Source organism: Kineosporia babensis (genome assembly GCF_021129305.1).
Taxonomy (GTDB): Bacteria; Actinomycetota; Actinomycetes; order Actinomycetales; family Kineosporiaceae; genus Kineosporia; species Kineosporia babensis.
Genome location: NZ_JAJOMB010000017.1, coordinates 1 through 115,343, shown reverse-complemented (window position 1 = coordinate 115,343; position 115,343 = coordinate 1). Strand labels below are relative to the sequence as shown.

95 protein-coding genes and 2 tRNA genes are annotated in these 115,343 nt (G+C 69.3%); 65 read left to right on the top strand and 32 right to left on the bottom strand.

Annotated elements, in window-relative coordinates; genetic code table 11:
* The first annotated feature begins 63 nt into the window (after positions 1–63).
* From LR394_RS27220 to LR394_RS27185, 8 genes are all read left to right on the top strand, one after another.
* Entirely contained in the window at positions 64–4,077 is a 4,014-nt protein-coding gene (locus LR394_RS27220; protein WP_231447278.1) for an ATP-binding protein, read from the top strand.
* Between the two features lie 55 nt (positions 4,078–4,132).
* Positions 4,133–4,624 carry a PH domain-containing protein gene (locus tag LR394_RS43250; RefSeq protein WP_231447276.1) on the top strand — a complete coding sequence of 164 codons (492 nt, stop codon included), beginning with the start codon at positions 4,133–4,135 and terminating at the stop codon, positions 4,622–4,624.
* A 79-nt stretch (positions 4,625–4,703) separates the two neighbouring features.
* Positions 4,704–5,753, top strand: a complete 1,050-nt coding sequence (locus tag LR394_RS27210) for a LacI family DNA-binding transcriptional regulator (RefSeq protein WP_231447274.1) — start codon at positions 4,704–4,706, stop codon at positions 5,751–5,753.
* Positions 5,754–5,899: 146 nt separating this feature from the next.
* Positions 5,900–7,180: an ABC transporter substrate-binding protein gene (locus LR394_RS27205; RefSeq protein ID WP_269329855.1), complete on the top strand. Its 1,281-nt coding sequence runs from the start codon at positions 5,900–5,902 to the stop codon at positions 7,178–7,180.
* A gap of 149 nt (positions 7,181–7,329) precedes the next feature.
* Complete coding sequence (locus LR394_RS27200; protein WP_231447270.1) at positions 7,330–8,343, top strand: carbohydrate ABC transporter permease; 1,014 nt, start codon at positions 7,330–7,332, stop codon at positions 8,341–8,343.
* Positions 8,340–9,239 carry a carbohydrate ABC transporter permease gene (locus tag LR394_RS27195; protein ID WP_231447268.1) on the top strand — a complete coding sequence of 300 codons (900 nt, stop codon included), beginning with the start codon at positions 8,340–8,342 and terminating at the stop codon, positions 9,237–9,239. Before LR394_RS27200 ends, LR394_RS27195 begins: the two co-directional genes overlap by 4 nt.
* A gap of 250 nt (positions 9,240–9,489) precedes the next feature.
* A complete protein-coding gene (locus LR394_RS27190) occupies positions 9,490–10,023 on the top strand; it encodes an RICIN domain-containing protein (protein ID WP_231447266.1) in 534 nt (177 codons plus the stop codon).
* A 34-nt stretch (positions 10,024–10,057) separates the two neighbouring features.
* Positions 10,058–10,627, top strand: coding sequence for a hypothetical protein (locus LR394_RS27185; RefSeq protein ID WP_231447265.1), 570 nt, complete (start codon positions 10,058–10,060; stop codon positions 10,625–10,627).
* A gap of 594 nt (positions 10,628–11,221) precedes the next feature.
* Here the strand turns inward: LR394_RS27185 and LR394_RS27180 are convergent.
* Positions 11,222–12,448, bottom strand: coding sequence for an ISAs1 family transposase (locus LR394_RS27180; protein ID WP_231447263.1), 1,227 nt, complete (start codon positions 12,446–12,448; stop codon positions 11,222–11,224).
* A gap of 267 nt (positions 12,449–12,715) precedes the next feature.
* On the opposite strand from LR394_RS27180, the gene LR394_RS27175 reads away from it, so the two are divergent.
* The 8 genes from LR394_RS27175 (at position 12,716) to LR394_RS27140 (ending at position 17,671) form a co-directional block, all read left to right on the top strand.
* Entirely contained in the window at positions 12,716–14,401 is a 1,686-nt protein-coding gene (locus LR394_RS27175; RefSeq protein WP_269329854.1) for a glycoside hydrolase family 13 protein, read from the top strand.
* A 50-nt stretch (positions 14,402–14,451) separates the two neighbouring features.
* A complete protein-coding gene (locus LR394_RS27170; RefSeq protein ID WP_231447259.1) occupies positions 14,452–14,853 on the top strand; it encodes a YjbQ family protein in 402 nt (133 codons plus the stop codon).
* A 90-nt stretch (positions 14,854–14,943) separates the two neighbouring features.
* The gene (gene cysK, locus LR394_RS27165) at positions 14,944–15,873 is read left to right on the top strand and encodes a cysteine synthase A (protein ID WP_231447257.1); all 930 of its coding nucleotides are present in this window, start codon (positions 14,944–14,946) and stop codon (positions 15,871–15,873) included.
* Positions 15,873–16,448 (top strand): serine O-acetyltransferase, encoded by a 576-nt coding sequence (cysE, locus tag LR394_RS27160; RefSeq protein ID WP_231447255.1) that lies wholly within the window; start codon positions 15,873–15,875, stop codon positions 16,446–16,448. Before cysK ends, cysE begins: the two co-directional genes overlap by 1 nt.
* Positions 16,449–16,659: 211 nt before the next feature.
* On the top strand, positions 16,660–16,878 hold the full coding sequence (locus LR394_RS27155; protein ID WP_231447253.1) for a hypothetical protein: 219 nt from the start codon (positions 16,660–16,662) through the stop codon (positions 16,876–16,878).
* 68 nt (positions 16,879–16,946) lie between these two features.
* A tRNA-Ser gene (locus LR394_RS27150) sits at positions 16,947–17,033 on the top strand.
* 119 nt (positions 17,034–17,152) lie between these two features.
* Positions 17,153–17,383 (top strand): hypothetical protein, encoded by a 231-nt coding sequence (locus tag LR394_RS27145; protein WP_231447251.1) that lies wholly within the window; start codon positions 17,153–17,155, stop codon positions 17,381–17,383.
* Between the two features lie 48 nt (positions 17,384–17,431).
* Positions 17,432–17,671: a hypothetical protein gene (locus LR394_RS27140; protein ID WP_231447249.1), complete on the top strand. Its 240-nt coding sequence runs from the start codon at positions 17,432–17,434 to the stop codon at positions 17,669–17,671.
* Positions 17,672–17,674: 3 nt separating this feature from the next.
* Here LR394_RS27140 and LR394_RS27135 read toward each other — a convergent pair whose 3' ends face one another.
* Positions 17,675–18,346 (bottom strand): glycerophosphodiester phosphodiesterase, encoded by a 672-nt coding sequence (locus tag LR394_RS27135; RefSeq protein ID WP_231447247.1) that lies wholly within the window; start codon positions 18,344–18,346, stop codon positions 17,675–17,677.
* Between the two features lie 116 nt (positions 18,347–18,462).
* Here LR394_RS27135 and LR394_RS27130 point away from each other — a divergent pair, with 116 nt between their 5' ends.
* A complete protein-coding gene (locus tag LR394_RS27130) occupies positions 18,463–20,796 on the top strand; it encodes a putative bifunctional diguanylate cyclase/phosphodiesterase (protein WP_231447245.1) in 2,334 nt (777 codons plus the stop codon).
* Here the strand turns inward: LR394_RS27130 and LR394_RS27125 are convergent.
* Positions 20,780–21,487 carry a DUF5710 domain-containing protein gene (locus LR394_RS27125; protein WP_231447243.1) on the bottom strand — a complete coding sequence of 236 codons (708 nt, stop codon included), beginning with the start codon at positions 21,485–21,487 and terminating at the stop codon, positions 20,780–20,782. The two genes, LR394_RS27130 and LR394_RS27125, sit on opposite strands and share 17 nt — an antisense overlap.
* An 89-nt stretch (positions 21,488–21,576) precedes the next feature.
* Between LR394_RS27125 and LR394_RS27120 the strand changes: the two genes are divergently transcribed.
* Complete coding sequence (locus LR394_RS27120; protein WP_231447241.1) at positions 21,577–22,356, top strand: VOC family protein; 780 nt, start codon at positions 21,577–21,579, stop codon at positions 22,354–22,356.
* Here the strand turns inward: LR394_RS27120 and LR394_RS27115 are convergent.
* Complete coding sequence (locus tag LR394_RS27115; RefSeq protein WP_231447239.1) at positions 22,353–23,423, bottom strand: type III PLP-dependent enzyme domain-containing protein; 1,071 nt, start codon at positions 23,421–23,423, stop codon at positions 22,353–22,355. The genes LR394_RS27120 and LR394_RS27115 overlap by 4 nt on opposite strands.
* 216 nt (positions 23,424–23,639) lie before the next feature.
* Between LR394_RS27115 and LR394_RS27110 the strand changes: the two genes are divergently transcribed.
* Positions 23,640–26,372, top strand: a complete 2,733-nt coding sequence (locus LR394_RS27110; protein WP_231447237.1) for a putative bifunctional diguanylate cyclase/phosphodiesterase — start codon at positions 23,640–23,642, stop codon at positions 26,370–26,372.
* 6 nt (positions 26,373–26,378) lie between these two features.
* Here LR394_RS27110 and LR394_RS27105 read toward each other — a convergent pair whose 3' ends face one another.
* Positions 26,379–27,341, bottom strand: coding sequence for a glycoside hydrolase family 5 protein (locus LR394_RS27105; RefSeq protein WP_231447235.1), 963 nt, complete (start codon positions 27,339–27,341; stop codon positions 26,379–26,381).
* Between the two features lie 30 nt (positions 27,342–27,371).
* Here LR394_RS27105 and LR394_RS27100 point away from each other — a divergent pair, with 30 nt between their 5' ends.
* Entirely contained in the window at positions 27,372–28,808 is a 1,437-nt protein-coding gene (locus tag LR394_RS27100; RefSeq protein ID WP_407937135.1) for a glucose-6-phosphate dehydrogenase, read from the top strand.
* Here the strand turns inward: LR394_RS27100 and LR394_RS27095 are convergent.
* Together LR394_RS27095 and LR394_RS27090 are read right to left on the bottom strand one after the other, a co-directional pair.
* Positions 28,794–29,357 (bottom strand): hypothetical protein, encoded by a 564-nt coding sequence (locus LR394_RS27095; protein WP_231447231.1) that lies wholly within the window; start codon positions 29,355–29,357, stop codon positions 28,794–28,796. The two genes, LR394_RS27100 and LR394_RS27095, sit on opposite strands and share 15 nt — an antisense overlap.
* A gap of 72 nt (positions 29,358–29,429) precedes the next feature.
* Complete coding sequence (locus tag LR394_RS27090) at positions 29,430–30,230, bottom strand: GntR family transcriptional regulator (RefSeq protein ID WP_231447229.1); 801 nt, start codon at positions 30,228–30,230, stop codon at positions 29,430–29,432.
* A gap of 200 nt (positions 30,231–30,430) precedes the next feature.
* Here LR394_RS27090 and LR394_RS27085 point away from each other — a divergent pair, with 200 nt between their 5' ends.
* The 3 genes from LR394_RS27085 to LR394_RS27075 all read left to right on the top strand — a co-directional run bounded on the left by LR394_RS27085 (position 30,431) and on the right by LR394_RS27075 (position 33,452).
* Positions 30,431–31,093, top strand: a complete 663-nt coding sequence (locus LR394_RS27085; protein WP_231447227.1) for an ACT domain-containing protein — start codon at positions 30,431–30,433, stop codon at positions 31,091–31,093.
* 42 nt (positions 31,094–31,135) lie between these two features.
* Entirely contained in the window at positions 31,136–31,705 is a 570-nt protein-coding gene (locus LR394_RS27080; RefSeq protein ID WP_231447225.1) for a histidine phosphatase family protein, read from the top strand.
* Between the two features lie 85 nt (positions 31,706–31,790).
* Positions 31,791–33,452: a long-chain fatty acid--CoA ligase gene (locus LR394_RS27075; protein WP_231447223.1), complete on the top strand. Its 1,662-nt coding sequence runs from the start codon at positions 31,791–31,793 to the stop codon at positions 33,450–33,452.
* Here the strand turns inward: LR394_RS27075 and LR394_RS27070 are convergent.
* Both LR394_RS27070 and LR394_RS43245 read right to left on the bottom strand, forming a co-directional pair.
* Complete coding sequence (locus LR394_RS27070) at positions 33,449–34,996, bottom strand: LCP family protein (RefSeq protein ID WP_231447222.1); 1,548 nt, start codon at positions 34,994–34,996, stop codon at positions 33,449–33,451. The genes LR394_RS27075 and LR394_RS27070 overlap by 4 nt on opposite strands.
* Positions 34,997–35,227: 231 nt before the next feature.
* Positions 35,228–37,444, bottom strand: coding sequence for an LCP family glycopolymer transferase (locus LR394_RS43245; RefSeq protein WP_231447220.1), 2,217 nt, complete (start codon positions 37,442–37,444; stop codon positions 35,228–35,230).
* A gap of 353 nt (positions 37,445–37,797) precedes the next feature.
* On the opposite strand from LR394_RS43245, the gene LR394_RS27060 reads away from it, so the two are divergent.
* Together LR394_RS27060 and LR394_RS27055 are read left to right on the top strand one after the other, a co-directional pair.
* Positions 37,798–37,888: transfer RNA gene (locus LR394_RS27060), tRNA-Ser, on the top strand.
* 611 nt (positions 37,889–38,499) lie between these two features.
* A complete protein-coding gene (locus LR394_RS27055) occupies positions 38,500–39,651 on the top strand; it encodes a RodZ family helix-turn-helix domain-containing protein (protein ID WP_231447217.1) in 1,152 nt (383 codons plus the stop codon).
* A gap of 6 nt (positions 39,652–39,657) precedes the next feature.
* Here LR394_RS27055 and LR394_RS27050 read toward each other — a convergent pair whose 3' ends face one another.
* From LR394_RS27050 to LR394_RS27030, 5 genes are all read right to left on the bottom strand, one after another.
* Positions 39,658–41,463 (bottom strand): phosphoenolpyruvate carboxykinase (GTP), encoded by a 1,806-nt coding sequence (locus LR394_RS27050; RefSeq protein ID WP_231447462.1) that lies wholly within the window; start codon positions 41,461–41,463, stop codon positions 39,658–39,660.
* Positions 41,464–41,854: 391 nt separating this feature from the next.
* Positions 41,855–43,129, bottom strand: a complete 1,275-nt coding sequence (locus LR394_RS27045; protein ID WP_231447214.1) for an ABC transporter permease — start codon at positions 43,127–43,129, stop codon at positions 41,855–41,857.
* Positions 43,126–44,010: an ABC transporter ATP-binding protein gene (locus LR394_RS27040; RefSeq protein WP_231447212.1), complete on the bottom strand. Its 885-nt coding sequence runs from the start codon at positions 44,008–44,010 to the stop codon at positions 43,126–43,128. The genes LR394_RS27045 and LR394_RS27040 overlap by 4 nt, the downstream gene beginning before the upstream one ends.
* Positions 44,011–44,166: 156 nt before the next feature.
* Positions 44,167–44,850: a response regulator gene (locus LR394_RS27035; protein ID WP_231447210.1), complete on the bottom strand. Its 684-nt coding sequence runs from the start codon at positions 44,848–44,850 to the stop codon at positions 44,167–44,169.
* Positions 44,851–44,853: 3 nt separating this feature from the next.
* Positions 44,854–46,173: a sensor histidine kinase gene (locus tag LR394_RS27030; RefSeq protein WP_231447208.1), complete on the bottom strand. Its 1,320-nt coding sequence runs from the start codon at positions 46,171–46,173 to the stop codon at positions 44,854–44,856.
* Positions 46,174–46,197: 24 nt separating this feature from the next.
* On the opposite strand from LR394_RS27030, the gene LR394_RS27025 reads away from it, so the two are divergent.
* Positions 46,198–46,980, top strand: coding sequence for an IclR family transcriptional regulator domain-containing protein (locus LR394_RS27025; protein ID WP_231447206.1), 783 nt, complete (start codon positions 46,198–46,200; stop codon positions 46,978–46,980).
* On the opposite strand, the gene LR394_RS27020 is transcribed toward LR394_RS27025, so the two are convergent.
* A complete protein-coding gene (locus LR394_RS27020) occupies positions 46,946–48,112 on the bottom strand; it encodes a hypothetical protein (protein WP_231447203.1) in 1,167 nt (388 codons plus the stop codon). The genes LR394_RS27025 and LR394_RS27020 overlap by 35 nt on opposite strands.
* A 191-nt stretch (positions 48,113–48,303) precedes the next feature.
* Between LR394_RS27020 and LR394_RS27015 the strand changes: the two genes are divergently transcribed.
* Genes LR394_RS27015 through LR394_RS27005 form a run of 3 tightly spaced genes read left to right on the top strand, consistent with a single transcriptional unit; the run spans position 48,304 to position 50,731 of the window.
* Entirely contained in the window at positions 48,304–49,449 is a 1,146-nt protein-coding gene (locus LR394_RS27015; protein WP_231447201.1) for a thiolase family protein, read from the top strand.
* Positions 49,446–50,105 (top strand): 3-oxoacid CoA-transferase subunit A, encoded by a 660-nt coding sequence (locus tag LR394_RS27010; RefSeq protein ID WP_231447199.1) that lies wholly within the window; start codon positions 49,446–49,448, stop codon positions 50,103–50,105. The genes LR394_RS27015 and LR394_RS27010 overlap by 4 nt, the downstream gene beginning before the upstream one ends.
* The gene (locus LR394_RS27005) at positions 50,105–50,731 is read left to right on the top strand and encodes a 3-oxoacid CoA-transferase subunit B (RefSeq protein ID WP_231447197.1); all 627 of its coding nucleotides are present in this window, start codon (positions 50,105–50,107) and stop codon (positions 50,729–50,731) included. Before LR394_RS27010 ends, LR394_RS27005 begins: the two co-directional genes overlap by 1 nt.
* On the opposite strand, the gene LR394_RS27000 is transcribed toward LR394_RS27005, so the two are convergent.
* Positions 50,724–51,626, bottom strand: a complete 903-nt coding sequence (locus LR394_RS27000) for a DUF2510 domain-containing protein (protein WP_231447195.1) — start codon at positions 51,624–51,626, stop codon at positions 50,724–50,726. The genes LR394_RS27005 and LR394_RS27000 overlap by 8 nt on opposite strands.
* Before the next feature lie 135 nt (positions 51,627–51,761).
* The gene (locus LR394_RS26995) at positions 51,762–52,658 is read right to left on the bottom strand and encodes a LysR family transcriptional regulator (RefSeq protein ID WP_231447192.1); all 897 of its coding nucleotides are present in this window, start codon (positions 52,656–52,658) and stop codon (positions 51,762–51,764) included.
* Between the two features lie 83 nt (positions 52,659–52,741).
* On the opposite strand from LR394_RS26995, the gene LR394_RS26990 reads away from it, so the two are divergent.
* Complete coding sequence (locus LR394_RS26990; protein WP_231447190.1) at positions 52,742–53,707, top strand: EamA family transporter; 966 nt, start codon at positions 52,742–52,744, stop codon at positions 53,705–53,707.
* On the opposite strand, the gene LR394_RS43240 is transcribed toward LR394_RS26990, so the two are convergent.
* The gene (locus LR394_RS43240; RefSeq protein ID WP_231447188.1) at positions 53,683–55,503 is read right to left on the bottom strand and encodes a DUF2510 domain-containing protein; all 1,821 of its coding nucleotides are present in this window, start codon (positions 55,501–55,503) and stop codon (positions 53,683–53,685) included. The genes LR394_RS26990 and LR394_RS43240 overlap by 25 nt on opposite strands.
* A 1,019-nt stretch (positions 55,504–56,522) precedes the next feature.
* Between LR394_RS43240 and LR394_RS26980 the strand changes: the two genes are divergently transcribed.
* From LR394_RS26980 to LR394_RS26950, 7 genes are all read left to right on the top strand, one after another.
* On the top strand, positions 56,523–56,774 hold the full coding sequence (locus tag LR394_RS26980; protein WP_231447186.1) for a hypothetical protein: 252 nt from the start codon (positions 56,523–56,525) through the stop codon (positions 56,772–56,774).
* Complete coding sequence (locus LR394_RS26975) at positions 56,771–57,187, top strand: PIN domain-containing protein (protein WP_231447184.1); 417 nt, start codon at positions 56,771–56,773, stop codon at positions 57,185–57,187. Before LR394_RS26980 ends, LR394_RS26975 begins: the two co-directional genes overlap by 4 nt.
* A 58-nt stretch (positions 57,188–57,245) precedes the next feature.
* The gene (locus LR394_RS26970) at positions 57,246–58,076 is read left to right on the top strand and encodes a patatin-like phospholipase family protein (protein ID WP_231447182.1); all 831 of its coding nucleotides are present in this window, start codon (positions 57,246–57,248) and stop codon (positions 58,074–58,076) included.
* A gap of 3 nt (positions 58,077–58,079) precedes the next feature.
* A complete protein-coding gene (locus LR394_RS26965; RefSeq protein ID WP_231447180.1) occupies positions 58,080–59,132 on the top strand; it encodes a 1-acyl-sn-glycerol-3-phosphate acyltransferase in 1,053 nt (350 codons plus the stop codon).
* A 1,085-nt stretch (positions 59,133–60,217) separates the two neighbouring features.
* Entirely contained in the window at positions 60,218–62,596 is a 2,379-nt protein-coding gene (locus LR394_RS26960; protein ID WP_231447178.1) for a HelD family protein, read from the top strand.
* 130 nt (positions 62,597–62,726) lie between these two features.
* Positions 62,727–63,785 carry an acyltransferase family protein gene (locus LR394_RS26955; RefSeq protein ID WP_231447176.1) on the top strand — a complete coding sequence of 353 codons (1,059 nt, stop codon included), beginning with the start codon at positions 62,727–62,729 and terminating at the stop codon, positions 63,783–63,785.
* Positions 63,786–63,835: 50 nt separating this feature from the next.
* Positions 63,836–64,408: an NADPH-dependent FMN reductase gene (locus LR394_RS26950; RefSeq protein ID WP_231447174.1), complete on the top strand. Its 573-nt coding sequence runs from the start codon at positions 63,836–63,838 to the stop codon at positions 64,406–64,408.
* A gap of 3 nt (positions 64,409–64,411) precedes the next feature.
* Here the strand turns inward: LR394_RS26950 and LR394_RS26945 are convergent, their stop codons facing one another.
* Genes LR394_RS26945 through LR394_RS26930 form a run of 4 tightly spaced genes read right to left on the bottom strand, consistent with a single transcriptional unit; the run spans position 64,412 to position 68,416 of the window.
* Positions 64,412–65,059, bottom strand: a complete 648-nt coding sequence (locus LR394_RS26945; RefSeq protein ID WP_231447172.1) for a LuxR C-terminal-related transcriptional regulator — start codon at positions 65,057–65,059, stop codon at positions 64,412–64,414.
* Positions 65,047–66,279, bottom strand: coding sequence for a sensor histidine kinase (locus LR394_RS26940; RefSeq protein ID WP_231447460.1), 1,233 nt, complete (start codon positions 66,277–66,279; stop codon positions 65,047–65,049). Before LR394_RS26940 ends, LR394_RS26945 begins: the two co-directional genes overlap by 13 nt.
* Before the next feature lie 20 nt (positions 66,280–66,299).
* Positions 66,300–67,661, bottom strand: a complete 1,362-nt coding sequence (locus LR394_RS26935) for an ABC transporter permease (protein WP_231447171.1) — start codon at positions 67,659–67,661, stop codon at positions 66,300–66,302.
* Positions 67,661–68,416, bottom strand: a complete 756-nt coding sequence (locus LR394_RS26930) for an ABC transporter ATP-binding protein (RefSeq protein WP_231447169.1) — start codon at positions 68,414–68,416, stop codon at positions 67,661–67,663. Before LR394_RS26930 ends, LR394_RS26935 begins: the two co-directional genes overlap by 1 nt.
* Positions 68,417–68,574: 158 nt before the next feature.
* Here LR394_RS26930 and ilvA point away from each other — a divergent pair, with 158 nt between their 5' ends.
* Positions 68,575–69,807, top strand: a complete 1,233-nt coding sequence (ilvA, locus tag LR394_RS26925; RefSeq protein ID WP_231447167.1) for a threonine ammonia-lyase — start codon at positions 68,575–68,577, stop codon at positions 69,805–69,807.
* A gap of 105 nt (positions 69,808–69,912) precedes the next feature.
* Here the strand turns inward: ilvA and LR394_RS26920 are convergent, their stop codons facing one another.
* The gene (locus tag LR394_RS26920) at positions 69,913–70,674 is read right to left on the bottom strand and encodes a phosphatase PAP2 family protein (protein WP_231447165.1); all 762 of its coding nucleotides are present in this window, start codon (positions 70,672–70,674) and stop codon (positions 69,913–69,915) included.
* A 216-nt stretch (positions 70,675–70,890) separates the two neighbouring features.
* On the opposite strand from LR394_RS26920, the gene LR394_RS26915 reads away from it, so the two are divergent.
* Entirely contained in the window at positions 70,891–72,573 is a 1,683-nt protein-coding gene (locus LR394_RS26915) for a serine/threonine-protein kinase (RefSeq protein WP_231447163.1), read from the top strand.
* A 105-nt stretch (positions 72,574–72,678) separates the two neighbouring features.
* Positions 72,679–74,880, top strand: coding sequence for a serine/threonine-protein kinase (locus LR394_RS26910; protein WP_231447161.1), 2,202 nt, complete (start codon positions 72,679–72,681; stop codon positions 74,878–74,880).
* Between the two features lie 8 nt (positions 74,881–74,888).
* On the opposite strand, the gene LR394_RS26905 is transcribed toward LR394_RS26910, so the two are convergent.
* Both LR394_RS26905 and LR394_RS26900 read right to left on the bottom strand, forming a co-directional pair.
* Positions 74,889–75,662 carry a hypothetical protein gene (locus LR394_RS26905; protein WP_231447159.1) on the bottom strand — a complete coding sequence of 258 codons (774 nt, stop codon included), beginning with the start codon at positions 75,660–75,662 and terminating at the stop codon, positions 74,889–74,891.
* 70 nt (positions 75,663–75,732) lie between these two features.
* On the bottom strand, positions 75,733–77,616 hold the full coding sequence (locus tag LR394_RS26900; RefSeq protein WP_231447157.1) for a serine/threonine-protein kinase: 1,884 nt from the start codon (positions 77,614–77,616) through the stop codon (positions 75,733–75,735).
* 17 nt (positions 77,617–77,633) lie between these two features.
* Here LR394_RS26900 and LR394_RS26895 point away from each other — a divergent pair, with 17 nt between their 5' ends.
* Complete coding sequence (locus LR394_RS26895; protein ID WP_231447155.1) at positions 77,634–78,224, top strand: RNA polymerase sigma factor; 591 nt, start codon at positions 77,634–77,636, stop codon at positions 78,222–78,224.
* A 63-nt stretch (positions 78,225–78,287) separates the two neighbouring features.
* Here LR394_RS26895 and LR394_RS26890 read toward each other — a convergent pair whose 3' ends face one another.
* A complete protein-coding gene (locus LR394_RS26890) occupies positions 78,288–78,650 on the bottom strand; it encodes a hypothetical protein (RefSeq protein ID WP_231447153.1) in 363 nt (120 codons plus the stop codon).
* A gap of 230 nt (positions 78,651–78,880) precedes the next feature.
* On the opposite strand from LR394_RS26890, the gene trpB reads away from it, so the two are divergent.
* The 8 genes from trpB to LR394_RS26850 all read left to right on the top strand — a co-directional run bounded on the left by trpB (position 78,881) and on the right by LR394_RS26850 (position 86,869).
* Entirely contained in the window at positions 78,881–80,062 is a 1,182-nt protein-coding gene (trpB, locus tag LR394_RS26885; RefSeq protein WP_231447151.1) for a tryptophan synthase subunit beta, read from the top strand.
* Positions 80,059–80,859, top strand: a complete 801-nt coding sequence (trpA, locus tag LR394_RS26880) for a tryptophan synthase subunit alpha (RefSeq protein WP_231447150.1) — start codon at positions 80,059–80,061, stop codon at positions 80,857–80,859. Before trpB ends, trpA begins: the two co-directional genes overlap by 4 nt.
* 39 nt (positions 80,860–80,898) lie before the next feature.
* Positions 80,899–82,107: a sensor histidine kinase gene (locus LR394_RS26875; protein WP_269329869.1), complete on the top strand. Its 1,209-nt coding sequence runs from the start codon at positions 80,899–80,901 to the stop codon at positions 82,105–82,107.
* Positions 82,108–82,116: 9 nt separating this feature from the next.
* Positions 82,117–82,851, top strand: coding sequence for a LytR/AlgR family response regulator transcription factor (locus tag LR394_RS26870; protein WP_231447144.1), 735 nt, complete (start codon positions 82,117–82,119; stop codon positions 82,849–82,851).
* Entirely contained in the window at positions 82,848–83,219 is a 372-nt protein-coding gene (locus LR394_RS26865) for a hypothetical protein (protein WP_231447142.1), read from the top strand. The genes LR394_RS26870 and LR394_RS26865 overlap by 4 nt, the downstream gene beginning before the upstream one ends.
* Positions 83,216–84,718, top strand: a complete 1,503-nt coding sequence (locus LR394_RS26860; RefSeq protein ID WP_231447140.1) for a sodium/solute symporter — start codon at positions 83,216–83,218, stop codon at positions 84,716–84,718. Before LR394_RS26865 ends, LR394_RS26860 begins: the two co-directional genes overlap by 4 nt.
* A gap of 184 nt (positions 84,719–84,902) precedes the next feature.
* Positions 84,903–85,235, top strand: coding sequence for a DUF485 domain-containing protein (locus LR394_RS26855; RefSeq protein ID WP_231447138.1), 333 nt, complete (start codon positions 84,903–84,905; stop codon positions 85,233–85,235).
* Between the two features lie 2 nt (positions 85,236–85,237).
* Positions 85,238–86,869: a solute symporter family protein gene (locus LR394_RS26850; protein WP_269329867.1), complete on the top strand. Its 1,632-nt coding sequence runs from the start codon at positions 85,238–85,240 to the stop codon at positions 86,867–86,869.
* On the opposite strand, the gene LR394_RS43235 is transcribed toward LR394_RS26850, so the two are convergent.
* Entirely contained in the window at positions 86,866–87,609 is a 744-nt protein-coding gene (locus LR394_RS43235; protein WP_231447134.1) for a GntR family transcriptional regulator, read from the bottom strand. The genes LR394_RS26850 and LR394_RS43235 overlap by 4 nt on opposite strands.
* A 679-nt stretch (positions 87,610–88,288) precedes the next feature.
* On the opposite strand from LR394_RS43235, the gene LR394_RS26840 reads away from it, so the two are divergent.
* Positions 88,289–89,113 carry an isocitrate lyase/PEP mutase family protein gene (locus LR394_RS26840; protein WP_231447132.1) on the top strand — a complete coding sequence of 275 codons (825 nt, stop codon included), beginning with the start codon at positions 88,289–88,291 and terminating at the stop codon, positions 89,111–89,113.
* Between the two features lie 50 nt (positions 89,114–89,163).
* Positions 89,164–91,011, top strand: a complete 1,848-nt coding sequence (locus tag LR394_RS26830; protein ID WP_407937137.1) for an AlkA N-terminal domain-containing protein — start codon at positions 89,164–89,166, stop codon at positions 91,009–91,011.
* Positions 91,012–91,279: 268 nt separating this feature from the next.
* On the opposite strand, the gene LR394_RS26825 is transcribed toward LR394_RS26830, so the two are convergent.
* Positions 91,280–93,895, bottom strand: coding sequence for a hypothetical protein (locus LR394_RS26825; RefSeq protein ID WP_231447130.1), 2,616 nt, complete (start codon positions 93,893–93,895; stop codon positions 91,280–91,282).
* 24 nt (positions 93,896–93,919) lie between these two features.
* Positions 93,920–94,564 carry a ribonuclease H family protein gene (locus tag LR394_RS26820; RefSeq protein ID WP_231447128.1) on the bottom strand — a complete coding sequence of 215 codons (645 nt, stop codon included), beginning with the start codon at positions 94,562–94,564 and terminating at the stop codon, positions 93,920–93,922.
* 304 nt (positions 94,565–94,868) lie between these two features.
* On the opposite strand from LR394_RS26820, the gene LR394_RS26815 reads away from it, so the two are divergent.
* Entirely contained in the window at positions 94,869–96,500 is a 1,632-nt protein-coding gene (locus LR394_RS26815) for a CYTH and CHAD domain-containing protein (protein ID WP_231447125.1), read from the top strand.
* Positions 96,501–96,648: 148 nt separating this feature from the next.
* Positions 96,649–97,920 carry an aminotransferase class I/II-fold pyridoxal phosphate-dependent enzyme gene (locus LR394_RS26810; protein WP_231447123.1) on the top strand — a complete coding sequence of 424 codons (1,272 nt, stop codon included), beginning with the start codon at positions 96,649–96,651 and terminating at the stop codon, positions 97,918–97,920.
* A 63-nt stretch (positions 97,921–97,983) separates the two neighbouring features.
* On the opposite strand, the gene LR394_RS26805 is transcribed toward LR394_RS26810, so the two are convergent.
* Together LR394_RS26805 and LR394_RS26800 are read right to left on the bottom strand one after the other, a co-directional pair.
* Complete coding sequence (locus LR394_RS26805; RefSeq protein ID WP_231447121.1) at positions 97,984–98,673, bottom strand: hypothetical protein; 690 nt, start codon at positions 98,671–98,673, stop codon at positions 97,984–97,986.
* 193 nt (positions 98,674–98,866) lie between these two features.
* Positions 98,867–99,745: a DUF4230 domain-containing protein gene (locus LR394_RS26800; protein ID WP_231447119.1), complete on the bottom strand. Its 879-nt coding sequence runs from the start codon at positions 99,743–99,745 to the stop codon at positions 98,867–98,869.
* Between the two features lie 201 nt (positions 99,746–99,946).
* On the opposite strand from LR394_RS26800, the gene LR394_RS26795 reads away from it, so the two are divergent.
* From LR394_RS26795 to LR394_RS26750, 10 genes are all read left to right on the top strand, one after another.
* The gene (locus LR394_RS26795) at positions 99,947–100,957 is read left to right on the top strand and encodes a metal ABC transporter solute-binding protein, Zn/Mn family (protein ID WP_231447117.1); all 1,011 of its coding nucleotides are present in this window, start codon (positions 99,947–99,949) and stop codon (positions 100,955–100,957) included.
* The gene (locus tag LR394_RS26790) at positions 100,957–101,781 is read left to right on the top strand and encodes a metal ABC transporter ATP-binding protein (protein WP_231447115.1); all 825 of its coding nucleotides are present in this window, start codon (positions 100,957–100,959) and stop codon (positions 101,779–101,781) included. The genes LR394_RS26795 and LR394_RS26790 overlap by 1 nt, the downstream gene beginning before the upstream one ends.
* Positions 101,778–102,620 (top strand): metal ABC transporter permease, encoded by an 843-nt coding sequence (locus tag LR394_RS26785; protein ID WP_231447112.1) that lies wholly within the window; start codon positions 101,778–101,780, stop codon positions 102,618–102,620. Before LR394_RS26790 ends, LR394_RS26785 begins: the two co-directional genes overlap by 4 nt.
* Positions 102,621–103,225: 605 nt before the next feature.
* Entirely contained in the window at positions 103,226–105,478 is a 2,253-nt protein-coding gene (locus LR394_RS26780) for a putative bifunctional diguanylate cyclase/phosphodiesterase (RefSeq protein ID WP_231447111.1), read from the top strand.
* The gene (locus tag LR394_RS26775) at positions 105,475–106,014 is read left to right on the top strand and encodes a DUF5317 domain-containing protein (RefSeq protein WP_231447109.1); all 540 of its coding nucleotides are present in this window, start codon (positions 105,475–105,477) and stop codon (positions 106,012–106,014) included. The genes LR394_RS26780 and LR394_RS26775 overlap by 4 nt, the downstream gene beginning before the upstream one ends.
* 102 nt (positions 106,015–106,116) lie before the next feature.
* The gene (locus LR394_RS26770) at positions 106,117–107,124 is read left to right on the top strand and encodes a LacI family DNA-binding transcriptional regulator (RefSeq protein WP_231447107.1); all 1,008 of its coding nucleotides are present in this window, start codon (positions 106,117–106,119) and stop codon (positions 107,122–107,124) included.
* 217 nt (positions 107,125–107,341) lie between these two features.
* Entirely contained in the window at positions 107,342–108,973 is a 1,632-nt protein-coding gene (locus LR394_RS26765) for a glycoside hydrolase family 13 protein (protein ID WP_231447105.1), read from the top strand.
* A 20-nt stretch (positions 108,974–108,993) separates the two neighbouring features.
* Positions 108,994–110,364 carry an ABC transporter substrate-binding protein gene (locus LR394_RS26760; RefSeq protein ID WP_231447103.1) on the top strand — a complete coding sequence of 457 codons (1,371 nt, stop codon included), beginning with the start codon at positions 108,994–108,996 and terminating at the stop codon, positions 110,362–110,364.
* Positions 110,365–110,366: 2 nt separating this feature from the next.
* Positions 110,367–111,317 (top strand): carbohydrate ABC transporter permease, encoded by a 951-nt coding sequence (locus LR394_RS26755; RefSeq protein ID WP_231447101.1) that lies wholly within the window; start codon positions 110,367–110,369, stop codon positions 111,315–111,317.
* Positions 111,314–112,228, top strand: a complete 915-nt coding sequence (locus tag LR394_RS26750) for a carbohydrate ABC transporter permease (RefSeq protein ID WP_407937134.1) — start codon at positions 111,314–111,316, stop codon at positions 112,226–112,228. The genes LR394_RS26755 and LR394_RS26750 overlap by 4 nt, the downstream gene beginning before the upstream one ends.
* Positions 112,229–112,231: 3 nt before the next feature.
* On the opposite strand, the gene LR394_RS26745 is transcribed toward LR394_RS26750, so the two are convergent.
* Positions 112,232–113,299, bottom strand: a complete 1,068-nt coding sequence (locus LR394_RS26745; RefSeq protein ID WP_231447097.1) for an ABC transporter substrate-binding protein — start codon at positions 113,297–113,299, stop codon at positions 112,232–112,234.
* 149 nt (positions 113,300–113,448) lie between these two features.
* On the opposite strand from LR394_RS26745, the gene LR394_RS26740 reads away from it, so the two are divergent.
* Positions 113,449–114,294 carry a DUF2993 domain-containing protein gene (locus LR394_RS26740; RefSeq protein WP_231447095.1) on the top strand — a complete coding sequence of 282 codons (846 nt, stop codon included), beginning with the start codon at positions 113,449–113,451 and terminating at the stop codon, positions 114,292–114,294.
* Between the two features lie 70 nt (positions 114,295–114,364).
* Positions 114,365–115,343 (top strand): carboxylate-amine ligase (locus LR394_RS26735; RefSeq protein WP_231447093.1); only part of this gene is annotated, 979 nt, incomplete at its 3' end.

Here is a 115,343-nt window from a genome sequence, read left to right as displayed (position 1 = left end):
GGGAGCCTGGGTACCGGAGATCCCCGGCGTGGCGGTGATCAGCCGAATGCAATCCGTGATCGAATGCCGCTCAATCTGCGCCGCCGGAGCGCCGAGACCCTTTCGGTGCCCCCCTCAGGTGAACGCCGGCTGCTAGGTCTGCTCGCGCTGCCCATCGTCCTGCTCGCCGCGGTCTGTGCCGTCGGCTCGCTGATCGCCGACGAGAGCGCCACCCGCGTGGCGCTGCGCGCCGTCTTCGGTCTCTGCGTAGTGCTGACTCTGATCACGCTGAGGGTCGGTCCGGGTCTACTGCGGGAGAACCTGACGCCGCAGACCGAACCCCGGCGCCCCACGCTGATCCAGATCCAGCCTCCGCTGATCCCTGACGAGTCGATGCCGTACGTACCGCAAAGTCCTGTCCAGGAGCCGGTTCGGTCGGGGAACGAGCTGCCGGCCGTACTGGTGGCCACGTCGACCCGCCGGGGGCTGAATCTCGTCGGGCGGCAGATCGCTTCTTTGGACCAAATACCAATGGACGTTGTGGGCGCCTCCGATTCCCAGGCGGCGGTTCGGCGGCTGGGCGAGTTGGCGGTGCAGATCCGCCGCAACGGCGAATCCCTGCTGGTGATCGCCGGGGAAGACCCAGAACGGCAGATGCGGGCGCCGATGCTCCTGGCCGATGTGATCGCGACCGCGGCGAACGAGGTGGAGAACGGCTCCCGGATCACCACCGTGCCGGGTGCCGAGCAGACCGTGCGGGCTGAACTGGTACCGCCGCTCACGCACCTCCTGGCCGAGCTGCTGGAGAACGCGACGAGCTACGCGTTCCCGGCCAGCGGTGTGCAGGTCTACACGGAACCGGGGACGGACGGGGTACTGATCCGGATCGAGGACTCCGGCCCGGGCTTCTCGGACGCTGATCTGGAATTGGCCAACCAGCGCCTGCGTGACCCGGAAGGCCCGGTCGGGGATGAGATCGGCTCGCTCGACCTAGGCCTCTTCGTGGCTGGCAAACTGGCGCGGCAGGTTCCCTGCACGATCGAGATGGCGCGGTCTGCCTCCGGCGGGGTCTGCGTGAACATCGACCTGCCGCGCAGCGTGTTCGGGGCGAGTGCGGCCGAGCCGATCCGTCAGGGTCAGTACCAAGCAATGGACGCCGCACCGGGCACCTTTGCGAGTGGTCCGGAGTTCGCGCACTACGGCGATCACACGGACCTGCCCGAGTACGCCGGCCTGCAGGGGTACGCCGATGTTCCGTCGGCGGAAACCCAGTGGCCGGCCTTCGCCGCGGCTGGCGCCATGTCCTCCTCGGAGTCGGGCTTCATGCCGGAACAACCGGGTGCTCTGTCTGCCCCGACCGGTGCCTCTACCCCGCTGTCGCTGGACGAACCGTTCGGCGCCAATGCTCCCCTGACGCCCGACGAGTCTGCTCCGGCCATACCCAAGCAGGCCCGCCGAGACGGTAAGTCCCAGACCTTCTTCAACCCCATCGAGCCCGTACCTGCCCAAAGGTCAGGCGCTCTACCCCCGCTGCAACTGCCTACCCCCACCGGACCGGCTGGGGCTGCGCAGTTCGCTTCGTCTGACGCGCCGATGGTCTTCGGTCGAGACCCGATGCCCGGCGGGCTGAAGCCTGATCCGGACCTGCCGCAAGGGCACCCGCCCGTGGGGTCGTCGGAGGAACAGTTGTGGGCCGCGGGAGCTGAGAGCCCGTCGATGTCGGCAGGTGAACCGGCTACTGGTGCTGCTGGGTTGGAGACGCAGGATCCGTCTGGGGCCGAGGTTCAGAGCCAGTCGTGGGCCGAGGCGTCGGAGCAACAGTCTTGGCTCGGGATGCCGCAAGGCCAGTCGCCGGACCTGGCGGCGCCGGAGCAGTCGTGGTCTGAGGACCAGTTGCCGACCGAGCACCCTTCGGGCCCTTCCTCGCAGGAGCAACCGGGGTCCGAGGAGCAGCCTTGGTCTGGGACGCCGCAGGTTCAGTCGCCGGATGTGGTTGTGCCGGAGCAGCCGTGGCCCGGTGTGTCGTCTGACCAGCAGCTGGCGGAGGAACCGCAGGGTCAGCCCTGGGGCGAGCCGTCGCCGAACCGGCCGCAGGCCGAAACGCCGGAGCAGTCGTGGCCTGACGCGCAAGACCGGCCTTCGGCTGAGCAATCGCTGGGCCAGCCCTCGCAAGATCAGCCGTGGTCCGAAACGCCGGACCATTCGTGGCTCGAGGCGCAGGGACAGCCTTCGGTTGAGGCCTTGCCAGGCCAGTCGTGGGCCGATGTTTCCCCGGCGGAATCTTGGGCTGAGAGATCGCCTGGCCGACCGTGGACCGAAGTGGAGCCCGAGTCTGCCTCGGCTGGTGAACGGGGGCCGGATGCTCCAGAGGCAAGTGCCCCGATGGCTGGTGGACCTGCGTTCGGCGGACGTCGGCTAGACGGGCCCGAGTTCGATGGGCCGCGACTGGATGGGCCAATCCCCGAGGAGCTCCTCCCGGGCGGATTCCGGCCGGACGCATCGGTGCCAGATGGACAGCCGCTCGATGGACCGCTTTCCGAGGGATTCTTCCCGGACGGATCCCTGCCGGACGGATACGGATCCCTTTCGGACGGATTCCTGCCGGACGGATCGTTGTCGGACGGGTCAGGGTCCGATCGGTATGCGCCCGACCTGTACGGGCCTGACCCACTCGGGCTCGGTGGAATCGGTGAACCGGTGGCCGGGGAACCCATAGCCAGTGAACCGGTGACTGGCGTGTCGTGGCCGGATGAGCAGCCGTTCGGCGAATCGTTGCACCACCAGTCCTGGACCGAGCCGGTCGCCCAGTCTGATCCACTGCTGGACGGGCCCGGGTTCAACGCCTTCGAGGGCAGGGCTTTCGAGGGCAGAGCCTTCGAGGACGGGATCCTCGAGGACGGTGCCACGTCGGTCGAGTCTTCGGCCGATCCGCTGAGCCATCCCCCTCACCTGCACCATTCCGACGAGGCTCAGGCGCCGGCCCCGAAGCACTTCCCCACGCGGGCCGAGCTGCGCCGCCGTCGCAAGGCCACCGAGGCCGAGTCTGCGGCAGCGATGCGGGCCGGTGCCCAAGCGGCTGCCCAAGTGGCCCAGAAATCCGAAGAATTTGCCACGGACCCTGAGCACCCGCCGGCCCAGGCCTCGGCTCCTAGTGTTCCTGGTCAGGCGCCTTGGGTCCGGGAGTTCTTGGAGCGCGAGTCCGCCGGCCAAGTTTCGCCTGGTCAGGCGCCGATCAACCAGGCACCGATCAACCAGGCACCGATCAACCAGGCACCCGCGGACCAGGCGCCGACCACTCCGGCACCTGGCAATCAGGCACCGACCGACCAGTCGGCAGCGGCGCAGGCCCTGCCGAAGCGGTCGCGTCGGTCCGCAGCATGGCGGACGCCGACTCCCGGGCAGAACGACCCTACTCAGGCACAGAAAGCGCCCTACCCGCACGAGATCTCTCCGCTGGAACGGGCGCTCAGCCGCCAGGCGCGCGAGGCGGAGCAGGGGTTCGGCATCCCGGCCCAGGCGGGCCCCCTCGACGATCCGCACCACCAGAACCAGGCCGAAGGCATCCAGCCTGGCAGCAACCAGCCCGGCAGCAACCAGGCAGGCAGCAACGGGCCTGGCAGCAACGGGCCCGACAGCAACGAAGCAAGCAGCAACGAGCCCGGTAGCAACGAGGCAAGCGGCAGCGAAGCAGGCGGCATCGAGCCGGGCCGCGCCGAGGTCGGCCACGAGCGGGGCAGCGGCCAGCTCGATCACCCGCCGATCCCCACCCAGGCCACCCCCGCTACTGCCCCCGAGGCCGAAACCGAGCAGGCCGCGTCCGCTGATCCCTTCGGCCAGTCCACCCCGCTGCCCACCCGACCGCAGTCCCGGCACGCCGCGTCCGGGCCGATCCCCATGGTCAGCGCCAGCCGCTCGAGCCTGGCGGCCAACTCCGGTGAGACAACCCCGCAGCGAGCCACCCACGTCCGTTCGATGCTTGCCGGTCTGCGCTCGGGCTCGGAGAAGGCCCGCCGGGCGACCTCGGCCGCCGACCGCGAGGGCGCAGTGCCCAAGCCGCGCCACGGCCACTCCGAGGAAGACGACAACCCCCAGCTGTAAAGGGATTTGACCGCGGTCTTGATCAAAGGCGCCCGGATGGCCGTAAGGTGGGGCCGTGGTCGACGCTGCCGATGACCGTCCCGAGCCGGACTCCGGCCCGGCTGCACTGCCGCCCCTGCTCAGACGCATCCCGGTGCAACTGGTGGCGCTGGTGATGCTGGCGGTCTGTGTCTGTGCCTTCGTCGCCATCTATCTCGACGTGCCGTCCACCGCCCGGGGCATTCTCGGGGCGGTCGCCGTCGGGCTCTTCGCCGTGGCCATGGGCTGCCTGCGGATGTACCTCGAGGTCGACGACGAGGGCGTGGCCGTGCGCTACCTGCTGCGCGAGCGCTGGGCGCCCTGGCCGCAGATCGACCGGATCGAGATCGCGTCCGGCATCAAGGGTTCGGAGTCCATCCGGGTGGTGCTGAAAGACGGCTCGCTGATCGATGTTCCACCCGCCCTGCTGCAGCCCACCGCCCCCACCAGCAGACCGAAGGCGCTGGCCCGGCTGAAGGGGACGCTGGGCGAGATCGAGGCTCGGCGCCCGGACACCTACCGGCGCTGAACTGTTCGCCGTAACATCGGCGAAACGAAGGTGCGGTCAGCGTCGACGCCTTTCGGAGATGAGGTGCGCTGTGGCAACGATGGCGGATGTCGCTCGTCTGGCGGGCGTGTCGGTCAGCACCGTGTCGTACGCCCTTTCCGGGACCCGGCCGATCTCGCTGTCCACCCGGGAGCGGATCGAGCAGGCCATGCTCGACCTGGGCTACACCCCGAACGCGTTCGCCCGGGGGCTGAAGAGCAAGCGCAGCCGGATCATCGCGCTGCTGCTGCCGGCCCAGACCGCCAGCCCACGCCTGAGCGCCCTCGAATACATCCTGGGTGCCTCCGATCATGCCCAGGAGCGGGGTTATCACCTGATGCTCTGGACCGCCGGGGTGGAGGCCGCCGACGACCTGGCCCAGTTCGCCGGCCAGGGGCTGGTCGACGGGGTGCTGGTGCTGGATGTGCGCCCGGACGATCCGCGGATTCAGGTGCTGGCCCGGGCCGAGGTGCCGTTCGCGATGATCGGGCACAACGCCGAGCCGGACGGGCTGGACTACATCGCAACGGATTTCGCCCACTCGGCCCGGCTGGCGGTGGAACACCTGAGCGAACTGGGGCACCGGAAACTGGGATTCGTCGATGCGATGTCCGAGGTGGAAGGGGGAGACGGGGCCCGACTGGGCAAAGAGCTCGAAGAGGCAGCCGGGAGGGTCGGGGCCACCATGATTCCGGTGGCGGCCGAAGAATCGGTGGAAGGGGGCAGAACTGCATTTGCGGCATTGGCCGGTGCGGATCCACAAGTTTCGGCCATCGTGGTTTTCAGTGAACACGTGGTTCCCGGCCTGATGCGGGCCGCGGCCGAGAACGGCCGCCGGATTCCCGAAGACCTTTCGGTGATCTGCATCGACATGGCACCGCACGTGGCCGAGCTGACCACGCCGCCGATGAGCACGGTCGGCCCTTCGGCGGTCCAGATCGGGCAGGCCGCAGTGGATCTTCTGCTGCGCCGACTGGACGGTGACGCTGCCCCGGCGCGCCAATTGCTCTTCCAGGGGGAACTGAATCTTCGGGGCTCATGTGGGCCCAACCCAACTACCGATCATCATCCGGGGAGTTCTACGTCCCAGCAACGGCGGTACCTGCAGTGATCACCAGAAGTTAGCTGAACGCTCATCAATAAATGGTGGATCGCAGTAGGTTTACCTCCGTTGACAGCTGGTCAGGGAGGTCTTAACTTCCCTGAAATAGTCGAAACGAATCGACAGGTCCGGTCCCGACGGAAAGGACGCAGGTCATGCGAGGCAAAGGTGCCGCTGCCCTTGCGGGTGTTCTAAGTTCTGTTCTGGTGCTGAGCGCCTGTGGGGGCGGCAGCGACAGCGACTCCGCAGGCGAGACCAATACTGGCCGAGGGCCATTCACATTCGTCACCGGTAAGGATCTGAGCGGCATCATGCCGTTCGTCGCCGAGGAGTGGAACAAGGCCCACCCCGACGAGCAGGTCACCATCAAGCAGCAGTCTGATGCTGCCGACCAGCAGCTTTCCGATTTGCAGCAGCATTTTCAGGCGAAGGACCCGGACTACGACGTAGTCACCGTCGATGTGGTCTGGACCGCCGAGTTCGCGGCCAAGGGCTGGATCGTCCCGCTCAAGGGCGATCTCGCCATCGACCAGGGCACGCTGATCCCGGCCACGGTTGAGGCCGCCACCTACAACGGTACGCAGTATGCCGCCCCTTACGACTCCGACGGCGGTCTGCTCTACTACCGTACGGACCTGGTGAAGGAGGCTCCCAAGACCTGGGAGGAACTGATCACCTCGTGCGAGGGCAAGACCACCAGCGGAACGATCACCGGCTCCAAGCCGGGCTGCTACGCAGGTCAGCTCGCCTCCTACGAGGGTCTGACGGTGAATGCCTCGGAGGCTATCAACGCAGCCGGCGGCACCATCGTGAGTGAGGACGGCAAGAGCGCGGCGGTCGACTCCGCCCAGGCTGCCAGCGGGCTCGACTTCCTCGTGAACGGGTTCAAGGATGGGTACATCCCCAAGGAGGCCCTCGGCTTCAAGGAGACCGAGAGCCTGAACGCGTTCGCCGCCGGTGACCTGATGTATCTGCGTAACTGGCCGTACGCCTATGCCCAGTTGAGCGGGGACTCTAAGGTCAAGGGCAAGTTCGGGGTGGCTCCGCTGCCCGGCCCGGAGGGCGGGGGTGCCTCAACCCTGGGCGGGCACAGCGCAGCGATCAGTGCATATTCCAAGAACCAGGCCAGTGCTCTGGACTTCCTGAAATTCCTGCAGTCGGAAGAGATCCAGCGCAACAGCCTGGTCAAGGGAGCCAAGGCACCGGTCATCGCCTCGCTCTACGACGACGCTGAACTGAATGAGGAATTCGGCTATCTGGCCACCCTCAAGGAGAGCATCAGTACCGCGGTTCCCCGCCCGGTCACGCCGTTCTACCCGGCGGTTACCCAGGCGATCCAGACCAATGCCTACGCTGCCCTGCAGGGTAAGTCGAGCACTGCGGACGCTCTGAAGGACATGGCTGCATCGATCAATTCGGCTGCTGCCGGGGGCTGATCGGACCGTCGCTTCTGCATCATCGGGCAGGTATCACGATCAGGGCTTCGTGATACCTGCCTGCAGTTGCGTATCACGTTCCGGCCGGTGTCGTCCTCCGGGCCCGGCGGGACGTCTGAGCCCGTGGCACAAGTATTCAGGAGCAGCTGATGAGCATTGTCTCCGAACCGATCGCGGAGAACGCTGCACGCGGGCGGAAGAATCGGCGAAAGCGCAGCGGTAGGAACGGTGGTCTGCACTCGGGCGACGGCCGGATGGCGTTGTACCTGCTCGGTCCCACCATGATCATGCTGGCGCTGATCGTCGGCTATCCGGTTCTCAACGCCATTTACAAGTCGTTCCTCACCGACCCGGGTCTGGACGACTCCACCGGGCTGTTCAACGAGGGCAACGACTGGAACGGGACCGCCAACTACGCGCACTGGATCCTCCAGCGCTGTAACGCGGTCGGTGGCGGAACCGAGAGCTGCCCGGCCGGAAATCTCGGATCTCAGTTCTGGGACTCGGTCTGGGTGACTCTGGGCTTCACCGTGGTCACGGTGATCATCGAGGTCATCATCGGCATGCTGTTCGCCCTGATGATGCACCAGGCGTTCCGCGGCCGCTCGCTGGTCCGCGTGGCGGTGCTGATTCCGTGGGCGGTGCCGACCGCCGTGATCGCGAAGCTCTGGGTGGTCATCTTCGACCCGCAGGGCGTGCTGAACAACGTTCTGGGAACCAGTTTCGCCTGGACATCGGAGGCCGGCCCGGCCCGGATGGCGATCGTGATCGCCGATGTCTGGAAGACCACGCCGTTCATCGCCCTGCTGATCCTGGCCGGGCTGCAGGGCATCAGCAGCGAGGTCTACGAGTCGGCCAAGGTGGACGGGGCGAACGCCTGGCAGCGGTTCTGGCGGATCACCCTGCCGCTGGTCAAACCGGCGCTGGCGGTGGCAGTGATCTTCCGGGCGCTGGACGTCCTGCGGATGTACGACCTGCCGTGGGTGCTCACCCAGGGCTCGAACGGTACCCAGACGATATCCATATTGGTGGTCAAAGAGCTTGCCAGTAAACTTAATTCGGCAGCCGCACTCTCTACCATCACGTTCGTCCTGATCTTTGCGATTGCTCTGGCGCTGGTGCGCCTGTTCAACGCCAACATCGTCGACAGGGGTACGCGATGAGCACTGCAGCCGTGGAGACAGCCGAAGCCCCCCGCGAGTCGCGCCCGATCGTCACCTACAAGAAGGGTTACGACTGGGGCCGGATCGGCAATCTGGTAGCGATCGCTGCGATCGTCTTCTGGTGTCTGGCCCCGTTCTACTGGATGCTGGTGCTGGCTTTCCGGGACAATGCCAACACCTTCGACAACACACCGTGGTTCACCGATGTGACCATGGACAACTTTCGCTACGCCTTCGACACGGAGTTCAACGCGTTCGGCCGGTCGCTGGTCAACAGCCTGATCATCAGTGTCTCGGTCACAGTCCTGTCGATGGTGATCGCGGTGTTCGCCGGATACGCCTTGTCCCGCCTGGTCTTCCGGGGGAAGTCCATCGTCCTCGCAGCCATTCTGGGTGCGTCCATGTTCCCGGGCGTGGCCATTCTGACCCCGCTGTTCCAGCTGTTCGGCGATTTCGGCTGGCTGGGCACCTACCACGGCCTGATCCTGCCGCAGGTCTCGTTCGCCCTTCCGCTGGCGGTCTACACCCTTACCAGCTTCTTCGCCGACATGCCCTGGGAACTTGAGGAGGCAGCGAAAGTCGACGGCTGCACGCCGCTTCAGGCGTTCCGGAAGGTGATCATTCCGTTGGCGGCTCCGGCCATGTTCACCACGGCGATCCTGGTGTTCCTGGCCTCCTGGAACGAGTACCTGCTCTCCAGCGTACTTTCCAAGGGAGACACGGCAGTGGCTCCGTCCACGGTGGCGATCGTCAACTTCACCGCCGGTCCGCACATCGTCCCGTACACCCAGACCATGGCCGCCGGTGTGATCGTCACGATTCCGCTGGTCATCGTTGTTCTGATCTTTCAGCGACGGATCGTCAGCGGTCTGACCGCCGGCGGGATCAAAGGCTGAAGTCCGGTTCCGGCGGTGCGAACGCACCGCCGGAACCGGACGGTCACCCCATTTCGGGGCGACCCGTAGTCAACTAAATACATTATTCGTATGAAGTGCGGCAATCAAGTAATTTGACGCCCGATGGACATCAATCGGACTTTATTCCAAGCTATTGACGGGAAAATGCTGCTGTCGATATGTTGCGAATGGGTCGGGGGTGAAATCTTCGGAATGGTGGCGGACGGTGCGCAGACGAATTCGGCTTGTAATGGCAGCGGCATTGATGATGGTGTTCTCGGTGCCCGTTGTTGCAGCTCACGCGGAAGACGGGTCCCACGGTTCCGGCGGTCCGGGACCGGCGAAGGTCACAACTGAGCCGGAGGCTGGCATTCGGGCCAGTGCGGTTCGCGAGTACCGCTTGCGACTGCGGGCCGACGGTGACAAATTCTGCATGAGTACCAGTAACGGTAAGGCAGTGCTGAAGAAGTGTTCTTCGTCGAGCAAGTATCAGCGCTGGCAGATCGGCAAGATCAACGGCTATCCGGTGTGGATCAACGTTGGCCACCCAGGAAAGGCCTTGACCGTCAACAGCTTCAGCCCCGGCGCGCCCCTGCTCCTGAAGTCCGCTGTCGGTAACGGTAAGCAGAGTTTTCAGTACGCCGACCTGGATCAGATCGTGTACGCGACATCGTCCCCCACTCTTGTGCTGGCGGCGGGAGATGCCAAGAGCGGGTCTGCTGTTCGACTCGAGCAGGACCTGGACGTCGGTCGTCAGAAATGGGCTCTCCTCGTTGTGCAGTGAGACGAGAGTTTAGATCGGACCGTAGCGACCAGGGATGGGAAAGATCGAAATGACATGGGAAAGATTGGCTCCGGCCGGTGTCGGGGCGGTGTCGATGCGCTGGCTGCGCAGCAGTAGCCTGTTGGTGGCGAGCGTCGGGCTGGCGGTCGTCGCGTCAGGCTCTCCGGCCTCTGCCTCCGCTCCCAAGGACGGACCTGCCGGTAAGTCCGCGCAGATCGTCGGCTGGTACGGATCGGGGAGTAACAAGACTCCGCTCCGCGCCGGTACGACCAGTTACGGGCTCCACCACATCAAGATCGGTGGTGGTGGGAGAAAAACCGAGAATCACGAAACCACAAGCTATGCCAAGGGTCTCTGGAAGAGCGCCATCGACAACGGCAGTCGCTACGAGAACAAGTGGGGCGGTTGGATCTACGTCAAGAAATACCAGACGCCTGGTGGCCAGAAGCGTCGAATGTGTGTCGTGACGTCCAATCGGTCGAAAGATAATCAGGACCTAATTTTTGCCGGCGAGAATTACGGGACAAAAGGTATTATCACGGCTTACTGGACTACCTATCGAGGGTGGAGCGGTTCCGACACGGTCGCCTGTGATCGAGAGTAGGTGCAGGTCCGATCGGTGTCCGGGCCCCACTGGTCGAAGAGCGTCCGAACGAAATTTTTGTATTGAGTTCCGAGGATTCGTAGGATGATTCGAGCATGGCTTTCTTATCGGCTGGATCGGCGCTATACGGTTTCTTTCGAAACTTCGACGGGCGTTGTGGAGTCCGCTGCTGTGACCACCATGGAAGAAGCAAATTTGGCTCTCCGCAGTCTTGTCGGACGGGTCTTTCCCAGGAGGGCTGACCAATCGTTCACTCTCCATGTCCCGCCTCCTCCCTGGTTACAGGAGGGGCAGGTGGTGCGGGCCAGAGCAATGGATGATCTTGAATCTCGGTTGGGCTGGGTCGGAGGATTCCTGGATGGCGGCGTCGTTGTCATGGGGGTTCCTTCCGGCGTAGATATCTACCCACCTGAAGAGGTGGACGATCGGCCCGGGGTCAGCCCGGCCGAACTTCAGCAGATAGAAGAGGTCAAGCGGTCGAGTAACTGGATAGACCCCGTTCGGTAGTTGCAGACGTGGCGGATGGTGGCGGAAACAAGAGTCGACGCCGGGCTTCTCGGACGCCACCGGCTTCCTTGTCGGTCCTGGGCACGGTTAGTTCAAAGTCGGGTTTTGGCTGTTCAGAAGGCTGATGGCGTAGTCGGGATTGCGGGCGAGGCCGCGGAGGTTGCGGGCGATCTGGGTAGTGCCGGCCAGGTGGAGCAGGCTGATGGCGGTGTTGCGGAGCGCGGCGAGGTTGGCGGCGATGTTGCCGCTGCGGGCACGGTGGGAATCTTCCCGGAATGTCACGTCGCGTGACCAGTGCCAGGACTCGATCATCCAGTGCTCACGGACAGCCTGGGCCAGCCGCGTGGCCGGGACCCGGATCTGGTCGAGAGTGCAAAGATAGTAGGCGGTCTCGAGCTTCTTCCAGTACCAGCGGCGGCCGGTGCGGGTCTTGCGCTTGATGTAGCGGGTGACCTGGGCAACTTGCCGGGCGTGCGCGAAGGCGATCTGCTCGTCCTGGTATCCGATCGAGGTCACCTTCACCACGCGCTTTTCGATCCGGTGATGCAGGCGGGTCCCGATCTGGGTGTCCCCGATCGGGACGTCGTCCCAGGGCAGGGCGGTGACCTGCTCGAACAGGGTGGGCTGGTTGCCTTTCACCCCGACCAGCAGACCGGCTCCACGCTCGTGAAGGTACTCGGCGTGAGCGGTCTGAGTATGCATCGCATCGGCCGAGACCAGTACCCCGTCCAGGTTATCGATCTGGTCCAGGACCTGCGTGAACATGCCGATCTCGTTGGTCTTGGCCGCGACCGGCAGCTGGCCGACGAACAGGCCGGCCCCGACGTCCAGGACTCCCAGGAGATGCGGTTTCGGGCGGCCCTTGCAGGCGGCGCCCCGCATCGACTTCCCGTCCACCGCGAAGTGCCGTAACCCGCTGCGGTTCGCAGCGATCCGCGCAGCATGGGCCTGGGCCCACACGTTCAGGGCCGCCTGCAGGACCTGCTGGTCCAGGACCATCAGGAAACGCCGGATCGTGGACAGGCTCGGCGCCTTTGCCCGCTTCAATCCGATCGCCCGCCGCTGCCGGCCGCTGAGATCCTGCACATGCTCAGCGATCTCGATCGTCGTTTCCGCACCGGCCAGGACCGCCACCAGGACCGCCATCAACAAACCGAACACTCCATGGCGCACACCACGAGCCTTCCGCGGGTCAGGCACCCGGGCCAGCACCACGGCGACACTCTCGACCTCACCGTGCGTGACATCAGAGCAGACACGATCCGGGGCCGAGGACTGGCCGAACGAGGGCAGGATGATGTTGGATAGCTCCACGGGCACGGCCTTCTGCGATCACGGGTTCCTAGACAAAATCCATGATCAACTAAGGTCGTGCCCGCCCAGCATCCAGGGTCAGCTACGCCAGATCAGCCATCTTTGCCCAGGTCAGGGCACCCCGCCGGACTTTGAACTCACCGTGGGTCCTGGGGCATCTGATACCGAACCGAAGACTGATCCTAGGGAGAGGGATTGTCAACGTGATGCGCTCGGGCATCCGGTTCGGCAACGTGCGAGGGTGGAAGTAGCAAGTTTCTACGCCTCATGAGAGTGAGACCCAGAGTGGCTGATACTGCGCGTACCCCTCATCCGGAAGCCGACTGGTGGCGGCAGGCCGTCGTTTACCAGATCTACCCGCGCAGTTTCGCCGACAGCGACGGCGACGGCATCGGCAACATCGCCGGTGTCACCGCCAAGGTGCCGTACCTCAAAGCCCTGGGCGTCGACGCGGTCTGGCTGAGCCCGTTCTACCCCTCAGCCCTCGCCGACGGTGGGTACGACGTGGACGACTACCGCGACGTGGACCCGAAACTCGGTAGTCTTAAAGACTTCGACGAGATGAGCGCGAAACTGCACGCGGCCGGGATCCGGCTGATCGTCGACATCGTGCCCAACCACTCCTCCGACCGGCACGTCTGGTTCCAGGAGGCGCTGGCCGCCGAGCCCGGCTCGAAGGCCCGTGATCGGTACATCTTCCGCGACGGCCTGGGCCCCAACGGCGACCAGCCGCCCTCGGACTGGATCTCGCACTTCGGCGGCAGCGCCTGGACCCGGGTGCCGGACGGGCAGTGGTATCTGCACCTGTTCGCCCCCGAGCAGCCGGACTTCGACTGGAGCAACTCCGAGGTCCGTGAGGACTTCCGCAAGACGCTGCGCTTCTGGTCCGACCGTGGGGTGGACGGTTTCCGTGTGGACGTGGCCCACGGCCTGGCCAAGGACCTCTCCGAGCCGCTGCGCAGCATGCCCGAGATCCCCGACCTGGCGCTCCCGCTGGACGGCACCAACCCGCTGTTCGACCGCGACGACGTCCACACCATCTTCGAGGAGTGGCGCGAGGTCTTCAACGAGTACAACCCGCCGCGCGCGGCGGTGGCCGAGGCCTGGGTGCCCACCGCTCGCCGCGCCCTGTACGCCCGCCCCACCGAACTCGGCCAGGCGTTCAACTTCGACCTGCTGCGCGAGGACTGGGACGCCGAGGGTTTCCGCAAGAGCATCAGCGAGAACCTGGCCGAGTCGGCCGCCACCGGTGCTTCTTCCACCTGGGTGCTGTCCAACCACGACGTGGTGCGCCACCGCAGTCGCTACGGCCTGCCCAACGGGATCGGGCAGGACGGCCTGGCCGACTGGCTGCTGGCCGAAGGACTGGACCCGTTGCCCGATGACGCCGTCGGACTGAGGCGAGCCACCGCGTCCACCCTTCTGCTCCTGGCCCTTCCGGGCTCGATGTACCTGTACCAGGGCGAGGAACTGGGCCTGCGCGAGGTCGCCGACATCCCGCGCGATCAGCTGGCCGACCCGATCTGGCTGCGCACCGGCCACCAGCTCAAGGGCCGCGACGGCTGCCGGGTTCCGCTGCCCTGGAAGCGTTCTCGGGATGCCGAGGGCGGCTCGTCGTTCGGCTTCGGCAGCGGCGGTGCGCACCTGCCCCAGCCCGACTGGTTCGGCGAGCTCTCGGTCGAGGCCGAGGAGGCCGACCCGAACTCGGTCCTGGCGCTGTACCGCAAGGCGTTGGGGCTTCGCCGGGAACTGCAAACCACCGAAACCCTCCAATTCGAGACGTCCGGGCCCACGAACGTCCTCCATTTCCGCAGAGAGGGTGGCTGGGAAGTGGTCACCAACTTCGGCACCGCGCCGGTGCCGCGGCCGGCCGGAAAGGTGCTCGTGGCCAGCCGCGATCTGTCCGGGGACGAGTTGCCGGGCGAGACCACGGTGTGGCTCCGGGCCGATTGAGACCAAGCCCCCTCTTTGGGGGGATGCAAGACAGGCTTAGGGTTCACCCTATGGAGAGCACCGAGATCACCGTCCGCTCCGGGGACCGGCTCGTCACCGAGCTCACCGGAGAGCTGGCGCGATTCTGCGCCGGTCGCGGAGACGGCCTGGTCAACGTGTTCGTCCCGCACGCGACCGCCGGGGTTGCGCTGATGGAGACGGGGTCGGGCAGCGAGCCGGACCTGGCGGGCGCGATCGACCGGTTGCTGCCGGCCGAGGACATCTACCGGCATCGGCACGGCAGTCTCGGCCACGGCCGCGACCACGTGTTGCCCGCCTTCGTCAGTCCCTCGGTCAGCATCCCGGTCCTGGCCGGCGAACCGGCGCTCGGCACCTGGCAGAGCGTTGTGCTCGTCGACAGCAATGCCGACAACCAGGTCCGGAAGGTGCGGCTGTCGTTCGTCGCGGGCTGAGTACCTCTTGCCCAGCGTCGGACACCCGTGAACAATCGGTTTCTCGACCATATCGCCAAGGAATGTCTCTCAGAGGGGTGACCTGCAGCAATGCCGATCTACGATGACGCGACCAAGCTGGTCGGAAACACTCCGCTCGTCCGGATCAACCGGCTCTCCGAGGGAGCCGGCGCCACGATCGCGGCCAAGCTGGAGTTCTACAACCCGGCCAACAGCGTGAAGGACCGGATCGGCGTGGCGATCATCGACGCCGCCGAGGCATCCGGCCAGCTCAAGCCGGGTGGCACCATCGTCGAGGCGACCAGCGGCAACACCGGTATCGCGCTGGCCTTCGTGGGGGCCGCCCGCGGCTACAACGTGGTGCTGACCATGCCCGAGACGATGAGCAAGGAGCGCCGCGCGCTGCTGCGCGCCTACGGCGCCGAGCTGGTCCTCACCCCGGGCAGCGAGGGCATGAAGGGTGCGGTGGCCAAGGCCGAGGAGATCGGTCAGGAGCGCGGCGCGGTGCTGGCCCGGCAGTTCGCCAACGAGGCCAACCCGGAGATCCACCGCAAGACCACGGCCGAGGAGATCTGGAACGACACCGACGGCCAGGTCGCCGCGGTGGTCGCCGGCATCGGCACCGGGGGCACCATCACCGGCGTCGGCCAGGTGCTCAAGGAGAAGAACCCGGACATCAAGATCTTCGCGGTCGAGCCGAAGCTGTCGCCGATCCTGAACGGTGGCGCCCCCGGCCCGCACCCGATCCAGGGCATCGGCGCGAACTTCGTGCCCGAGATCCTCGACACCAAGGTCTACGACGAGGTGTTCGACGCCGAGGTCGACGACGCGGTGGAGTGGGCCCGCCGGGCCGCCAAGGAGGAGGGCCTGCTCGTCGGCATCTCCTCCGGCGCTGCGCTGTGGGCCGCCGACCAGGTCGCCCGCCGCCCGGAGTTCGCCGGCAAGACCATCGTCGTGATCATCCCGTCGTTCGGTGAGCGCTACCTGTCCACCATCCTCTTCAAGGACCTCCTGGACTGATGAAGCCGGCCAGCATCCTGGGTGCGCTCAGGGAAGATTTGCACGCGGCAAAGCTGCGCGATCCCGCGGCCAACAGCAATGCCGAGTTGATCCTGGGCTACCCCGGGCTGCAGGCGATCTGGAGCCACCGCATCACCCACCGGATGTGGCGGCGCGGCTGGCGGGTCCCGGCGCGTCTGATCTCGCTGTGGACACGGGTGGTCACCGGGGTGGAGATCCACCCCGGGGCCACCATCGGCCGCCGGTTCTTCATCGACCACGCCACCGGGGTGGTGATCGGCGAGACCGCCGAGATCGGTGACGACGTGATGCTCTACCAGGACGTGACCCTCGGCGGGCGCAGCCTGGAGCGCGGCAAGCGCCACCCGACCCTGCTCGACGGGGTCGTGGTGGGGGCCGGCGCGCGCGTCCTGGGGCCGATCACGATCGGCAAGAACTCCCAGGTCGGAGCCAATGCCGTGGTGGTCCGCGACGTTCCGGACGACGCCGTCGTGGTCGGCGTGCCCGGTGTGGTGAAGAAGCCCGAGGTGGACATGCACGAGCACTGGGCCGAGGACCCGGCGATCTACATCTGAAACCCGCAGTAGCCCTCCGAACACCCCACCCTGTGAACCCGGTCGATCGACCGGGTCAAGCCGTTCAGGCGGTCTGCCGATACAGAGCACACTCCGGTGCGTGAGATATCGCCATCGCTTATCGTAGCGATACGATTACGCTGCGCATTGGTTCGTGGCCCGCGCTCAGGCTCTGCGGGTTCTCAGGGGACGGGTGACGGAGACCACTGTCATGAGTCAGATGTTCGCGAACGACGCCCCGCTGGTCATGCCCGGGAAGGGAGTGCGGCCGATCCGCTGTGTCGGCTGCGCCCGCGACACCCTTCCCCGGCACGACGACGGAGCGCCGCTGTGCCCCCGATGTTCCGACGTGCTGGCCTCGGCCCGGCTCGGCATCCCGGCGGGCGAGCCCCGATCCTCGCGCTGGTTCTGGTGGCGCTACGACGAATGAGTTGCTCCCCTGCTGGGGAAGATCACTGCCGTTGTGCCAGACTGGTACGCGCGTCTTCCGGACGCGAAGGAGAGCTGGCCGAGTGGCCGATGGCGGTGGTCTTGAAAACCACTGAGGTGTCAAAGCCTCCGGGGGTTCGAATCCCTCGCTCTCCGCAGGTCGAGCAGTGAGAATGGCCCCTGGCCAGGCGTGACGCCGGTCGGGGGCCGACTTCGTCCAGTCCTTGCGGACTCTCGCTGCTCGGGCCGAACCGGCCAGTGGGTAGATTGACGCCATGGGCGAGTTCAAGCTGACCCCGCGGATGCGGATCTGGATCGCGATCTGGCTGGCCGTACTGGCGGTCCTGGTGGTGGTCACGGTGGTGACCGACCTCAACAGCACGGTTTCGGGCGGTCTGCTGGGGGCCTGGTGCGGGCTGGCCGTGTCGGTGGTGATCGTGCTGCGCGAGCGGGCCAAGAAGCAGCCGCTGAGCAAGCTGGACCGGGACCGCTACGGGCGGCGGTGACCCGATCGTGACGCCTTCGGGCGCAGACCTGCCGGTAGATTGACCGGCATGACCAAGGAACAGCGCCTGAGGATCATTTTCTGGTCGGTCTTCGGCTTCCTCGGCATGGTCCGGGCCGTCTACGGCGCGATCAACGGCGACACCTTCGGCCTGGTGTTCGGTCTGCTCTGGCTGGCGTTCGGCGGCTGGAAGGCCTGGGACGAGGCCAAGAAGATCGACGAAGAGGCCCTGGGGCGGCCGCGGATGCAGAAGCAGCCGGACCGCCCGGCCAAGAACAAGCGTAAGTAGGGCTCAGCCCAGCACGGTGTTGCTCATCGCGCTGAACACCTCCGGCCGGTCCGACGTCACGCCGTCGACCCCGGCCGCAACCAGCTCGTTCGCCCGGCGCGGGTCGTTCACCGTCCAGGCCATCACCTTGCCCAGCCTCTGCAGGCGCTCGATCGAGCCCTCCGGCCCGGCCGTCAGCATCGGGTGCCGCACCGTGACCGCGTAGCCGGGCACGGCATCGTCCTCAAGCAGACTCCGCAACGCCCACGGGTGGGCCACGCTGCGCCAGGTCCGGAAGCCCTCGCGTTCCAGCTCCTCCAGCGAACGCCAGTTCTTGCTGCTGACGTAGCACCGCGCCGGGTCCAGCTCGAGGGTGAGCAGCTTGCGCACCAGGCGGAAGGCCTCGGTGCCCCGGTCGCACTTCAGGTCGAGCAGCATCTCCACCTCGGGCGGCAGCAGCTCGGCCACCGCCTCCAGCGGCGGGCCCGACGGGTGCCGGCCGAACATCAGCCGCAGCCCGTCGTGCCGGAACCAGGGCAGCGAGGTCAGGAACGGGATGTCGTGGGACAGGACGATCTCGTCGTCCGCGGCCAGCATCAGGTCCACTTCGAACACGTTCGCACCGGAGTTCACCAGGGCCTGGCAACCGTTGCGGTCGGCCGGGGTGCGATGCGCGATCATCAAGGGGGGCGACACATCCCGATTATCCGTGACGTCATTTGATGTCGTCAGTGCGCCCAGGGGTTACCAGTACTCAAAGCTTGTCGGTATCGGAGCTTGACTGGCGCACCCGGCCCGCCGAAACCATCGACATGCCTCTGCCCCTGCGTTCCGCCCGGCCACCCCGGCCGGAACCGGTGCGCAGGTACACCCGGGCCGCGCTGATCGCCCTGCTGATCCTGCTGGCGCTGGTGGCCGGCGTGTTCGCGCTCAAGCGCGGTGTCGAACGGGGCAGCCGAGCCGAGCGTGAGCTGGCGATCATCGAGGGTGCCGTGCACGCCCAGGACGCGATCGAGTGGCGGGCGCACAGCGGTCAGCTGGCCCGCAGCGTGGCGCTCGGCTGGCTGAACGGCAGCCGGGAGGAGACCGTCCGGCGGATCGCCGGGCTGGAGGGGCCGGGGCTGAACCAGCGCCGGATCGACGAGCTGTACACCGGCTACCAGAACTACGCCCGAGTGGTGGACCGCCGGCTGGCCACGGTCATCGAGGGGGCCAACGGGACGAGCGCAGTCCGGGCCCAGATCAATCCGGCGCTGGATGCCACGCTGAAGCGGCTCGAGGATGCGTCGGAGTCGGTGAAGACCGCGACCGACCGGGCCCGCCGGCTGAGCGACGCCGCCACCATCGCTGCGTTTGTGCTGGCCGGGCTGATGATCGGCCTGCTGGCGGGCGGGTGGCGGCTGAGCCGGGTGCTGGCCGAGGTGGATGCCCGCAACATCGAGCGGTTCCGGTTGATCGCCGAGGAGTCGACGGCGCTGATCATGGTGCTGCGCCGGGATGGCCTGGCCACCTTCCTGACCCCGACGGCCGAGCGGGTGCTGGACACCGGGCCCGATCTGGGCACCGGCAGCGACGTGGTGCTTCAGCGCCTGCACCCGGCCGATCGCCACCTGCTGCTGACCAGTCTGACCGCGGTCGGCCCGGACTCCGGGGCGGTGCGCGCCGAGCTGCGGTTGAGGGCCGGGCCCGGACAGAGCGGGGACGAGGACGGTGAGGGCGTCTGGCGCACCCTGGAGGTCTCGTTCCGCGACCACAGCGCAGTGCCCGGGCTGGAGGGCATTCTGCTGACTGCGCACGACGTGACCCAGCAGCGCGAGCTGCAGAGCGAGATCGAGCGGCGCTCGCTGCACGACGACCTGACCGGCCTGCCGAACCGGGCCCTGCTGACCGACCGGATCCAGCAGGCGATGCGCGACGGCGCCCGGCACGGCATCCAGGTCGGCCTGCTGCTGATCGACCTGGACCGGTTCAAGGAGATCAACGACACGCTGGGCCACCACTACGGCGACGAACTGCTGATCCAGGTGGGGCAGAGCCTGCAGCGAGCGCTGCGCGGGGTGGACTCGGTCGCCCGGCTCGGCGGGGACGAGTTCGCGGTGCTGCTGCCACAGGTCAGCGACCTGAACGGGGCCTGCGCGGTGGCCTGGAAGCTGCACGACGCGCTGGAGGAGCCGTTCGTGGTGGAGGGCGTGGAGCTGGACGTGGAAGCCAGCATCGGGGTGGCGGTCTCCGAGCCGGTGGCGGACGACACCGCCGCCGGGCTGCTGCAACGGGCCGATGTGGCGATGTACGTGGCCAAGGGCCGCAGCCTGGGGGTGGCCGGCTACGACCCGCGCGACGACGTGAACACCCGGCAGCGGCTGGCCCTGCTCGGGGACCTGCGGCGGGCACTCAGCAACGACGAGCTGTATCTGGTCTACCAGCCCAAGGTCTCGCTGACCGACGGCCAGGTGCACTCGGCCGAGGCACTGCTGCGCTGGCGGCACCCCGAGCGCGGCCTGGTCCCGCCCGACGCCTTCATCCCGCTGGCCGAGAACACCGGCCTGATCGGCGCGATCACCAAGCACGTGCTGAATCTGGCGCTGGCCCAGGCCCGGGTCTGGACCGACGCCGGGCAGCCGCTGAAGATCGCGGTGAACACCTCGGCCCGCAACCTGCACGACGAGGACTTCGACCGGGTGGTGCGCGGTCTGCTGACCGAGCACGGGGTGGACGCCGGCCAACTGCTGCTCGAGGTGACCGAGAGCGCGCTGATGGCCGACCCGGTGCGGGCCCGGCAGCTGCTGCAGAGCCTGGCCGCGCAGGGGGTTTCGATCTCGATCGACGACTTCGGGGCCGGCTACACCAGCATCAAGCAGCTGCGCAGCCTGCCGATCAGCGAGCTGAAGGTGGACCGCTCGTTCGTGCAGGCGATGGAGCAGGACGCCGGTGAGGAGCTGATCGTGCGCAGCGTGATCGAGCTGGGCCGCAACCTGGGCCTGACCACCGTGGCCGAGGGTGTCGAAACCACCGAGGCCCTGGTCAAACTCGTGAGCTTCGGGTGCGACACGGCGCAGGGTTACGTGCTGGCCAAACCGATGCCGGTGGCGGAGTTCGACCGGTGGCGCGCGGACTGGCGCGGCCTGGAACTCATTTCGACCTCCTGAAGTTCTGGTACAGGCCGTCGCGGGCGGCGGCCGGGCGATCCTCGGCGCTGGGTGGCGGGGCAACCGTGACGCCCGTGTCGGTCAGGATGGAGAGGTCGAGTTCCCAGGGGTGGCTGGAGCGTTGGTAGAACTGCTCGGTCGCCACCTCGATCAGGATGCTCACGTCGGCCGCGCTGAGCCCGGTGACCTTCTGGATGTGCGAGCGGGCGGCCGAGGCCCGGCCCCGGATCCCGGCCAGGCCGTAGTGCGTGGCCGAATGGCAGTCCGAGCACAGGCAGATCAGCCGGCCCAGGCGTTGCACCTGGCTGGGCACGTCGTACGTCCAGCGCTCGTGCACCTCCAGCCAGCGACGGCGGGCCCGGTCCTCCGGGGCGCCGCAGGTCTCGCACCGCTGCCCGGCCCGGGCGGTGACCATCCGCCGGATGCGTTCCCAGTCACGCTGCGACACGCAGGAACGCACATTGGTGAACCAGCAGGTCGAGGGCACCATGTCGACGAACAACCCGGACCCCAACTGGCGGTCCTCACCCGGTAACAGGTCCGGCAAAGGTTCCGCGGCCGTCCATTGCTCCAGATCGCTCATCCCCGCCCGCGGCGCGTACCAGGACCGGGCTCGGGTGTCCCAGCGCGCTCCCGCCGCCTTGGCCAGGTCTTTTTCGTCGAACGGGACGTCCAGCCAGATGCGCTCCACCGGAACATCGAATCACGATCAGCGGACGGTGACGGCGCGATCACACTACGCTGTGCCCGCGCAGGTCAAGATCACCCGAGGAGATCGCCATGCCTTTCCGTGACACCGCCCCCGCCGGGGCCCCGATCTGGTTCGACCTCTCCAGTTCCGACCCTGAGCGGATGCGCGACTTCTACGCCGGGGTGTTCGGCTGGACCTACGACGTCAGCGGTGCCGAGTTCGGCAACTACGTGATGTTCAAGCACAACGGACGGGACGTGGCCGGGCTGGGTGGCAAGCAGCAGCCGGAGATGCCGGACGTCTGGAACATCTACTTCCAGACCGACGACGTTGAGACCACCGAGGGCCGGGTGCGCGAGGCCGGTGGCGCGGTCGTCGTGGACGCCTTCGATGTGGGCGACTTCGGCCGGATGGCGGTCTTTCGGGACACGTCGGGTGCTTTCGTCTCGACCTGGCAGGCCAAGGAACACCCGGGCACGCAGATCTGGGACGAGGACGGCGCTCCGTCCTGGGTCGAGATGCACGCCACCGACTACCCGGCCGCGGTCAGCTTCTACAAGGCCGTCTTCAACTGGGACACCGAGGTCACCGGCGACAGCGACGATTTCCGCTACACCGTCCAGATCGCCGACGCAGTGCAGGTGGCGGGCATCATGGACGCCACCTTCCTGCCGCCCGGCGTGCCCGCCAACTGGCACTTCTACCTGGGTTGCGACGACGTCGACGCCACCGTGGCGACGGTCCAGAAGCATGGCGGCAGCGTCAACATGGCCCCCGAGGACACGCCGTTCGGCCGGCTGGCCGGAGTTGCCGACCCGGGTGGAGCCGGGTTCATGCTGACCTCGCTGTCGGACTGGAAGAACGCCTAGACGAAGAGGTTTCGTGGTCGGGCGGCCTGGGCGTAGGCGGCGCCGAGCGCACCGAACAGCACCAGGTCGCCCGGCTGGATGTTCTCGGGCAGGCCGATCGCCCCGGCGATCACGTCGTCCGGGTCGGCTGTCGGCCCGGCCAGGCTGAACAGCGCGGGCGTCGGGCTCGAAGCCGAGGAGGTCAGGGGGAGCGCCCATCCGCCCGCCAGTCCCTGATGAATGCCGGCGTCCAGCACCAGCCAGTCCACCCCGTTGCGCCGGTAGCGCTCCAGCACCGTGCTGACCAGCACCGAACTGTCCGCCACCAGGTACCGGCCGGGCTCGCAGATCAGGTCGGCCGGGCGGTAGGGCAGCAGTTCGTCCAGGGCTTCGCCGATGGCCGTACCGATTCCAACCATGGACGCTGGAACGCCCGCCTTTGGGGGGTCGGTGAAACCGCTGCCCAGATTCAGCATGGCCAGACCCAGCCCGAGTTCCGTCAGGTCGGACATCGCCTGCCCGACCACGGCCAGATCGGCCACTTCTTCCAGCTGGACCGACAGGCCGTACGGCACCAGGCCGAGCTCGGCCGCCTTGGTCAGCAGCGCGCAGGCCTGGTCCGGGTCGGCCCCGATCGGCCGCACTGCCTCCCGGCCCAGACTCAGCTGAAGGTAAACGCAGGATCCGGGGGCGAATTCGGCGATCCGCCGCAATTCGTGCTCGGATTCGAAGGCCAGCCGCCAGACCCCGGCCGCGAACGCCGAGCGCAGGTGCGGACCCGAGCGCACGGTGTTGCCCAGCAGTACTCGTGAAGCCTCGACCCCTTGCTCCATCAGAATTTTCAGCTCGGCCGGCGAACCGGCCTGGAAGCCCATGTCCAGCCCGCCCAGCGCACTGATCACCGCCGGCGCCGGATTGACCCGGACCGGGTAGTGCGGCTTGGCCCAGGGCAGCGCCGCGCGGAACTCGATCAGCCGGTCGGCGATCGCGGTCACATCACCGGCCAGATATGGGGTCTCGAAGGCCAGAGCGGCCAGCCGGTCCGGACGCAGCCGGGCGGGCCAGCGTCCGGGCAACTCCTCGTCCACCCCGAACCAGCCCCTTTTGCCTTGGTCCACAACGCGTCGGCACCGCACGAACCTGTGGCCAGACGCATCGGCGCGCAGCCACGTCCGTTGATGTCTGGCTCTACGCAACCATCCGATCGGGGCATCGGCGGCCACGCTGCGTCCGGCCTTGGGCCGTTCGGGGGTGCCTCGAACGGAGCATCATCGACCCACAGTGACCGGACGACAGAGGAGTCCATGACCTCTCTCCGGCCCGGCCTGCGTTCGGCTGTGGGTGCCCTCGCGGTGATCGGCGGATTCGCCGTGGCTCTGGTTCTTGCCACCGGCCTCGGCTCGCCGGGCGCCCGGGCCTGGTTGTCCGGGCTGGCGATCGCCGGGGCCGCCCTGGCCGCGGGCCTGGCGTGCGGGCTGCGGGCCCTGCGGACCGAGGACGACGCTCGGACCCGCACCACCTGGCTGCTGTTCGCGGCCGGTGCGCTGGCTCACGGTTTCGGCGATCTGGTGCAGGTGGTGCACGAGCACGGTCGGCACCAGGCGCTGCCCATCCCTTCTCTGGCGGACGCCGGATATCTCCTGGCCGGGCCGCTGTTCGCGATCGCGCTGCTGCGGATGGCGGTACCCGAACCGCGCGCCGCGGCCCGGCTGCGGGCCCTGGTCGACGGGTTGATGATCGGCGCCGCGGCGTTGCTGGTGGGCTGGGTCAGCGTGCTCGGGCAGGCGGTGCACGCCAGCACCAGCGGCCTGATCGGCAAGACCCTGCTGATCGCCTACCCGGTCGGCGACATCGCGGTGATCACCCTGGCCATCTACGTGGTGCTGCGGACTCGGGGCGCGGGCCGGCGCAGCCCGCTGCCGGTGGAGCCGATCGCGGCCGCGATGATCGGGTTCGGGCTGGCCGACGTGGCGCACACCTACTTCAGCCTGACCGGCGGCTACGCCCCCGGGCACCTGACCGACACCGGCTGGCTGGGCGGATTCGTCCTGCTGATCCTGGCCGCCCTGGTGCGCCCGGGGTACCGGGGACAGGCCGAGACGGAGGCCCTGCCCCGCCAGATCGGCCTGATGGTGCCGTACTTCTTCATCGTCGTCGCGGTCGCCGCCTCGCTGATCATCCCGGAGATCACCGGCACCTACGACGACGCCACCCGCTGGATCCGCTCTTCGCTGATCCTGCTGATGGTGATCCGCCAGCTGCTGACCCTGCAGGAGAACCGGGCCCTGACCGGCGACCTGGAGCGGCGGGTGAGCGAGCGAACCCAGGAACTGCAGGCCAGCCACACCCGGTTCCAGGCCCTGGTCGAGAACAGCTCGGACGTGGTGGTGATGGTCGGCGGCGACGGCCTGACCCGCTACGTCAGCGGCTCGGCGTTGCGGGTGTTCGGGGTGTCGGCCGAGCAGCTCACCGGCATCCCGCTGGACACCTTCCTCGACGAGTCCTCCCGCCCGGACGTCGCCCAGGCGATGACCGAGGTGGCCCGGAGCCCGCTGGCCGCGGTGACCGTGGAGGCCAAGGCCACCATGCCGGACGGCCAGCGGATCCACATCGAGGCGACGGTGACGAACCTGCTCGACGACCCCTCGGTGAACGCCATGGTGCTCAACGTGCGCGACATCAGCGAGCGCCGCCAGCTCGAGGACGAGCTGGTGCACCAGGCCTTCCACGACTCGCTGACCGGTCTGGCCAACCGCTCGCTGTTCCTGGACCGGGTGCACCACACCATGCGCCGGCGCACCGCCGGGGCGGCCGAGACGGTGGGCGTGCTCTTCCTCGACCTGGACGGGTTCAAGGAGGTCAACGACAGCCTGGGGCACGCCACCGGCGACGCCCTGCTGATCGATGTGGCCCGCCGGCTGACCAGCAGCCTGCGCCCGGGCGACACCATCGCCCGGCTCGGCGGCGACGAGTTCGCGATCCTGGTGGAGGGCGCGGCCACCGGGGAGGAGTTCCTCGGCGCGGCCGCCCGGATCCGCCAGGCGCTGGAGGCCGCGGTCGTGATCGACGGCCGGGAACTGTTCATCCGGGCCAGCATCGGGATCGCCAGCGCCGAGGTCGGCACGATCGGCGCCGACCAGCTGATCCGCAACGCCGACCTGGCGATGTACCGGGCCAAGGAGCGGCAGGACGGTGAGCCCGCGCTCTACGACCCCACCATGCACAGCTCACTGGTGGAGCGGCTGGCCCTGGAGGCCGAGCTGCGCAAGGCCGTCGCCGAGGAGCAGCTGCAGGTGCACTACCAGCCCACCTACGCGCTGGACTCCGGCGAGCTGACCGGGGTGGAGGCGCTGGTGCGCTGGCCGCACGCCGAGCGCGGGATGGTCCCGCCCGACGTGTTCATCCCGCTGGCCGAGCAGACCGGCCTGATCCACGACCTGGGCCAGTTCGTGCTGCGGCAGGCCTGTTTCCAGGGCCAGGAGTGGGCCCGGCTCTCACCCGGGACCGTGCTGAGCATCGGCGTGAACGTCTCGGGCAAGCAGCTGCAGCGCCACGACTTCGCCGCCGAGGTGAGCCGGGCGCTGCACGAAAGCGGTCTGCCCGCAACCAGTCTGGTGCTCGAGATGACCGAGAGCGTGCTGATGAACGACACCGACAGCACCCTGCGCACGCTGCAGGCGCTGAAGGCGATGGGGGTGCGGATCGCGATCGACGACTTCGGCACCGGCTACTCCTCGCTGAGCTACCTGCACCGCTTCCCGGTCGACATCCTGAAGATCGACCGCTCGTTCGTGGAACGGCTGTCCGGATCCGGCACCGGCGACGAGGACAGCCTGGTCCAGAGCATCGTGCAGCTGGGCCGCACGCTCGACCTGGAGACCATCGCCGAGGGAATCGAGGAGCACAGCCAGCTCCTGGCCCTGCGCCGGCTGGGCTGCACCATGGCCCAGGGCTACCACTTCGGCCGGCCCGGCCCCGCCGAGACCGTCTCCCGCCTGGTCGCTGCCCGGGCCTCGGCCGAGCCGGTCAAGGCCTGAGCAGCATCACGGCTGGGCGCCGGTGAGGGCGTGCAGGAGATCGGGACGCCAGGCCTGGGTAGCGGGGTCGTAGACGCCGAAGTCGGTGGCGAAGTCCCAGTGCGCCCAGCCCAGGCCGAGGCGTTCGCACTCGGCCCGGACCCAGCCGGTCCAGGCCACGCGGTCGGCCCAGGGCGCCTTCTCGTAGGCCCCGAACTCGCCGACCAGCAGCTGCAGCCCCCGTTCCTGCGCCCAGGCGGCGGCACGGGACAGATCGGTGGTCACCGTGCGGCGGTCGCGCTCTGCGTCGGCCCAATGCGGACCGCCGGGCCAGCCGTTGCCCCGGGCGTTCGACTCTCCGCCCAGCCAGCGCGTACCCGTCCAGGCGTCGGCCCCCTCCTCCCAGTGCGCGCCCTGATGGGTGAAGGCGAAGGGCTCGTAATAGTGCAGCGTGACGGCCAGGTTCTGGTCTGCAGGCGGTTCCAGCTCCAGCAGGCCGGCCAGCGTGCTCATCCGGGCACCGCCGACGATCACGGCCCGCGATGCATCCTCGGCCCGGACCGCGGCCAGCACCGTCGGCAGCAGCGCGTTCCAGACGGCCGGAGTGATCGCGTCCCGGGGCTCGTTCAGCAGGTCGAAGGCCAGCCGAGGGTCTTTCACCCCCGCAAACCGGCGGGCGAGACCCGTCCACAATTCTGTGAGCTTTTCGGCCGCCTCGGGCTCACCGGTCATCAGACCGTCGGCATGATGCATCGACAGCACCACCGCCAGATCGCGCTGCAGCGCCTGCTCCACGACCGCGCCGACCAGCTCGTCCAGGGCCCCGGCCGACGTGCCCCACCAGCGCACCGGCAGCCGGACGCAGTCGAAACCGGCCGTGGCTATCGCGTCCAGGTGCTCGGGCCGCAGCTGCCAGCCCGGCTCGACCCCCTCCCGCGAGTCCAGCAGGCCACCCAGATTGACTCCACGAACCCGACCCCAGGTATGCACAAGTGTGACAATACGGGCGGGACCGCACGGATGGCGAGGTCCCGGATCCCGGGTGAGGATCGGCAGGTGAGCGATTCACCGACGATCTTCGTGCTGTTCGGCGCCACCGGCGACCTCGCCGCCCGGATGGTGCTGCCCGCCTTCTACACGCTGGCGCGCAAGGATCTGCTGCCGCCGCAATGGCGGCTGATCGGCAACGGACGCGGCGACGTGGCCCACGAGGACTTCCGCACCGACGTGCGTAACGCCCTGGCCGAGTACGGTCCCGAAGTGGATGACGCCGACTGGGAGGACTTCTCGCAGCGACTGCTGTTCGCCGGCGGCGGTTTCGACGAGAGCGGCCCGGGCAGCCTGCTCGACGTGATCAGCGAGGTGAAGGACGAACTCGACGACGCGGCCGAGCCGAACTTCGTGCACTACCTGGCAATTCCGCCGAAGGCCTTCGAGTCGACCGCGAAAGCGCTGAAGCAGCACGGCCTCACCGACCGGGCCCGGGTGGTCTTCGAGAAGCCCTACGGCACCTCCCCGGAGGACTTTCGGCACCTTGACCAGGTGGTGCACGAGATTCTGGACGAGGAGCAGGTTTTCCGGATCGACCACTTCCTCGGCAAGGAGGCCACGCAGAACCTGCACGTGCTGCGGTTCGCCAACCAGACCTTCGCCGGGGTCTGGCACCGCGACCACATCGCCGCGGTGCAGATCGACGTGCCCGAGACGCTGGACGTGGCCAACCGGGCCGGGTTCTACGACGCCACCGGCGCGCTGATGGACATGGTGGTGACCCACCTGATCCAGGTCGCCGCCGAGGTCGCGATGGAGCCGCCGCTCAGCCTGGGCGCCGAAGACCTGCAGCAGGCCCGGGAATCGGTGATCGCGGCGTTCCGGCCGCTGAAGCCGGACGAGGTGGTGCTGGGTCAGTTCGAGGGCTACCGCGAGATCGAGGGCGTGGCCGAGGACTCGGACACCGACACGTTCTGCGCGGTCCGGCTGTGGGTGGATACCGATCGCTGGCACGGCGTGCCGTTCCTGCTGCGGACCGGTAAGAAACTGGGAGTCAGTGAGCAGCGGGTCAGCCTGGTGATGCGGCCGGTGGACGGGCCGCTCACCGCCCCCGAGCAGCCGAACGCCATCACCCTCTCGCTGGCCGGGTCCGGTTCGCTGGAGGTCGACTTCGTGCTGAAGCAGCCCGGTGAGGGTGTGAAGCCGGCCCAGGTGCGACAGCGGCTGGAGCTCGACGAGATTGAGAACGCGGATCCGCTGCCGCCCTACGTGGCCCTGCTGTACGACGTGCTCACCGGCGACCGTTCGCTGTTCACCGGTAGTGCCGGGCTGGAGCACGCCTGGCGGGTGGTCGACCCGATCCTGCGCGAAGCGCCGGCCCTGCAGCCTTATCCGCCGGGCAGCATGGGGCCGAAGGCCGCGGACGAGCTGGCTGCGCCCTTCGGCTGGTTGTCAGGCGACCGTTGAGACCTCAAGCGCGATGACTGGTTCGAGACCGGCCACCGTGATCGGGCCCCGGCCCTCGAGCCGGAACTCCGGGGCCGGGCCGAGCACCAGCTGGCGCTGCCAGACCGCGCTCAGCTCACCGATTTCCACCCGGGCCTCCAGGTCGGAGAGCAACTCGGCGTAACTGACCCCGGCGCGTTTGCGGCCCCAGCCCACCCAAGTGCCCTCCGCCGGCGGCGCAGTGCCTGCGCGGAGCCCGTAAAGCCCGCCGGTGCCGTCGAGTACCGCCCCGGCCAGGGCGTCGTGGCGTTCCAGGCGGGTCTCGTCCACGGCGGCGCCGGCCAGCACGCCCAGGGATGCGTAATCGTCGATGAGGTACCAGTCTTCGTAGCCCGGAGTGCTCTGCCACGGCAGGGGCGGCACGCGCAGCGTGTACGAGGAACGGTAGCCCGGGATCTGGCCCGAACCGAGCATGGCCAGGCGCTCGTGGAACAGCGCCAGGTCACGCTCGTAGCCCTCCGGGGAGATGCCCTCCTGCGGGCGGTGCCAGAACGTGTACGAGAGCGTCACTCGTGTCCCCCTCCACAACCGAATGGGAGACGATTATGCGCAAGTCGCGCACACTCGTCTCCCATTGGGATCTCAGGTTTCCGCGGACGCCTTCGGCGGCCCGTCCAGCGGCTCCGCCGCCACCGTGTACCCCTGCGGCGACCACTCGGCCAGCACCGAGTAGCGGTCGGCGCGGACCACGGTGTGCCGGTACTCCATCCGCCGCTGCTGCACCGTGCTGATCCGCTCGATCTGGAAGCAGGCCACGTCGGCGGGCACGGTCAGCAGGTCCCGGTCGCGCTGGGTCGGGATCACCGCGGCGATCCGCTCCCGGCCCCCGGCCAGCGACACCCCGCACTGGGCGGCCAGCTCGTCGTACAGGCCGGAGACGGTGAAGTCGACCTCGAGCAGCGGGCGCGCCACTTCGGCCGGGATCCAGACCCGGTCGTGGGCCATCGGCAGCTCGTCGGCCAGGCGCATGCGCTCCAGGTGGAACAGCGGGGTGTCCGGCTCCAGGCCGAGCTCCTCGGCGGCCGCGGCCCAGGTGACGATCTCCTGGGCGAGCACGATGCTGCGCTGCCGGATGCCCTGCGCGTCCACCTCCCGGAACAGCGAGTACAGGCTGCCCAGCGGCGGGTTGGAGTCGCCCCCGCGGCGCACCCACGAACCCCGGCCCTTGGCCGAGTCGATCAGGCGGGACTCACGCAGCCGGCGCAGCGCCTCGCGCACGGTGTAGCGGGAAACGGCATAGGCCTCGACCAGCTCCAGCTCGCCAGGGAACTCCTGGTCGAACGCCCCTGCCTGCAGTCTGCGGGTGAGCTCCTGCTGGAGCTGCGCCCAGAGCGGCATGGGACTGGAACGGTCAAGCGCATGGACCTCGTCCGGCCCCGTCACGGTGACCACCTCCGGGCCGACAGTATCTACGTACGTAGCTTAGTGGTCAGGCCCGCGCGGCTTGTCCTCAGCGTCCCTGATCTCCGGCCCGGGGGAGGTGCCGGCGCGGGTCACGAGCGGCATTGTCCGGTGCAGTTGGTGACCTCGCACCCGCGCCCGTGTGGAATTCTGTTCGTCTGCTGGTGACTGGGAGGTCAGATTTGCTCGCGCGGATTCGGTTCAGCATCCCGGACCGGCCCGGTGCCCTGGGCCGGGTCACCTCGGCGATCGGCTCGGCCGGGGCCGACATCGCGCAGATCGACGTGCTGGAGAGCGAGTCCGGCCGGGCCTTGGACGACGTGTTCGTCCGGGTCCGCGACGTGCCTCACCTGCAGCGGATCTCGGCGCAGCTGGCTGCCCTGGCCGGGGTGGACGTCACCGGTGTGCAGCATCCCGCGCCCCCGGTCACCGGGCACGCCGACCTGGGCCTGATCGACCAGGTGCTCACCCGGCCCGAGCGCGGTCTGCAGACGCTGGTGGACGGGGCCCCGCACTGCTTCGGGGCGGACTGGGCGGCACTGGTGGAGTACGGGCCGGACCTGGCGACGGTGAACGCGGTGCTGACGGTCAGCGTGGCCAGCCCGGGGCCGGAGCAGGTGGTGCTGACCTCGCCGCTGCGGCTGGCCAGCGTCCGGATGATCGCGCCGGGCGCACCCGAGCCGTTCAGCGGCACCGCGCTGGTCCCGATCGGCCCCGGCCCGCTGGCGCTGGTGCTGGTGCGCTCGCACGGCCTGGACTTCCACCGTTCGGAGCTGTGGCGGGTCGGGCAGGTTGGCCAGATCGTCGGCACGGTGCTGGTCCGGTCTGAGGCTCCGACCGGCTGACTGATCAGGCCCTTGTTACCTGGCCGTGTGAAGATCACGCCCGTGACCTCGAACGAACCCGAACTCTGGCTGATCCGGCACGGCCTGACCGAGTGGGCCCGCGACCGGCGGCACACCGGCCGCAGCGACATCCCGCTGCGGCCCGAGGGCGAGGCGGCCGCCGCCGAGCTGGCGCCCCGTCTGGCCGGGGTGCACTTCGACCTGCAGCTGGCCAGCCCGTTGCAGCGCGCCTGGCACACCGCCGAGCTGGCCGGGCTCGACCCCAAGGCCGAACCGGACGCCCTGGAGTGGGACTACGGCCAGTACGAGGGCATCACCACCGCGCAGATCCAGGAGCAGGTGCCCGGCTGGTCGATCTGGACCGCATCGGTGCCCGGCGGGGAGACCCTGGCGCAGGTGGCCGCCCGGGCCGACACGGTGATCGAGCGGGTGCGGCAGGCGGCGCCGACCCGCGCCGTGCTGGTGGCCCACGCGCACTACCTGCGGATTCTGGCCGCCCGCTGGATCGGCCAGGACCCGGCGCTGGCCGCCCATTTGTCGCTGCGGACCTCGACGCTCAGCGTGCTGGCCTGGGATCGTGGGAGGCCGGTCATCGATCGGTGGAACAGCTGATCTCCGCGCTTGCGGAAACCGGCCTCCGGTCCTGACCGTTGGGTTACACGCCGATGTGTCCCACGTCACGACGAGGTGATTTCGCATGCGCAGCACGATGCAGAACGTCCCCCTGCTGACCTCCCGGATTATCGATTACGCAGGAGACGTCTATCCCGGTTCGGAAGTGGTGACCTGGGGGGCCGACGGCCCGCGCCGGTCGTCCTTCACCGACGTGGCCAAGGACTGCCGCCGGCTGGCCAACGCCCTGCGCACGCTGGGCATCGACGGTGACCAGCGGGTCGGCTCGTTCATGTGGAACAACGAGGAGCACCTGGAGCTGTACCTCGGGGTCCCGGCCGCCGGGGCAGTGCTGCACACGATCAACATCCGGCTCTTCCCGCAGCAGATGGTCTACGTGGTCAACCACGCCGAGGACAAGGTCATCTTCGTCGACAACTCGCTGGCCCAGCCGTTCTCGGCGCTGCTCGAGCACACCCCCACGGTGGAGCACGTGGTGGTCAACGGGCCGGTGCCGGACGAGGTGAAACAGGCGCTGGCCGGCGGCGGTAAACGCCAGGTGCACGACTACCGGCAACTGCTGGACGCCCAGCCCGACACCTTCGCGTGGCCGGAGGTGGACGAGAACGACGGCACGCTGATGTGTTACACCTCCGGCACCACCGGGCACCCGAAGGGCGTGGTCTACTCCCACCGCTCGAACCTGCTGCACGCCACCTTCTGCGCCGGCGCCAACGGCCTGGGCCTGACCCAGTCCGCGCGGGCCCTGGCCATCGTCCCGCTCTTCCACGCCAACGCCTGGGGCCTGGCCTACGCCGCGATGATGGCCGGCTCCAGCCTGATCATGCCCGACCGGTTCCTGCAGCCCGAGCCGCTGGCCCGGATGATCGAGAGCGAGAAGGTGACCTGCGGGGGTGCGGTGCCCACGCTGATGACCGGGCTGCTGGAGTACCTGGACGGGCACCCGGAGACGGACGTCAGCAGCCTCGACCGGGTGATCATCGGCGGCTCGGCCTGCCCGCCGGCGCTGATGCACGCCTTCCACGACCGGTACGACGTCACCGTGCTGCACGGCTGGGGGATGACCGAGACGTCACCGCTGGGCACGGTCGCGATCGCCCCGGTCGGGGTGGAGGGCGAGGAGTACTGGAACTACCGGCACAGCCAGGGCCGGCTCGCGCTGCACGTGGAGGCCCGGCTGGTCGGCCCGGACGGCGCGGTGCAGCCCTGGGACGGCGAGGCGGTCGGCGAGATCGAGGTGCGCGGGCCCTGGGTGACCGGCTCGTACTACCGCGACGACGACGCTGCCTCGGCCGAGAAGTTCGACGAGGGCTGGCTGCGCACCGGAGACGTCGGCAGCCTGACCGCGGACGGCTACCTGACCATCAGCGACCGGGCGAAGGACGTGATCAAGTCCGGCGGGGAGTGGATCAGCTCGATCGACCTGGAGAACGAGCTGATGGCGCACCCGGGCGTGCGCGAGGCCAGCGTGGTCGGGGTGCCGGACGAGAAGTGGGGTGAGCGCCCGCTGGCGATCGTGGTGCCGGTCGAGGGGCAGACGCCCGCGGTCGAGGACCTGCGCAGCTTCCTGCAGGACCGGGTGGCCCGCTGGCAGGTGCCCGAGCGCTGGGCCTTCGTCACCGAGGTGCCCAAGACCAGTGTGGGCAAGTTCGACAAGAAGACGCTGCGGGCCCGTTACGCCGAAGGTTCCCTTTCGGTGGTGCAGGTCGAGCGGACCAGCGCCTAACAGACGGCCGTCACGTCCTGGGCCTTGTTCGGGTTCGCCGCCCGGGGGGCCCGGGGCTTGGCCGAGGGTGAGCTCGGGGCGGGTTGCCGGCCGGCCCGCTCCGAGCTGGCGATCGCCCGGTTCACCAGCTTCTGCACCTTCCCGAAGTCCGGGTAGGCCACGTCCACCACATCCTTGGTGAACGGCAGGCTGGTCACCTTGCCGCCCTGCACCCGCTTGCTCAGCTCGACCCAGGCGTCCAGGTCGCGCAGCGGGATCCCGGTGGTGATGTTGCGTTTGGCCGCCCGGGCCAGCTGAGGGAACTGCAGGGCCACGGTGACCGGATCGACCTGGCCGACGAACGCCCCGATCACGCAGCGCTGGCGCTGCATCCGGCTGTAGTCGTCGGTGGACCAGCGCGAGCGGGCGAACCAGAGGGTGTGGTAGCCGTCCAGCAACTGGTTCTCCCCGACCTCGATCCAGCCGCCGGTGGCCACGTGGTAGATCGGCGAGCCGAGGGTGCTGTCCCCGCCGATCGGCAGCCGCTCGCGCACGTTCACCCGCAGCCCGCCGATCGCGTTCACGAACTCGGCGAAACCCTTCAGGTTCAGCATCGCGTAGGTGTCGATCTTCAGGCCGGTCGCGCCCTCGATCGCGTCCTGGGTGGCCGCCAGACCGGGGTTCTTGTACCCCTCGTAGCCCGAGCCGTCCTGCTCGGCCCAGGTCCAGACCGCGTTCAGCAGGCACTCGTCACCGCAGTCGAAGCCGTCCGGCCAGGCGGTGTTGCCGGGGGTGCCGAACGGGAAGGGCACGTTCTCCAGGTTGCGCGGCAGGCTGAACAGCACGGTGTTGCCCGAGTAGGTGTCCACGCTGGCCACGATCATCGTGTCGGGCCGCACCCCGATCCGGGACTCGCCGGCGTCCGAGCCGATCAGCAGCACGTTCACCCGCGGCACCCCGGCCCACGGGTCGGCCTTGGAGGTGTCGCTCAGCGCGGTGCTGGTCTCGGCGTCCACCGTGTCCTGGAACACCGTGTCCACCAGGTCGCGGCCGATCAGCGCGTACCGCCCGGCCTCGTAGGCGGGCAGCGCCACTCCGGTGATCAGGGCCACCACCAGCACTACGGAGAACAGTCGCTGCCCCAGCCCGAGCCGGGCGTAGCGGCGCAGCTGGGTGTGGGTGAGCACGATCGCCACCACCCAGAGCACGGCGATCACCCCGATCGTGATGGTCACCAGCAGTAGCCGTTCGGGGGCGACGACCAGGGCCTGCACCCGGTCCAGCGGATCCCCGTCGATCGCCAGCCAGCCCAGCGCCAGCAGCCCGGCCGCGCTCAGGCCGAGCAGGAAGCCACCGGCCCGGCGCCAGCCCGCGGCCAGCAGCCCCAGGCCGGGCAGCAGCGAGCCGAGGATGGTCCAGCTGAGCACCCAGGAGAAGCCCTGGCCGCGGGTGGTGGCATGCGAGCCGCGGCGGCCGGTGGAGATCACCGGGGCGCCGGGGACGTCGTCGCGCCCTGCTTTGCCGGACAGCAACCGGCCGGTGGCGCGCTGACGGACGTCGGACATTCCACCCCTAGGTCGCGTTCTGAGAGCCATCCCTACCGCGGGGCACTCGGTGGCCGCCTGGGACCGCGCCGCGCGCACTGAGCCGTGAGTATGCCCGCGCAGCAGCCCGTCTCGGGGACATTGGACGCCTGCGACGCACCTCGGGCGGCCACTTGTGTGCGAGCGGAGGACGCAAACGCACCGGTCGGCCGATGCAAGCATCGGCCGACCGGTGGAGGGTGGAGCGGGGTTCTAGCAGACCTGGCTGACGTCCTGCGCGTTCTCCGGGTCCTTGGTCTTGGCCTCGTCCGGCGTGGTGTCCTTCTTGCCGGAGTCGGCCTTGTCCTCGGTGCTGGTCCCGGCCGAGGCCGAGGCCTGGGGCTCGGAGGTGGCGGCCTTCTTCTTCTGCCCGGCCTTCTCGGACTTCGCGTTCGCCTTCTCGACCTTCTCGCGCATCAGGTCGAAGTCGGGGTTGACGGTGGTGCCGCCGACCGCCGCGTTGTCGAACGAGAGGCTGGTGACCTTGGCCTTCTGCACCCGGGTGGCCAGTTCCACCCAGGCCTGGATCTCGTCCTGGGGGATACCGGTCTGCATGTTCTTCTGCAGTGCCTTGGCGATCTTGGTCCAGTTGGCGGCGATGGTGACCGGGTCGGCCTGCTCGGTGACGGCCGCGATCGTGCAGCGCTGGCGGCGCATCCGGTCGTAGTCGTCGGTGCTCCAGCGCGAGCGGGCGAACCAGAGGGCGTCGTGCCCGTTCAGCTTCTGGTCCATCCCCTCCTCGATCCAGCCGCCGGTGGCCACCTTGTTGTTCGAGTTGCCGCCGATCGGCAGCTTCTCGTACACGTTCACCCGGACGCCGCCGATGGCGTCGATGAAGTCGGCGAAGCCCTCGAGGTTGAGCATCGCGTAGCTGTCGATCTCCAGGCCGAGGGTGCCGGTGACGGCGTCCTCGGTGGCCCGCAGGCCCTTGTTCTTCACATCGCTGTAGTAGGAGGCCCCGTCGGTCTCGGCCCACTGCCAGATCGCGTTGATCATGCACTCGGCGCCCGGCCCGCGCTCGGGGCAGTAGTAGCCGTCCGGCCAGGCTTCGGCGCCACCGGTGCCCTCCTTGAAGGGCACCCGCTGCAGGCTTCGGGGCAGGCTGTAGAGCACGGTGTTCCCGGTGGCCGGGTGGATGCTGGCCACGATCAGGGTGTCGGGGCGGATACCGGTCCGGTTGGCTCCGGCGTCGGAGCCGATCAGCAGCACGTTGACCCGGTCGGTGCCGGCCCACGGGTCGGCGGCCGAGGAGTCGGGCTTGGCGTCGTCGGCGTCGACGTCCCCGTCGCCGCCGAACAACTCGGTGACCAGCTCGCGCTGCACCAGCGCGTAGTCGCCGACGGTGTAGGTGGGCACACCCACGCCGACCAGCAGGGCGGCCACGACCACCCAGCTGAACAGCTTCTGAGTGCTGTCGAGGGTGGCGTAGCGGCGCAACTGGCTGTTGGTGAGCAAGATCACCAGCGCCCAGAGCACCCCGACCACGACCGCGACCACGGCCAGGATGAGCAGCTTCTTCGGGTCGACGGCGAACGAGACCCCGCGCTTGAGGATGTCACCGCTCAGCGCCCAGACCGCGACGGCTGCGGCGGCCACGGCCAGGCCGGCCAGGACGGCGGCCCCGAGCCGGCGCCAGCCGGCCGCGATCAGGCCCAGACCGGGGATCAGCGCACCGAGGATGGTCCAGGCCACCACCCAGGAAAAGCCCTGGCCGTAAGTAGTGGCGTGGCTGCCGCGGCGGTCTCCGTCGTCCAGCGGCGGGGGCACTGCGGATGCGGCCTGGCGGCTCTGGGAGCGGCTCGGGCCACTGCGTTCTTCGGCGGGGTAATCGTCGCGACCGCGGGAGTCTTCGCGGTTGTCTCCGCGGCTGCGGGAGCGCGGGTCGAAGCCACCGCTTGCGCCGCGATCGCCCGGCCGCGGGTCATAGCCGCCGTTGCCACTCTCGCGAGCGCTGGGCCTGGGGTCGTATCCGCCGTTGCCGCCGCGGTTGCTGGGCCGGGGGTCGTACCCGCCGTTACCGCCGCGGTTGCTGGGGCGCGGGTCATAGCCACCGTTGCCGCCGCTCGCGCCCCGGTCATCCGGGCGCGGGTCATAGCCGCCGCTGTTACTGCGGGCCTCGGGCCGTGGGTCATAGCCACCGTTGCCACTGCGGCTGCTGGGCCGGGGGTCGTACCCGCCAGCGCCGCTGCGGCTGCTGGGCCTGGGGTCATAACCACCGCTCGCGCCCCGGTTGCCCGGGCGCGGGTCGTACCCGCCGTTGCCGCCGCGGTTGCTGGGGCGCGGGTCGTAACCACCGCGCTCGTCGCGGTTGTCGTACTGCCCCTCGCGACCGTCCGAGCCGCCCTGAGAGTAACCGGATCCCTGCGCGCCGTAGTTCTGCTCGGCGTCGGATCGTCGTGGGCGTCGCGAGAAGGGCTCGACCTGCGTCACCCACGTCTCCTGCCGGTGTGAAGTGTTTCTCAATGAATGAGTTGCCGGTGCTGCACGCACTACCGCTTCCAGCCTTCTGCTTCGCTGCAGAAGGCCAAATCGTTACCGCATCCCGGCCGCGCCGTAGGCCACATGGGCAAATCGTTACCCACAGGACACGGGCTGATTCGCACCGTATACAACTGATATGCGCGAATCCGACCTGGAGCTAACAATAAAGCTCTTGGCTGTGTTGGCTACCCGGTCCTGGGTGATTCACCCCGATCGGGCGTCCGAATCCGCCTCGACACGGCGCGCCCGAGTATCGGCTTTGCCCCGGACCGGGCTCGACCGGTAGCCTTGCCGCATCACGGGGAGGCGTCGCCTAGTCCGGTCTATGGCGCCCGCCTGCTAAGCGGGTTTGGGGGTTATTCCCCATCGCGAGTTCAAATCTCGCCGCCTCCGCGGTCCGAAAGGGCCCTGCGGCCAGCGATCAAGCTGGTCACAGGGCCCTTTTCGTTTTGCCCTCAACGGCCGGCGGTGGGCAGGGAGTGGGGGCGTGAGGCAGTTGGAGGTCGGGGGCTGCAGTGGACTGAGGTGGTTGTAGGCGTTCGGGGCGGTGCCTTGGCGGAGATAGGACCAGGTTCACGAGCTGGCCGGGGCGTGCTGGAGCGGGTTTACCGGCGGTGTGAGCTGTAGGGGCTCGGCGGTGCGGTGCGGGTTTGCCATGGGTGCGAGTTGGGGCCTTGGGGGGCTGGGGATGGCTCGAGCGGTGCCTCGTTGGGCTCGAAATGGACTCAAGATGAGCAGTGGCTGGCCTGGAAGCGGGGCCGATTGAGCTAGCGGTCGTTCCGGTGGGGATGGGAACAACGGGTGGGTGGTGAGTCGGAACCGGGATGACCGGGGGCGGGCTTGCGGTGGGCTTGAGGTGAGGTTGTGGTCGGTTCGGGGGATGGTGAATGCACCCGTTCGGCCGAGTGGGTGGTCCGGGATGCGCGCTTAGTCGGCCTCGTGGTCGGATGGGGCGGCAGGGTCGTAAGTCACGATCGAGTCACAGCATCCGGAGGTGCTCCCTTATGCGTCCCGCTCGGCCGAAGGTGAACCGGAACCTGGCGCTGGGGGTGGGGCTGGCCGTGTCGGCCTGTCTGGTGGCCGCCGGCTGCGGAGACGGCTCGGCCGAGATCGCAGGACCGCAGGCTCAGGAGAGCCCGGCCACCCAAGCGGGCCCGGCCGATCAGGGGAGCCCGGAGAGCCAGCCCAGCCAAGAACCCTCGGCCGACCCGAACGCCAGCCCGAACGCCGATACGAACACCGACCCGAGCACCGCGCCCAGCGCCAGCGCGCAGGGCACGCAGGGAACAGACACGGACGGCACTGAGGCGAGCCCGCAAGCGTCCTCAAGCAACCCGGCCGACCCCAGCGCAACTGCCACCCAGGAACTCCCCCGCGGCGGCACCGAACTCTTCCCCCGCTACCGCCTGGTGGGCTACTCCGGCGGCGCGGCCGAGGCCTTCGGCCGGCTCGGAGTCGGCGACATGCAGGCCCGGGTCGACGAGATCGAGAAGCTGGGCAAGAAGTACGACGGCGACGGCCGCGAGGCCCAGCCGGTGCTCGAGCTGATCGCCACCGTGGTGCAGGCCTCGCCGGGCAAGGACAAGATGCACCGGGCCCGTACCAGCGACGCCGAGATCGGGCGCTACCTGAAGGTGGCCCGCCAGAACAAGGCGCTGCTCCTGCTGAATATCCAGCCCGGCCGGGCCGACTTCCTCACCGAGGTCAAGGCGATGAGCCGCTGGCTGGAGGAGCCCGACGTGGGTCTGGCCCTGGACCCGGAGTGGGCGGTGGGCAAGAAGGAGACGCCCGGGCGGGTCTACGGGCATACCAGTGCGGCCGAGCTGAACCAGGTCTCGCTCTGGCTGGACGAGTTCGTGGCCGAGAAACAGCTGCCGCAGAAGCCTTTCATCGTGCACCAGCTGGCCTCGCGGATCATCAGCGACGTGCCCGAGCTGCGCCCCCGCAAGAATCTGGCCTTCGTGATCAGCGTGGACGGCATCGGCGCCCGTAAGGACAAGGAAGACACCTGGCGCACCCTGGTCAAGCCGCTGCCCGAGGGGATCCACACCGGGTTCAAGCTGTTCTTCGAGGAGGACCGGGAACACGGCAAGCTGATGACCCCCGAGCAGGTGCTCAAGCTCAAGCCGCGCCCCGGCTACGTCCTCTACGAATGAGCCTTGTTACAGGCCCAGCCGGGCCTTCAGCCCGTCCAGCTCGGTGAGCAGCGAGGTCGGCGTTTTCTCACCGATCTTGTCGAACCACTCCTGGATCAGCGGGATCTCGGCCTTCCACTCCTCCGCGTCGACGTGCACGGCCTGGGCCAGTTCGGCCTCGGAGAGCGAAAGTCCTTCCAGATCGAGTGATCCGGGCGCCGGAACGTGCCCGATCGGGGTCTCGACCGCGGCCGCGTTGCCCTCCAGACGGTCCACCACCCACTTCAGCACCCGGCTGTTCTCACCGAAGCCCGGCCAGAGGAAGCCACCGTCGGCGTCGCGCCGGAACCAGTTGACGTAGAAGATCTTCGGCAGCTTGTCGGCGTCGGCGCCCTTACCCACGTCGATCCAGTGCTGGAAGTAGTCGCCGGCGTTGTAGCCGATGAACGGCAGCATGGCCATCGGGTCGCGCCGCACCACGCCGACCGCACCGGTCGCCGCCGCGGTCGTCTCCGACGAAAGGGTCGCGCCCATGAACGTGCCGTGGGTCCAGTCCCGCGACTCGGTCACCAGCGGGATGGTGGTCTTGCGGCGGCCGCCGAAGAGGATCGCCGAGATCGGTACGCCCTGCGGGTCGTCGTACTCCGGGGCCAGGATCGGGCAGTTGCGGATCGGTGTGCAGAAGCGCGAGTTCGGGTGCGACGACAGCGTTCCGGAGGAGGGCGTCCAGTCGTTGCCGTGCCAGTCGGTCAGATGCGCCGGCGCCTCGGGCGTCATGCCCTCCCACCACACGTCACCGTCGTCGGTCAGCGCCACGTTGGTGAACACCGAGCCGCCCGCGTCGATCGCCCGCATGGCGTTGGGGTTGGTGTCCCAGCCGGTGCCCGGAGCCACGCCGAACAGGCCGTTCTCGGGGTTGGTGGCCCACAGCCGGCCGTCCTTGCCGAACCGCATCCAGGCGATGTCGTCGCCCAGGGTCTCGACCTTCCAGCCCGGGATCGTCGGCTCCAGCATGGCCAGGTTGGTCTTGCCGCAGGCGCTGGGGAAGGCTGCCGCGATGTACTTCACCGTGCCGGTGGGAGAGGTCAGCTTCAGGATCAGCATGTGCTCGGCCAGCCAGCCCTCGTCGCGAGCCATCACCGAGGCGATCCGCAGCGAGTAACACTTCTTGCCCAGCAGTGCGTTTCCGCCGTAACCGGAGCCGAACGACTGGATCTCGCGGGCCTCGGGGAACTGCACGATGTACTTGGTGTCGTTGCAGGGCCAGGCCACATCCGCCTGCCCGGGCTCGAGCGGGGCGCCGATCGAGTGCATGGCCGGCACGTAGTCGGCCGTCTCACCCATCTTCTCGAGCACCCGGGTGCCGGTCTTGGCCATCACGTTCATCGAGACCACCACGTACGGCGAGTCGGTGATCTCCACCCCGAACATCGGCTTTTCGGCATCGAGATGGCCCATCACGAAGGGGATCACGTACATCGTGCGGCCCTTCATGCAGCCGCGGTACAGGTCCTTCATGATGGCCCGCATCTCGCCCGGGTCCATCCAGTTGTTGGTCGGGCCGGCGTCCGCCTCGTCCACCGAGCAGATGAAGGTGCGGTCCTCGACCCGGGCCACGTCGGTCGGGTCCGAGGCGCACCAGTACGAGTTGGGCTTCTTGGCCAGCTTCACGAAAGTGCCTGCGGCCACCAGCTCATCGATCAACTGCTGGTGCTGCCCGGCCGAACCGTCGATCCAGACCACCCGGTCGGGCGTGGTCAGCGCGGCCGTCTCGGCCACCCAGGCCAGCATCTGCGGGTGCGTGGTGGGGGCTTCGGCCAAGGTTTCGGTCATGGTCACGGGGACTGCCTTTCCTCGTGGAATAGCGCCGGGTTGCACGGCTCTGCACGGTTCTTCATCGATCTGCGCGGATCTGCACTTCTCGGCATCGACAGCGTCCGGCCGGCCCGCCCCACCTGCCGGGAGGCAGGGCAAAGGAGAACAACTACGAGCCGTAACCGGAACGTCGTTGTCCGCGGGGTTTTCTTCACGTTACCTGTCCGGACAGGTGTTGTGAACCTGTCCGGACATAAGAATCGGTGACGGTCTTCACACCGCTCTGACGTGCCCAAACCCTTGCGCAAGGACTTTCCGGGGCGCTGCAAGATCTTGCCGCGCCGGTGACAGAACCGGGCATGCAGAAGGGCCCGCCACCACGATCGGTGACGGGCCCCTCAATCGAAGCTCAGCGCAGGGCGGGCTGCTTCTCCTTCTTCCAGGCCGCCGCGATCGAGGTCTTGGTGCTGGTGCGCAGCAGCGAGCCCTCGTACAGCCGGGCGGCGAAGGTGATCAGCAGCGCCCCGGTGGCCGCGATGATCCCCAGCGAGATCAGCGCCTCCCACCACGCCGCGTCCCCGATCATCAGCCGGCGCGGCATGCTCAGCGGCGACGTGAACGGCACGTAGGAAAGGATTTTCAGCGGGGTACCGGGGTCGGTGATGTAGATAGCGGCGAAGAACGGCACGGCCAGCACCAGCTGCAGCGGCATCGTGGTGGACTGCAGATCCTCCTGCCGGGCGGCCAGGGCTCCGGAGGCGGCCCAGACGCAGGCCAGCATCAGGAAGCCCAGGGCGAAGAAGAGCAGGAACCAGCCCCCGGAGCTCAGCAGCAGGCCGGCGGCCTCGCTCTGCCCGGTCGCGCTGGCGGTGGCCAGGCCGATCGCCAGCAGCAGGGCCACTTGACCGAGCGCCAGAATGCCGTTGCCCAGCACCTTTCCGGCCAGCAGGATCCGCACCGGGGTGGCCGCCACCAGGATCTCGATCACCCGGCTCTGCTTCTCCTCGACCACGCTCTGGGCAATGGTCAGGCCGAAGGTGAGGGCGGTGAAGTAGAACAGCAGAGCGAAGGCGAGGCTCAGCACCATGGCCACACCCTCGTTCTCGCTCGTCCCCTCCAGCAGCCGCTCCGACGGGGGCGCGATCTCCTGCAGCGCGGTGATCGCCTCGGCCGGCACCCCGGCCTCCTGCAGCACGGCCTGGGTCTGCGCGGACTGGAAGGAAAGGCTGATCAGCGTGCTCAGGTCACCGTCCACCGAACTGCCGCCGACGATCTCCAGCGTGCCGTCGGCCTTTTCGACCAGCGCCGCGTCCGCGCTCTCGGTGCGCACCAGGTCGGTGGCCGCGTCTGCGGTATCGGCCTCCACCAAGGTCAGCTCGGCCGCCGGTAGGCCGGTCTCGCCGCTGCGGGTCAGGAGGTTGTCGTCGTCGACCTCGTCGGCCTTGATCGCGTCGGCGCCGTTCTGGCGGGCCACCTCGGCGATCTGACCGGCGGAGGAACCGGACACCGCGAGGCGGTACTTCGGGTGGTCGTCCCCGCCCAGGAACAGGGCCGGGATGATGATGCTCAGCGCCACCAGGGCCAGCATCACCAGGCTGGAGATGATGAAGGCCTTGTCCCGCAGCTTCGTGCTCATCTCGCGTCCGGCGATCAGCCGGATCATCTCGGTGCCGGACTGGTTCACTTGGCCACCTCCCGGTAGATGTCGGCCAGGGCCGGGATCACCCGGCTGAATTCGTGCACCGCGCCGCGCTGCATCGCGGTGGCCAGCAACTGCTGGTCGTGCGAGACGTCGGGCAGTTCGACCAGCGCCTGGCGGCCGTCCACGTCGAGCACCTCAAGACCGGGCACATCGCGCAGCCAGCCCGCGTCCTCACCGAGCACCAGCCGGAACCGGGCCCCGGCCCGCTCGTGCCGCAGCTCGCTGACCGTGCCCCGGGCGACCACGCCGCCGCCGGCCACGATCACCAGGTCGTCGCAGATCCGCTCGACCAGGTCGAGCTGGTGGCTGGAGAACAGCACCGGCACCCCACCGGCCGCGCTGGTGCGCAGGATCGCGGTCATCGTGTCCACGGTGATCGGGTCCAGGCCGCTGAACGGCTCGTCCAGCACCAGCAGCACCGGGTCGTGGATCAGCGCCGCGGCCACCTGCACCCGCTGCTGGTTACCCAGCGACAGCGACTCCAGCTTGTCCTTCATCCGCTCGCCCAGGCCGAGCTGCTCGAGCAGTTCGGCGGCCTTGCGGCGGGCCTCGGCCGCGCCCACCCCGTGCAGCCGGGCCAGGAAGACCAGCTGGTCGAGCGGGTTCATCTTGGGATACAGCCCACGCTCCTCGGGCATGTACCCGAAGTGCCGGCGGGCCTCCCGGTCGGCGGTCTGGCCCTTCCAGCGCACGGCTCCGGAGTCCGGGGCCAGCACACCGAGGATGATCCGCATCGTGGTGGTCTTGCCGGCGCCGTTCGATCCGACGAAACCGGTCAGCCGGCCCGGCTCGACGCTGAACGAGATGCCGTCCAGAACCCGGCGACCGTCGAACGAACGACTGATGCCGTCCAGCTCAAGCATGATCCGCGCTCCTGTTGGTGAGGAGTTCTCCTGACCCCTAGAAGCTATGCCGCAGGACGATCACCGCACGTCCGGCGCGCGACGGAACCCGACCGTCATCCTGGCGACGGATCTGCACCCGACGCGCGCACAACGTCCTCAAACAGAGGACGTTTGTCAGCGCGGTTGGTCTCCGGGAGTCACCACACCCGTCTCGTAGGCGAACACCACCGCCTGGATCCGGTCCCGCAACCCGAGCTTGGCCAGGATCCGCGACACGTGCGTCTTCACCGTGGCCTCGCCGACGAACAGCTGCTTGGCCATCTCCGCATTGCTCGAGCCGGTGGCCAGCAGCCGCAGGATGTCCCACTCCCGCTCGGTCAGCTGATCGAGCAGGTCGGGCCGCTGCACCACGCCGGAACGCACCGCGAACCGGTCCAGCAGCCGCCGGGTGAGTTCGGGCGCCAGCATCGCATCGCCGCGGACCACGATCCGGATCGCGTTGATCAGGTCCTCCGGAGTGGCGTTCTTCAGCAGGAACCCGGCCGCCCCGGCCTGCAGCGCCTCGAACAGGTAGTCCTCCCGGTCGAAGGTGGTCAGGATGACCACCTTGGCCGTCGAGTTCTGGGTGATCTCGCGGGTGGCGGTGAGCCCGTCGGTGCCCGGCATCTGCACGTCCATCAGGATCACGTCCGGCTGGTACCGGGCCGCCCGGGCGATCGCCTCGGCCCCGTTCGAGGCCTCGCCCACCACCTCCAGCCCGGGCTCGGTGGACAAGATCATCCGGAATCCCGCCCGCATCAGCTCCTGGTCGTCGGCCAGCATTACCCGGATCGGGGGCTGCGGCGTCTCTTCGTCCATCACTCACTTCACCGCCGTCTTCTCGACCGTCTCCGAAACTACCTGTCGTACCAGCGGAATCCGCGCGCGAACCCGATATCCGCCGTCCGGCCGGGGGCCGATCTCCAGGGTGCCGCCGTGCAGTTCCACTCGTTCCCGCATCCCCACCTGGCCCAGACCGGAACCCCGACTGCCGGGCAGTGCTACCCCGCGTCCGTTGTCCACCAGTTCCAGCTCCACCGCTTGCTCGAGATACCGTAGCCGAGCGTCAATTCGGGACGCCCCGGCGTGCTTGAGTGCGTTGGTCAGGGCTTCCTGAGCGATCCGGTAGACCGACACGCTCACGGCCGCAGTGAGCGGAACCGGCTCGCCGATCACCGTGAACTGCGTTGCCAGGCCGGGGTTCGCGGGGTGCTCCAGCAGTTGTTCCAGGGCGTCAACACCAGGGGACGGGGTGGTGGCCTTGGTCTCGTCGGTCTCGGTGTCGCGCAGCACGACGAGCAGTCGACGCATCTCCTCGACCGCCGTGCGACCGGAATCCTCGATCACGCCCAGGGTTTGGCGGGTGAGCTCGGGATCGCGGTCCAGCACCCGGCGGGCCGCCCCGGCCTGGACCCCCATCAGGCTGACGTGGTGGGCGACCACGTCGTGCAGTTCCCGGGCGATCCGGACCCGCTCGGCCAGCACTGCGCGGCGGGCACTTTCGTCTCGCTCGCGGGCCAGTTCCAGGGTGCGCTGCTGCAGTTGCTCCTCCTGCCGGGCCCGGTTCCACGAGGCGTCACCGAAGTACCAGGCGGCGGCGAAGAACAGCATGTTGAAGAGCGTGCTGTAGAGCACGGCCGCGATCTCCGGCGGGATCGGCCCACCGTGCGGCTCGTCGCCGAATGCCCCCTCGCTCTCGGCCCAGAAAGTGGCGCTGATCGCGTAGAACAGCCAGCAGAACATCGCCACCACGACCAGAATCCGCACCACGGTGCCGATCCGTCGCTCCCGGCTCCAGGCACCTACCGTGTAGAGCGCGCTGAACAGGGCGATCGAGCTCATCGTGCCCTCGATGATGGCCCGCGACTGCATGCCGATGAAGGCCACCGACACGGTCAGCAGCACCGCGACCGGGTAGCGCCGGCGCAGGCACAGCGGCAGCGAAACCGCCAGCGACCAGAGCACGGCCTCGGTCACCGAGATCTTGAGCGGGTCGTCGTCCCCGCTGGAGATGCTCCGGGCCAGGAACGTGCTCAGCACCGTGGAGGCGGCGAGCATCAGGCCGGTGGCCAGGTCCCACCGTTGCTGCCGGAGGGTCGGGGCCGGTCTGACGTAGTCGTCGGGATCGTCCATGACCTTCATACCTGCAGCGTAGGCTGCCCGGTCATGAGCACGGACCCTGGTACGCGGGCCGAGAGCCTGCAGTCCCTGACCCGGGGTCTGGCGGTGATCAAATGCTTCGACGCCGAGCACGCCGACCTGAGCCTGTCCGACGTGGCCCGGCGCTCCGGTACCTCGCGCGCCACCGCCCGGCGGATCCTGCACACGCTGGAGGATCTGGGGTACGTGCGGCTGCGCGACGGTCGCTTCTCGCTGACCCCTCGGTTGCTCGAGTTGGGCGGTGCTTATCTGGCTTCCTCGTCGTTGCCGGCGCTGGCCCGGCCGCACCTGTCCGACCTGACGGCGGCCTGCGATGAGTCCAGCTCGCTGTCCGAGCTGGACGGCGACGAGATCGTCTACGTAGCGCGGGTGGAGCGGCGCCGGATCATGTCGGTGGCGATCGGATTAGGGACGCGGTTCCCCGCCTACGCGACGTCGATGGGACGGGTACTGCTAGCGGGTCAGCCGGCTGAGTGGGCGGCCGAGTATGTCTCGCGGGTAGAGCTGGTGGGGCTTACGGCTCGAACAATTGTGGACGGGGAAGAGCTGCGGGCCGAGCTGGAGCGGGTTCGCGACCAGGGGTGGTGCCTGGTCGACGAGGAGCTCGAGCCCGGCCTGCGTTCGATCGCCGCACCGGTACGCGACGCCGACGGCCGGGTGGTGGCCGCGGTCAACGTCTCGACCACCACCCGGCGCAGCGTTCCCGAGATTCGTGCGCAACTGCTCGGGCCGTTGCTGGAGTGCGCCCGCGAGATCAATACAGATCTGGCGTCGCTGCGCGGTCGATGAGCCGGATCGACCCGGCCTCCCGCTCGGCCCGGGCCCGGGTGTCCTGCCGGATCCGGGCGTCCAGCTCGGCCAGGCCGGCCTGTTCCTCCTCGGTCGGCTGGTAGGGCTCCAGCTCGTCCGGGCGGAACAGCCTCAGGCTTTGATCCACGTGAATCACCGCCACCAGTTCCGACGTCCGCAGGTACCCCACCCGTCCGAACTGCTGGTCGGGAGTGCGCACCACCGTGCCGGTGGCCGGCTCCGGGTGATCACCGTCCCAGCCCAGCTCACGCAGCTGCTGCTCGAGCAGGCGGTCCTCGTCGGTACGCAGCCGCCAGGCCGGCAGCGGGCTCTGCGGATCCGGGAAGGCGTCCAGCAGCAGGGCGGTGGCCCGGGCGTGGATCTGGCTGGATCCGGCGAAGCTGCTGCGGTGGACCTGGCCGTCGGGGGTGTGCAGGGTCAGGGTGTGCTGCTCGGGCAGGTCGTCGCGGTAGTCGGCGGCGCCGGTCCGGCCCTCGCCCAGCCCGGTCCACAGGTCGATGTCGACGATCTGCGGGTCGCTCAGGTCGGAGCGGGGCACCAGTCCCTCGGCAGTGGCCCCGGCCTCGGTGTCCAGCCGGTACACCCGGACCCCGCTGGAGCGCTGCCGGAGTCCGCGCCAGCTCTGGGTACGCAGGTCGGCCTTTTCGGCCTCGATCCATTCCAGCAGGTCGGCCGCGGGCTGCGGAACGTGCGTGACGTCCTCCGGGCGGTGCAGGCTCAGGCCGTTCGGGCGCAGGTAGACCATCACCTCGTCGCGGCTGTCGGTGAAGCCCTTGACCCAGCCCTGATCGACTCCGACCTGGACCACGGCGTCGATCTGCATCCACTCGGGCAGCTGGGCCGGGGTGTGCTCGGCGGCGCCGGGGCGGAACTCCTCCAGGGCCCGCTCGTACCGGGTGCGGGTGGTGTACTCGAATTCCGGGCTGTCGGCGCTCGGCCGGGCCGCCAGGATCAGCGCGGCCTCGTGCGCCAGGAGCTGCGAGTAGTCGAACCGCAGACCGGTGGTCAGCAGCGCGAAACGGTCGGTGAGGTAGGTGACGCCGGCGATCCGGGCACTGAGGCGGTAACGGCCGTCCGGTTCGTCGAGAAGGTCGATCTTCACTTCGGTCACGAGAGCACCCATGGTCATCGCAGGGACGTATCTGCGCAGAACTCTGCCGTGCTTCGCGCCGCCGGTGGGGTTCCGGGAACGTGTGTGTCTTCACAAGCCGGGACGCCTCGGGCGTAGTCGGGTCGGATGTCGCGGCCTACGCTGTTCTCAGGACGCACGAGCGTTCGATCAGCGAACACCGGAGGTCGAGGATGCCCGCCGCGTACATCTACCGGACCCGGCGCACGCCGTTCGGCCGCTTCAACGGGGCTCTGGCCGAGGTCCGGCCCGACGATCTGGCCGCTCAGGTGGTCGGCGACGTGCTCGCCGGGGTGGACGGCGCCCGGGTGGACGAGATCGTGCTGGGCAACGCCAACGGCGCCGGTGAGGACACCCGCAACGTGGCCCGGATGGCCGGGCTGCTGGCCGGGCTACCGGTCTCGGTGCCGGCCGTGACGGTGAACCGGCTGTGCGGCTCCGGGCTGGACGCGGTGATGCTGGCCTCCCGTTCGATCGAGACCGGCGACGCCGAGATGGTGGTCGCAGGCGGCGTGGAGTCGATGACCCGGGCGCCCTGGGTGATGATGAAACCGGTACCGGCGCGCGACGCCACGCTGGTCTCGACCACGCTGGGCTGGCGGCTGGTCAACCAGAAGCTGCCGGCCGAGTGGACGGTCTCGCTCGGCGAGGCGAACGAGCAGCTGCAGGAACGGTTCTCGATCAGCCGGGAACGCCAGGACGAGTTCGCCCTGCGCTCGCACCGGCTGGCCCAGCAGGCCTGGGACGAGGGCTTCTACGACGAGCTGGTCACGCCGGTGGGGGAGCTGGCCCGGGACGAAGGCATCCGCGCCTCGTCCAGCCTGGAGAAGCTGGCCTCGCTGAAGCCGGTGTTCCGGCCCGGCGGCACGATCACCGCGGCCAACGCCTCGCCGCTGAACGACGGTGCCAGCGCGGTGCTGGTCGGGTCCGACCGGATCGGCCTGGTGCCGCAGGCCCGGATTGCCGGCCGGGCCGCTCATGCCTGCGAGCCGCAGATGTTCGGGTACGCACCGGTGGTGGCCGCCGAAAAGGCCTTGAAGCGGGCCGGTATCGGGTGGTCCGACGTCGGGGCGGTCGAGCTCAACGAGGCCTTCGCGGTGCAGGCGCTGGCCTGTATCGACGCCTGGGATGTGGACCCGGAGATCGTGAACCTGCGCGGCGGGGCGATCGCGATCGGTCATCCGCTCGGTGCCTCGGGCGGCCGGCTGGTCGGCACGCTGGCCGCGATCCTGGCCGAGCGGGGCGAACGCTGGGGTGTCGCGGCGATCTGCATCGGCGTCGGGCAGGCCTTGGCCGTGGTGCTGGAGAACGTGCAATGACGGCCACCGAGTACCCCGACCCCGATCAGGCCGTGGCCGGTATCGCCGACGGGGCAACGGTTGCGATCGGCGGCTTCGGCTCGGCCGGGCAGCCGGTCGAGCTGATCGACGCCCTGCGCCGCAGCGGCCCGCGCGAGTTGACCGTGGTCAGCAACAACGCCGGGAACGGGGACTTCGGCCTGGCCGCGTTGCTGGCCGCCGGGCGGGTGCGCAAGGTGATCTGCTCGTTCCCCCGCCAGAGCGACTCCTACGTGTTCGACGAGCTGTACCGGTCCGGCCGGATCGAGCTCGAGGTGGTCCCGCAGGGCAATCTGGCTGAGCGGCTACGGGCGGCCGGGGCCGGGATCGGTGCGTTCTTCTGTCCTACCGGGGTGGGTACAGCGCTGGCCGAGGGCAAGGAACAGCGCACCATCGACGGCCGGGATTACCTGCTGGAGTATCCGATTCGCGCAGACGTGGCGCTGATCAAGGCGCACCGGGCCGATCGGATGGGCAACCTGGTCTACCGCAAGACCGCCCGCAACTTCGGCCCGGTGATGGCCACCGCCGCAAGGATCACGGTGGCGCAGGTCGGTCAGATTCTCGAGGCGGGCGCGATCGATCCGGAAGCGGTGGTCACGCCGGGCATTTTCGTGGATCGGCTGGTGACGGTCTGATGGGGCTGAGCAAGGACGAGCTGGCGGCTGCGGTGGCTCGGGACATCCCGGCCGGGGCCTACGTGAATCTCGGTATCGGGCAGCCCACCACGGTGGCCGATAACCTCCACCCGGAGAGCGGGGTGGTGCTGCACACCGAGAACGGCATGCTGGGCATGGGCCGGGCCGCGGTGGGCGAGGAAATCGATCCGGATCTGATCAACGCGGGCAAGATCGCGGTGACCGAGCCGCCCGGGGCCGCCTACTTCCACCACGCCGACAGCTTCGCCATGATGCGCGGCGGGCACCTGGACGTGTGTGTGCTCGGTGCCTTCCAGGTCTCGGCCCGCGGCGATCTGGCCAACTGGCACACCGGCGAGCCCGGCGCGATCCCGGCGGTGGGCGGGGCGATGGACCTGGCGATCGGGGCCAAGCAGGTGTTCGTGATGATGAGCCTGTTCACCCGGGACGGTCGGCCGAAACTGGTGCCCGAGTGCGGTTATCCGCTGACCGGTCGGCGTTGCGTGAACCGGGTGTACACCGAGTGCGCGGTGTTCGAGATCGAGGCGGACGGAGTTCGGGTGCGCGAGACGTACGGCATCTCGCTCACCGAACTCCGTGACCGCCTGGAGGTGGACCTCAGCTAGCGTTCTCGGCCTCGGCGCCCGCCGGGGCCGGCGGCAGATCGTAGACGTGCCCGGTCCAGGTCGAGCCGTCCCACCAGCGCAGCCGGCCTGCGTCCAGGTCGTCCTCTTCGCTCGGGCTGCTCAGGTGGTTCAGGCCGTTCTGGTCGCGGTACCAACCGGGCTGGTCCGGGGGCTCGGCCTCGAAGTCGTCGCGCAGGGCGATCCGGATCTCCCGGCGGGCCGGGCCGCGTGGGGCCGGTACCTCGGCCACCGGGCCCTCGAGCCGGCCGGCGATCCGCGGCAGGTGCGTGGTCGGGGCGTCCTCGGGCACCTCGAACAGCAGGGCCCCCGAACGCGGGTGCTCCAGGTAGTGGATCAGCTCGCCGAGAACCCACACCGCCACCGGGTCTTCGTCGGGGTTCTCCTCCCGCTCCACCACGGCCTCGGCCACGATCTTGCTCCACGGGAAGTGGATCATCGAGACCAGGCCCAGCTTCTCCTTGGCCACCGGCGTGGGGTGCTGCCCAGCCACCGGCGGGACCTCGTTGCTGATCGTCAGCAGCGCGTCGATCCCGTGCCCGGCGGCCAGGTCGAGGCAGGCCTCCAGCCGGGAACCGCGCAGCGGGCGGGGGCCGGTGCTCACCTCGACCAGGGCCCGCCAGCTCGTCTCGTCCGCCGTCACCTCGATCACCCCGTGCGGCAGGTGCTCGGAATCGCCCGTGGAGAAGGGCACTTCGACGAACGTCGTGATCCGCCCCTCCGGCGCCCCGAGCGGCTCGGTCAGAGCCCGCCCGAACCGCTCCACCGCGGTCATGGTGGCCAGCAGCACCGCGCTCGCCCGGCGCTCCTGCTCCACCTGTGAGGTGATGCCCGTGGTCGGGATCAGCCTCGCCTCGTGCCAACCAGTGTTCTTCATCCCCGCCCCCTCCCTGACAGATCAGGCTACCCGGCGTCAACCGGTCAGTACCGGCAGTCTGCCTCATCCGTCGATTACTGGCGAGAGCCGACCACTTCGGTCACTTTGGCCACAGATTCGCCCAGCCCGGCGTCCTCAATGCGGGTTTTGGCCGGAAACGAGCAGGTCGAGAATCAGTGCCAGCGGCGGCCATTCGGCTCGGCCCGCCCGGGTGACCGCATAGGCCTGCAGGACCACCCCGGGTTCGCTCAGCGGGATCAGGCTCACCCCGGGCCGCAGCGGGTGGTCGGCCGGCAGCAGGCCGATGCCCTGCCCGGCCAGGACCAGTTCCTGCACCAGGCCCAGACTGTCGGCCTGGTGCGCGATCCGGGGCTCGAAACCGGCCATCGAGGCCAGAGTTCGCACCGCGTCCTCGTCGGCGGTGTTGCGCGAGTTGACGATCCAGGGCTGCTCGGCCAGCGCTCGCACGGTCGCCAGCGAGGTGGGTCCGGCGGCCTGCGTCAGTGCGCTCGGGACGGCGATCGACCAGGGTGTCTGCCATAGCGAGAGCGAATGCAGGGCGCTGTCTTTGGGGCGGGGGGCCAGGTTGTAGTCGTAGACCAGGGCGAGGTCGATCTCGTCGGCGCCGACCATCGCCAGCGCCTCGATCGGCTCGAACTCGTGGATCAGAATCCGGACTTTGGGACGGGTTTCGGCCAGTTGGGTGACGATCGGCAGCAGCACCCGGCGGATCGCCGAGGCGAAGCCGCCCACCCGAACGGTGCCGGCCGGCTCGGCCGAAGGGTCGAGATCGGCGTGGGCCGCTTCTACCGCGGCCAGGATGGTGACGGCGTGCTCGGCCAGCCGGCGGCCCGCCGGAGTCAGGCGCACCCGGCGGCCGTCCGGTTCGATCAGCGCGATGCCGACCTCTCTGGCCAGGGCGGCGATCTGCTGCGAGACCGTGGACGTGGTGGTGTCCAGCTCGTCGGCCACCTCGCGCATCGAGCTCAGCCGGGACAGCTCGAGCAGGAATTGCAGGCGCCTGGTCTCCACCTCTTGATTGTCAATGAATGCTGAACGGTATGTCCACGATCGGCACGTGGACGCGGACGATGCTCGCAGGGTGACATGGGGACGTGACAGCAATTGCTCTTCCGAACACCGCCCGGACCGGAACCTCGCTGGCGGTCGGCGCCATCCTGAGCGTGCAGCTCGGCCTGGCCGTGGCCGTTCCGCTGGTGGATCAGATCGGCCCGGTGGGTACCGCCTGGCTGCGGCTGGGCTGGGCCGGGCTGTTCTTCGCGCTGGTGCTGCGGCCTCGGCCGGGGCAGCTCAGCCGGGCCGGCCTGGTCAGCGGGGTGCTGCTCGGGGTGGTGATGGCCGGGGTGACGATGCTGTTCATGGCCTCGCTGGTGTATCTGCCGCTGGGTACGGCCAGTGCGCTGGAGTTCCTCGGCCCACTCGGCGTGGCGATGTTCCGGGGGCAGGGGCGGGCCCGGCTGCTGGCCCTGCCTGCGCTCGGTGGGGTGCTGCTGCTGACCGAGCCCTGGAGCGGTGATGTGCACCCCGCCGGGATCGCCCTGGCGCTGGGGGCGGCGTGTTGCTGGGCGGCCTACATCCTGCTCACCCAGCGGATGGCGGACGAGGTCTCGGGGCTGCGGGGGCTCGGTGTCTCGATGCCGGTGGCTGGGTTGATCGGTACCGCGGTGGCTTCGCCGCAGCTGGTTTCCGGGCGGATCGACCTGGGCCCGGACGTGGTGCTCTTCGGCCTGCTGCTGGCGGTGCTGGTGCCGGTGGTGCCGTTCTCGCTGGAGCTGCTGGCCCTGCGGCGGCTGACCACTGCTGCGTTCGGCACCCTGATGAGCCTGGAGCCCGCGGTGGCCACGTTGATCGGGTTCCTGTTGCTGGACCAGGTGCCGGGGGCGGCGGCGGTGCTCGGGGTGGGACTGGTCGTGCTGGCCGGGATCGGGGCCGAGCGCACCGGGGCCCGGGATTCCGCTCCCGAATCGGCTGACCTCACAGCCCAGCCGGTTCCGGCGGTCCACCCGGTTGCGTCTGCCCAGTCGGTTTCGTCTGTTCAGTCGGTGGACTGCACCTCGTAGATGTACTCGCTCCAGGCCACGCCGTTCCACCACCGTAGGTGACCGGCCCGGTCCGGATCGCCGTACCAGCCCTCTTCGTCCTGCGTCTCGCTCGCCCGACGCCGGATCTCCCGCCGAGACGGTCCCCGAGGCCCCGGAATCGCCATCGTCCAGCGGATGACGCCCACCGCGTCCTCTGGTTCCTGTTCTGGGCTCTTCTGCAACGGGATCCGGGGCTGCGTAGCGGGCGCCGGCTGATCCTGCGCCAGTTGCTCTTCCCCAACCGTGGACTTTTCCTCGGCTATGGGCCTTTCCCCAACCGTGGGCCTTTCCCCAACCGTGGGCCTTTCCCCAACCGCGGGCCCTTCCCCCAGCACCAGACCTTCTTCCACCGATCTCGAGTCCGATTCGGGTCCGGATGCTGGCTTCGGTTCTGGTTCGGTCCCGGGTCCTGATCGCGGCGGGGCAGCCGTCTGCGGTCCGTCCTGACTCGACAGCGAAGACGAGATGAGTTGCTCGGCGACCGGCTCGTCCTGTGATTCGTCCCGCAACTGAGGCGTTTTGGCCACCCACGAACGCAACGACTGCAGCACGTCCGCATAGAACGTCTCGACGCCGTACACCACGCTGTCGGCGAAACTGCCCTTCCCGCGGCTGCGCTTGGAGCCGAGCGGCAGCTCCAGGGCCAGCCGGAAGCTCTTGATCTCGCGCGACTCCTCCAGAGCCAGCCGGCCAGGTTCGGCCCGCAGCCGGCCCAGCAGATCCGCGGCCACCGACGCCCTGCTGTACATGGCGAAGACCTCGACCCGCAGTGAATCTGGCGCCTGAGAAAGCTGTTTCAGCAGCCAGTTGATCCGGGTGGCGGGCCGGCCCACCCGCGGTGCGTCGATGTCCACCTGGCAGATCACCCGTCCGGTCCGGATGTCCGCGATGACGGTCACCGAGCCCACCGCGTCCGGAATTCGCAGGACGCCGCTGAGAGTGCCTTGCGAGCAGAGCGACTCGATCAGGGATCGTACCCGCACAGCCGGGTCGGCCTGTTCCTTGCGGGTGCGCAGCGGCACCACATTGGTCCCCAGCCGACGTCCCAGCTTCAGGCCGGAGAACCGCAGCAGGGCATCGAAACGGCTCGCCACTTCTTCGGTTCCGCGATCGGCGGGGCGCAGGGTGCCGTCGATCACCGCGTCCCGTACCGAGACCCAGTGCCGGCCCATGTCGTCGAACTCGAGGGCGCCGGAACGGTCGTGCTCCAGATAGCGGATCAGTTCCCCGAGGATCCAGGCCTGGTCGGGGTCGGCCACCCCGCGGTGCTCGCGCTGCACCACCGCCTCGGTGAGGACCTGGCTCCAGGAGTAGTGATGCAGGGCAACGAGCTTGGTCAGGCGCGGGTCCACGGTGGCCGGGTGCTCGCCCGGGTGCGAGGGGATCTGGTTGCTGATCGTCAGCACCACGTCGAACTCCTGGGCCCGGGCCACGTCCAGGTAGGTCTCCAGCTGGGCCGGGTCCAGGACGGTGGTGCCGGTCTTCACCTCGACCAGCGCCGTCCAGGTCTTCTGCCCGCGCTGGACCCGGATCAGGCCGTCGGGGAACACCTTCCGGTCGGCGATTCGGAACGGCACCTCGATGAAGGTCTGCACGGCCCCGGCCGGAGCGCCCAGCGGCTGGGTCAGGGCCCGGCCGAACTCCCGCACCGAGCTCATCACGGCGAGCAGGGCCGAGGTGGCCCGCCGTTCCTGCTCCTCGCCGCCGTTGATGCCGGAGGTGGGGATCAGCCGGGCTTCCTGCCACGCCTTCGTGTCGCTCTCTGGGGCCTTCACGGGATAAATAGTAGCTCTCCGTGGTCATTCGGTTGCGATCTTCGGCAGTCTGCCCGCCGGCCGCTGAATCCCTGGCGGTGGTGGCCAAGGGCCTTGGCCGGCTCGCTCTGCCACTGTTCGTTGCCACCACGTCTCGGAATCCGTCGAACCTTGGGGGCTGCCGCACTGATATGTAGGTCAGTGAGCAAATCCGCCCTCGCTCCGATGCACGCGCGCGGCCACTGCCCCAGTGCCATTGCACAGGGTCCGGTAAACGGCTGCTCGCAATGTGTAAAGGTGGTCCATCTGGCACCAGGTGTACACGTCGTCGAACTGTTCCACATTCGCCGCCTGACAGCGCGCGGTCCGAGACTGCTTCTCCTTGCCCAGCGTTGTTGGCCACGAACCTTGGCCGGGTCGACTGCGCCCCATTCGTTCGCCGCCATGTCTCGGAACCCGGCCAACCCTGGTGGCCACCTGGGTCGTGTTTTTGGAAGTCCATGCCTACTGCGGGGCGCCCGGTGGCCGGGCTCACCGAGCAGCGCGAAGCCGGGCGCCTTGCGCCGGGCCGAGGCCAGCGAGGCGTTGCCCAGGCCGCCGCGGCCACCCTCGTCCCAACGGCTGCCAGACGGCCACCGGGCGCCTCCTCGCTACGACAGTGACTTCCAAAATATTGCTTAGGTATCCGCTTTCAGCGTTGCGGCAGTGTCCGACAGTAATGGGTCGAGCTCGGAGCGCGCCTCGATGGCGGTGGTCTCACCCGGGCCGACGACGCTACCTGCCGCAGTCTGCTCGCCGGTAAGCAAGCTGCCACTCCCCAGAGTCGTGGAGCCGTCTCGCTCCGGGTAGGCGCTTCGGCGGCCGTAGAAGGCGCGGCGGGGGTATGGCTCGGTGGCACCGGAGGGTGGCTGAATGGCTAGGAGGGGGAGGGTGTTTGGGCCTGAGCAGGGGGGACGTGGGGAGGGGAGGGACAAGAAAGAAAACTGTCGGTACCCCAATGCAGGATGGGGGTATAAACCGAAAGAGGGAGGGGGACGGGCGTGTTTGCTGAGGATGTCCGGCTGGTGACGAGAAGCACGGTGGAGGGGGTCGATGGGGCGCTGCTGCGTCGAGCAGCGCTGCTCCTGGGCGTGCCGGAAGCGGCGGCGGTGGATCAGGCGCTCGCCGAGCTGATCAGGGAGCGTAATCGCAGCCGCGCCGTGGCGGCGGAGGTGTATCGCTACGAGAGCGGGCAGTTCGCGGGGCTGCCCGGCCGGACCGTCCAGCCCGGGCGGGACAGGGGGGAACGATGAACGTCGGCTGGCTGCTCGACAGCAGCGCGCTCGGGGTGGCGCACCACCCGGAGGTCACGGCCCGGCTGCGGCCGATGCTCCGGGCCGGGGTGCTGTACACCTGCCCGGTGCTCGACCTGGAGGCGCTGGAGATGGCCGCCACCGCGGCGGCCTACCGCAAGATGCGGGCCGACCGGCGGCAGGCCTACCGGTCCGTGCCGTTCGCGGCGGAGGTGGGCGAACGGGCGGTGAAGCTGCAGTCCAAGCTCGGCCGTCTGGCCGGGCCACCGGTCCGCCCGCGCGATCTGCTGGTGGCCGCCACCGCGCTGGAGCACCATCTCGCGGTGCTGCACCACCATCCGGCGTTCGCCGTGATCGCCGAGGTCTGCGAACTCCAGCAGAGCCCGGTGGCCGACCTGGAGGCGCTGGAGTAGCCCGGATGGCGTACGGTCGCCGCGTTCCGGTGGTCGGTGAGGGGAGTAACGGGCGGCGATGGGCAAGACCGCATTCGTGTTCGGCGGCGGGGGCATGCTGGGAGCCAGCGAGGTAGGCATGCTCCGCGCCGTGATGGAGGCCGGGCACCGCCCCGATCTCGTCCTCGGTACCAGCGTCGGCGCGATCAACGGCGCCGTGCTGGCGGCCGATCCGACCCTCGACTGCGTGGGCGAACTGACGGCCACCTGGGAGTCGCTGGGCGGGCGGGAGCTTTTCTCCGGCCCGCTCCAGCGCCTGCGGGTGGCCGCCAGCACCGGTACCCACCTGCACTCGATCGAGCCGTTACGGGCGCTGATCGAGCGCCGCCTCGGCCCGGTCGACATCGAAGACCTGGCCGTCCCGTTCCAGTGCTGCGCGGCCAGCATCGAGCGCGCCGCGGAGACCTGGTTCACCCAGGGGCCGCTGGCCACCGCAGTGTCGGCGTCCTGCGCCGTCCCCGGCATGTTCGGCCCGGTCCAGATCAACGGTGAGCACTACCTGGACGGCGGCCTGGTCAACAGCCTGCCGGTGGGCCGGGCCGTCGCGCTCGGCGCCACCGAGATCTTCGTGCTGCACGTCGGGCGCATCGAGCAGCCGTTGCGGGTGCCCTCCCGGCCCTGGGAGGTTGCCACGGTGGCCTTCGAGATCGCCCGGCGGCACCGCTTCGCCGCCGACATGGCCGCCGTGCCCGAGGGGGTAACGGTGCGCGTCCTGCCGGCCGGTTCGGTCCAGGCGCCCAGCGCCAACCTGCGCTACCGCAACACCCAGAAGGTCCGGGCCCGGATCGACGAGGCGTACCAGGCCTCGCGGGCCTACCTGGAATCGCTTCCCGCCGGAGAGCAGGCCTGACCCATGCTTCCCCCGTACTGGGTACGGCGCCTCGTGCTACTGCCGCTCATGCTGCTGATCAGCGTGGCCGCCGTGCTCACCGCCCCGGCCACGCTGCTGCTGGCGGCGCTGGTCAGTCTTCTCGTCCCCCGCCAGCACGGGCGCGTACTGCGGATCACCGTCCTGGTGATCGGCTACCTCGCCGCCGAGGGCGTGGCCCTGGTGGTGCTCGGGTACCTGTGGCTGGCCTGCGGTTTCGGCCGCCGGGTGCGCGAGCCCAAGCACGAGCGGCAGCACTACGTCTGCGTCCGGGCGTTCCTGCGCTGGATCTTCTGGCTGGTCAATCACGTGCTGCACGTGCAGGTCCGGCTGGAGGGCCCGGAGTTGGAGGCCTACCGCGACAAGCCGCTGATCGTGTTCTGCCGGCATGCCGGCCCGGGCGACTCCTTCCTCCTCGTGCACGCCCTGATGGACTGGTACGACCGGGAACCACGGATCGTCCTGAAAGACACCATGCAGTGGGATCCGGCCATCGACATCGTGCTCAACCGCCTGCCCACCCGGTTCATCCGCTCCGGGGCGCCGGGCAAGGCCACCGTCGATCCGGAGAAGGGGCCCGACGCCGAGCAGCAGATCGGTGAACTGGCCCGCCGGCTGGACGGCAACGATGCCCTGGTGCTCTTCCCCGAAGGCGGCAACTTCACCGCCCGACGCCGCGCGCGGGCCATCGCCAAGTTGCGCCGTAGGGGGCTGACCGCGGAGGCGGCCAAGGCCGAAGCCATGCGACACGTGCTTCCGCCGCGTCCGGGGGGAGTGCTGGCGGTGCTGGACAACGCCCCGGAGGCCGACGTGGTCTGGGTGGCCCACACCGGAACGGACCACCTGCTCACGGTCGCCGACGTCTGGGATGCGCTGCCCACCGAGGTGGACGTGAAGATGCGGTGGTGGCAGGTGCCTGCGGGCAGCGTGCCGGAGGGCCGGGAGCCGCGGATCGCCTGGTTGTACGAGTGGTGGCAGCAGATCGACGAGTGGATCACGCACAACCGGGTCGAGGAGGATCAGCGCGAGGCCGCCTGAAGAGACATACTGGTAAGTCCTTTGCGCCGGGTCGGGTCGTTCGGCCCGTGGCTGGCCGGTGGCGAGGGCGGTGTTCGGCGGGCAACAAGGCGTTGTGCGGTGGTCGGCGTCCAGAACTTGAGGACGTGGTGGTCCGGTAGCGATGCGGCGGTTCGGCCGGGTCGGTGGGCGCGGTCGAGTCGGCCGGCCTGATCAGGTCGGCCCGCAGAACCGGGCTGATGGGCGTGGTCGAGTTGGCAGAGTTGGCCGGTCTGGTCGGCGCGCAGAACCGGGCTGATGGGCTCGGTCGAGTTGGCCGGGTTGGCTGGTCTGGTCGGTTCGGGCGGCCCTGCGGTTTCGGACGGCGCTGCGGTTTCGGTCGGACCGGTGGTTTCGGTCGGACCGGTGGAGGTGGCTGGGTCGGTGGTTTCGGCTGGGTCAGTTGTTTCGGCCGGGTCGGTGGAGGTGGCTGGCCAGCAGGATCAGCCGGTCCGGTGGAACGCGGCCGGGTGGTTGCGTCGGGCCGCCGCCAAGCTGGCTGATCGTCCGGGCCGGGCGTGTGGTCGGAGAGAACCGTCCCGGTCGCCGAGGCGGTTGCGCCAGGCGGGTTGGGTTGACCGGTTCGGCAGGCGTGGCTGGTTACGGTCGCCGAGCGTTCCGGGCTGGTTCACGGGCGTTGCTTGAGGACGAGGTGGGCACCGAACGCGGGTCCGCCGACTTACGTGCGGGGACCAGTTGGGCACCGGTACGGGCGGCGGTGCCGGGCGGGCGACGGTACGTGCAGCGGTATGAGCGGTGCGAGCGAGCTCGGTGGCTCACCAGGGAGAGGCAGCAGGTTCAGGGGGAGCGGCCCGCCGGATGCGGGTGGTCACGTGGGGCCTGCGTATGGGTGCGCGACGTGAACACGGCGTGGACAGGACGCGGACGCCCAGGCCGGCCGGGCAGAGCGCGTGTGTGGTTTGTGCGTGAGCACAACTCTCGCAAGGCTTTGGGGTGCTCGCCGGAAACGGGTACGTGGTTCGGGCAACAAGTAGGTAGATCGCAGCGGTGCCGCGTGAGCTGATGCGCGGCGGAGCAGGTGGGTGACGAGCATGGGAGGCCATGGCGTGAGCGATGGCACGGTCGACGGTCTGGCCGACAGCACTGGCAGCACCGACGGCGCCGGCAACTCCGGCACGCCGGTGGGCCGGCACGTCGGCAGCGACGCGGCAAGTAGTAGCGAAGCGGCCGGCGCGGCCCCGGACAGCCCGCAGGGAGCCACCGAGCGCGAGGTGGCGCACGAGCAGGACTATCTCGACCAGCTCTACAGCCGGCTCGACGACATCCGTTCGCGGGCCCAGAAAACTCTGGACGAGGTGCGCCGGGCGTCCTCGTCCAACACTCCGGCGGGCCGGGCCGAGAAGGACGCCTTCGACGCCCTGCACACCGAGCGGCTGGCCCAGCTCGACGCGGTCGAGGACCGGCTGGCCTTCGGCCGACTGGACATGAGCGGCGGCGAGCGCCGCTACGTCGGCCGGATCGGGCTCTCGGACGAGGGGCAGCACCAGCTCCTGGTCGACTGGCGGGCCCCCGCCGCGGCCGCCTTCTACCAGGCCACCGCTGCCTCCCCGGGCGGCGTGGCCCGCCGGCGGCACCTGGCCACCCGGGGCCGCACGGTCACCGGTATCGACGACGAGCTGCTCGACGCCGCCGGTCTGGACGCGGCCGACCTCACCACCGTCACCGGTGACGGCGCGCTGATGACGGCTCTCACCGAGCACCGCACCGGCAAGATGCGCGACATCGTGGCCACCTTGCAGTCCGAGCAGGACCAGATCGTCCGCGCCCCGCTGACCGGCGTGCTGGTGGTCCAGGGCGGCCCGGGTACCGGCAAGACCGCGGTGGCCCTGCACCGGGCCGCCTACCTGCTCTACACCCACCGCGAGCGGATCGCCAAGAGTGGTGTGCTGGTGGTCGGCCCGTCCCCGGTGTTCCTGCGCTACATCGAGCGGGTGCTGCCCTCGCTGGGCGAGACCGGCGTCGTGCTGTCCACCCCGAGCCAGATCTTCCCCGGGGTGGAGGCCAACGCCACCGACGTGCCCAACGTGGCGATGCTCAAGGGTGATCTGCGGATGGCCCGGGTGATCCGCGAGGCGGTCCGGCAGCGCCAGCTGCTGCTGCCCAAGCCGGTGCCGATCAGCCTCGACGGCGACCAGATCACGCTGCGCCCGGCCGCGGTGGCCGAGGCGCGCTCGCGGGCCCGGCAGACCGGCCGGCCGCACAACGAGGCTCGGTCCACCTTCGTCAAGCACCTGCTCGACGACCTGGCCGGCCAGCTGGCCCGCAGCCGCCGTCTGGAGAACGACGCCGAGACCCGGCTGGAGCTGGCCGCCGAGCTGCGCGACAGCATCGACGTGCGGCGCGAGATCAACCTGCGCTGGATGCCGCTGTCGGCCGAGGCGTTCCTGGACAAGCTGTTCTCCACCCCGGCCCGGCTGCGCGCGGCCACCGAGGGCAAGCTGGCCAAAGCCGAGGCCCGGCTGTTGCAGCGGCCGGCCGGAAGCCCGTGGACCCAGTCCGACGTGCCGCTGCTGGACGAGGTGGCCGAGCTGATCGGTCCCGACGTCACCGCCACGGCCGAGGCGGCCCGGGAACGCGCCCGGGCGGCGGCCGAGCGGGCCGAGGCGGTGCGCTACGCCCAGGGCGTGCTGCAGATGTCCGGTGAGGCCTCGGCGATGATGACCGCCGACATGCTGGCCGACCGGTTCGAGGGCCCGGGCGGCAGCCTGACCGTGTCCGAACGGGCCCGCGACGACCGCACCTGGACGTACGGGCATGTGGTGGTCGACGAGGCCCAGGAGGTCTCGCCGATGATGTGGCGCACGCTGGCCCGGCGGGTGCCCTCCCGGTCGATGACGGTGGTCGGCGACCTGGCCCAGACCAGCTCCGCGGCCGGGGCCAGCACCTGGGCCGGCGCCCTGGACACGATCGCCAAGGACCGCTGGCGGGTGTCCGAGTTGACCGTCAACTACCGCACCCCGGCCAAGATCATGCGCCCGGCCGCCGCCATGCTCACGGCCACCGGCATCAGCGTCCGGCTGCCCGAATCGGCCCGCGAGGGGGACTGGGAGCCGTCGGTGCTGCAGACCCCGGCGGAGCCCGGGGCGATGGCCGAGGCCGTGCTCAAGGCGGTCACGGCCGACGAAGCGGCGCTCGGCGGTGGGCAGTTCGCGGTGATCCTGGCCCGGGAGGAGGTCCTGGGCGAGGTCTCCGAGCGGGTGCGCAAGTCGCTGCTCGCCCCGGAGTACGCCACCCTGGCCGACCGGGTCTCGGTGCTCAGCGTGGACGACGTGAAGGGCCTGGAGTACGACGCGGTCACCGTGGTCGACCCGGTCGGGATCATCGCCGCCTCCCGCCGCGGGGCCAGCGACCTGTACGTGGCGCTGACCCGTCCTACCCAGCGGCTGACCGTGATCCACCACGGCAAGCTGCCGAAGGGGCTGTAACCCGCCGGCACCAGTGACTGGGCCGAATCCGTGACGCTCGGCGAAAACGTCGTCGTCACGGGTTCCGCGGCTGATCCTCGGGGAGTACACAGAATCTCCAAGATCGCTTGGTCTACTCCCCGAGGATCAGATGTCCCGTCGCCCCGCGCTGGACGGTCTGCGCGCCTTCGCCGTGCTGGCTGTCATGGCTTTTCACACCTCGCCGGCCGCGCACGGTGGCTTCCTCGGGGTGGACGTCTTCTTCGTGATCAGCGGCTACCTGATCACCGCGCTGCTGCTGCGGGAGTGGGCCCGGACCGAGCGGATCGACCTGAAGGCGTTCTACCTGCGCCGCGGGCTGCGGCTGCTGCCGGCCCTGCTGTTCATGCTGGCCGTGACGCTGCCGTTCGCCCTGACCTGGGAGCAGGCCGAGCTCACGGTCAATCCGGTCGCGGCCGTGGCCAGTGTGCTGTTCTACGTGGCCAACTGGGCCAGCGTGGGGGTCGACGGCAGCATCGGGATCTGGACGCACACCTGGTCGCTGTCGATCGAGGAGCAGTTCTACCTGATCTGGCCGGCGGTGCTGATCGTGGTGCTGGCCCGCCGGAGGCAGCCCCCGGCCCGGGCCCTGGCCGCGGTGGTCACCGTGATCGTGGCGGCCCGGGTGATCACCTGGCACTTCGACGGCGGCAGCTGGATGTACTACGCCACCACCTCGCACTGCGACGGCCTGCTGCTGGGCAGCCTGCTGGCGGCGCTGCTGGACCGGCGGGAGACGCTGTTCTCCAGCAAGGGCCGCTCCGAGGCGGTGGCCTGGCTCGGGGTGGCCGGGCTGGCCGCACTGTTCGCCACCTCGTACATCGAAGCGGCCTCCACCTTCCAGTGGCGCCTGCCGTTGGTGGCCCTGCTCAGCGCCATGGTCGTGCACCACCTGGCCACCTGCACCGACGGGCCGATGGTGCGTCTGCTGTCGCTGAAGCCCCTGGTCGGGATCGGGGCGGTGTCCTACGGGCTGTACCTGTACCACTACCCGGTCTTCATGACCGTGCAGAGCCGCGGCTTCTCGCACCCGGTGCAGCACCTGCTGGAGGTGAGTCTCACGATCGGCCTGACCGGTTTCTCCTGGTATCTGGTGGAAAAGCCCGCGCTGCGGCTGAAAGAGCGTCTTCCCCAGGTCAAACCGCTACCTGCGCACGCTGGCGGGCAGTGACAGGCATACGGTGTTTCGCGTAAGCAACTGCTTCGCACGTGAGGAACCCGATGTCCAAGCCCGTTCTGCAGATCGTCGTCGCCAGCACCCGGCCCGGCCGGGTCGGTCTTCCGGTCGCCCAGTGGATCCAGCAGGTGGCCGACAAGCACGCCGGATTCTCGGTCGAGCTGGTGGACCTGGCCGAGCTGAACCTGCCGATGATGGACGAGCCCAACCACCCGCGGCTGCGGCAGTACACGCACGAGCACACCAAGCGCTGGAGCGCCACGGTGGAGCGGGCCGATGCGTTCGTCTTCGTGATGCCGGAGTACAACGCCGGCTACACCGCCCCGCTGAAGAACGCCATCGACTACCTGGTGCACGAGTGGGCGCACAAGCCGGTGGGCGTGGTCAGCTACGGCGGCGTGTCGGCCGGGGTGCGCGCGGTGACCACCCTGCGGCCGGTGCTGGCCCTGCTCAAGCTGTTCCCGACCGGAGCGAACGTGCACATCCCGTTCGTCACCCAGTTCCTCACCGAGGAGCGCACGATCAAGCCCAACGAGATGATGAGCGCCGGCGCCGAGGCGATGCTGGTCGAGCTCGAGGTGCTCTCCCACACCCTCAAGCCGCTGCGCAGCCAGTAGACCTCAGTCCTGGTGCAGGTAAGCCAGAACTGCCAGTACCCGGCGGTTGTCGTCGGTCGCCTGGGGCAGGTCCAGCTTGGTGAAGATGCTGTTGGTGTGCTTGCCCACGGCCTTCTCCGACACGAACAGCCGGGCCGCGATCGCGGCGTTGGACCTGCCCTGAGCCATCAGCGCCAGCACTTCGCGCTCGCGCTCGGTCAGCCGTTCCATCGGGGCCTCACGCTGCACCCGGGTGAGGAGACTGGAGACCACCTGCGGGTCGAGCACCGTACCCCCGGCGGCCACCTGCTGCACTGCCTCGACGAACGAACGCACGTCGGTGATCCGGTCTTTCAGCAGGTAACCGATCGAACCCTGGCCTGAGGCCAGCAGTTCCTTGGCGTACAGCTGCTCGACGTACTGGCTGAGCACCAGCACCGGGAAGGACGGCCGACGGCGCCGGATCTCGATCGCCGCCATCAGGCCCTCGTTGGAGAAGCTCGGCGGCAGCCGCACGTCCAGCACCGCGATGTCGGCCTCCTTGGCGTCCAGCGCCTGCAGCAGCGACTGCGCGTTGTCCACCGCCGCCACCACCTCGAAGTCGTGCGCCTCGAAGAGCCGGATCAGCCCGTCCCTCAGCAAGGCCAGATCTTCGGCGATCACGACGCGCACGGCACCTCCACGACGACCAGGGTCGGCCCCCCGGCGGGGCTGCTGATCTCTAGTGTGCCGTCGAACGCTCGCAGCCGGCGCGCCACCCCAGCCAGGCCGCTACCCCCACCGATCACCGCTCCGCCCACACCATCGTCCCCAATTTCGGCCCGTAGCCAGCCCCCCTGGAAACCCAGCCGTACCCAGGCCCGCTGCGCCTGCGCGTGTTTCACCACATTCGCCAGCGCCTCGGCCACCGCGAAGTACACCGCCGTCTCGACCGGCGCCGGTAGTGCCCGCTCCAGCGTGATCGACGTGCTCACCGGCAGGGAGAGCTGGACCGCCAGGGCCTCGACCGCACCGCCCAGCCCACGATCGGCCAGCACCGGGGGATGAATGCTGCGGACCACGCCGCGCAGATCCTCCAGGGCCTCGGTGGTCGCCTTCCGGGCCTCGGCCAGCAGCGCCGCGGCGGCCTCCGGATCGCGGTGCAGAAGTTCTTCGGCCAGACCGATGTTCATCCCCAGGGAGACGATCCGGGCCTGGGCGCCGTCGTGCAGATCCCGCTCGATCCGGCGGATCTCCGCGGCGGAGTGGTCGATCGACTCGGCCCGGGACTCGGAAACCGCGGCCACCCGGCGTTCCAGCTGGGCCGCCAGCGAATTGCCGTACATGGCAAGGGTGGTGATCGCCCGGACCATCGACAGCAGGGGAGTCAGGATCCACCAAAGCGCCAGGTCGAGCGTGAGCGGCAGGAGCCACCAGAAGCTCTGGAACACCGCCGCCAGGACGATGTGAGTGATGGCCAGGCCGGGCAGCGCCACCACGGCCACCGAGATGACGAGGCCGCCGGTGCAGGCGAAGGCGGTGAAGGCCAGATCCAGCCAGCGCCGCGGATCCTGCAGCCAGGTCCACGGCCGGCCCCACACCGCGGCCAGGCCGGTGGTGCGGGTGCGCTTGTACTCCGGCACCTCCACGGGCTGCTGGAGGGCCATACCGGCCAGAGAACGGTGGGCCCGGCCGAGTGCGGCTGCCGCGGGGACCGTGAGGTGCAGCAGCAGCAACCCGACCAGGACGGTGGAGGTCGGCCAGCCCACCACGATCAGGATGAACAGCAGGAGACAGGCAATCGCGAGGAACACGTGGGCGAGTTCCAGGAGCCAGATTCGCCCCCGGTCCCGAAGACCGGCCTCGTCGAAGCGCAGCAGCGGAATCCTCCGCAACCCGCGCTTGCCCCACATGGTGGCCAAGTCTGACACCTCTAGACGGCCTGGACCGCAGCCAAGGTCAGGGCCGGAGGCGCCAGCGCCTTACGGGTGAGCGAAACGCTCGCCCCGATTGTCACCGCCGCCGCGATCACCGCCACCGCCAGGAAGTACCAGGGCCCCATGTCGGGAACCAGGCTGTCCTGCCTGACCCAGCTGTACGAGCAGGCCATGGGCAGCGCTCCGATCCCCCCAAGCACGATCCCGGCGCCGGACAGGAATCCCGCCTCCAGGAGCATCATCTGCTGGACCTGACGGCGAGTGGCCCCGGCCAACTGCTGCCGGCCGAACTCCTGACGCCGCGCGGAAACGGCCGCCGCCAGGGTGTTCACCACCATGATGGCCGCGAACAGGGCGATCATCCCGACCACCACGAAGTTGAGCAGCTGTACGTCCTCGGCCTCCGGGGTGCGCACCTGGCCCAGGCTCGCCTGGTTGTCGATCGCGATCAGGTAGGCGGTGCCTGCGCTGATCCCGGTGAAGATGGTGATCGGGGCCAGGGCGGTGCCCAGCACCTGGGCCCGGGCCCGCAGGTCGTGCAGCGCCAGGTGCCCGCTCACCCCGAACGGGGCCAGCACCCAGCCGAATCCGGCCGCGGCCCAGCGCAGCAGCAACGGCGACAGCGTGGCGATCCCGATCGTGGTCAGCACCCCGGCCGGGCCGGCCGTGCTCATCGGGGCGATCGGGTCCGGCTCGTCGGCCATCACCGTCATGGTGATCACCGCCAGGTGCACTCCGCCGACGATCAGCAGCAGCCCCGCGGCCAGTCGCCAGCGGTTCATCCGCTGCGGCTCGATCGCGGCTGAGCGCTGAGTGGCTCGCACCGATGCCCGGGTCACCCGCCGGGTGGCGATCCGCCCGGCCAGGTAGGCGACCACGGTGATCACCACCCCCGTGATCGCCAAGGCGACCGGCTGGCCGTACCCGCGCACATCGTCCGCAAGCATTTCGGCGTTGCGCAGCAGGGCCAGGATCGCCTCGCCGATCAGCCAGGCGGGCCCGGCCGCCAGCACCACGGCCAGCAGGGTGACCAGGGTCGACTCAGTGAGCACGAGCCGCCGCACCTGCTTGGGGGTAGCCCCCACCGAACGCAGCAGCGAGGTCTCGGCCGTGCGCTGAGCGACGATCAGGGTGAGCGTGGAGGCCAGCGAGAACAGCACGATCGCCGATCCCCAGCCGCCCACGATCGAGCCCATGGTGAGCAGCCGCTCGGCGTCGGCGTCGGAGACGTCCCCCGCCCCGGCGCTGTTCAGGGTGGCGAAGGCACCGATCAGCACGGCCCCGCAGAACACCGACAGGAAGTACGCGCCGAACGTGGTGGCCCGCGCGCGCAGCGAGCTCAGGGCAACCCGTCCCATCACGCACCTGCCCCGGACAGCGCCGGAATGAGCTGGTCCAGATGCGTCATCTGGGAGGCCACTGCCTCGGGGGTCGGGTTCACCATCTGACCGGCGATCCGGCCGTCGGCCAGGAACACCACTTGGTCGGCGTAGGCCGCGGCCACGGGGTCGTGCGTAACCATCACCACGGTCTGGCCCATCCGGTCGGCCGCTCCGCGCAGGATACCGAGCACATTGCGGGCGGTCCGGCTGTCCAGCGCCCCCGTCGGCTCGTCGGCGAACAGGACGTCCGGGCGGGTGACCAGAGCCCGGGCGATCGCCACCCGTTGCTGCTGACCGCCGGACATCTCGGCTGGCAGGGAGCTCACGCGGTCGACCAGTCCAACCTGATCCAGCAGGTCACGAGCCAGGTCGCGGGGAACCTGGTGCCCGGCCAGGCGCAGCGGCAGCTCCACGTTCTGCCGGGCGCTGAGGTAAGGCAGCAGGTTCAGGTTCTGGAACACGATGCCGATCCGCTCGCGCCGGAACAGCGTGGCCTCCGCCTCGTCGGTGGGCAGGGTACGGCCGCCGATCGTGATCGAGCCCGCGACCGGCCGCTCCAGGCCCGCCGCGCAGTTCAGGAAGGTGCTCTTGCCGGAGCCGGACGGGCCCATCAGCGCGGTGAACGTTCCCCGCTGCAACCGCAGGCCCACCTCCCGCAGTGCCCGTACTGCCCCCGGCCCGCTGCCGTAGGTCATGCTCAGCCCGGCAACGTCCAAAGCTGGTGCGTCCATTGGTGGTTCCCCCTCGACTTGGTCTTGCTGGTACCTAAGAAATTACGGACGTCCTTGCGCCCCTTCGAGGGGTCTGAGCCGTCGGCGGGGGTAGGGAAAACCGGGCTGGCAGGGGTGGGCAAAACCCCACCTCGGGCGGGGCGTGCAAGGATTCGGTCATGTCCGTTCCCGCCCGCGTTCTGCCCGTGTCCGACGCCGATGTCCAGGCCGCCGCCGAGCTTCTGGAACCGGTGATCCGGCGCACGCCCGTGGTGCGCAGCCGGGCGCTTTCCGACCTCCGCGGCGGGCCGGTCTACCTGAAGTGCGAGAACCAGCAGCGGGCCGGCTCGTTCAAGATCCGCGGCGCCTACACCCGGATGGCCCGGCTGTCCGAGGCGGAGAAGGCGCGGGGCGTGGTCGCGGCCAGCGCCGGCAATCACGCTCAGGGGGTGGCTCTGGCCGCCCGGCTGCTCGGCGTGCCCGCCCGGGTGTACATGCCGGTGGGGGCGCCGTTGCCGAAGCTGGACGCCACCCGCGGCTACGGCGCCGAGGTGGTGCTGGCCGGCAACACCGTGGACGAGTGCCTGGCCAGCGCGCTGGAGCACGCCGACACCAGCGGCGCAGTGATGATCCATCCGTTCGACCACCCCGACGTGGTGGCCGGCCAGGGCACGATCGCGCTGGAACTGCTGGAGCAGCAGCCCGACGTGAAGACAGTGCTGATCAGCACCGGGGGTGGCGGGCTGCTGGCCGGCGTGGCCACCGTGCTGAAGGCCCGCCGCCCGGACATCCGGGTGATCGGGGTGCAGGCCAGGACCGCTGCCGCCTACCCTCCCTCGCTGGCCGCCGGTAAGCCCGAGTCGCTGCCCTCGATGAGCACGATGGCCGACGGTATCGCCGTGGGCCGGCCCGGTGACGTGCCCTTCGCGATCGTCGAGAGCCTGGTCGACGAGGTGGTCACGGTCGACGAGGAGACCATCTCGCGGGCCCTGCTGCTGATGCTGGAACGGCAGAAGCTGCTGATCGAGCCGGCCGGGGCGGTGGCCGTGGCGGCCCTGCTGAAGGACGACCTGCAGATCGAGACGCCCGCGCTGGCCGTGCTTTCCGGCGGCAACGTGGACCCGCTGCTGCTGATGCGCCTGATCCGGCACGGCCTGGCCTCGGCCGGGCGTTACCTGCGGCTGCGGGTCCGGGTGCCGGACACCCCGGGCTCGCTGGCCCAGCTGCTGATGCGCCTGGCCACCACCGACGCGAACGTGATGGAGGTGGAGCACGTGCGTACCGGCACCCGGACCGCGGTGAACGAGGTCGAGGTGGCGCTGTGGGTGGAGACCCGCGGCCCGGACCACTGCGAACGGGTGGTGGCCGACCTCACCGCCGCCGGTTACCAGCCCCGGTCCGAGAACGACTGACCGAGAACGACTGACCGCGAGAACGGCTGGTGGCGTGGCCAGCCGGCGGCGCAGCCGGCCGGGGGCGCGAATGGTCGACGGTGTCGGCCGGTGCGGTGAGAAGGCTCAGCGGGCAACGCTCTTGGCGGCCACGTCGGCCGATCGTCGGGCCGCGACGGCGGCCTCGGCGGGTGCGCTCAGCCGGCTGGCCAGGGCCCAGGCGATGCTCACCACGGCCCAGCCGATGAGAACGTCCAGGGTCCAGTGGTTGCCGGTGCCGATCACCACCAGCCCGGTCAGCAGCGCGTGCGCCCAGCCCAGGCTGCGCAGCCACGGATTCCGGGTGACCAGGGCGACGGCCAGGGCCACCCAGAGCGCCCAGCCGGCGTGCATCGAGGGCATCGCCGCCAGTTCGTTGGTGAGCTGCCCCATCTCGCCCGGCAGCGAGTGCCCGGCGCCCCACCAGCCCAGATCGGCGTTCTCGGCGAGCACGTCGAGGTAGCCGGGCACGAACCGTGGCGGGGCGGTGGGCATGGTGATGTACGCGGCCAGGGCCATCACGGTGGCCAGGACCAGGCCGTTACGGGCCTGCTGGTAGATCTGCGGGCCGCGGTACCAGAGCAACCCCAGCACGGCCGCGGTGACCAGGTAGTGCGCCGCGGCGTAGTAATAGCTCGAGGCCACGGCCAGCACTTCGTGGCCCGCGACGAAATGGTTGAAGCTCAGCTCGTGGTGCAGGCCGAGAAACTGCTCGGTCTCCAGGACCGACTGTGCGCGGGCCAGAGCCGGTTCCAGTTCGGCCGAGGCCAGCAGCCGCGAGAGCGAGTACACACCCCAGAGGGCGCCCAGCAGAACAAGTTCCCGGATACCGCGCCAGGCGTGGAACATTGACCACTCACCGCCCCCTCCGCAGGTTTTGCACACGTCGGGCCCGGCAATCCCCCTGCCGATCGACCCTCAGCCAGCGTAAGCCGAGCATTGCGGACCGGCATCAGGGCTGTCCCTGAGTTCCACCCGCTGTGACCCTGACTGACTCAGGGTGATGAAAATGTCACTGTCGGAGGATTTTCCCTGGTGATCAGGACCGCCTGGCAGTATGGCCGGATGCCTGACGCAAGCAAGTTGCGCACCGGCGACCCTGCCGAGGTCTCCGGGTACCGCATCCTGCGACGGCTCGGCCAGGGCGGACAGGGCGTGGTCTTCCTCGGCGTCGGCCCGGACGGCGCCCGGGTGGCGGTGAAACAGCTCAAACTGGAGGACGAGCGTTCCCGGCTCCAGTTCGCCAAGGAGGTCTCGGCGGCCCGGCGGGTTGCGCCGTTCTGCACGGCCCGGATCATCGCCTTCGACCTCGAAGGCGAATCACCTTATGTGGTGAGCGAGTTCATCGAGGGGCCGTCGCTGCAACGACTGGTCCGCGACACCGGCCCGATCACCGGCACCCGGCTGCAGCGGCTGGCGATCGGCACCGCCACTGCACTCGCCGCCATCCACCAGGCAGGCGTGGTGCACCGCGACCTCAAGCCGGCCAACGTGATGATCTCGCCCGAGGGCCCGCGGGTGATCGACTTCGGCATCGCCCGCGACCTTTCCCACGACACCACCGTCACCAGCCGGATTTTCGGCACCCCGGCCTACATGGCGCCGGAGCAGATCCGCTCCGAACGGGTCAGCCCGCAGACCGACATGTTCGCCTGGGCCTCGGTGATCGCGTTCGCTGCCACCGGCCGGGCACCGTTCGAGGCCGGGCACATGATGGCCGTGGTGCACCGGATCACCACGATGGAGCCTTCGCTCGACGGGGTGCCCGACGCCCTGGCCGAAGTGCTGAAACTGTGCCTGAACAAGGACGCTGCCCAGCGCCCGAGCGCCCAGCAGGCCCTGGCGATGCTCCTGGGCCGGCCTCAGCCCGCCCACGACCAGGCCGATCCGACGCTGGTGCTCGCCGAAGGCAGCCGGGTGGCCGCCACCGCCATTGCCACCGGACCTGATGCCCCAGTTGGCCGCGACCCCGACGCCGGCCCTGACCAGGAAGCTGGAACTGGCGGGGACGAAGGCCAGAACACCCCGACCACCAGACGCGTCGTTCCGGCCTGGACCTCGCCCGAGCACTCGCCTGAGTACGGCACGCCGGAAACCCCGCCCAACGGCCTGCCGGTGCCCAAACCCCGCCGCCGGGGCGTGGGGCTGGGTTCTTCGGCCGGAGCGATCCTGGCCGTGCTGCTGATCGGCGGCGGCATCGTGGGTGGCGGCGCCTATGCCCTGCGCACCTTCCTGGACCAGGGCGGATCCCGCACCACCGAAACCGGCGCCGATCAAGGAAGCCCCGGCGAGAACCCCGGGGACGGGACCGAAGGCACCCCCGGCGAGTCGAGCGTCCCTAGTTCGGAGCCGACCACCGAATACCCCGGCACCGGCGAGACGGCCGCGCCCACCGCGTCCGTTGCTGGTCTGCCCGAATGGACCTCCGGCACCTGGGTCGGCGACGTGTTTCAGCCGGTCGGCCAGGTGAGCGAGTGGCAGGCCGAGCTCACGCTGGCCGAGGGGGCCGGCGAAAGCCGGATCGAGATCCGGGAGCTGGGCTGCAGCGGCGCCCTGAACTACCGGCCCGACGAGTCCAGCGCGGATTCGGTGGTGCTGACCACCCAGCTGGAAGACGATCTGTGGGACCGCTGCGCCGACAGCAGCACGGTCCGGCTCACCCGCAGCGGCGACGGTGAACTGGTGCTGTCCTGGCAGGACGACTCCAACGCGAGCAACGTCGGCGGCGGAACCTTCCGGATCCAGTGACCTTCCGTGCGCTAATGCCTACCCAGAGTCGGATTGGACGGTCCAAGAGGGACGGTTGCCCCCGATCGCTACAGATCGGTGCGCTCCGGGTGGCAGACTGAATCAGTGCCTGACGTCGCCCCGCTGCTGTCCGCCGACCCTGCGCAGGTGGCGGGCTACCGCCTGACCGGCCGCATCGGGGCCGGTGGCCAGGGAGTGGTCTACCTGGGCCTTTCTCCCGACAACGAACTGGTCGCGGTCAAGATGCTGCGGGTGGAGGACGAACGCTCGCGCGAGCAGTTCGCCAAGGAGGTGGCCGCCGCCCGGCGGGTGGCCCCGTTCTGCACCGCGCAGATCCTCGACTTCGACCTGGAGTCGCAGCCGCCCTACGTGATCAGCGAGTTCATCGAAGGCCCCTCGCTGCAGCAGTACATCAGCGAGCGCGGCCCGATGTCCGGCACCCGGCTGCAGCGCCTGGCGATCGGCACCGCCACCGCCCTGGCCGCCATCCACCAGGCCGGCGTGGTGCACCGCGACCTCAAGCCGGCCAACGTGATGATGTCGCCGGAGGGCCCCCGGGTCATCGACTTCGGCATCGCGCGCGACCTCTCGCAGGACACCACCAAGGTCAGCAAGCTGTTCGGCACGCCCGCCTACATGTCGCCGGAGCAGTTGCGCGGCGAGCGGGTGGGCCCGGCCACCGACCTGTTCGCCTGGGGTTCGGTGATGGCCTTCGCGGCCACCGGCCGGGCGCCGTTCGAGGCCGAGCACATGATGGCGGCGATCGCCAAGATCGCCAACGAGCACCCCGATCTCAGCGACGTGCCGGGCGAACTGCGCAACGTGCTGCTGCAGTGCCTGGACAAGGACGCGTCGCGCAGGCCCACCGCCCAGCACGCGCTGTCGATGCTGCTGGGCCGCCCGAACCAGCCGGACGTGCCCGACGCGACGGTGGTGCTGGCCCAGGCCACGCAGTTGGTGGAGGCATCGCCGACCGGCCCGACCTCGGGCTACGAGCCGCAGGGGCGCACGGTCGCGGCGGGGCCGGACGCCCGCTACACCCAGGTGCAGCAGGCGCCGGCGTTGGACGAGACCCGCCTCGAGCGGCCGCAGGTGCAGGACCGGCGGCCGACCGGGACCTCGGGGCCGGTGAGCCCCAGCGTTCCATCTGGAGACGTCCCGCCTTGGGGAACGCACGGCGGTCGCGAGCAGGGTGTCCAGCAGAACGGGCAGTACTCGCAGCCGCAGAAGTACCCGCCGCCGGCTCCGGCCCAGCCGCACTGGGGCCCGCAACACGGCTCGGGGCAGCACGGTTCGGGCCCGCACGGTTTCGGTGGGCAGCAGGGTTCGCGCCCGGCTCCTTCACACCCGGCTCCTTCACGCCCGGCGCCGCAGGGGTGGAACCAGAACGCTCAGCCGGCTGCCTACCAACCGCCGCAGAGCCCGCAGTGGGGCCCACCGAACCAGCCGCCGAATCAGCCGCAGGGTTGGGGCCAGCCGGCGAACCGGCCGAACCAGGGCGGCCCTCGGAACGCTCCCCCTCCGCCGATGCCCGGCCCGGCCCAGCGGGTAGGTAGCGGTGCTCCCGCGCGCCCGACCGGCTGGAACCAGCAGCAGTGGGGCGGAGGCAACGGTGGCGGCCCGAACCGGATTCCGGGGCAGGGCCCGAACCGGCCCACGCCGCCGCCGAACCGGGGCCGGGCCGTAGTGCTCACCGCGGTCGCCGTGTTCGCGCTGGTCGTGGGTGCGGGCGTCTACAACGTGGCCAACAGCGACAGCGTCAGCAACCCGGACAACGACAGCACGTCGCTGATCGACGACGACAGCGGCTCCGGGAAGGCAGCCGATCCGGAGTCCTGCGGCGGCCGGATCAATGTCGGGGCCGACGGTTCCGACTGCGCCGACAGTTCTTCCGACAAGAAGGAAAAGAAGGAAGAAGACAGCAAGGACGCGCAGAAGGTAGCGCCGCTCAACACTCTGCCCTACGGCATGGAAGGCGAGTGGGAGGGCGAGGTTTCACAGGTCACCGGCACGGTGAGCACCTGGACGGTCCAGCTCGACCTGAAGGGCGCCAAGAAGAAGCCGGGCACCATGGAGGCGCCCGGGCTCGGCTGCCGGTCCAAGCTCACGATCACCAGCGCCAGCCTCTATACCGCCAATCTGAGTGCCCCGGTGAAGGATTCGGACAATGAGAGCGGCACCTGCGCGCCCCTGGGCGAGGTCACCCTGCTGCAGGACCTCAGCGACCCGGACAAGCTGACCTTCACCTGGAAGGACGCGGCGAACGCGGGCAACGTCGGGTTCGCCGACCTGCAGCGGGTGGATTAGGGCCTGTCCTAGGCGGGCTCTTCCACGGTTCCGGAGTCGCCGCAGCTGACTGCGTGCGCGATCTTGGCGCTGGCCGAGGAACTGGAGTACTCGCCGAGCTCGGCCACCGTGCCGTTGTCGGCCCGGCTGCCGCCCTCGCTCAGGTCGATCCGGGTGCGGACGATGTTCTCGTAGCCGTCCCGGCCGGAGTCCGTGGCTTTGTACCCGGCCAGGTACAGCGTGTCGTCGGCCGGGGAGAGGGGGCAGGCCACCCCGGTGCCGAACTGGCCGAAGCCCAGGTCGAACGAGTACTGCTCGCCGGTCTGGTTCTCGGTGGCCACGATCTGGCAGTCCAGCACCGAGTACAGCGCTGCGCTGCGGCCGGTGTTCAGCAGGATGATCGCGGTGCCGTCGCCCAGCCGGTTCGCCACCGCGCTGGCCGGTTCCGTGCTCTCGTACGCGGTCGACATCACCTTGCCGGAGGCGGTGCGGACGCCGAGCCGTTTCTGCCCGCCGTCCTGGACCATCCAGAGCTCGTCCGGGGCGCCGTCACCGTCCAGATCGCCGACCTCGGCCGCGCCGGCTCCGGACGGAACCTGGCCGCCGTCGTCGGCGCACCCGTCCTCGCCGCCCGAGGCCGGCTCCGTCGTGGCGCTGGGCCCGGCGGACGGGTTGAGCCCGGCCGGTCCGGCCGTGACGTTTCTCACAGGCTCGAGCGCACTTTCGTTGCCGCAGGCGGCCAGGCCGAGCAGGGCCGGCGCCAGAGTCAGGGCGGCCAGCCGGCGGCGTCCCGAGCTGTGCATGGTGCGTCCTTCTTCCGGAATGAGGCGGTGTCGATCCTTGGATGCCCGGGCCCGGCGAAAAGTTCGCCGATCAGCTGCCGGTCAGCTCCAGGCCCTCGATCAGCACGGCCGGTTCCACGGTGTACTCGGACTGCCGCACCTGCATGTAGACCCACTGGTCGGAGTCGACCGCCTTCAGGCTGATCTCCCACAGCACCCGCTGCCCGCCCGAGCAGGACGTCCAGGTCTGCAGCTGACCTTCCCAGTCGGGCCCGGTGTACTGCTCGGCCGAGGCCTTGGTGCAGTCCTCGTGCTCGATCTCGGCGACCCGCTTGGGCAGGTTCTCCCGCGGGCTCAGGCCGACGAACACGCCGTCCACGTCCTGCTGCAGCTTGGACCAGCCGTCGACATCGTTGGCCAGGAGCAGCCCCGAACCCTCGGCGTCCTTCAGCCCGATCGAGGTGGGCTTCCAGCCGTTGTCCACCACTTCCCGGCCGAACTGCTTGGGCACGGTGAGCCTGAGGGACTGGTCGGCGGTGCTGACCGAGATGTCCTGGTTCCGGTTCTTCTGCCAGAACATCACCGAGCCGACGCCGGTGGCGGCGGCCAGCGCCACCACGACCACCATCGTCGCGATCCAGCGGCCGCGGCCCTCGCCCCGTGAGACACCACCTCGTGGGGCGCCACCCCGCGAGGACAGCGACTCGGCCGGAGGCCGGGGCGGCTGCTGGGCGCCCTGCGGATAGCCCGGCTGGCCCTGCGGATAACTGGGCTGGTTCGGCGAGTAGCCCTGCTGTTGCCCCGACGGCGAGTAGCCGTGGGAGTAGCCCTGGTACTGCCCGGGCCCCTGCTGCGGATAGTCGGAGCGGCCGTAATCGCCCGGACCCTGCTGGAAGCCCTGTGCGCCCGGCTGAGGCTCCTGGAAGTACTGAGGCTGGGGTGGAGCCGACTGAGGGCTGGCAGCGCGCTGAGGCATCGGTGTCGGGCGGCTGGGCGCAGCCCGTGTCGCCTCGAACGCCTGGTTCTGCAGAGCGGGCTGCTTCTTCTGGCCACCCTCGTACGTCCAGCCCGGCGTCGGGCTGTCCGGGGTGGGGCTGTGATCCGGCGCCGCCGCGACCGGAGCACTCGGGTACGGCGTCTGGACATCGGTGGGCGAGCTGGCGGCGGACACCGAGAAGTCGTCCGGAAGCTGATCGGCCAGCTCATCGAACCGCTCGGCCAGGCTGGCGGCGTCCGGCCAGCGCATCTCCCGATCCCGTTCGAGGGCCGAGAGCATGGTCTCCAGCACCGGGTCGGGCAGCGCGGCCGGCATCTTCTCGGCCATCACCAGCGGCAGGTACGGCTTCTGCGCGGTCATCAGGTAGAACGCGAACGCACCGAGGCTGTACACGTCGGCCCGCACGTCCACGCCGATCTGCGGCTCCATCTGCTCCGGCGCCATGTACCCGGCCGAGCCCACCGACATCGTCACGCCCGAGCCCTGGGCCAGGCTCTTGGCCACCCCCAGGTCGGCCACGAGCAGCCGCTCACCCCCACCGCGGGTGGACTTGACCAGCACGTTCGAGGGCTTGAGGTCGCGGTGCACCACTCCGGCGTCGTGCAGCTCGGCCACCCCGCGGGCCACCTCGGCGGTCACCCGCAGCGCCTCGGCCAGCGGGTACGCGCCGTTGGCCTTGACCCGATCGGCGAGAGTTCCGGCGTCCGCGTACTCCATCACCAGGTAGGGCCGGCCGTCCTCCAGCTCCCCGATGTCGAACACCTGGACGATCCGCTGGGAGGCCGCCTGGCGCAGCATCCGGGCCTCGCCCAGGAAGCGTTCCCGCAGGTCCATGCGGTCGGCCCAGTTGTCGGCCATGACCTTGACGGCGACTTCGGCATCCAGGGATTCGTCGTGGGCCAGCCACACGACGGCAAAACCACCGGAGCCCAGACGTCGGACAGGCCGGTATCGACCGATCAGCTCGGGCAGAGGCATGGCAGCATCATGCCGCTATGACCGACGTACCCGAAGAGCCCGCCGCCCCTCAGGGCGCTGCTTCGCCCGGTAGTGACCGGATCGATACCTTGGCGAGGGCGGCCGCGGCCGGAGACGATGCAGCTCTCAACGATCTGCTCGCCCTGATCCAGCCGGAAGTGCTGCGCCGGACCGGAAAAATGCTGCCCCATCGGGAAGACGCCGAAGAGGCCGCGCAGGACGCCCTGCTTCAGGTCGCCCGCCGGATCGGCAGCTTCGAGGGCCGCAGTTCGTTCCGTACCTGGCTCTACGTGGTGGTGACGAACGCCGCACGTCAGACCTACCGAGACCTGAAACGCAGAGCAGGCGAGCAGCCACTCACCGTGGAGGAACAGATCCGCCCTGACCCTCGGCGCACGAGCGTGATCGCAGGGTCACGCATCGATCTGCTGGAGGCGCTGGAGTCCCTGGAGAGCTCGCACCCCCAGCTGATCCTGCCCTTCGTCTACCGGGATCTGGCCGATCTGGAGTACGAGGAGATCGCCAACCGCCTGGACCTGCCGCTGGGCACGGTCAAGTCGCGGCTCAACCAGGCCCGCCAAGAGGTGCGCAAACGACTGACCCGCTGAGGGCAAGAGAAAATCGGGCAGACAAAGGACACCTGAACGCACCTTTGTCTGCCCGATCGCCTTCTAGAGGTAGACGTCGACCTCGGCCCCCAAGGGCAGGTCGGCCCGGGCCTGGTTGCGGGCGGTGTCCGGAGCGTCCGCATCGCGGGTACCGGAGCCGCCGGCCCCACCCGCTCCCGCGGCCGTCGAGCCGCTGTGCGGAGCATGCTTGTCGAACTTGTGCGAGCGGTTCTCGGTGTTGGTGGCCGCGACCGAATGCTGCTGGTGCACCGAGTCCTTGTTCGCCATCGCGGCGGCCGCCTGCTGAGCGGCCATGCCGAGTTCGGAGGAGTGCAGCGCAGCGGACGGGATCAGCTGGCGTTGCATGTGTACGGCACCGTAGCTGCTGAACACGCTGTGCTGGTTGGCAATGGGCACGACGCTCATGATGATCACCGCCGCTCGAAGGGATGTAGCTCTTCGTCGTACCTTTCGGTTTTCCCGGGACTGACCTTGAGCCCGGCCTCGGGGATGACCCCGAACGGCCCAGTCAAGCTCTGGTTTCCGGTGACCCAAGCCTGCCCCGGCCTCGCCCGTCCTGCCTAGCCACCATCTGGGGCCCGTTCTTAAGTTCTATAACTCTTGACGGAAAGTTCTAGAACTCATACGGTCGAGGCATGTCCCCGTCCCGATCTGCCATGGCCGAACCCACCGCCGACGGACGGTTCGGCGCCTTCGGCGGCTGCTACGTGCCCGAGGCGCTGATCCCGGCCTGCCGCACGCTCGAGCAGGAATTCCGCACCGCCTGGGCGGATCCGGCGTTCCGCGGTGAACTCGCCCGCACGCTCAAGCTCTACGCCGGGCGCCCCACCCCGGTCACGCCGGCTACCCGCCTGTCCGCCGAGCTCGGGGTGAACCTGCTGCTCAAGCGCGAGGATCTGGCCCACACCGGATCGCACAAGATCAATAATGTTCTGGGGCAAGGGCTGCTGGCCCGGCGGATGGGCCGCACCCGGCTGCTGGCCGAGACGGGCGCCGGGCAGCACGGCGTGGCCACTGCAACGGTAGGGGCGTTGCTCGGTCTGGACGTCACCGTGTTCATGGGGGCGAAGGACGTCGAGCGTCAAGAGCTGAACGTGTTCCGGATGGAACTGCTCGGCGCCACCGTCGTCCCGGTCACCACCGGCGGGCAGACCCTGGCCGACGCCACCAGCGAGGCCTTCCGGCACTGGGTCGGCCAGTCCGAGACTGCGCACTACTGCATCGGTTCCACGATGGGGCCGCACCCGTACCCGTGGATGGTGCGCGAGTTCCAGCGGGTGATCGGGGAAGAGGCTCGCGGCCAGTGCGCCGAGTTGCTCCCGGCCGGAGTGCCTGACGTGGTGGTGGCCTGCGTGGGCGGTGGCTCGAACGCGGCCGGTACCTTCGCCGGGTTCGTCGACACCTCGGCCCAGTTGGTCGGGGTAGAGGCGGCGGGCGGTGCGGCGATCGGCAGCGGCTCTCCCGGCATCCTGCACGGTTTCGATTCCTACCTGCTGCAGGACGACGACGGCCAGGTGCTCGAGGCGCACTCGGTCTCGGCGGGTCTGGACTATCCCGGCGTCGGTCCGGAGCATTCCCACCTGGCTGATTCCGGCCGTGCTCGTTACGTATCGGCCACCGATGACGAGGTGCTGCACGCCCTGCGAAAACTGGCGCAGACCGAAGGAATTCTGGCTGCGCTGGAAAGCTGCCACGCCCTGGCCTGGGTGCTGCGGGCCGCCGGAACCAGCGAACTGCCCAGCGGTTCAACGGTTCTTCTGACCTTGTCCGGTCGCGGCGACAAGGATGCTGCACAGGTGAGGGAGCTGCTCAAATGACCCGAACGGCCACGGGCGATCGTCCTCAATTGGAAGCCCATCTGCGCGAAAGGCGATCCCAGAAGCGCAAACTGCTGGTTCCGTTCGTCACGGCCGGGGTCTCGGCGGACTGGCTCGACCTGGTCGTCGCGCTGGTCGAGGCCGGCGCCGATGCCATCGAGATCGGGCTGCCGTTCTCCGATCCGATGCTCGAGGGCGTGACCATTCAGCAGGCCTCGCAGCGGGCGCTGGAGCGAGGGATGACCACCACCCGTGCCCTGCACGCGATCGCGGAACTCGAGCTGGACGTCCCCTTGATCGCCATGACCTACAGCAATCTGATCAAACGCCATGGATATGAGGACTTCTGCCGACGCCTGTCCGAATCAGGAGTCTCTGGTCTGATTCCCGTCGACACGCCGCTCGACGAAGCCGGTCCTCTGATCAAGGCGGCCCGCACCAATCACATTGAAACAGTCTTGGTGGCAGCGCCTTCCACGCCCGACGATCGACTGAAGCAGATCGCCGAGGTGGGCAGCGGTTTCGTCTACGCATCCACGGTGATGGGAACCACCGGCGAGCGGACGTCGCTCGGACAGCAGGCGGCCGACCTGGCGGGCCGGGTTCGGGCTTGCACCGACCGTCCGGTGCTGCTCGGGTTCGGCATCTCCGGCCCGGAAACCGCGGTGGAGGCGGCGCGGCACGCCGACGGGGTCGTCATGGGTGCCGCGCTGATGCGGCGCGTGCTCGAAGGGCAAACAGTGGACGAGGTGACTGGGTTGGCCCGGCAGGTCAGGGAAGCACTCGAGGCGGTTTGATCAGGTATTACCGTCATCCCCGTGGCACAGGACGGGTGGATGCGCGCGGTCGAGATCCTGGCCGTGCTGGTGGTGCTGGTGCTTTGCGCGGTCGCGATCCGGCGCTTCCGGCGCAGCCCTGACCTGGGCACCGAGGCCGAACGGGCAACCTTCGACACGTTGCATACCGCCTCGCTGGCCGCGCCGCCGCTGCGGGACGGGCTCACTCCCGAGGGTGCGCAGCGGGCGATCCGGCATTTGAGGACACTTCTGGGCACGCCGGCGGTGGCGCTCGCCGATGGCTCGCGATTGCTGGCCTGGGACGGCGAGGGCGGGCACCACCAGCATCAGGCGCTGCGGCACGCCGCCGGAGCGATCGCCAGTGGTCGCACCAGCGTGCTGGACGCGGCCCAGATCGACGGTGACGAGGCCTGCGGGGTGCTCGACTGTCCGCTCCGCAGCGCCGTGGTCGCCCCGCTGACCAGCGGCGACACCGTTGTGGGGGCGCTCATCGCGTACGGCGGGCAGGCCAGCGCGGCGCTGGTCCGGGCCACCGGTGAGGTGGCCATGTGGGTCTCCACCCAGATCGAGCTGGCCGAGCTGGACCGCTCCCGCACCCGGGCGATCGAGGCCGAGGTGCGCGCGCTGCGGGCCCAGATCAGCCCGCACTTCGTCTACAACTCGCTGGCCGCCATCGCCTCGTTCGTGCGCACCGACCCGGAACGGGCCCGCGAGCTGCTGCTGGAGTTCGCCGACTTCACCCGCTACGCCTTCCGCCGCGGCGGGGAGTTCACCACGCTGGCCGACGAGCTGCGCAACATCGAGCGCTACCTGGTGCTGGAGCAGGCCCGGTTCGGCGACCGGCTGCGGGTCCGGCTGCGGGTGGCGCCCGAGGTGCTGCCGGTGGCCGTGCCCTACCTCTCGGTGCAGCCGCTGGTCGAGAACGCGGTCCGGCACGGCCTGCAGGCCAAGGAGGGCGGCGGGCTGATCACGCTGGGCGCGGCCGACTCCGGGGCCGAGGCGCTGATCTGGGTGGAGGACGACGGGGTGGGCGCCGACCCCGCCCTGATCGAGAAGATCCTGGCCGGTCAGGCCCGGGGCACCGAGTCCGAGTCGGTCGGCCTGGGCAACGTGGACGCCCGGCTGCGGCAGGTCTTCGGCGACCGCTTCGGCCTGGTGGTGGAAACGGCCGAGGGGGCCGGGACAAAGGTGAGCTTTCGGGTGCCCAAGTATGCTCCGGGAGTTCACGCGGGGCCGCCCGCGCCCTAGGCTTCCGGCATGGCGATGACGCCCCTGCGGGCCCTGGTCGTGGACGACGAGTCCCCGGCCCGCTCCGAGCTGGCCTGGCTCCTCGGCTCGGACGAGCGGATCGGCCGGGTGCTCACCGCCGACAGCGGCGCCCAGGCCCTGCGCGTGCTCGAGAGCGAGCAGGTGGACGTGCTGTTCTGCGACATCTCGATGCCCGGCCTGGACGGCCTGGACCTGGCCCGGGTGCTGGCCCGGTTCGCCTCCCGGCCGCAGCTGGTCTTCGTCACCGCCTACGAGCAGCACGCGGTGCAGGCGTTCGACGTCCAGGCGGTCGACTACGTGCTCAAGCCGGTGCGGGCCCAGCGCCTGGCCGAGGCCGTGCGCCGGGCGGTCCAGGCCCAGGCCGAGCCGTCCCGGCCCGCCCTCGAGTCCGACGAGGACATCGCGGTCGAGCTCGGCGGGGTGACCCGGTTCGTGCGGCGTTCGAGCGTGCTGTTCGTCGAGGCCGCGGGAGACTACGCCCGGCTGCACACCGCCTCCGGCAGCCACCTCATCCGGGTACCGCTGAGCACGCTCGAGGAGCGCTGGGCGGCCGCCGGTTTCGTCCGGATCCACCGCAGCACCCTGATCAGCGTGCGGCACGTGAGCGAGCTGCTGATGGACGGCGGGCGGTTCCACGTCCGGCTCGGCAGCCACACCCTGACCGTCAGCCGGCGGCACACCCGGCAGGTGAAAGACCTGCTGATCCACCGGGACCGGCGATGAGCACCCCGCCGCGGGTGCGGGTGACCAGCCCGCGGATGTCGGCCAGCCCCCGCCCCGAGGTGCGCCCGGCCACCCGCGAGATCGACGAGCAGACCGAGGTCGGCGAGGTCTACCTGAACGCCCTGCTGCGCTCCCAGTTGCGCCCGGCCCTGGCGGTTCTGGCCGCGGTGCTGCTCGGGCTGGGCAGCCTGCCGTTGCTGTTCCTGCTGCTGCCCGGGGTGGCCGGCTACCAGGTGGGGCCGGTGACGGTGGCCTGGCTGGTCCTCGGCGTGGCGGTGTTCCCGCTGCTGTGGGCGGCGGCCTGGTGGCACGTGCGCGCGGTGGAGCGGGCCGAACGGGACTTCACCGAGATCCTGCACCGTAGGTGAGCGCCTGGATCGCAGTGCTGGTGGTGTGTGCCGCAACCCTCGGGGTCGGCGCGCTCGGCCTTCGCCTGTCCCGCACCACCAGCGACTTCTACGTGGCCTCGCGGATGGTCAGCCCGCGCTGGAACGCCTCGGCGATCGGCGGCGAGTACATCTCCGGGGCAAGCTTTCTCGGGGTCGCCGGGCTGATCTTCGCGACCGGCAGCGACATGCTCTGGTACTCGATCGGCTACACCGCCGGCTACGTGGTGCTCCTGGCCCTGGTGGCGGCACCCCTGCGCCGTAGCGGGGCCTACACCCTGCCGGACTTCGCCGAGATCCGGCTGCGTTCGGCCGCCGTCCGCCGCACCACAGCCGTGCTGGTGGTCGGCATCGGCTGGCTCTACCTGCTGCCCCAGTTCGTCGGCGCCGGACTGGCCCTGCGCACCGCCACCGGTGCCCCGGGCTGGGTCGGCACGGCGATCGCGGTGCTCGTGGTGGTGGCCAACGTGACCGCCGGCGGGATGCGCTCGGTGACCTTCGTGCAAGCCTTCCAGTACTGGCTGAAACTCACCGCGATCGCCCTGCCGATCGTCCTTCTGCTCATCGTCTGGCACCACGACGGCGCCCCCAGTCCGGCCGCGGTGGCCGGTGAGGCCTGGGTCTCCCCGCTCAGCGGCGACGGCGACGACCACCCGCTCTACCGCACCTATTCGCTGCTCCTGGCCCTGCTCTTCGGCACCATGGGCCTGCCGCACGTGCTGGTCCGGCTCTACACCAACCCCGACGGCCAGGCGGCCCGCCGCACCGTGCTCACCGTGATCGCCCTGCTCGGTACCTTCTACCTGTTCCCGCCGCTGTACGCCGCGCTGGGCCGGGTCTATGCGGGCGACCTGCTCAACTCCGCGGACTCCAACGACGCGATGATGCTCCTGCTGCCCGGTCGGATGCTCGGCGAACCCTGGGGCGATCTGGCCGCGGCCCTGCTCACCGCCGGGGCGTTCGCCGCGTTCCTGTCCACGTCCAGCGGCCTGACCGTGTCCGTGGCCGGGGTACTGAGCCAGGACCTGTTGCGCGGCCGATGGCGAGCCAGCGTCAGCGGATTCCGGGTGGGCGCCGGCCTGGCCGTACTGGTCCCGGCCACGCTCTCGCTGCTCGGCGTGCGTACTGGCCTCGCCGACACCGTCACGCTCGCTTTCGCCCTGGCCGCGTCCACGTTCTGCCCGCTACTGGTGCTGGGGATCTGGTGGCGGGGGCTTACCCGGACCGGGGCACTGGCCGGGCTGATCACCGGCGGGCTGCTGGCCAGCGTCGCGGTTGCGCTGACTGTCTCCGGCGCGGTGGAGGGTGGCTGGCCGGCGGCTCTGCTCGGCCAGCCCGCCGCCTGGACGATGCCGGTGGCCTTCGCGGTGATGGTCGGGGTCTCGCTGGCTACACCTCGGTTCCGCACGCCCGGGGTGGGCACGATCATGGTGCGGCTGCACGCGCCAGAGTCGCTGGACCTCAATCGCGGCGACAGCTGAACCGCTCGTCCCGCGTTTGCCGCCGCTCGCCGTGCGCCCGGGCGCCGCACGTCGCCCGGCGTCGGCCATCCATCGAAGTGACGGCGCTCACCTCTACTCCTCGGCGGGTGACCCGGCTCACAGTAGGGCCCGTCCGTCCTGCGGGCCTGCGACGGCGCAGGCCCTGGCCAGTGAAGGAGCTGTGATGTCCGACGTCCCACCCCAGCGCACCGGATACCAGGAGGTGCAGGACAGCGAGGAGTTCCAGGCCCTGCGCGCCCGGTTCCGCCGGTTCGTCTTCCCGCTCACCGGCCTGTTCCTCGTCTGGTACTTCCTCTACGTGGCGCTCAGCGCCTACGCCCCCGACTTCATGAGCACCGAGGTGATCGGCAAGGTCAACATCGGCCTGATCATCGGTCTGCTGCAGTTCGTCTCGACCTTCGCGATCACCATGGCCTACGCCCGGTGGGCCGACAAGAACTTCGACCCCACCGCCGACAAGCTGCGCGAGCACATCGAACGGGGTGAGGTGAAGTGATCCTGCGAACCGCCACCACCGGCACCGATGTCGGCAGCCCGGCCGTCAACATCACCATCTTCCTGATCTTCGTCGCGGTCACCCTCGCGGTGGTGCTGCGGGCCTCCCGCAACAACCGCACCGCCGCCGACTACTACGCCGGGGGACGTGCTTTCACCGGGCGGCAGAACGGCATCGCGATCGCCGGTGACTACCTTTCCGCGGCCAGCTTCCTGGGCATCGCCGGGGCGATCGCCACGGTCGGCTACGACGGCTTCATGTACTCCATCGGCTTCCTGGTGGCCTGGCTGGTCGCCCTGCTGCTGGTCGCCGAACTGCTGCGCAACACCGGACGTTTCACCATGGCCGACGTGCTCAGCTTCCGGCTGCAGCAGGGCCCGGTGCGCACCGCCGCCGCGATCTCCACCCTGGTCGTCTCGTTCTTCTACCTGCTCGCCCAGATGGCCGGGGCCGGTGGCCTGGTGAATCTGCTTCTGGGCGTGCAGGGTTCGGGGGTCCAGAACCTGGTGATCGCCGTGGTCGGCGTGCTGATGATCGTCTACGTGCTGATCGGCGGCATGAAGGGCACCACCTGGGTGCAGATCATCAAGGCGGTGCTGCTGATCCTGGGCGCCGGCCTGATGACGATCTGGGTGCTCAGCCGGGCCGGGCTGAACTTCTCCGAGCTGCTGGGCGACGCGGCCGCGGTCTCGCCGGCCGGGCAGACCCTGCTGGAGCCCGGTCTGCGCTACGGCCTGACCGACACCACCAAGCTGGACTTCATCTCGCTCGGCCTGGCCCTGGTGCTCGGTACCGCCGGCCTGCCGCACGTGCTGATGCGCTTCTACACCGTGCCGAGCGCGAAAGAGGCCCGGCGCAGCGTGGTCTGGGCGATCTGGCTGATCGGCGTCTTCTACCTGTTCACCCTGGTGCTCGGCTTCGGCGCGGCCTGGCTGGTCGGGGCGGACAAGATCATGGCGGCCCCGGGCAAGGCGAACTCGGCGGCTCCGCTGCTGGCCTTCGAGCTCGGCGGGGAACTCCTGCTCGGGGTGATCGCCGCAGTCGCCTTCGCCACCATCCTGGCGGTGGTGGCCGGCCTGACGATCACCGCCAGTGCCTCCTTCGCCCACGACATCTACGCCAACGTGCTGAAGAAGGGCCAGGTCCGGGCCGACGACGAGGTCCGGGTCGCCCGGATCACCGCCGTGGTGATCGGCCTGGTCGCGATCGTCGGCGGGATCTTCGCCAAGGACCAGAACGTGGCCTTCCTGGTCGCCCTGGCCTTCGCGGTGGCCGCCTCGGCCAACCTGCCGACCATCCTGTACTCGCTGTTCTGGAAGCGGTTCAACACCCGCGGCGCGCTGTGGAGCATGTACGGCGGCCTGACCACGGCGATCGTGCTGATCATCTTCTCCCCGGTGGTCTCCGGGAAGGTCGGCCCGGACGGCGCGTCGCTGTCGATGATCACCGACACCGGCATCGACTTCCACTGGTTCCCGCTTGACAACCCCGGCATCGTCTCGATCCCGGTCGGCTTCCTGCTGGGCTGGCTCGGCACGATCACCAGCAAGGAGGTCGGCTCGGCGGAGAAGTACGCCGAGATGGAGGTGCGCTCACTGACCGGTGCGGGAGCCGAGAAGGCGATCGAGCACTAACCGAAACGCCAGGTGTGCGTGACCTCTGAGGTGCGGCGGTCGGTGACGATCCGCAACCGCTCGTCGAGGATCGTGGCGGTGTCCACCACGTAGGCCCGGCCCGTTCCGTCGAAGGTCGTCCGGCGCATCACCAGCGCCGGGCGGCCTTCGACGGTGGCGTTCAGCCCGGCCAGCCGCGCACTGAGCGCCTCGGCGGTGAGCGCCTCTTCGGCCCGTTCGGGAGTGGTGCCGCCGGCCTCGGCGATCGCCGCGTACAGCGGGGTGAGCTCGAAGTCGACATCCTTGACCGCCTCGGCCCAGGGCTGCGGCACCCAGGAAACCTGATGCAGCAAGGCAATTCCGCGCACCGAGCGCAGCCGCTCCAGCCGCAGGGCGGGCTCGTCCACCTCCAGCCCGAGCTCGGCCGCCACCGGCCTGGGCAGCTTGCGCACCTGCCGGCCCAGCACCTCGGTGCGCAACGGCACCCCCTGAGCATGCAACTCGTCGGCCAGGCTGCGCAGATTCGCCTGGTCGTGGGCCACCTCGGGCGGAACCACGAAGGTGCCCCGCCCCGGCCGCTGCTCGATCAGCCCCTCGTCCTGGAGTACCTGCAGGGCCTGGCGCAACGTCATCAGGGTGACGCCGTACTGCTCGCTCAGCGTGCGCTGCGGAGGTAGCGCACCGTCAGCGCCGAAGTCCCCGGAGCGAACCCGTTCGGCCAGGTCCGCTGCGATCCGGCGGTACTTCGGTTCGGCGGCCACGCCCCCAGATTAGGCCCTGCGCGGCCAGGGGCCGTCAGCCGTCCACATCCCGTCGCTCACCGGCGAGAACCAATGGGGGACGTCCGTGGCCAAGGCAGAGGGCCCCGCACCAGAGCGGTCAGCAGAGGACGAAGGACCACACCCTCGCAAGTTCACCCGGTACCGGATCCGGCCCGTGCAACCGGTCACCCGGTGAACGTTCGTGGCCATCGCACTACCGGGCAATGGCTGGCGCTCACCCGAACTGCGCCCACCGAACTGTGCCCTCTCATCCGTTTCCAAGTCTGAGTTCCTGCGCCTCTCCCCACCAACTCTTGAACCACGCCGCTTGACCCGCCCGAGGGACGAGGCCCCTGATCGCCCCTCGATCTCGTGCCGCGGCCACGAACCTTGACCAGGTGGGCTCCGCCCGTTCGTTGCCACCACGTCGGAACCCGGCGAACCTTGGTGGCCACCGCACTACATTCTGCTCTGGCCAGCCCGGCCATGCCTCAAATGTGTACATCGAGTACTTCTGGTGCCGGGTGTACTCGGTGTACACAAATCAGGTCTCCTCCAGCGGGCGCCCCTGACCCTCCACCCGTGCCCCAGGGCCGCGCCATCCATCCGGCTTCGCAGGAAAACGACCTGACCCTTCGCGGCGCGCCAAACTGTCGTAGGTGGGTGCGATCCTCGAAACATGACGTCGCAGAGCATTGCCCGCGAGTTCGCCGAACTGCACCGCGCCGGCACCCCCGTGCTGTTGCCCAACGCGTGGGATGCGGCGAGTGCGGTGCTGATCGCCGCCGCCGGCGCCCCGGCGATTGCCACATCCAGCGCCGCAGTGGCCTGGTCGCTGGGCCGGCCCGACGGTGAGCACCTCAACCGCGACGAGGTGGCCGCAGTGGTGGCTCGCATCGCCGCCGTGGTCGAGGTGCCGGTCACGGCCGACATCGAGGCCGGTTACGGGGCCGCGCCCGAAGAGGTCGCGGGCACGGTTCGGGCCGTGATCGAGGCCGGGGCGGTCGGCGTCAACCTCGAGGATTCCCGGCCCGACGGCACCCTCTACCCCGTCGAGCAGCAAGCCGATCGAGTGGCCGCGGCCCGGGCTGCGGCAGATCAGGCCGGGGTCGAGAGCTTCGTCATCAACGCTCGCACCGACGGGTACCTGCTGGGCATCGGTGCTCCCACCGGCCGGGCCGACGAGGTGTTGCGCCGCGCCGAGGCCTATGCGCGGGCCGGGGCCACCTGTCTGTTCGTGCCCGGCCTGGTCGATGTGCCCACCCTGACCGAGCTGGTGTCGCGGGCCGCCCTACCGATCAGCGTGCTCGCCGATCCGGCCGGGCCGAGCATCGCCGAGCTCGCCGCCACCGGGGTGGTGCGGATCAGCCTCGGCACCGCCCTGGCCGAGGCCGCGTACGGGCAGGCGGTTGCGGCCACCCGCGAGCTGCTGGCCACCGGCACGATGAAGGCGTTGCAGGGCTACCCCGGTTTCGGCGAGGTCAACGGCCGATTCCAGGGGTGAACGGCGAACGGGAGGAGCATCATCGGGAGTCAGGAGGGGCCATGACGTCGCTGTACCAGGACGCCGAGCGCTGCGTACGCATCGTCCAGGCGAAAGACGAGCGTTTTGACGGCTTCTTCTGGACCGCCGTAGTGACCACCCGGATCTACTGCCGCCCCAGCTGTCCCGTGGTGCCGCCCAAGCCCAAGAACATGCGCTTCTACCCCAGTGCCGCGGCCGCCGCCGGAGCCGGGTTCCGGGCCTGCAAGCGCTGCCGCCCCAATGCCGCCCCCGGATCGCCGGAATGGAACATCCGCGCCGACTTGGTGTCCCGGGCGATGCGCCTGATCGCCGACGGCGTGGTCGATCGCGGCGGAGTGCCCGGCCTGGCCGCCCGGCTGGGCTACAGCGTGCGCCAGATCGAGCGGCATCTGATGGCCGAGGTGGGCGCCGGTCCGCTCGCCCTGGCCCGGATGCAGCGGGCTCAGTCGGCCCGGCTCCTGATCGAGGGCACAGACCTGCCCTTCACCGAGATCGCCCTGGCTGCCGGATTCAGTAGCGTGCGCTCGTTCAACGAGACCGTGCGCGAGGTCTACGCCCTGACTCCGGGAGAACTCCGCTCGGCTCCCAGGCCCAAGGCCGGCATCCGCGGCGCCGCCCAGCCCGTGGCCCCCGCCGGAAGAAGGGGCGTGGGAAGGGCGGTCGGGCCAGACGCTGGCTCGGGTCAGGCGGCTGTGGGAAGGCCGGCTGTGGGAAGGAGGGCTGTGGGAAGGGCGGCTGTGGAAAGGACGGCTGCAGGGGAGACAGCTGCGGAAAAGACAGCTGCGGAAAAGACAGCTGCGGGAAAGACAGCTGTGGGGGAGACAGTCGCGGGGAAGACCGCCGCGGGGAAGAGTGGCTCGGGTGACAGCAGGGCGCGCCGGGGTGCGGGGTCGGCTGCTGCGGTGTCGTCCAGCGTGGCAGAGCGTGGGCCGGGTGCAGGGTTGGAGAAGCACTTTGGTTCCGTTGGCGCCTTCGGTGCGCCGAGCGTCCCTGGTTCCATCTCTCTGAAACTTCCTTTCCGGCAGCCCCTCTGCCCCGACAACTTGTTCGGGCACCTGGCCGCCACCGCCGTTCCCGGAGTCGAGGAATGGCGTGATGGGGCTTATCGCTGCGCCTTTCATCTTCCTGGTGGCCATGCCGTTGCTGCGCTCAGTCCGAGGCCCGACCACATCGCCTGCCAGCTCTGGCTGACCGACCTGCGTGACCTGACCGCGGCGATCAGTCGCTGCCGCTGGCTGCTCGACCTGGATGCCGACCCGGTCGCCGTGGACGAGCAGCTCTCGCGGGATGAGGTGCTGGCGCCGCTGGTGGCCAAGAATCCCGGGCGTCGGGTGCCGCGGATTGCCGAGCCGGAGCAGTTCGCCATTCGGGCGGTGCTGGGGCAGCAGGTCTCCACGGCGGCGGCGCGCACGCATGCGGCCCGGCTGGTTCAGGCGCACGGCCGGCCGATCGAGGATCCGGGCGGGGGCCTCACTCACCTGTTCCCGACCAGCCAGGATCTGGCCGGGCTGGATCCGGAAACCCTGGCGATGCCGCATACCCGCAGGCAGACGCTGCTCGGGTTGATCGATGCGCTCAACGCGGGCGACTTGGATTTGAGCATCGGGGGCGACTGGAACGCCACGCGGGAGCAGCTCTACGCCCTGCCCGGGTTCGGGCCGTGGACGGTGGAGTCGATCGCCATGCGGGCCCTGGGAGATCCGGACGCGTTCATTCCGGGCGATCTCGGGATTCGGCAGGCGACGCGGCGGCTCGGGCTGCCGGACAAGGTTGGTCCACTGACCGCGCGGTCCGAGGCCTGGCAGCCTTGGCGGGCGTACGCGGTGCAGTACCTGTGGGGGACGAGTGACCATCCGATCAATCGCCTGCCGCTCTGAATCCATCCAAAGTTATCGCCCTAAGTAGTTAGGCAATTACCTAGCGGCGATTATTTGACCGGCTGTCGGAAATCGCATTCCGCTTTTTGACGCGCGGGGGATGCCGAGCCCTCAGGCAAACGCCTGATTGGAGCATCTTTGCTGCTCAGGGGCCTCTTTAGGCGACGAGGCTTAGGGCATGGACCTGACCGCGAGAGCGTGACAGGAGGGACGCCGGTCCGCCCGTACCGGCGCTGCACTCTCGCGGTCAGGTCTGCCCCGGCTCAGTTCAGCGCCCGGCCAGTTCCCGGGCATGCATGATCACTACCGGGTCCTGCCAGAACGAGGAGTGGAAATGCGTCGGGGCCAAGACCGCGCCGTGCTCCGGCTCCAGTGACGGTGGGTCCAGACTGATCACGTCGACCTCTCCACAGGCGGAAGGCCGTTGCAACGGTTTGGGCAGGCCGAACACCCAGCCGCCGATGTAGTCGCTGCGCCGCACCACATTCCGCCAGCGAGGCCGGGGTGGCTCCGGGGCCTTCACATTCTCCGGCGCCGGTTCGATCTCCGACGGCTCGCGCTCGGCTGACGGGAGCCCCTGCCCAGTGGTCGGCGTCCGGCCCGGTTCGGAGTCGCTCAGCAGATCGCGCAGGGCCAGCGCTGCCTGGTAGCCGAAGTAGGCCGGAAAGGCCCGCCCGTAAAGCCGCCGCAAAGGAGCGGCGAGAGTCAGCAACGAAACCCGGCCAAGGACGTCCTCTGGTAGCTGGGCCACCACCGCCACACTGATCACGGTGCCCTGGCTGTAACCGGTCAGCAGCACATGGCGGGGCATCACCTGGATCGCGCCGGGCACCTCGCCCGGTACCGGAGTGGTGTGGCGTTCGGCCTTGCGGGCTCCGGTCAGCACCCAGATCCGGTCGACCAGCTCGGGCACCGCCTGCTCGGCGTAACAAGGCGGGGCCAGCGGATGCACCGCCCGAGGCCAGAAAGTGCCCACGTCCCAGATGATCCCGATGGTCTTCCGGGCATTGGGCGAGCGGATCTGCGCCCGCAGCAACCACACGCCCGACGCTGCCAGCAGCCCGCCGATGAAAACCCCGAGCGTGGGAACGACTCCGGCGATACCGGGGAAGGCCTGGGTGGTGTGGGTGATGGCGAACGCCTCGAAGGCCCAGAAGAAGAGCGCCCAGCACACCGTCACCCCGGCGATCACCCCGGCCACGTGGTCGGTCAGCGAGGCCAGCGCCCAGTTCTTGGCCACCTTGCGAACCGCCTCGCGCGGGGCGTCCTGCTCCGACGGCGGGTACCACTCGATCACCGGGTCCGGTCCGCCGTCCAGGCCCGGTCCGGGCCCGGCCTCGCCCAGGAACCGCTTGGTCAGCTGGCGATAGCGCAGGTAGAGCAGCCCGCCGATGATCAGCATCGGGACCAGGTTGAACACTGCGGCGGCCGAGTAGGCGAACATCGAGTCCGGCAGCAGGATCGTGCCGTCCCAGTCCACGTCCTCCTTGTGCAGGGCCAGGCCGGTGGGCTCGCCGAAAATCCGCGCCACCGAAAGGTTCAGCGCCGAGGTCAGCACCCCGCCCAGCAGGATCCCGAGCAGGGCGATCACCGGCGAGGCGTACCCCCGCAGGAACGGCTGCCAACCGGGCTGGCTGGGCTCGCGCGATTGCCGCAAGAGCACCGCCACCAGCACGAGAAGCACTGCGGCAAGACCGAACTGGGCCACGGTGAGAATGGTGACGGCGCCGAGCAGGCCGTGCGGGGCGTGCCGCAGCGGGTCCTGGGCCTGCAGCGGATTCATCGGGGCCTGCTCGATCACCCACGGCGAGGCCACCACCCAGGCCGCCAGCACCAGCGCGGAAGTCCAGGCCAGGGCCTTGAACGCGGTGGCGAAGCGGGCGGTGTCGTCGTTGCCGCCGACGGTGTCCCGGTCGGCGACGAAGCCCGCCAGCAGCACCGCCCCGGCCAGGATCACTGCGGAAACCGCGATCTGGATCTGCTGCCAGAGGCCGAAGTTCTCGGTGCAGCCGGCCAGGGCCAGCGAGATGGTGGCGAAGGCGACGGCGATGTGGGTGTTGCGTAGTCGGGCGGCCGCGGCCGCACCCCGCCAGAATCCGCGGTCGCGCAGCGTGAGCCGGCCGGAAGGCAGCCGGTCGCGCCGGTTCTCGCCGTCCACCTGCACGCCCGGGGCGTAGCTGCCGCGGCCGGAGCAGAACGCTTCGTAGTGGCCGGCGGTGGCGGCACCCGCGTACCAGAGGCCCCCGATGATCACGGCCACCGCCACCGTGGCCACAGACATCCGGGTGGCGGTGGAGGCCTCGGTGTACCAGCTCAGCCACCACCAGGAGACGCCGAGCCGGGCGATCCCGTTCTGCCACGCGACGGTGGACAGGAAGAGCGTGACCAGACTGCCGACGAACTGGGCGGTGGCGGCCAGGGCGAGCAGCCGGATCACCACCCGGGCCAGTGCGTGGACGCTGCGCAGCCGCCGGGCCCGGCCCTTGGCCGGGCCGGCCGGAAGCATGTAGTACGAGATGTTGTAGAGCATGAACGGCAGGAGCAGCAGCCAGGACGCCGAGGCCAGCGCCCGCCGGGTCAGCCCGCCCCAGACGTAGGCCTCCAGCGGCCAGGGCACCGAGGCCCGGGCCACCCCGTCCGGACTCCAGCGCCGGTAGAACGCGGTCGGGTCGCTACCGGCCACCTTGACCACGTTGGGATGCTCCAGCATCACCGAGCCGGTGCTGCCGGCCACCCCGTGCACCCGTAGCTCCAGCGGCAGGTCCGGCTCGTCCTCCCACTGCTGGTCCACCAGGGCGCCGGCCCGCGCGGCCTGCGCCGGGCTGGTCAGGTCGTCGCCGTCGTACCCGTAAGGGCTCTGAAGTCCGAGCGAGATCCCCGACACGCTCTGGCGCCTCCCTCTGGTCGGTCAGACCTGGGCTTTGCCGGCCTCCACGGCGAGCTGATCGACCAGGTCGTTCATGGCGTCGCCGGAGTGCCCCTTGACCCAGCGGAAGGAGATGTCGCCGCGCTCGCGGAACGCCTCGATCAGCGGCTCCCACAGGTCCCGGTTGGCCACCGGCTTCTTCTGGCTGTTCACCCAGCCCCGGGCCAGCCAGCCCTTCCACCACTCGTCGCGGAAACAGTTCACGACGTAGGTGGAGTCGCTGACCACGACCAGCGGGCCATCGAGGGCCTCGATCGCCTTCAGCGCGGCGCTGACCTCCATGCGCTGGTTGGTGGTCTTGGCCTCGCCCCCGCTGCCCTGGCGCCCGTCCTTGGTGGCCCAGGCCCAGCCCCCCGGACCGGGGTTGCCCGAGCAGGCACCGTCGGTCCAGACCTCCAGCGCACCGTCGGGCTCGGCCATGTCGGGCCGGCGGGCCTTGCCGCTCTTCACCGTCCGGGCCGGTGCCGAAGGCGTGTCCAGACCGGGCAGCAACGCCTCGTTCTCGCTGGCCGCGGTGGCACAGGTGGAGTGCACCCAGCGCTGAGCGGCTTTGGAGATCTCCTCGCCAGGCATGATCCGGCCCGAGCACTGGGCGCAGGTGGTGGGAAAGCGGGCGGTCATCGGCATCGCGCCAGTCTAGGCAGTCAGCGATCACCCCTTGTTCTCCACGTCCAACACCTTGCTACGAAACCGAAAGGTCCGCATGTGCGGGTTCGTCCCCGTCCGTACCGGTGGTCCCATCCGGAACCAGGGGCCGCTGGGCGCACGTTGTCGTTGGTGAACACCATCTGAACAGGCAAGGTCTGACAGATGACGCAGAGTTGTTCACCTTGGTTGTTTATGGTGGCGGCCCGGGGGGTCGATTCAGTACCTGCCATCTCGCCGATCGGGCGAGGACCAGGGCAGACGCAGACATGGGAAGGGAAGATCAGTGGCGGCCGGAACGCATCACGAGATCGAGATCAAACTGGACGCCGATCCTGACTTCGCGCTCCCGGACCTGAGTGTCCTGCCGGGCGTGGCCACCGTCGGCGCGGGCGAGGAACAACAGCTCGAGGCCACCTATCTGGACAGCGCCGACTTCCGGCTGATCCGCACCGGCACCACGTTGCGCCGGCGTACCGGCGGCACGGACGCGGGCTGGCACCTGAAGCTGAAGCAGCCGATCAAGGGCGACGAGGCGGACAGCCGGCTGGAGATCCACAAGCCGCTGGGCCGCAGCGTCCGCACCGTCCCGGCCGCCCTGCTCGGCCTGGTCCGGGTGCAGCTGCGCGGGGCCGAGGTGGCCCCGGTGGCGCTGATCTCCACCACCCGCACCGTGCGCGAGCTGCGGGCCGAGGACGGAACCGTGCTCGGCGAGGTGGCCGACGACCTGGTCACCGCGCATGCCCTGGGCGAGGAGACCGAGGCCACGGCCTGGCGGGAGATCGAGGTCGAGCTGGTCGAGGGCGACCTGGACCTGCTCAAGGCGGCCCGCGAGCTGCTGCTCGAGCACGGTGCCCGCCCCTCTGACGTGCACTCCAAGATCAGCCGCGCCCTGGGCGAACGGCTGGGCACCCCCGAGCCCGCCCCGGTCGTCGAGACCGGGGAGGGGCTCCTGACCACGCCCCCCAAAAAGAAGAAGGGCAAGAAAGCGGTCAGGGTTCGTCAGCCGCAGGAGACCGTGGTGATCGCCCCGGTCGCCGCCGGAGACGTCGCCCACGAGTACCTGAGCGCGCAGTTCGCCCAGCTCACCGCCATGGACCCGCGGGTGCGCCTGAACCAGGAGGACGCGGTGCACCAGATGCGGGTGGCCACCCGCCGCCTGCGCACCGCCCTGGCCAGCTTCAAGCCGCTGTTCGCCGAGGATTCGCTCACCGAGCTGCGCAACGAGCTGAAGTGGCTCGGCTCGGACGTGCTCGGCCCGGTCCGCGACGCCGAGGTGATCCGCGAGGCGCTGCTGGCCGACATCGCCGAACTACCCACCGAGCTCGTGCTCGGCCCGGTCGCCCGGCGGATCCGGCTGGAGATGAACGCCGAGTACAAGGCCGCCCACAAGAGCGCCGTCACCGAACTCGACGGCGACCGGTACCTGGCCCTGATCAACGCCCTGGAAGCCTTCGTCACCGACCCGCCGTACAGCGAGCGGGCCAGCAACCCGGCCGAGGACGAGCTGCGCAAGATGGTCCGCAAGGCCGCCCGCCGGGTTCGCGAGCACGCCGAGGGCCTGGGCACGGAGCCGGTCGGCAGCCCGGAGCACGACTTCCACCTGCACGAGATCCGGATCAAGGCCAAGCGCGCCCGGTACGCCGCCGAGGCGGCCAAGCCGACCATCGGCAAGCCCGCCAAGAACGCCGCCAAGGCGATGGAGGCGATCACCGAGACTCTGGGCAACCACCAGGACGGGGTGGTCCAGCGGGAATGGCTGCGCGATCTGGCGGTGCGGGCCTTTGGGGCGGGTGAGAACGGATTTACGTTCGGTCTGCTGCACGGCCGGATCGCCGGCGAGGCCGAGCACGACGAAAAGTTGTTCGCCGGAGCGTGGGAAGAGGCCCGGGCTGCTCTCGCGGCCTGGCCCGCCTGATGTAAATCTTGCGAAACCGCCGGTCAGTAACAGCAAATCGCTGACCGGCGAAATGGTCCTGCGCGCGATATCCGTGAGGGGAGAACGCCGGGCGCCGGTAGGGTCGTGACCGGCAGACGCCACACAGCAGCTCCCCGGGAGAGAGACGATGACCACCGACTTGGGCGCGCAGGACCTCACCGCGCTCCTCGACAGCGCTCGCCAGGACTATTCGGAACTGGCCGGCCGCGGCCTGAAGCTCGACCTCACCCGGGGTAAGCCGTCGCCCGATCAGCTCGACCTGGCCGACGACCTGCTCACGCTGCCCGGCGCCCAGATCTTCAAGGCGGCCGACGGCACCGACACCCGCAACTACGGCGGCCTGAACGGTCTGCTCGAACTGCGCCAGATCTTCGCCGACCTGCTGAACGTCCCGGTGGGTCAGCTCCTCGCGGCCGGCAACTCCAGCCTCGAGCTGATGCACGACGCGTTCGTCCAGGCCCTGCTCAGCAAGCTGCCCGGCGCCGAGTCCCGCTGGGTCGACCAGGGCCCGATCAAGTTCCTCGCCCCGGTGCCCGGCTACGACCGGCACTTCTCGATCTGCGAGCGCTTCGGCATCGAGATGATCCCGGTGCCGATGACCGAGACCGGCCCGGACATGGCCGTGGTCAGCCGACTGGTCGCCGAGGACGCCTCGATCAAGGGCATCTGGTGCATCCCGAAGTACAGCAACCCCACCGGGGTCACCTACTCCGACGAGACCGTCCGGCAGCTGGCCGAGATGCCCACCGCCGCACCGGACTTCCGGATCTTCTGGGACAACGCCTACGCGGTGCACCACCTCACCGAGGAGCGGGTCGAGGTCGCCGACGTGCTCGGGCTGGCCACCGCCGCGGGTAACGCCGACCGGGTGTTCGTCTTCGGTTCCACCTCGAAGATCACCCTGGCCGGGGCCGGCGTCGGCTTCTTCGGGGCGTCCGAGGCCAACATCAAGTGGTGGCTGGGCAACCTGGGCAAGCGCTCGATCGGCCCGGACAAGATCAACCAGCTGCGCCACGCCACCTTCCTGGGCAGCGCCGAGGGCGTGCTGGCGCACATGGACAAGCACCGGGCGGTGATCGCGCCGAAGTTCGAGGCCACCCTGCGGATCCTGGCCGAGCAGCTCGGCGGCACCGGCCTGGGCACCTGGACCGAGCCCAAGGGCGGCTACTTCATCACCCTGGAGGTGCCGGCCGGCACCGCCTCGGCGATCGTCGCCCGGGCCGCGGAGATCGGCGTGGTGCTGACTCCGGCCGGTGCCACCCACCCGCTGGGCCAGGACCCGGACGACTCGATCATCCGGATCGCCCCGACCTTCCCGAGCCAGAGCGATCTCGAGGCGGCCGTCTACGCGCTGACCACCTGCGTGAAGCTGGTCGGGTACGAGCAGCGGCAGAAGTAAGACCCCGCAAACCACCAATGGGGGACGTTGTGCGCGCCTTGCGCACAACGTCCCCCATTTGTTTTAGGCGAGGGTGGCTACCTCGGTGCTGCAGGTGTTGCCCGCCGCCAGTTCGTCCAGGGCGGCCCGCGCCTGCTCCTCGGTCGGGTAGCGGTTTACCGAGCCGTCGATGCCGGTGGCCCCGGTGCCGTCCTCGGTGACCTCCAGGACGGTCTGCTCCACCGACCACGGCTGGTCCTTGAAGCTCAGGTCGTAGCCGAGGGTCAGCTCGTTCAGCTCGCTGTAGTCGTCATCGCCGATGCATCCCAGATCCCGGTACGGGTCGGAGAGCCCACGGTCGTACCGCAGCGGCTGGCCGTCCTTGTCGTAGGTGTCCACCAGGCCGCAGTCGGCGAAGGCAGTCACGTAGGTGCTGCGCCCCTGCTCGATCAGCGCCACCACGTCGTGGTTCAGGTGCAGCACCCGCACCCCGACCTCCGGGCCGCCGGCGTTGGCGATGGGCTGGGAGTAGACGGCGCCGCTGGCGGTACGGATCCCCTTCAGGCTGTCGCTCACCCAGACCTCGTCGTTCGCGCCGTCGCCATCAACATCCCCGGCGCCGGCGAAGGCGGCTCCCTGAGGCACTTCGTTGCCGTTAGGGGCGCACACCTCGGTACCGGTAGAACCAGTGGGGTCGCCGGCCACTGCGGCGGAGGCGACCGAAGCGCTGCCCAGGGTGAGCGCGCTCGCCCCCAGCAGAGTCGCCGCTGTCATCGTTCCGAGAGTCTTACGCACGGAATTGATCCCTCCGTGAGACGTTGCCGATCGCTTGTGGCAACCGGCCGTACAGGAAGTGAGATGCGCGCCCCGGGGGAGAAAGTTCGGAACGATCAAGCAACCAAAACCAAATGGGGGACGTAGCTGCGCAAGTTGCGCAGCTACGTCCCCCATCGGTCGGGGGTTGGGACTACCCCGCGAAGTTCACCGTGACCTGGGTGAATCCGAGCGGCTCGAGCAGGCCCTCGAGAATGGCCCGGGTGTTCTTCTCGGCCCGGTCCCGCAGTTCGTCGGTCTCCGCGGCGGCCTCGGCCAGCCGCTGCGAGGCCAGCGAGTACAGCTGCTGGGTCTCGGCCGAGTTGTCGCTGAAGGCATCCTTCGCGCGGTCGAACAGGCCACGGTCCTGGCTGTAGACGTAGCTGCGGTCGTAGTCCAGCGTGGGCGCGCTCAGCGTGGGCGCCGGCAGATTGATCGTGGCGTGGGTCCGGTCCGCGTTCACCTCGACGGCCCCATCACCCAGGTTGCTCAGGTTGACCCCGCTGTCCACCGAACCGGCGGCGATGAACAGCGTGCGCTCCCCGGCCAGGAACGAGGGCACCGGCTTGACGTCCTTCTCCACGTCGACCACCAGCTCGTAGTAGCCGCTGGCCGCCTCGAACTGGCCCAGGTCCTGGATGGACTGCAGCACGGCGGGCCCGGAGCGGTCGATCTCGGTGCTGCCGAACATCCCCTTGAACGGGTTCAGCCGGTCCAGCGCCCCGGTGGTGAGGTTCAGGGCCAGCGCCCCGGAGACGATAAGTACCGCGATGACCAGGGCGAAGGTGAGCGCGCGGGAACGCGGACGGCGCTCGGGAGCGGTGCGGTAGACGATCGTGTCGCCGCCCTTGTCGCCCTTGCTGGGGGGCTCGGGCGCGTCCTTGCCGCGCACCGGGCGCCGGACCGCGTTCTTGGCGCGCTCCAGGGCACCGGCCCGGCTGGCCGTGGTGGTGGAACCTGCCGGTAGCTCCTGCGTGCCGGAGGAGGCGGAATCGGTCTTGGACTCCTGGGACGTTGTTCCGGTCTTGGCCATGACGCCCTCCACCCTCACCTGTCTGCTGGTCCGATTGGTCGGTATTGCTCGCGTTCTCGAGCCTCGAAGATCGTCTCACCTAGGACGCTCGTTCGCCTGTTCGAGTTGCATTCGGTTCCGTGGTAGCTTGAAAACGCTTATGAGCATCATTCTCAAGTAACCTTGTCCCAGGTGAACAGGCTTGGAAGGACGGCGTCGGCGATGGCGTGGAACGGTAAGCGGCGGACTCTGGTGCTCGGCACGGCCTCGGTGGCGGTGCTCGGGCTGGCGGCCTGCGGGAGCGGCTCGGAGGGTTCCGGCGACGCCGGCGCCTCGGCGGCGGACGCGCTCAACGTGGTGGCCGTGACCAACGTGTACGGCGACATCGCGGCCCAGGTCGGCGGCGACGCGGTAGAGGTCACCTCGATCATCAGCAGCGCCACCCAGGACCCGCACTCCTACGAGGCCGACACCCGCACCCAGCTCGCGGTCACCAAGGCCGACCTGGTGATCGAGAACGGCGGTCACTACGACGAGTTCATGGACAAGCTGATCGAGGCGGCCGGCGGCACGCCCACGGTGATCAACGCGGTCGAGGTCTCCGGGCTGGAGTCCGCCGAGGAGGAGTCGCACGCCGAGGAGGAGGAGCACGCCGAGGACGAGGCGGCCCACTCGGAGGAGGAAGAGCACGCCCACGAGCACGAGCACGGCGAGTTCAACGAGCACGTCTGGTACGACCTGGAGAGCATGCAGAAGGTCGCCGACCAGATCGCGGCCGACCTGGGCAAGGCGCTGCCGGAGCGGGCCGCCGAGTTCACCGCCAACGCCAAGGCCTTCAACACCGAGCTGGACGGCGTGATCGAGCTGCAGGACGCGGTGGCCACCGAGCACAAGGGTGAGGGCGTGGCGATCACCGAGCCGGTGCCGCTGTACCTGCTCGAGCACATGGGCCTGGAGAACAAGACCCCCGAGGGCTTCAGCGAGGCCATCGAAGAGGGCAACGACCTGCCCATCGCGGTGCTCAACGACACCCTGAAGATCTTCTCCAGCGGCGACGTCAAGGCTCTGGTCTACAACGCCCAGACCACCAGCCCGGAGACCGAGAAGGTGCTGGCCCAGGCCAAGGCCGACCAGGTCCCCACGGTCGCGGTCACCGAGACGCTGCCCGAGGGCCAGACCTACGTGGCCTGGATGAAGGCCAACGTCGAGGCGGTAACCTCAGCGCTCGGATGATGAGCGAAAAAGACCACGGCACCGAACTGGTCCGCCTCCAGGGCGCCGCGCTGGGCTTCGAGACCGGCCGGCCGCTCTGGCAGGACCTGGACCTGAGCGTGCACCCGGGCGAGTTCGTCGCGGTGCTGGGCGCCAACGGCTCGGGCAAGACCACGCTGCTGCGCGCCCTGCTCGGCCTGCAGCCGCTGTCGGCCGGCACGATCGAGGTGCTGGGCAAGTCGCCGAAGGCCGCCCGGCGGGAAGTGGGCTACGTGCCGCAGCAGCGGCGCTTCGACCCACTCACCCCGGTGCGGGCCCGCGACCTGGTCGGCTACGGCTACGACGGTCACGAGTGGGGCCTGCCGGTGCTCAACCGGCGCCAGCGCCGCGAGCGGATCGACGCCGCGCTCGCCGAGGTCGGAGCCACCCGGTTCGCTGACGCCCCGGCCTCGCGCCTGTCCGGCGGCCAGCAGCAGCTGCTGCGGATCGCCCAGGCCCTGGTCTGCGACCCGCGGCTGCTGCTGTGTGACGAGCCGCTGCTCTCGCTCGACCTGAACCATCAGCGCGAGGTCTCGGCCGTGGTCGACCGGCGCCGGCGCGAGCACGAGACCGGCATCGTCTTCGTCACCCACGAGATCAACCCGGTGCTGCCCTACGTCGACCGGGTGCTCTACCTGGCCGGGCAGCGCTTCACCATCGGCCCGGTGGACGAGGTGATGACGTCCGAGACCCTCACCCGGCTGTACTCGTCCCCGGTGGACGTGCTGCGGGTGCGCGACCAGCTGGTCGTCGTCGGTGTCCCCGACCACCCGGCCCATCAGTCGGAACCGGTGGAAGAACCGTGAGCTGGGACAAGATCTTCAACTTCACCGACTACAGCGAGCTGCTGCCCCTGGTGCACAACTCGCTGCTGGCCGGTCTGATCCTGGGCCTCGTCGGCGGTCTGATCAGCACCTTCGTGGTGATGCGGGACCTGCCGTTCGCGGTGCACGGGATCAGCGAGCTCTCCTTCGCCGGGGCCTCCGGCTTCCTGCTGCTCGGCCTGAACGTGGTGGCCGGCTCGCTGCTCGGCTCGGTACTGGCGGCCCTGCTGATCGGCCTGCTCGGCGTGCGGGCCCGCGACCGCAACTCCTGGATCGGCGTGCTGATGCCGTTCGGCCTGGGCCTCGGGGTGCTCTTCCTGGCCCTGTACGAGGGCCGCGCGGCGAACAAGTTCGGCCTGCTCACCGGGCAGATCGTGGCGATCGACACGCCGGCCCTGTCCTGGCTGGCGGTGATCTCGGCGGTCGTCGCGGTGGTCATGCTGCTGATCTGGCGCCCGCTCTCGTTCGCCAGCACCGACCCGGAGGTGGCGCAGGCCCGGGGCATCCCGATGGGCCCGCTGGCACTGCTGTTCATGCTGCTGCTGGGCCTGGTCGTGGCGATGGCGGTCCAGGTGGTGGGGGCGCTGCTGGTGCTGAGCATCGTGGTCACCCCCGGCGCCGCGGCGGTCCGGCTGGCCTCCACCACGCTCGGCGCCACCGTGCTGAGCATCTGCTTCGCCACCGTTTCGATGATCGGTGGAATCCTGCTGGCGCTGGGCAGCAGCGTCCCGATCAGCCCCTACGTCACCACCATCTCGTTTGCGATCTACCTCCTGTGCCGGCTGATCGCGATGGGCAAGGGCCGCAGCCGCGCAGTCTGAGGCGGATCTTTTCCGGTGCGGGATTTCTCAGCTGCCTCGCCGCTGCGCTTTGGCTGCCTGCCTGCGCACTTGGCTTCTCCGGGGTGCAAAAGGTACGTATCCCCTGTTTCTTTTGTGATCCAGGTCGCATCTTGATGCCGATGTGTGCGCCCAGTGATGTCCGGTAAGAAAGGTGTGACGGATTTTTCGTCCCGAACCGGATCGGCGGGCAGATCTCGCGCGCTCGGTACTAATTCGGGACGAATGCGGCGATAATGGACGAGTCGAGGTGGACCGCGCCGGTGGTGCGGTTGCTGGAACAGCCGCCGGGATCGTTCATCGCTGACCTCCCTCGCCCTCGACCCGCGGGCCAGCGCGGACAGGCATGTCTGGTCGGGTTCGAGGAGGGTCCGATGAACGAGTTCAAGGCAACGGCGTACGTGAAGGCCGCAGGTGTCGTGGCTTCTGTCGTCACTCTCGCCACGCTGGTGGGCGCGTCCTACAAGTGGACGTGATCGGTCACTAGACCAGCGGCTGCCGGTCCTCAGTCCATCCGTCCGATCGGCGCGGTGCCGTCGATCTGAGAGTAAGCCGGAACCGGGCGGTGCCCGGGGAGGAAGGGTGGCATGACCGTCAGTGGATCCACCGCGATGCTGCGGCCCCGGATCCCTCCGGTCACGCCCTTGGGCCTGTTCGTCACGGCGGTCTGCCTGGTCGCCCTTCCTCTCCTGGCCTGGTCGCTGGGTGCCCTGTTCGTCCAGCCGACGGCGTACGGGGTCAACCGGCTCGTCATCGTGCTGCTCGTGCTCGGCGTCGTCCTCGGTGAGATGGTCCAGGTCGAGGTGGCCCTGCGCGACGCCGGGGCGGCCGCCCTGACGCTGTCCACCACGTTCACCCTCGCCCTGATCTTCGTCGCCCCGCTCGGCCTGGTCGTCCTGGCCCAGGCCATTCCCCTGGTCGTGGACGACGTGAAACGCGGCAAGCACTGGTCGCGGCCGGTGTTCAACCTGGCCCAGTACGTGATCTCGGCCGCCGCCGCGCGGGGGACCTTCAGCCTGATCGCCGGCCAGGAGTTCTTCACCCCGCGAGACTTCGCCAGTTCCGAGGTCGGCGCCGCGATGGTCGCCTCACTGGTCTACCTGCTGGTGAACATGGGCCTGGTGGTCACCGTCATCGCCCTGGCCGGCCGCCAGCTGCAGCTGTCCCGGCTGTGGGCCGACCTGCGCCAGCAGTTCACCACCGCCGGCCCGATGGTGGCGATGGCCCCGGTCTTCCTGGCGGTCACCGACTTCTCCCTGTGGCTGCTGCCGTTGCTGCTGATCCCGATCGCCGCGGTCCAGGCGATCTCCCGGCTCGCCCTCGAGCACCGCGACAGCGCCCGGCACGACCCGCTGACCAAGCTGCCCAACCGCTCGTACTTCCTGCTCCAGCTCGACCAGACCCTGGCCGCCCGGCCGTCCGGTGCGAACCCGGTCGCGGTGATGTTCATCGACCTCGACCACTTCAAGGAGATCAACGACACCCTGGGCCACGAGGCCGGCGACTCGCTGATCCGCGACATCGGCCACCGGCTGCGCTCGGCCGCGACCGCCGAGGTCACCGTGGCCCGGCTCGGTGGTGACGAGTTCGCCGTGCTCACCGAGCTTCCGGCCGGCGAGCAGCCCCCGCTGGCCCAGGCCATCGCCCTGGCCGAGCGGCTCGGCTCCACCCTGGACGAGCCGGTCAGCGTGGCCGGGGTCCGCCTGGAGGTGCGGGCCAGCATCGGCATCGCCCTGGCCCCGCAGCACGCCCAGGGCAGTGCCGACCTGCTGGCCAAGGCCGACATCGCGATGTACCTGGCCAAGGGCAACGGCGGCGGGGTGGCGGTCTACGACCCGAGCAAGGACGAGAACACCACCGAACGCCTGGTCCTGCTCACCGAACTGCACGATGCGCTCGGCCGGCCGGACTCCGACCAGCTCACCGTCTACTACCAGCCCAAGTGCGACACCCACACCGGGCAGGTGGTCGGCGCCGAGGCCCTGGTGCGCTGGCGTCACCCCGAGCGCGGCCTGCTCGGCGCCGAGAAGTTCATCCCGGTCGCCGAGACCGCCGAGCTGATCACCCAGCTCACCCTGGTGGTGCTGGAGCAGGCGATCCGGCAGGCCCGGGTCTGGCTGGACCAGGGGCGCTGGCTCGGCGTGGCGGTGAACCTGTCGGTGCGCCACCTGGCCGACGTGCGCCTGCCCGAGCAGGTGAACGAGATGCTCACCCGCCACCGGGTGCCGCCCGCACTGCTCACTCTCGAGGTCACCGAGAACACGGTGATGACCGACCCGCACCGGGCGGTCGCAGTGCTGGCCATGCTCCGGGCCGGCGGGGTGAAGATCGCGATAGACGACTACGGCACGGGCTACTCCTCGCTGGCCTACCTCAAGCGCCTGTCGGTGGACGAGCTGAAGATCGACCGGAGCTTCATCATCGGCATGACCAGCGACGACAACAACCAGATCATCGTGAAGTCGACCATCGAGCTGGGCCACAACCTGGGCCTGAGGCTGGTGGCCGAAGGCGTGGAGGACGCCGAGACCTGGCGCCACCTGCAGACCCTGGGCTGCGACGTGATCCAGGGCTTCACCGCCCAGCCTCCGCTGCCCGCCCCCGAGTTCGACGACTGGCTGCGCCGGTGGGACGCCGACCAACGCGAAGCCGCCATCGTCGACCTGCGCCTGAGACCCCCGGCCACCACCTCCGAGCTCGTCGCTGCGGCACCGGCAACCTCAGCTCCCTCGGCCGCCCGACCCCCCAAGGTCACCCCGGCCACCACGGCCGCGAAAACCCGGCCGAGTTCGTCGTCCCGGCACGCCCGTCCGGCTCGTCAGACCGGGAAGCCCGCATGATCGTGGGCGTCCTCGCCCTGCTGGCGGTCCTGGCCATTCCGTTGACCGGCGGCAGCTTTCAGCAGTTGGGGCAGATCCGGATCCGGGCCTGGTGGCTGCTTCCCCTGGCCCTGGTGCTCCAGATCCTGGTGATCAGCGTCCTGCCCGACCTCCCCACCGCCTTGGCCGCGTCGGTGCACGTTGCCACCTATGCCTTGGCCGGCATCTTTCTGTGGCTCAACCGGGCGGTGAAGGGCGTACTCCTGGTGACGCTGGGGGCGATGGCGAACGGTGTGACGATCGCGGTAAATGGGGGCACGCTGCCGGCTTCGCGCTGGGCGGTGGAAACGGCGGGCCTGGACCACCGCGAGGGCTTCGTGAACTCGGGCGTGCTGGAGAACCCCCGTCTGCCCTGGCTGGGAGATGTCTTCGCGATCCCGGAAGGCCTGCCCTTCGCGAACGTCTTCAGCATCGGCGACGTGCTGATCGTGGCCGGGGTAGTGGTGCTCATCGTGGCCAACAGCCGGACCCCAGAACCCGCAGCGCAGAACCAGTAGGCGCTGCCGAGGGGGCCTCTTTTTCGGGCCTTCGGCGGGAGCCGTGCCAACCGTCTTGCGCAAGCAATGCAAGTAGCTTGCGCAAAGGCGTACTCTTCTTCCGTGACCCGAAGACTTGCTGAGGTGGCCAAGAAGGTCGGCGTCAGCGAGGCCACGGTCAGCCGGGTGCTGAACGGTCGCCCCGGCGTCAGCGAGGCCACCCGCCGCTCGGTCCTGGCCGCACTCGACATCCTGGGTTACGAGCGGCCGACCCAGCTGCGGGGCGACCGGGCCCGCCTGGTCGGGCTGATCCTGCCCGAGCTGCAGAACCCGATTTTCCCTGCCTTCGCCGAGGTTCTGGCCGGCGGCATCGTGCATCGCGGGCTCACCCCGGTGCTGTGCACCTGCTCGGCGGGTGGCATGAGCGAGCCGGCCTACGTCGAGATGCTGCTGGAGAAGCAGGTTTCCGGGGTGGTGTTCTTCGGCGGCGCCTCCAGTGAGGCCGACGCGGCGCACGACCATTTCACCCAGCTCGAGAACCGCGGCATTCCGGTGGTTCTGATGAACGCTGCGGTGGAAGGCCTTGACTTTGCCACGGTCTCAACCGATGATGCCGCGGCCGTCGAGCTGGCCTTCGCCCACCTACGCTCGCTGGGCCACGAACGCATCGGCCTGGTGCTCGGCCCACCCGACCACGTGCCCTCACGGCGTAAGAACGAGGCGTTCGGCAAGCTGGCGGCCGGGGCCGGACTACCCGGTCCCGAGCTGGTCGAGCACACCATGTTCACCGTCGAGGGCGGTCAGCTGGCCACCTCGCTGCTGATCGAACGTCAAGCCACGGCAGCCATTTTCGCCAGCGATGTCCTGGCACTGGGTGGGGTCAAGGCGGTGCGGCGGGCCGGCCTCAGCGTGCCCCGGGACTTCTCGGTGGTGGGCTTCGACGACTCGTTCCTGATGAACTGCACCGACCCGCCGCTGAGCACGGTGCGCCAGCCGATCGAGTCGATGGGCCGGGCCGCCCTGACCCTGCTGCTCAACCAGATCGACGGCGGGATGACGATGGATCGGGAGCTGCTCTTCGAGCCCGAGCTGGTGGTGCGCTCCTCCACCGGCGCCGTCCCGCGCGGCTGAACCTCAGCCCTACTTCCGGCTCGGGCACACCGGTCTTCCAGGCTTGCTCCCGGGGCGCTGACGCTCGGCAACCAGGACAACGTTGACGCAAAACAACGTCGTTCTTCGCAAATTTGTCGCACTCTTGCGTCAAAAGATTCGGCTATTGCAAAAGACTGTGGGCGACCTTACGGTGATCGCACCCTCGGGCCGCAATCCGCAGGAAGTGGGACAAATAATGTCGAGCTGGTGGCGCAACGCCGTCATCTACCAGGTCTACGTGCGTAGTTTCGCCGACTCGAACGGCGACGGCGTGGGCGATCTGGAGGGTGTGCGGGCCCGGCTGCGCTACCTGGCCGACCTGGGCGCGGACGCGATCTGGTTCACTCCCTGGTACCCGACGCCGATGGCCGACGGTGGGTACGACGTGGCCGACTACCGTTCGATCGAGCCGGTTTTCGGAACGATCGAGCAGGCCGAGCAGCTGATCGCCGAGGCGGGACGACTGGGCCTGAAAACCATTGTGGACGTGGTGCCCAACCATGTCTCCGAGGCGCACCCCTGGTTTCGGGAGGCCTTGGCAGCACCGCCCGGAGACCCGGCCCGCGAGCGATTCTGGTTCCACCCCGGCCGGGGCGAGAACGGCGACGAGATGCCGACCGGCTGGGTGTCCAGCTTCTCCGGCGACACCTGGACCCGTACGACCAACCCGGACGGCACACCGGGGGAGTGGTACCTGCACCTGTTCACCCCGCAGCAGCCCGACCTGAACTGGACGAACCTGCAGGTCAGGGCCGAACACGAGGAGATCCTGCGGTTCTGGTTGGACCGTGGCGTGGCCGGCGTCCGGATCGACTCGGCGGCGATGCCGGTGAAGGACCCGGCACTGCCCGAGGTGCCGGCCCGGCCGGAACCGGGGGAGCACCCGTTCATCGACCGGGACGAACTGCACGACATCTACCGAGGATGGCGCGCGGTGACCGACGCCTACCCGGGCGAGCGCATCCTGGTCGGCGAGCTGTGGCTGGAGGACGCCCAGCGGTTCGCCCGCTACCTGCGCCCCGACGAGATGCACACCGCCTTCAACTTCGACTTCATGGCCCGGCCCTGGGAGGCCAAGGAGCTCCGGGCCTCGATCGAGGCCACGCTCGCCGCTCACGAGCCGGTCAACGCCCCTGCCACCTGGGTACTTTCCAACCACGACGTGACTCGCCCGGTGACCCGGTACGGCCGGGCCGACTCGTCGTTCGCCTTCACCGCCAAGCGCTTCGGCACCCCGTCGGACCAGGAACTCGGCACCCGCCGGGCCCGCGCCGCGGCACTGCTGGTCGCCGCCCTGCCTGGCTGCCTCTACATCTACCAGGGCGACGAACTTGGTCTGCCCGAGGTCGAAGACATCCCGCTGGAAAAGCTCCAGGACCCGATGCACTTCCGCAGCAACGGCGTGGATCCCGGCCGGGACGGTTGCCGGGTACCGCTGCCGTGGTCAAAAACCAACGCCAGTGCCGGATTCAGTCCTGATCAAGCCGACCAAGAACCATGGCTGCCCCAGCCGGCCGGCTGGGCCGATCTCAGCGTGCAGACCCAGCAACAAGACCAAGGTTCGATGCTGAACCTGTACCGAAGCGCGCTGCGGATCCGCAGAAACCTCCTGAGCCACCACGTCTTCAACTGGATTCCCTCGACCGAGCACGTCATTGCCTTCACCCGCTCGGAAACCTTTGCCTGCCTGGTGAATCTCGGCGTCGAGCCGGTACCCCTGCCCGATACCGCGCAGGTGCTTCTGGCCAGCGACACCCTCAACGAGCACGAGCCGGTCCTGCCCCCCGACACCGCAGCCTGGCTGCATCTACCGGAACGCCAATCGTAACCGAAAACCGAGGAGCGACAATGTTGTCCATCCGCGCAACGGCAGCCCTGACCTTCGCCGGGCTGGCCGGAATCGGTCTGCTGTCCGCCTGCGGCAGCGACTCCGAAGGTGACGAGGCAGCCGGCGGCAAGGTTTCGATCACGGTGGCCAGCGACGCCGGCCTCACCCCCGAGGCGATCGCCTCCTTCGACCAGCAGATCGCCTCGTTCAAGAAAACCCATCCGAACATCGAGGTGGTCCGCGAGGAATACACCTGGACCGGGCCTACCTTCGCCGCGAAGCTGGCCGGCGGCACCCTGCCCGACGTGTTCACCGTGCCGTTCACCGACGGGCGCACCCTGATCGCCCGCCGCCAGGTGGCCGACATCAGCGAAGAAGTCGCCGAACTGCCCTACGCGGGCCAGTTCAACGAAACGGTGATCGCGGCCGGGCAGAGCGAGGACGGCAAGATCTCGATGCTGCCGACCGCCGCGTACGGCCAGGCCCTGCACTACAACCGCGCGCTGTTCGAGGAGGCCGGGCTCGACCCCGACCAGCCGCCCACGTCCTGGAGCGAGATCCGTTCCGCGGCAAAGCAGATCGCCGACCGGACTGGCCAGGCCGGCTACTCGGTGATGACCAAGGGCAACACCGGCGGCTGGATCCTTTCCACCGAGGCGTATGCGATGGGCGGCCGGATGAGCCAGGCCGAGGGCGAGAAGCAGAAGGCCACGATCGACAACCCGGGTGCGAAGCAGGCGCTGAACCTGATCAGGTCGATGCGCTGGGAAGACAACTCGATGGGCTCGAACTTCGGCTACGACTGGAACTCGATCAACCAGGCGTTCGCCGCGGGCAAGATCGGCATGTACGTCACCGGCGGCACCACCTACGAGAACCTGGTGGCGCAGAACGAGATCGAGCCCAGCGAATACGGTTTGAGCGTGCTCCCGCTGGAGGGAACCGATGCCGGAGTGCTGGGCGGCGGCACCCTGGCCGCGGTCAGCGTCAAGGCCAGTGAGGCGGAGCGCAAGGCCGCGGTGGAGTGGATCGACTTCTTCTACATGCAGAAGCTGATCACCGAGGACGGCGCGAAGCGGGACGCGGAGAACCGGCAGGCCGAGAAGCAGCCGGTCGGCACCCCGCAGCTGCCGGTGTTCGACCAGGCCACCGAGCAGCAACGGCAGGGCTGGATCGCCGACTACGTGGACGTGCCGCTGGAGCAGATGTCGCACTACACCGAGGCCGCGGCGGCGCAGCCCCTGGTGCCCGAGCCGCCGGTGGCCACCCAGGACCTGTACGCCGCCCTCGACCCGGTGGTGCAGAAGGTGCTCACCGACCAGAACGCGAATGTGGACGAGCTGCTGGCCGCGGCGAACACCGAGGTCCAGACCATCTTTGACCGGAACTGAGGATGAGCGTGACCGATCGGGCCGCGCCCGGTGCCGCCGACGTCCAAAAGCCACCCGAGGTCAGACGGCAGACCAAGGGTGTGCGGGGCAACGGCCTGGCCACGGTGATCTTCCTGCTGCCGATGCTGATCGCGTTCGGCGTGTTCTCCTGGTACCCGATCGGCCGGTCGCTGCTGATGAGCGTGCAGCAGACCAACCTGATCAGCCCGGCCGAGTTCGTGGGTCTGGAGAACTACCGCTACGTGCTGCAGGACCCGGACCTGTGGACCGCGGTCCGCAACACCGGCTACTTCGCCGCCCTGGCGCTGGTCTTCGGCTACCCGATCCCGCTGCTGCTGGCCGTGCTGATGAGCGAGGTACGGCGCTGGCGGGGCATTTACACCGCGCTGGCCTATCTGCCGGTGGTCGTACCGCCCGTGGTCGCGGTGCTGCTGTGGAAGTTCTTCTACGACGGCGGCCCGGACGGTGTGTTCAACACCCTGCTGGGCTGGATCGGCCTGGGCCCCTACGCCTGGCTCAACTCCTCCTCGCTGGCCATGCCGTCCCTGGTGCTGGAGGCCACCTGGGCCGCGGCCGGAGGCACGGTGATCATCTATCTGGCTGCGCTGACCGCGGTGCCGCCGGAGTTGTACGACGCGGCCGAGGTGGACGGCGCCTCGATCTGGCAGAAGGTCTGGCACGTGACCCTGCCGCAACTGCGCGGAGTGCTCCTGGTGACGCTGATTCTGCAGCTCATCGGCACTGCGCAGGTGTTCTTGGAGCCCTACCTCTTCACCGGCGGCGGCCCCTCGAACGCCACCCTGACCGTCCTGTTGCTGATCTACAACTACGCCTTCGGCAGCAGTCTGAGCGGTGACTTCGGCGCCGCCACGGCCGCCAGCGTGATGCTCGCGACGGTGCTGGCCCTGCTGTCCGCCCTGTACTTCCGGCTCACCCGCGCCTGGAGCCAATGATGCCCGAAACCCAGCCCGAGACGTCCACAATTGAAGACGAACGCGGCATCCTCTCGCTGTACGAGCGCCGCAAACCCGTTTACAAGCGGACGATCACGGTCACCGAAGTGGGTCTGCTCGGCTTTCTGGTGGTGATCGGTCTCGGCCCGCTGCTCTGGCTCGGCAAGGCTGCGATCACTCCTACCCGCGACACGTTACGCGAGCCAATGGCGCTGTGGCCCAACGGCTTCGACTTCGCCAATCTGGGCACCGCCTGGAACCACGAGAACCTGGACCACTACTTCCTGAACACCCTGGCGGTGGCCGGCGGGTCGTGGGCCGGCCAGCTGCTGGTGGCCACGACCGCCGGTTACGCGCTTTCGGTGCTCCGGCCGCGCTACGGAAAAATCCTCACCGCAATGGTTCTCGGCACCATGCTGGTCCCGGCCGTGGTCCTTCTGGTTCCGCTCTACCTGACCGTGCTGGACGTGCCCGGCCTGCAGATCTCGCTGATCAACTCGTTCTGGGCGGTCTGGTTGCCGGCCGCCGCCAGCCCGTTCAACGTCATTCTGGTCAAGCGGTTCTTCGACAACCTGCCGCGCGAGGTGTTCGAGGCCGCGATGGTGGACGGCGCGGGCCCGTTCCGGCTGTTCTGGTCGATCGTGCTGCCGATGTCCCGGCCGATCCTGGGCGTGGTCTCGGTGTTCGCCGTGGTCGCGGCCTGGAAGGACTTCCTCTGGCCGCTGCTGGTGCTGCCCGACCCGGACAAACAGCCGCTGTCGGTGCGGCTGCCGGTCCTGGCCGAGGTGATCCAGCTCGACGTCCTGCTGGCCGCCCTGTTCATCTCCACCCTGATCCCGGTGGTCCTGTTCCTGGTGTTCCAGCGATTCTTCCTGCGGGGAGCCGGGCTGAGCGGCGCGGTGAAGGGCTGAGCCTCAGACGTGCTTGGTCAGCTCCGGCACGAAGTTGTCCAGCATCCAGAACGAGGACAGCACCGTGGGCCGGGCGAGCGCCACGGCGAACGACGTGCCCTGCTGTCCGTCCAGGACCAGGGAGTGCCCGGCGCGGGTGGCCGGGAGCTCGGAGAACTCCGGGTCCGCGGTGATGTCGTCCGCGTCGTACTCCCCGTCCGCGACCAGCACCAGCAGGTCGGAGTTGACCCGGGAGAAACCGTCCTCCGGTACCGGCACCGCCCCGGAACCGAACTCGGTCAGGCCCGCCTGGTCGGCGTCGAAGGCCATGTCCTCGATCTCCGGGTTCTGCTCAAAGCCCAGGCTCTCGAAGAACTGGAACGGGTTGGAGCTGTCCAGCGCGGCCCACCAGCCGGAGTCCTGGAGGGTCAGCGAGGCCACCGTCTTGCCGGTGAACTGCGGGTTGGCCTGGCTCACGCCCTCGGTCCGGGTCTGCAGCCGATCCAGCAGCTTGCGGCCCTCGCCGGGGATGCCCAGGGCCTCGGCGATGTGCATGGTCTGGTGGTCGAACTTCAGCTCGTCGAACTCCCCGACCATCAACGGGCCGGTGACCACCGGGGCGATCTGGCTGAGCCGGTCGTAGACGTCCTGCTCCACGGTGAGATCGGTCTGCAGGATGAGGTCGGGTTCGAGCGCCTCGATCTGCTCGAACCGCTGGTTCTCCTGCGACACTTCGGCACTTTCGAGCTCGGGGATCACCGCTGGCCGGTTCTTCAGCCGGTCCTCGGCCCAGGGCCCCACACCCGAGTCGCCGAACATGCTCCAGGCCCCCACCCCCACCGGCTCGGTCCCGAGGGCGATCGCGGTGTCCGCGTCGCCGTAGCCGAGCGCCACCACCCGCCGGGGCTGCTCCTTGATCGTGATCGGGCCCTGCGTGGTGCTGATGGTGACCGGGAACTTCGGCGCGGCGGCCGGTTCGACTCCGGCCGGGGCGGCCGAGCCGGAGATGGCGGTGGTCGGTGAGACCTCGTCGGATCCGCAGGCGCTCAGCAGGCCGGCGACGACGAGCACGATCAGCAAAGGACGATTCACGCGCGAAAGAGTAGTTTGCTCCGGTTTCGAGGTGAAGGACTTCGGCCCTCCCGGGCCCGGCTCTCTTGCTGACGTGCAGGTGCACTCGGACGTTCCGGCTCACGTGAACCGGCAATGGGCCGACAGCTGGATGGTGTTCGATGGAGCGGATGCAGTCCAGACGCGGGACGGAGCGGAGCAACGTGCAGGCAACCCGGCGTAGTCGTCGGCGCAAGACGCTGACTCGTACCGCCTTGGGCGTGGTGCTGCTGGTCGCGCTGACCGTGGCCGCGAACGTGGGGCTCACCCGGTACGTGAAGAACAGCGTGGTCGAGGCGCTGAGGTGCGTCAGCGGGGACGACACGATCACTCCCACGGTGACTCTCGGCGAACGGCCGTTACTGGTCGACCTCGCCGGTCAAGAGGTGTCCCAGATCCGGATCAGCGATCTGTCGGCCAGTTCGATGCAGACCGTCGCCGGTAGCGACGGCCCGGAGCTGAACGGCGCCGCCTTGAGCATCACCCTGCGCGGCCTGGGGGTAGGCCTGGGGGAACGGCCTACGGTGAAGTCGGCCGAGGCCTCGGTCAGCCTGCCCTGGGACAGCCTGGACAGTGCACTGGCGGCGGAAGCACCTTCGGACGACCTGGTCGGCGCCACCCTCAGTGAGGAGGACGGGCTGCTGGCCCTGACCCTGCCGGACGGGGTGGCCGGGCAGTCGGTCAAGGTGCTGGTCCGCCTGGAGCCCGAGGGCACGCAGCTGAGCGCGACTCCGGAGTCGATCGTGATCGGCGGCCGCAAGGTCGGGGTCGGCCTGATCTCCCTGCTGGGCGGCGGTCTGCTGCGGGACGAGAACGGCCAGAGCCAGCTGCAGCCGCGCACCATCGATCCGCACCTGCCCGAAGGCACCTCGCTGGAAGAGATTCGCGTGCAGTCCGAGGGCCTGAACCTGAAGCTGGCGATCGACCCCGAGCGGATGCCGGATCACAGTGCCGCCGGCCGTGACTGCCTGGCCTGAGACCGGGCTTCGGCCGAACGGCTGAACGTCTGCGGGCGCGAGCTGAGCTGATCATGGCCACACTGACGCCATGAACCGCAGGCGCACAGTGGGGGTGGAGGAAGAATTCCTCCTGGTCGACAAGCACGGTGTGCCGAGCCCGGCCGGGCCGAAGCTGGCCGACGGCCCGGACCAGGGCATCGAGCACGAACTGCAGCAGGAGCAGGCCGAAACCGGGTCGCAGCCCCGCACCGAGCTCGCCGAACTGGCCCTGGACCTGCGACAACGCAGACAGCACCTGGCCCGCCAGGCGGCCGGTTCCGGGGTGCAGGTGGCCGGCCTGGGCACCAGCCCGGTCCCGAACCAGCCCACGCTGTTCCCCGAGGACCGCTACCGCAGCATGGTCGACAGCTTCGGCCCGACCGCCTCCGAGGTGCTCACCTGCGGCGTGCACGTTCACGTCGGGATCGCCTCGGAGGCCGAGGGCATCGTGGTGATCAACAACGTGCAGCCCTGGCTGTCGGTGATCCTGGCGCTGAGCGCGAACTCGCCGTTCTGGCAGGGCAACGACACCGGGTACGCCAGCTACCGCCGCCAGGTCCAGGACCGCTGGCCCAGCGCCGGCCCGACCGCGCCGTTCCGCAACCCGGCCGAGTACCACGCCATGGTGGAAACCCTGATCGGCTCGGGCGTCATCATCGACGCCGGGATGGTCTACTACGACGCCCGGCTCTCGGCCCGCTACCCCACGGTAGAGCTGCGGGTGGCCGACGTGGGCGCTGAACCGGACAGCGCGATCGTGGTCGCAGCCCTGTGCCGGGCGTTGGTGGACTCCGCGGCCGCCAGCGGATCGTGGACGGTGGAGGCCCGGCCCGAACTGCTACGCGGCGCGGCCTGGCTGGCCTCGAGGTACGGCCTCAGCGGCGAACTGCTGGATCCGGTCTCGGGACAAGCATTCTCGGCGGAGGCCCGATTGCAGCAGCTGGTCGACCAGGTGCGCCAGTCGCTGATCCGGCACGGGGATCTGGCGCTGGTCGAGAGCGGACTGCACGACCTGCTGCAGCACGGCA

Bases quoted from the DNA above. Each gene is read 5' to 3' on its own strand.
- cysE (WP_231447255.1), top strand. From the start codon at position 15,873: ATGAAGCCGGCCAGCATCCTGGGTGCGCTCAGGGAAGATTTGCACGCG.
- LR394_RS27050 (WP_231447462.1), bottom strand. From the start codon at position 41,463: ATGACCGAAACCTTGGCCGAAGCCCCCACCACGCACCCGCAGATGCTG.
- LR394_RS27185 (WP_231447265.1), top strand. From the start codon at position 10,058: ATGGGAAAGATCGAAATGACATGGGAAAGATTGGCTCCGGCCGGTGTC.
- LR394_RS26965 (WP_231447180.1), top strand. From the start codon at position 58,080: ATGCTTCCCCCGTACTGGGTACGGCGCCTCGTGCTACTGCCGCTCATG.
- LR394_RS27055 (WP_231447217.1), top strand. From the start codon at position 38,500: ATGCGTCCCGCTCGGCCGAAGGTGAACCGGAACCTGGCGCTGGGGGTG.
- LR394_RS27145 (WP_231447251.1), top strand. From the start codon at position 17,153: ATGGGCGAGTTCAAGCTGACCCCGCGGATGCGGATCTGGATCGCGATC.
- LR394_RS27205 (WP_269329855.1), top strand. From the start codon at position 5,900: ATGCGAGGCAAAGGTGCCGCTGCCCTTGCGGGTGTTCTAAGTTCTGTT.
- cysK (WP_231447257.1), top strand. From the start codon at position 14,944: ATGCCGATCTACGATGACGCGACCAAGCTGGTCGGAAACACTCCGCTC.
- LR394_RS27005 (WP_231447197.1), top strand. From the start codon at position 50,105: ATGGGGCTGAGCAAGGACGAGCTGGCGGCTGCGGTGGCTCGGGACATC.
- LR394_RS27210 (WP_231447274.1), top strand. From the start codon at position 4,704: ATGGCGGATGTCGCTCGTCTGGCGGGCGTGTCGGTCAGCACCGTGTCG.
- LR394_RS26875 (WP_269329869.1), top strand. From the start codon at position 80,899: ATGCGCGCGGTCGAGATCCTGGCCGTGCTGGTGGTGCTGGTGCTTTGC.
- LR394_RS27190 (WP_231447266.1), top strand. From the start codon at position 9,490: ATGGCAGCGGCATTGATGATGGTGTTCTCGGTGCCCGTTGTTGCAGCT.
- LR394_RS27015 (WP_231447201.1), top strand. From the start codon at position 48,304: ATGCCCGCCGCGTACATCTACCGGACCCGGCGCACGCCGTTCGGCCGC.
- LR394_RS26915 (WP_231447163.1), top strand. From the start codon at position 70,891: ATGCCTGACGCAAGCAAGTTGCGCACCGGCGACCCTGCCGAGGTCTCC.
- LR394_RS26800 (WP_231447119.1), bottom strand. From the start codon at position 99,745: ATGGCCAAGACCGGAACAACGTCCCAGGAGTCCAAGACCGATTCCGCC.
- trpB (WP_231447151.1), top strand. From the start codon at position 78,881: ATGTCCCCGTCCCGATCTGCCATGGCCGAACCCACCGCCGACGGACGG.
- LR394_RS27170 (WP_231447259.1), top strand. From the start codon at position 14,452: ATGGAGAGCACCGAGATCACCGTCCGCTCCGGGGACCGGCTCGTCACC.
- LR394_RS27200 (WP_231447270.1), top strand. From the start codon at position 7,330: ATGAGCATTGTCTCCGAACCGATCGCGGAGAACGCTGCACGCGGGCGG.
- LR394_RS27140 (WP_231447249.1), top strand. From the start codon at position 17,432: ATGACCAAGGAACAGCGCCTGAGGATCATTTTCTGGTCGGTCTTCGGC.
- LR394_RS26820 (WP_231447128.1), bottom strand. From the start codon at position 94,564: ATGCCGATGACCGCCCGCTTTCCCACCACCTGCGCCCAGTGCTCGGGC.
- LR394_RS26760 (WP_231447103.1), top strand. From the start codon at position 108,994: ATGTTGTCCATCCGCGCAACGGCAGCCCTGACCTTCGCCGGGCTGGCC.
- LR394_RS27030 (WP_231447208.1), bottom strand. From the start codon at position 46,173: ATGAAGGTCATGGACGATCCCGACGACTACGTCAGACCGGCCCCGACC.
- LR394_RS27040 (WP_231447212.1), bottom strand. From the start codon at position 44,010: ATGCTTGAGCTGGACGGCATCAGTCGTTCGTTCGACGGTCGCCGGGTT.
- LR394_RS26940 (WP_231447460.1), bottom strand. From the start codon at position 66,279: ATGTGGGGCAAGCGCGGGTTGCGGAGGATTCCGCTGCTGCGCTTCGAC.
- LR394_RS26930 (WP_231447169.1), bottom strand. From the start codon at position 68,416: ATGGACGCACCAGCTTTGGACGTTGCCGGGCTGAGCATGACCTACGGC.
- LR394_RS27035 (WP_231447210.1), bottom strand. From the start codon at position 44,850: ATGGACGAAGAGACGCCGCAGCCCCCGATCCGGGTAATGCTGGCCGAC.
- LR394_RS26900 (WP_231447157.1), bottom strand. From the start codon at position 77,616: ATGCCTCTGCCCGAGCTGATCGGTCGATACCGGCCTGTCCGACGTCTG.
- LR394_RS27075 (WP_231447223.1), top strand. From the start codon at position 31,791: ATGCGCAGCACGATGCAGAACGTCCCCCTGCTGACCTCCCGGATTATC.
- LR394_RS26895 (WP_231447155.1), top strand. From the start codon at position 77,634: ATGACCGACGTACCCGAAGAGCCCGCCGCCCCTCAGGGCGCTGCTTCG.
- LR394_RS26810 (WP_231447123.1), top strand. From the start codon at position 96,649: ATGACCACCGACTTGGGCGCGCAGGACCTCACCGCGCTCCTCGACAGC.
- LR394_RS26970 (WP_231447182.1), top strand. From the start codon at position 57,246: ATGGGCAAGACCGCATTCGTGTTCGGCGGCGGGGGCATGCTGGGAGCC.
- LR394_RS26750 (WP_407937134.1), top strand. From the start codon at position 111,314: ATGATGCCCGAAACCCAGCCCGAGACGTCCACAATTGAAGACGAACGC.
- LR394_RS26975 (WP_231447184.1), top strand. From the start codon at position 56,771: ATGAACGTCGGCTGGCTGCTCGACAGCAGCGCGCTCGGGGTGGCGCAC.
- LR394_RS26805 (WP_231447121.1), bottom strand. From the start codon at position 98,673: ATGACAGCGGCGACTCTGCTGGGGGCGAGCGCGCTCACCCTGGGCAGC.
- LR394_RS27220 (WP_231447278.1), top strand. From the start codon at position 64: ATGCCGCTCAATCTGCGCCGCCGGAGCGCCGAGACCCTTTCGGTGCCC.
- LR394_RS26935 (WP_231447171.1), bottom strand. From the start codon at position 67,661: ATGGGACGGGTTGCCCTGAGCTCGCTGCGCGCGCGGGCCACCACGTTC.
- LR394_RS27195 (WP_231447268.1), top strand. From the start codon at position 8,340: ATGAGCACTGCAGCCGTGGAGACAGCCGAAGCCCCCCGCGAGTCGCGC.
- LR394_RS26950 (WP_231447174.1), top strand. From the start codon at position 63,836: ATGTCCAAGCCCGTTCTGCAGATCGTCGTCGCCAGCACCCGGCCCGGC.
- LR394_RS26890 (WP_231447153.1), bottom strand. From the start codon at position 78,650: ATGAGCGTCGTGCCCATTGCCAACCAGCACAGCGTGTTCAGCAGCTAC.
- LR394_RS27120 (WP_231447241.1), top strand. From the start codon at position 21,577: ATGCCTTTCCGTGACACCGCCCCCGCCGGGGCCCCGATCTGGTTCGAC.
- LR394_RS26765 (WP_231447105.1), top strand. From the start codon at position 107,342: ATGTCGAGCTGGTGGCGCAACGCCGTCATCTACCAGGTCTACGTGCGT.
- LR394_RS27175 (WP_269329854.1), top strand. From the start codon at position 12,716: ATGAGAGTGAGACCCAGAGTGGCTGATACTGCGCGTACCCCTCATCCG.
- LR394_RS26840 (WP_231447132.1), top strand. From the start codon at position 88,289: ATGACGTCGCAGAGCATTGCCCGCGAGTTCGCCGAACTGCACCGCGCC.
- LR394_RS27000 (WP_231447195.1), bottom strand. From the start codon at position 51,626: ATGAAGAACACTGGTTGGCACGAGGCGAGGCTGATCCCGACCACGGGC.
- LR394_RS26865 (WP_231447142.1), top strand. From the start codon at position 82,848: ATGAGCACCCCGCCGCGGGTGCGGGTGACCAGCCCGCGGATGTCGGCC.
- LR394_RS27110 (WP_231447237.1), top strand. From the start codon at position 23,640: ATGACCTCTCTCCGGCCCGGCCTGCGTTCGGCTGTGGGTGCCCTCGCG.
- LR394_RS26790 (WP_231447115.1), top strand. From the start codon at position 100,957: ATGAGCGAAAAAGACCACGGCACCGAACTGGTCCGCCTCCAGGGCGCC.
- LR394_RS27010 (WP_231447199.1), top strand. From the start codon at position 49,446: ATGACGGCCACCGAGTACCCCGACCCCGATCAGGCCGTGGCCGGTATC.
- trpA (WP_231447150.1), top strand. From the start codon at position 80,059: ATGACCCGAACGGCCACGGGCGATCGTCCTCAATTGGAAGCCCATCTG.
- LR394_RS27025 (WP_231447206.1), top strand. From the start codon at position 46,198: ATGAGCACGGACCCTGGTACGCGGGCCGAGAGCCTGCAGTCCCTGACC.
- LR394_RS26870 (WP_231447144.1), top strand. From the start codon at position 82,117: ATGGCGATGACGCCCCTGCGGGCCCTGGTCGTGGACGACGAGTCCCCG.
- LR394_RS26775 (WP_231447109.1), top strand. From the start codon at position 105,475: ATGATCGTGGGCGTCCTCGCCCTGCTGGCGGTCCTGGCCATTCCGTTG.
- LR394_RS27155 (WP_231447253.1), top strand. From the start codon at position 16,660: ATGAGTCAGATGTTCGCGAACGACGCCCCGCTGGTCATGCCCGGGAAG.
- LR394_RS26920 (WP_231447165.1), bottom strand. From the start codon at position 70,674: ATGTTCCACGCCTGGCGCGGTATCCGGGAACTTGTTCTGCTGGGCGCC.
- LR394_RS27070 (WP_231447222.1), bottom strand. From the start codon at position 34,996: ATGTCCGACGTCCGTCAGCGCGCCACCGGCCGGTTGCTGTCCGGCAAA.
- LR394_RS26755 (WP_231447101.1), top strand. From the start codon at position 110,367: ATGAGCGTGACCGATCGGGCCGCGCCCGGTGCCGCCGACGTCCAAAAG.
- LR394_RS26855 (WP_231447138.1), top strand. From the start codon at position 84,903: ATGTCCGACGTCCCACCCCAGCGCACCGGATACCAGGAGGTGCAGGAC.
- LR394_RS26905 (WP_231447159.1), bottom strand. From the start codon at position 75,662: ATGCACAGCTCGGGACGCCGCCGGCTGGCCGCCCTGACTCTGGCGCCG.
- ilvA (WP_231447167.1), top strand. From the start codon at position 68,575: ATGTCCGTTCCCGCCCGCGTTCTGCCCGTGTCCGACGCCGATGTCCAG.
- LR394_RS27100 (WP_407937135.1), top strand. From the start codon at position 27,372: ATGGCGAGGTCCCGGATCCCGGGTGAGGATCGGCAGGTGAGCGATTCA.
- LR394_RS26795 (WP_231447117.1), top strand. From the start codon at position 99,947: ATGGCGTGGAACGGTAAGCGGCGGACTCTGGTGCTCGGCACGGCCTCG.
- LR394_RS26740 (WP_231447095.1), top strand. From the start codon at position 113,449: ATGCAGTCCAGACGCGGGACGGAGCGGAGCAACGTGCAGGCAACCCGG.
- LR394_RS27130 (WP_231447245.1), top strand. From the start codon at position 18,463: ATGCCTCTGCCCCTGCGTTCCGCCCGGCCACCCCGGCCGGAACCGGTG.
- LR394_RS26780 (WP_231447111.1), top strand. From the start codon at position 103,226: ATGACCGTCAGTGGATCCACCGCGATGCTGCGGCCCCGGATCCCTCCG.
- LR394_RS26955 (WP_231447176.1), top strand. From the start codon at position 62,727: ATGTCCCGTCGCCCCGCGCTGGACGGTCTGCGCGCCTTCGCCGTGCTG.